Raw genomic sequence first — 115343 nt, 5'->3', positions numbered from 1 at the left:
TTCTGGCTCGACATGCATTGGCCAAACGTCTTCCAGGGGGGAGCGGATCGTGTGCATGCCATTGCAACAAGTTGCAGAGCCAAGGCGGCCATCGTCAAACGGGATGAATTGGAAACCGGGGAACGGGCTCTGCTCAATCTCGGTCATACATTCGGGCATGCTTTCGAGGCCCTGACGCATTTCGACAATGCGCGTCTCGTCCATGGCGAAGGCGTCGCGATTGGCATGGCTTGCGCCTTTCGCTTTTCAGTCAAGCGCGGTCATTGTTCCCCCGAGGATGCCGCGCGCGTGGACAATCACTTGCGCATGGTGGGTCTGCCGACACGTATTCGCGACATCAAAGATTTCGACGCGGATGCCACGGCTATTCTTGCGGCCATGTATCAGGACAAGAAAGTCGAGCGGGGGACTCTCACCTTCATTCTCGCCCGCGCGATCGGGCATTGTTTCATCGAGAAAAAGATCGAGGGAGAAGAGGTCAAAGCCTTCTTGGAAGAGGAACTGATGCTCTCCTAGAATAGAACCCAAAAGGCGGAGCCACTTTTGGGTTCTATTCTAGTCTCAATGTCCGCATGTCACAGCCGCGAAGGGTTCGAGCGGCACGAAGTCCTGTGTGGTTTCGATATCCTCGACATCGATCTCAACCCAATTCCTGACACCATCGCTCCCGCGTAAGGCGGTCTCGTATGCATATTTTTTCGCGGCCCTTGCCCGCATCCAAATTATGTGGGATATATTCCCACATAATTTGGATGTTCCGCAGGAGCACAGGATGACTCACTCTTTACCCGTCGACGATTTGCGCGAACGAGCCCTCAGCCAGATGCGCAGTCCTTACGAGATGAAGATCATCTGCATCGACATTACGAATAAATGCGATCTGGCCTGTTCCAATTGCACGCGGCTCCTCGAAAATCAGGATATGCATTGGGAAATGACGCTGGAAAATTTTCGGCTAGCCGTGCGCAGTCTCGCGGATTATCCGGGCATTGTCGCCATCATCGGTGGCAATCCAGTCATGCACCGCAACTTTACCGAAATCTGTGAGATTTTCGTCGAGGAATTGCCGCGCAAGGAACAGCGCGGTCTTTGGACGAACAATGTTTTCAAACATAGCGAACTTGCCAAGGAAGTTTTTGGCATCTTCAACCTCAATCCGCATGGGGTCGAGCGCGGGATCAAATCCCTGGCGGACCTTAAGGATCTCGGTTGGTATCACGAGGGTCATTCGTCGCATTCACCGCTTTTGACCGCGGGCAAAGACCTGTTCGACGAAGAAGACATGTGGGAGCGTATCGCTCATTGCGACGTCAACCAGGATTGGTCGGCGAGCATCGTGCAGAACAACGGACAATTACGCGCCTATTTTTGTGAAGTCGCCGCCTCCTTCGATCTTGCGCGCGGCACCGATCATGGGATCGAGCCGGTGCCTGGATGGTGGCGGCGCTCCGTTTCGGATTTCAAGGATCAGGTCGCCCATTTCTGTCCTGGCTGCGGCGTGCCCGCAAGGCTCGAAGGATCCATGGATTTCGAAAAGGTTGACACCTACACGTCGAGCAACGCCGATCTGGCTCTCAAATCCTTGAAGAAAAACAGAAAGATCATCGAACTCACAAGCGATCAGATCAGCAAGGGTATCGACCATAAGGTGACGCAATATTCCAAGAATCTGCGCGGGATAGTGGATACGAAACCGACCCTGATGGATCGAATAAGATCAATGTTTGGATACTGATCCGTTGTGTTGATGGTGTGCGTGCACGATGAGTTTCCAGCTACAACCGCCACTCGTCTCCCTTATCATTCTGAACTACAATTACGGACGCTTTCTCCGAGATGCCATTGCGTCCGCGCAAAGGCAAACCTATTTGCATAAGGAATGTATCATTGTCGATGATGCCTCGACGGACGACAGCCATGAGATCCTTGATCAAGCCCAGCACGATTGGCCGGATTTACAGATTCTCAAGTTGAACATCAATTCCGGTCAATCCGCTGCTGCCCTTGCTGGCCTCGCCCGGGCCAAAGGCGATTACATCTTATTTTTGGATGCCGACGACATTCTCTTTCCAGAATGCGTCGCTCATCATCTTTCGGTTCATATGTCATCGCGCCGGGCGGTCGGCTTTTCCTGTTGCGATGCCATGCAGATCGTTGGCGAACGCATGGTCATTGCCCGTAATGGGAATATATCGGCGAGCTTCCTACGTTTGCCCATGGACATGGCTCTCATCTCCGACTCGGCAGTAACGCAACTCGCCTCACATGGCATCTATCTGCCGGCCACGACGCCGGAAATGGTCCGCTACATTCCCCCTAACCATGGAGGCTGGCCCTGGTCCACCACCTCCTCCATGTTTTTCCGCAAGGAAGCCCTCGACCTGATTCGCGACGCATCCGGCCTCCATGGCTTGCGGATCGCGACCGACAATTATCTTGCCCATGCGATTAATTTCTTGACCGGAAGCCTCATTCTGAATGAGCAACTCGTCGGCTATCGCCTGCATGGCGGGAATGGATTCAACAAGCGGCCAGCACTCGACGGCTTCATCTGTCACAACCGGATCGATGAACATTTCGACAAAACCTGTCGGGTGTTCCTCGACGATTTGATGACGCGCTATGCTCATTATAGCGCCTTCATGGACGTCCCAGAACGAATTCTCGAGATCTGCCTGAAAGTAGATGTCCCCGATACTGAGCCAGGATTGCCTTATTGGGCAGCGCGATCGCGTTTTGCCCATCTGCTAATGGAGCGATACCACGAGCTGGAACCCTTTGTCGGCCGCACGAAAATGCAGGAATGGATGCGGCGTGCGAATATTCCGATTTGGATTCGAAAGCGGTGTGAACCAAGAGCATCACCTCAAAAGTGGAGACCACTTTTGAGTTTGAGGCGACGATAAAGACTGGCCGCATCGCTCCCGAATTCGACGCATAAAGAAGAAATGGGTTGAATCGAATGGCTCGAAGCATCAGACCTTAAACTGGATACCACTTTTTAGGACGAATCTGACACTTTCTAAAATCAAACACGACGCTTGTTGTTTTTGATTTAAAGAGAAATGCCAAGATCAGCGATCACATTTTATGACACTTGTATCCTTACTTTATCCTCATCGTGAAGCCAGGATAGCCGAACCATCGAGTACGAATAGATCTCTGATTCCACTTTCCCCGCGCCTGCCTAAACCTCTATTCCTTCATATTCAGCTGCCCAGGATAATAGTTGAGCTTCTAAAAAAGCTTGTTAGCCTGTAAATCTCAATAAACACCTTAAACTTACTTTAATGGCAAAGCTCACGTCTGGTCTGGCATTGGTCTCTTGAAGGCGATGTTCTTCAAAGGTTCTTCCATGGCCTGATCGCTACACATGAACCAAATTAAAACAATTTTCAGAGGCACGTGCTCATTTCGGGCAAACCAAGGACAGCAAGATGAACAAACCTGAATTCTTGCCGCACAAGACGATAGCCCCCCGTCTTACGGAGCTGCCTCTCGTCAGTGTGATCATCGTCAATTACAATTACGGGCGTTTTCTCTGGCAAGCCGTTACATCCGTCTTTCAACAGACCTATTCAAATTTCGAATGTATCATCATTGACAATGCCTCGGCCGATGAGAGCGCGGACGTTCTGACACGGATCGAGGAAACTTATCCAGATACGATCATTATCCGGCGCAAGGAGAATTCCGGCCAAAGCAGTGCGTCCATCGAAGGCTATGCCGCCAGTTCAGGCGAATATATCGTCTTTCTTGATGCCGATGATTGTCTCCTGCCAGATTGCCTCAGCACACATATTTTTGTGCATTTATCCTTGCGTATTCCAGTGGGTTTCAGCTCGGGCGATATGTTGCAATCGGTCGGGCAGCGCCTCGTTCTCGGCACGGTCACAGGCATCAGTGACTATATACGATCCGGAAAGGGACGGACGGAATGTCTGCTCCGCCGTATCGATTATGCCAGCGGAAACATATGGCCTCTCCCGTCCCCCGATGACGATTTCGAGGCGGATGTTCATTTCGTGCCGCCTGAAAACGTCACGTCTTGGGCCTGGGCTCCCACATCCGGCAATTGTTTTCGTCGCGATGCGCTTCAACTTTTCCTGGGGAACAAGCGTCTGCAAGACCTGCGTTCCTGCACCGACGCTTATCTATTGCGCGGGATCGGGTCCTTGATGGGAAGCGTCTTGATCGACCGCGCCATAGCCATCTATCGGCTGCATGGGCAAAATGTCTTCTCCAAGTCACCGCAGCTCAATGGCATCCTCATTTATGAGCGCGGGACCCCCTCCGACAATGATCTTTTCGCGCGGCGGCTGCTGATCGATTATTTCATCGACAATGCCGCCTTGTTCATGAGGAAACTGCCCGCACAGCAGACTTTTCTCCATGTGCTCAAACGTCTTGATGCAATCGATCCAAAATTGCCGCCAGCCATTCCCGGCTGTCACAGCTATCTCGCCAGCAAGCTCGTCCTATCCTTCAATCCGATCGCGCAAGCCATCGGCACCCGTTCCTTAATCATGACTCTTTTGTCTATGCGCGTTCCCCCCTCTGTCATCATCCGGGCCTACTGCAAGCATTGGCCAGCACGCCTCATGAAGCAGGTGAACTGACATCGCTCTTCCATCTGAAGCGGGAAGAGCGATGCTCTTAAACAGATAGAGAAAGATAAGGGGTGTAATAGCCCACTGCATCATCGGATTGAACCGGCCCGATGATGCGGGCCATTGAAGAGGGCGGTCGTCTATTTGAAGAATTCGCGCTTCGTCTGCTGCAGCTTGAAGCCGTTATTCTCGAGCACGGCATCCGCATTCGGATCAGTCGCGACCGTCGCCTCGACTTCCACATCGAGATTGATGTTTACACCCGTAATGCAGACATCATCGCCATCGAGGAAACAGAGAATTTGTGTCAATCTCTTGCCCTCGCAGGGGCCGGAAATGCAGACGCCCGTTTCCGGATCGAATTGTGCGCCATGTTTGCCGCACATAAGAACTTTCAGATAATTCGGCTCGTAGAAATTGTTCTTTTCCCAATCGAGCCGGACGTTCTGATGCGGGCAGGAATTCTCATAGGCGAAATATTGCTTGCCGAAGCGGGAGATGAAAATATCCCAAGGCCGCAATTTGCCATCGTCCCAGAGGCGCATGAGCGGGAAGCTCTTGCCCATTCTGTCGCGAATATCGCGCCGGTCGCAGATCACATAAACATCGCCACTCGGCGGCGCCGGCTGGGCGGCGACAGGCGGCGGCGGCTCGATCTTATCGACCTTTTTCGCGCGCATGATGAAAGCGCCGTAAAGACCTTGGTTAGCCGCGATCTGTGAGCCGGCGCAACCGCCGACGGTCAGATCATCCGCCTTGGTGATGGTAGGCTTAGAAGGGTCATCTGACGCCATGGTGTCCTCGTTCAAGATTACGCCGATTCCTTCTCCAGCTTCCGTGCTTCTATGAGATGCATGGATTCTGGGTTCTTTCGTTCCTTCGATCAATGCAAGAGAGGTGCCGCCTTCCCGGTGACAAAACCGGGTCAAGCACGGCCGTAGCGGTGAGACACAAGAAAGGTCTCACCGGGAGTTTTGCTGTATTTTTCAAAAATTCAAGAGCAGTGGCAAGCCTCGATGACCTTCGCCCCTCTCAGGCTCAGGGCGACGGTTTTGGCGGCTTGCCGCCCGTTTCCGGGTCCTCGGGACGGGCGCCAACCATGAATTGCGCTTTGGCCAAGGTGGCGAAACGGCCCCCTAGTGCGACGAGTTCGTCAAAACTGCCGGTTTCGACAATATGGCCATGGTCGAAGACGAAAATTCGTTTCGCCTCTCTAATCGTCGCCAGCCGATGCGCGATGATGAACGTCGTGCGCCCTTTGGTCGCCGTTTCGAGAGCCTCCTGCAATTGCCTTTCAGTCGTGGCGTCGAGGGCAGAGGTCGCCTCGTCAAGGATCATGATGGGCGGGTCCTTGAGCAAGGCGCGGGCAATGGCAAGGCGCTGACGCTCGCCGCCGGAGAGCGAGCGGCCGCGCTCGCCGACAATGGTCGCAAGGCCATTCTCCTGCCGGGCGACGAAATCCGCCGCTTGCGAGCGCTCCAAAGCCAAGGCTATTTCGGCCGGCGTCGCATCCGGCTTGCCGACCCGCAAATTCTCCTCGATCGAGCGGGCAAACAGCATCGGTTCCTGAAAGACGACCCCAATATTCCGGCGCAGGCCCTGAAGGCTCATGGTGCGAATATCCAAGCCATCGATCGTGACGCGGCCTTCCTGCGGATCGAAGACGCGATGGAGAAGGCCAAGTGTTGTCGATTTGCCGGACCCCGTGGCGCCGACCAAAGCCACGGTTTCGCCGGCGGCTACCTCGAAGGCAAGGTGCGAGACGGCGGGTTTGCGCCCGTCGTAGGAAAAGCTCACATTTTCAAATGACACGCGTCCATGAAGGCGGCTGGGGTCGATCGCCTTGGGACTATCGGCAACCCGCGGAACAGTATCGAGAACTTTGAAGAAGTCCTGCATCTTCGGTGCTTGCAGGAATAATGTGTTGAAGAAGCCGATCACCTGTTCCAGACGAGCAATGAGCATGGTCGCGAGATTCATGAAAGTGACGATCTGGCCGATCGTTGCCAAGCCCCGCAGATTGAGCCAGGTGCCGAGCAGGAAAATACCCAGCAGGGCCAGGGTGGCGGAGGCTCTGGCGCCAACAGCGGCGACAGCCCACCAGTTCAAGACCGGCATTTGCGCCGCAAGCACGTGATCGATGATTTGCCGCAAGGCATTGGCTTCAAGCTCGATGCGGGTGAAGCTCTGGATCACCGAAATATTGCCGAGCGCGTCGGAGGCCTGTTCGGCCAGCGAACTATTGTATTGCTCGACCGATTGTTGCAAGGCATGCGTGCGGTGAAGCACGAAAGCGATCAGGCAGCCAAATAGCACGAGCAGCACGATGAGCAGCGAGCCGAGCCGCCAATTCAGGAAGAGCGAGAGCGGCAGCAGAAAAACCAGTGCGGCCAGCGAGGCGCAATTTTCCCGAAAAAAGGAGAGCCACAGGCCGAACATGCCGCTCGAACCATCGAGCATGGTTTTCAACAGGCGCCCCGAATGGACGGACGCGTGAAAACTCAGCGGCAGGTTCAGCACATGCTCGAAATAGAGGCCGGTCACGGCCATACGGCGTCGGTGCGCCAAACGGTCGGAGTGAAGCGCGACCAAAACCGCCGCCAGGATTGAAAACAGGCCGAAACCGACCCAGGCGCCAATCAGCGGCAGCAATTCCTGAAAAGTCGGAAATCGACCGGCGCCCTCGGTGCTGCTCAGGCGATCGATGATACGGCCGAACAGGACCGGCTCGGCGAATTGCGCCGCCGCCAAAGCGAGATTGGCGAAAGCGAGAATGAGTGCCAAACGTCTCTCGCCACCGAGAAACTGGAGGACGCGCCAATAAGTGGAGAGTATCGACATGGAGAGGCTGAATGAAACCGTTGAGGAATGGCAAAGGGGATAATCAATCCCCAACAGTGTAAACCATTGGATAAAACAGACAGAAGGGCTTTTCCGTGACCATGTCGCGATTTGCCCCCAAAGCCCAACCGCATCGACTGAAAGGAATGCAGATTGGTTGAGACGACGCCAACGCCGCCCACGGATGAAGCTCTATTGATCCGCTGCGTGGTGGGAGCGGAGGAAGCCGGCCAGAGGCTCGACCGTTTTCTCGCGGAGCGGACGGAAACGGGGGCCGCCTTTCTGTCACGCATGCGCATCAAGACCCTAATCGAGCAGGGCCATGTCTCTGTCGATGGCGAGGCGCGCTTGACGGCAAGCGCCAGCGTGCGGGCCGGCCAGATTATCGAATTGGCGGTGCCGCCAGCCAAAGAAGCCGTGCCGGTCGCGCAGGATCTCCCCCTCAACATCGTTTACGAAGACGCGGGCCTCGTCGTACTCGATAAGCCAGCAGGGCTCGTGGTGCATCCTGCGGCCGGCCATGCGCAAGGCACGCTGGTCAATGCGCTCATGGCCCATTGCGGCGAAAGCCTGTCGGGGATCGGCGGCGTCAAACGGCCTGGCATCGTCCATCGGCTCGACAAGGACACATCCGGCCTCCTCGTCGCGGCCAAGACCGACGCGGTGCATCAGGGCCTGGCGCGCCTATTCGCCGATCATGGCCAGAACCTGCATCTGGTGCGTGAATATCTGGCTTTCGTTTGGGGCGTTCCTGCGCGCCAGAGCGGGCGGATCGAGGCCGCTTTGGGCCGCCACGCGCAAGATCGCGAGAGACAGGCGGTGGTCTCAGAAGATGTCGGCCGTCACGCCGTCACCCATTGGGAGGTCCTGGAGGTTTTTCAGCGGAAGGGCAAGCCAGTGGCGAGCCTCATTGCCTGCCAATTGGAGACAGGCCGTACGCATCAGATCCGCGTCCACATGGCCCATATCGGCCATCCGCTTCTGGGCGATCCTCTTTATGGGAAGGGGTTCAAGAGCAAAAGCGCCATCCTGTCCCCTCCCGCCCAAGAGGCCTTGCGCCAACTCGGCCGGCAAGCGCTGCACGCCGCACAGCTCGGTTTCGAACATCCGATCACCGGCGAGGAAATGCTTTTCGAAAGCGCCCTGCCCGCCGATCTGGCGGCACTCCTCAACACCTTGCGCAGCGGAGAGTAGTTCACTCACGCCGCGAGGGATCAGCCTTCACTGAGAGGCTCTGTGACCATGGTTTCCCTGCCGATTTGGCTTCGACACATCAACGGGGAAACCTTGGGAGGACCTGGCCACATTTCGCTGCGGCCTCACATTTCACTCATCGCATTAGCTTGGCCCTGACGACAATGACATCTCCCGTTCATGTCCGGGCAAGCTTGGTGGTGCTATAATGAAAAACAATGATCATTAAAGAAAATTCATGGAAAATTATGCTGGAAGTCCTTCCCCGCATAGGAAGTCCATATTCTTTTCGAGATCGGACATGAACAATCCTTCATGATTATTTTCTTCTTTTTTCAAGGGGTTCATGCTATAAACCAAGCGTCGGTCAAGCCTTCTGAGATTTTATCTTGTTTGGTCTTGACCACAACAGGCTGATTACAGAACGATGGGACCTCGAAACATCATTCTCCATTCTCCCTTTGTTGCCTTCTTGGACTTGCCGGCCCCGAACCGAACAGATCCACCCATTCATTCCGGGAATGGAAAACAATCAGGGGAATGGAAAATGGTGTTCGCTCTCCGCAAATGCCAGTTTTTGTGCCCGAAACCGTCTGGCGTAACAGAAATGTGAACATTCCTCGCCTTTCAGCACCGCTTTCGGTTGAACCTTTTCACTTCTGTTCCATTGTCCATTCAACAAAGCCTCAGCGTCCACCCTTGCGATTGCGCTCCGGGCTTCCCACATGAACGAGCCGCGTGATCGACTCTCAAGAGTGATCACGCCTGAATCCGCCACTGAAGTGGGGATTCGAAAGGAGATTGACCATGGCTACCGCATTGCCGATGATTTCGGGCGAGAGTGGTCTCACCCGCTACCTGAACGAAATCCGCCGCTTCCCCATGCTGGAGCCGCAGGAAGAATATATGCTCGCCAAGCGCTGGCGGGAGCATGAAGACCCTGATGCCGCCCAGCGGCTCGTCACCTCGCATCTGCGTCTCGTCGCCAAGATCGCCATGGGCTATCGCGGCTATGGCCTCCCCATCGGCGAGGTTGTTTCCGAGGGTAACGTCGGCCTCATGCAGGCCGTCAAGCGGTTCGAACCCGATAAAGGTTTCCGTCTGGCGACTTATGCCATGTGGTGGATCCGCGCCTCGATTCAAGAGTATATTTTGCGTTCCTGGTCACTCGTCAAAATGGGCACGACCGCGAGCCAGAAGAAACTCTTCTTCAACCTGCGCAAGGCCAAGAGCCAGATCTCGGCTTTGGACGAAGGTGATCTGCGCCCGGATCAGGTCGCGTTGATCGCCACGCGTCTCGGCGTCACGGGACAGGAAGTGATCGACATGAACCGCCGCATGTCCGGCGATGCCTCCCTGAACGCGCCTCTGCGCGAGGAAGGGGAAGGCGAGTGGCAGGATTGGCTGGTCGACGATCAGGCCAATCAGGAACATGTCCTTGCCGATCAGGAAGAAAGCGCCAATCGTCTTGGCGCCCTGCGGCAGGCGCTCGATGTCCTGAATCCGCGCGAGCGGCGGATTTTCGAGGCCCGCCGTCTGGCCGATGATCCGGTCACTCTGGAGGCTTTGTCGGACGAGTTCGACATTTCACGCGAGCGCGTGCGCCAGATCGAAGTTCGTGCCTTCGAGAAAGTGCAGGCCGCCGTCAAGGCCGGCGTGGCGCGGATCGAGGCTTCTCTCGCCCTGCCCGCCCCCGCCGCCGCGTGAGATCTGGCGACCCTTGCGGTCGCCAGGCCCCATCTTTCCTGAGGCTTCTTGCCACGAGCCTTTTCAAGGAAGTGCACTTCCTTGAAAAGGCTCGTGTGTTTGACAATGTCATATCCTTCGAAGTCATATCCCTCGAAACGCGCGCCCATGCGATGCGGAGACGACACGATGATCGATCTTTATTATTGGACCACCCCGAACGGGCATAAGATCACGCTGTTCCTCGAGGAAGCGGAGCTTCCTTATCGCATCCATCCGGTCAATATCGGCAAAGGCGAGCAATTCGAGCCGGCCTTTCTCGCCATATCGCCCAATAATCGCATTCCTGCTATCGTCGATCAGGCTCCAGTCGATGGCGGCGCGCCGGTTTCCGTCTTCGAATCCGGGGCAATCCTCCTCTATCTCGCCGAGAAGACGGGCAAATTCATCGGCTCCGATCTCCGCGGCCGGGTGGCGACACTCGAATGGTTATTCTGGCAGATGGGCGGCCTCGGCCCTATGGCCGGGCAGAACCATCATTTCAGCCAATATGCGCCGGAAAAAATTCCTTATGCCATCACCCGCTATGTCAACGAGACCAACCGGCTCTATGGCGTGATGAACAAAAGACTGGCCGATCATGCCTTTCTCGCCGGCGACCATTATTCCATCGCCGACATGGCCGCCTATCCCTGGATCGTCCCCTACGAGAGACAAGGCCAGAAACTCAGCGATTTTCCCCATTTGCAACGCTGGTTCGACGCCATTGCCACGCGCCCCGCAACCTTGCGCGCTTATGCCAAAGCCGAAGACATCAACAAGGTCCCCAGCGTTAACGACGAGGAATCGCGGCGGATCCTGTTCGGCCAGACGGCCCGGCAATAGATCGGCTCTCTCCCTTCACCCTTCCTTTATTTCTGTTCTTCGACGCCTTATAAAGGCCGCCGCAACGGGCGCGGGATGAAAGCCGACACTGCTTTGGTTTGATGCCGTAGACGCATAGAGGAAGGTATGGCGGGTCATAGTCAGTTCAAAAATATCATGCACAAGAAGGGCAAGCAGGATGCGATCCGCTCCAAGCTCTTCTCCAAGCTCGCCCGCGAAATTACCGTGGCGGCGAAGCTGGGCCTGCCCGATCCCGCGATGAACGCCCGCTTGCGCGCCGCCGTGCTCGCGGCGCGGGCGGAAAACATGCCCAAGGACAATATCGAACGCGCCATCAAAAAGGCTTCAGCGGCTGATGGTGAAAATTACGATGAGGTCCGTTACGAAGGCTATGCGCCGGGTGGTGTCGCCCTTATCGTCGAGGCACTGACGGATAATCGCAACCGGACGGCCGGCGAAGTGCGGTCCTATTTCACCAAATCCGGTGGGTCACTCGCCGAAACCGGCGCCGTTTCCTTCATGTTCGACCATGTCGGCCTCATCGAATTTCCTGCCTCGGTCGCGTCCGAGGAAGCCATGCTTGAGGCGGCGATCGAAGCCGGCGCGGAAGACGTCCAGTCCAACGAGGAAACCCACGAAATCATCACCTCGTTGGAAAGTTTGCGCGATGTGGCGCAAGCACTGGAAACCAAATTCGGGGAACCGCGCAAGGCATCCCTGATCTGGAAGGCCCAGAATGCCATCGCCGTCGACGACGAAGCAGGCGAGAAAATTTTGCGCCTCGTCAATCTGCTCGAGGAAAACGACGACGTGCAGAATGTTTATGCCAATTTCGAAGTATCCGACACTCTGCTCGCCAAATTAGGCGACTGATCCGAACGACGGAGCCTGTTCGCGCCGCACACGCCTCGGCTCCGATCTCAATTGAGCTTTCTTGCATTCACATCCTGGAAGTTCCTTGAAGGCGCCCATCGAGGCGCCTTTTTATTCATTCCCCCTCGCTCATCCGGCTTTGGTTAATGGTTTCCAAGCCATTCCATCATCACGCAAGCTTCATCTGGTAGAAGAAAACAGAGGCACCTGTGTTCACAGACATCAATTGTCTTTGACGCGCACGCATTTTTGTGACTCAAGGCAGGAATGGTTTTGTTAACCATTCGACGTTAAGGTTACGAAATTCATAGCAATGATGCCCTTTCGCTTTGCGGTCGGCGCCGCAGGCCAGGGCAGCGTCAAGGGCAAAAGTTTGCAACGGACGCGTCGGCCGGGCGACCAATAGGCAATGGGGACCGCACATGCGCGTATTATTGATTGAAGACGACAGCGCGACCGCTCAGAGCGTCGAATTGATGTTGAAATCGGAAAATTTCAATGTCTATACGACCGATCTCGGTGAGGAAGGGATCGATCTCGGCAAGCTCTATGATTACGATATCATCCTTTTGGATCTGAACCTTCCCGATATGTCCGGTTACGAGGTTCTGCGCACTTTGCGCGTTGCCAAAGTCAAGACCCCGATTCTGATCCTTTCGGGCCTTGCCGGCATTGAGGACAAAGTCAAGGGGTTGGGCTTCGGCGCGGATGATTATCTGACCAAACCTTTCCATAAGGATGAGTTGGTGGCCCGGATTCACGCAATCGTGCGGCGTTCGAAGGGCCATGCGCAATCGGTCATCATGACCGGCGATCTGATCGTCAATTTGGATCAAAAAACCGTCGAGATCTGCGGCGCCAGAGTACATCTGACCGGTAAGGAATATCAGATGCTGGAATTGCTTTCCTTGCGCAAGGGGACGACCCTGACCAAGGAAATGTTCCTCAATCATCTCTATGGCGGCATGGACGAGCCTGAACTGAAGATCATCGACGTCTTCATCTGCAAACTCCGCAAGAAACTCGCCAATGCGAGCCAGGGCCGCAATTATATCGAAACCGTCTGGGGGCGTGGCTATGTCCTGCGCGAGCCCAATGATGAAGAAGAACGCATCACGGCTTGACCATGCCGTTGCTACTGGCATTGCCTCCAACGGGATCGCGCCGATTCTGGAGGCTCGCACCCCTATCGGCATTTGAATATGCGTTCCCTCCCTGGGTAACATTGACAAATATATCAATTTTGAGGGCCTGCTTTTCGCCTATCGGACATTCTCGGCCGTCATTGGAACGTCCGAAATCTGTCACACAGTGAGTCCGGGTGCTTACGATGGCTGCAGGAAAGACCTTTGCTGCGGAAGCCATTCACAGCACGGAATGCATGCGGGCCAAAACACATGGAAGCCAGAGCATTGGCATTCATCGTTGCGTGAAAGAGTGAACGATCGAAGTTTCGAGGTCCTGAGAAGGCTGGAAATCCGATCGGCATATCGCCGGTCGGAACGGGACACAGGAATGCGAACTGCCTGCACCCTGCCGTTTTCTGCGAAATGATCGCTTAACGTCCCATCTCGACTCGCAGCAGACTTACGCAGTGTCCACTTTATAGTCGGTGGCTGGCTTACTCATCCTCATCCTCGTCCTCGAACGTACCCCAGCCTTTTAACCCCTCGATCTGGGTCGCTCCGTCCTGTCTCATCACCGAGCGCACCTTACCCGCGCCAGTGGCGGCAATGGCATCAGCAAGGCGGGTGGAATGGGTAACCAGCCAGACTTGCGTGCGTTCCGCGGCTTGGACGATAAGCCGGGCGAGAGGTTGCATGAGATCGGGATGGAGGCTGGCCTCCGGTTCGTTCAGAGCGATGAACGGCGGTAATCGATAGGCGAGCAATGCGCCCGCGAGAGCGAGAAACCGAAGAGTTCCATCAGAAAGCTCGTTGGCTTCAAAGACCCGTTGCGGGAACTCGGGGAACGTCATGCCGAAACGCGCCATCCGATCGGGATGAGGGACAATTAATCTGGCACCAGGGAAAGCTTGATCGACAGCCGCGTCGAGATCCGCGGTATCCTGGCGAATATGAGCCAAGGTTGCGAAGACAGCGGCGAGATCAGAGCCATCTGATGCAAGCGAGGGCGTTGCCACAGCCGCGCATGGCTGGCGGAGCGGCGATGCCACGTCAGTTCTGATGCCGTGGTAAAACCGCCATTGCAGAAACGTCCGCCGCAAAGCGTCCATCTCAGGGTACCGCGAAGGGTCTTCCAAGCGCCCCAGCACCGTTTCTGACGGAAGAAGGTCTATATCGATCTGGAGCGGGCGGCCATCCTCACCTCGCGCCATGACGGAGGAGCCGTTCCGATCAATCAAGCGTAATGGCTTGGCTCCCCTCCGATAGGTGAGAATTTCCTCCTTGACCTGCGGCTCGGCTAGAAAGGCCGCCGAGGTTGGCGGCGGAAATCCGACCGCAACCTCGTAGCGATAGATAATTGCGCCAGAACGCTGGCGCGCTGGATCAGAGAGACCGACGGCGAGGCGGATACGTGCTGGCTCCGACCGATGGCGAGGCCCCGCCCATAATGCGGATTGAAGACCGCCTTCTTTGACCAGATCACGAGCCAAAGTATTCGCTGCGGCAGAACGAATGAGCTCAAGAGCATGATAGAGATTGGTCTTGCCGATGCCATTGGCACCGACAAAAATATCGAGGCCGGAGATTGGATAGGTGATGGATTTGAGCGACCTATATCCCCGCACCCGGAACTCACGAACGGGAAGACTCATTAACGCTGATGCTCGCGGAGAGAGTGCGGAGAGTCACACCTTAACCCCACCGGCAAACGATTGTCGAATTCCTATTTTCTGCCCAAACTTGAACTTTCTGAGCCTTGTTAAACGTGAACGAAACCCTACTCAGCACCAATCCTAGCTTGTTGCTTCTTTTGTTGTTCAAGGCGCGTGACACCATGGGATGGACTAAGCATGGCAGAGTTCACAAAACTCGAGCATGCGGTATTCGCTTCCATCTGCGAAGCACAGACCGAAATCAGTGACGCTCTGCGAACGCTTTTGCTTAACGTACGCATCACGCAGCGGGATAACACAGGTCATGGTTTCTATACTTCGTTCGAGGTGGATCGATCTCACCCACCCATACAATTCCCCAAACGATGGATCGACTGGCCAGACGCCGAGGTCATGGTCGGCAATCGCGTGTTACTTATGGGCTTCATTCTCTGGCTCGAGGATGGCTATCCAAAATGCCTTGAGGGTTTTCAATATGGGACAAAATCTGGCGAGAGCATTGATCTACATCGAGAGGATCTAGGAGCTCTGATGTTGCTTGGTCCCATATTATGATACTCAGCAAAACTTTCACCAGCTATCCGGGCCGCACACCGATTGGCACACCAACATCGTTTGATTGAGCACACCGTCACATTTGATCTGGCTATTCCAAGGGCCTCCTCTGGCATACAGAAAAACAAATCTGAATGAAATCAATATGAACAGATGTTTTGATGAGGCAATTGGTCCCCTTGGATCGCCCCTTTTTCTTTGATTTTCACCCCGCTCCCCTGCCCGCAATTTTTTACACGAGGCGCGGAATAAATCGATCTCCCAACCAGTCTGGATGAGCATGCAGCACGTTGCATGGGTCGCGGAATCGAAACAGGACGGGAAAGATCATGCCCAATGTCGGTGAAATGGATTTAGCTCAGCAGAGCTCGCGTGAGGATAAGGATGAAGTCCATCAGGAAAAACAGGGCCTTGACCGCCGTGGCTTCCTGAATTGCATGAAATGGGCGGGCACTGGCGTTCTATGGTCCTTGAGCGGGGGGCTGCCGCATAGCATGAAGCTCGACAAGGCTTTCGCCGCCGAGCAAAAGGTTGAGCCTTTCACCTTCATTCAGATCAGCGATAGTCATATCGGATTCGACAAGCCAGCAAATCCGAACGCTTTGGCGACCCTGCGCGAGGCCATCGACCAGATCAAGGCATTACCCCATAAACCGGCCTTCATGATCCATACGGGCGATATCACGCATTTGTCGAAAGACAAGGAATTCGACGACGCCGATCAGATCCTTAAGGAAGCCGGCCTCCCCATCTTCACCGTGCCAGGCGAACATGATCTGCTCGATGACAGTCAAGGCAAAGCCTATCTCGATCGGTATGGTCGCGGACCGCTCGTCAAGGCCCTGGGCGCCGGCTGGTATAGTTTCGACCAGAAAGGCATCCATTATATTGCCCTCGTCAATGTCACCGATCTGAAGGCCGGCGGCCTCGGCAACCTTGGAGCCGAACAACTCGCCTGGCTCGCGGCCGATGTCGCGCTGCTCTCGTCCAGCACGCCGATTGTGGTCTTTGCCCATATTCCCCTCTGGACTGTCTATGCCGAATGGGGCTGGGGCACGGAAGACGGCGCCAAGGCGCTGGAAACGCTCAAACGTTTTGGCTCGGTGACGGTGCTCAACGGTCATATTCATCAGATCATGCAGAAGGTCGAGGGCCATGTTGCCTTCCACACCGCACGTTCGACCGCCTTTCCGCAGCCGGTGCCGGGCACTGCGCCCTCACCCGGCCCGATGAAAGTCCCGCCAGGCGATTTGCGCAAATATCTCGGCATCGCCACAATCGATGTCATTCACGGTGGTGAGCCTCTCGCCATCATCGATCGCCCCCTGGCTGGTTAAAGTCGGAATGATTTGGAGACTTGGCCATGACGACGCTTTCATTCTCTCGCGCCCGCCTTCTTTTACCCGCCCTAGCCTTGGCCTTTGCGATGACAATGCCCGGCTTAACGGCGATCGCAGCCCCAGATACGACCAAAGACCCGGTCAAGGATGCCGCTGCAAACCAGGCGGTGACTGTCGTTATCGATAATTTCACCTTTACGCCCGCCACGGTCACGGTGACACCCGGCACGACAGTGACCTTCGTCAACCACGACGACATTCCCCATACGGTTGTCGAGACGAAACATCTGTTCCGCTCGAAAGTGCTCGACAGCGATGATACATTCTCCTTCACCTTCGATAAGGACGGTGTTTATGATTTCTTCTGCTCGCTGCATCCGCATATGACTGGAAAGATCGTCGTCGAAACGCGCTGATTCTTGGTTCATACAATGGTTCTTGGCCCATACACCATGTTGGATGACGTATGGGTCAAGCGCGATGTCCCTTTCTCAATCACAGAGGCGCGCATGATGAGTGTCTCCATGCAATCCTGGCCCCGTCCCGACCCCTTTTGGATGGTCGCTGGTTACGCGGAAGGGACCGGCTCTTTCTTGCCGTCCCTCTTCTCGCGTGTTCTGGCGTTGCGCCGCGCCCTCGCGTCTCTGTCTCTCTCGTCAGCGAAAGACAACGCCCAATGCAATGCTCGATTGGACGGGGCAACCTTGATCCGCTTTCAGCAGATCATTCTGCCGCATCTCGACGCCGCCCATAATCTCGCACGTTTTCTGAGCCGTGACGCCGATGCCGCGCAAGATATCGTGCAGGATTCCGTCCTGCGCGCCTTGAATGGTTTCGATAAATTTCGGGGCGACAGCCCCAAAGCCTGGCTCCTCACCATCGTCCGCAATTGTCACAATGATTGGCGCACCAAGGGACGGCGCGAGCCCTCGACCGATCAACGCCGGAGCTTTTCCCAGGAGATTATGAGCGAAGAAGAGGATAGGTTTGATCCAGCCGACCTCGCGATCGAGTGCGAGACACCGGAAACCGCATTGTTGCAAAGGACTGAAGCGGAGCGGATCCGGTTGATCCTCGATGCCTTGCCCGAGCCCTTCCGAGAGATTCTCATCCTGCGCGAACTCGAGGACTTATCCTACCACGAAATCGCCCTGACAATTGATCTGCCCATCGGCACCGTCATGTCGCGCCTCGCGCGGGCGCGCAAGGTTTTTGCCGATCATTGGCGCGACCAAGAAATGGATCGGCCATGAACAAGCTGGAGACCCGATCCAATCCCCCTCCCTGCGCCGAATGGGTTTTGCCGCTGCACGCCTATGTGGATGGTCAGATGGACGCCATCCATGCCGCGAGCTGCGAGTCTCATCTCACCCAATGTAAAGGCTGCGCCGCCCAGGTGAAAAAGCTCGAAGACATTCGCACGGCTTTGGACCGCGATGAGGTCCGCTGGCCCATGCCGGAGGCTTTGCAGGCCCGCGTTCTCGCAGCCATCGAGCAGCAGCAGGGCTCCGCCGAAGGACAGAGCCTGCCCGCCACGGCTCTTGTGCCACGGCGCTCCTTCTGGCGCGAGGGCTTGGATTTTATCGGGCGCTGGAGCCTGGTGCCGTCCAGCGCCGTCCTGGCTCTCGGCCTGCTTCTCCTCCTGATGCCGGCGAAATTCACGGATAGTCTGCCGCAAGAGCTCGTCGCAAGCCACGTCCGTTCACTGCTTGCCGACCATCTGACCGATGTAGCCACGTCAGACCAGCATACCGTCAAACCCTGGTTTACCGGCAAGCTCGATTTCGCTCCGCCCGTCGAGGATTTATCGTCACAAGGTTTTCCACTCGTCGGCGGCCGCATCGATTATGTCATGGATAGAATTGTCGCGGCCCTGATCTTTCGGCGCCACAATCATGTCATCAATCTTTTCATCTGGCCAACCGAAGGCTCCGCCCCGCCTGCGACGGCCCCCTCGTTCACGACGCGCGAAGGCTATCATCTGCTTCATTGGACAGCGTCAGGGCTCGCGTTCTGGGCCGTTTCCGATCTGAATAGTGCGGAACTCAGCACTTTCCAGCAGATTTTTCAGGCCGCGGCTCAATGATCTAAAGGCCGTCATAAGAAAGTCTGATGCGTTTATAAAAACTTACAGCCTCGTTCTTCCGTCCGGTTGAACGAGCGCGATGTTATAAACCGCACCTTGAGCGCTCCAGTGCTTGATTTTTGCGCCCGGTAAACAGATATCCGAGAAGAGTTTTTCAATCTCGAAGAGAGAACATGACAGATTCGACCAATAATCAGGGCACTTCCGGACGGCCGGATGATGATCACACGACCGAGGAGGTAGCTTCGGTGTTCAACGATCCCGGCGCACAGGCGCCCGCAGGTGAGCCCGATCCCTTTGTCGTTCTCGAAAACCTGCAGCTTGAAAACGCCGGGCTGAAGGACAAAGTCCTGCGCACTTATGCCGACATGGAGAATCTGCGCCGCCGTTCCGAAAAGGAAGTGGCCGATGCCAAGCTTTACGGCGTGACCTCCTTCGCGCGCGACATGCTGACCTTCGCCGATAATCTGCATCGGGCGATTGAAAGCTTGCCAGCCGAAGCGAAACAGGCAGTGGACGGCCCTCTGAAAACCTTCGTCGAAGGTATCGAACTGACCGAGCGGGATTTTCTCTCCCGCCTCGCCAAATATGGCGTCAAGAAGATCGAGCCTTTGGGCAATAAGTTCGATCCCAACCTGCATGAAGCCCTGTTCGAAATTCCCGATGAAAGCGTCGTCAGCGGCACGGTCAAGCAGGTCGTTGAAGATGGCTATGTCATCGGCGAGCGGGTTCTGCGGCCGGCCAAGGTGGGCGTCTCGCGGGGCGGACCCAAAGCCTGATTTTCATACACATTTTTCTTTATTTTAAAGGGCCCGAGGCGAAAAACGCCCCGGGCCCTTCTCGTTATGTGATACCAGCGGTCATAATAAATGATCGTTGGACCGCTCTTGAATTTTCGCTATCACTTTGAAAAAGCGAAAATTCAAGAAAGGAACCAAAGGTCGTTCTTTACGACCTTTGGTATGAATATGTTGCCGATCCGCATCTTTTCTCAAAAAAATGCCTTTTATTCTTGCTACAAGGATCGCAAGCAGCCGTCCCGTTCCAGCTTCCGTTGACCTTGACGGAAGAAGGCGGGACAATAGGTGCGAAAGCTTCCCCGCCTTTTCCCACCCGTTTAGGACAATCGATATGGCAAGCGCCTGTACTCAAGGGCTCGATACGGGATTCGTCGCGCTCGGCTATGCGAAAGTGGCTTTTCTCGGTGTCGTTCAAGGATTGACCGAGCTTTTGCCGATCTCCTCGACGGCGCATATGCGAATCGTCCCCGCTCTTCTTGGCTGGCAAGACCCCGGTTCCGCCTTTTCCGCCGCTATGCAGCTCGCGGCATTGGCCGCTGTGATCAGCTATTTCTGGTCCGACGTCCGCGGCCTTCTGTTCGGCTCGATCGGTGCCGTGCGGCGGCGCGATTTCAGGGATTGGAATTTCCGTTTCGCGGTTTGGATCGTGCTCGCGACGGTGCCGATCATGGTCGCGGGCGTTCTGCTGTCGCCCTTTCTCAACGCGTGCAACTCGCCGCTCCGGACCCTGACCGTCATTGGTCTCTCCTGTGTCGTCATGGGTGCTCTCCTGGCGGTCGCTGAATATTACGCGCGGCACAAGCGCACGCTCGATCAGGTGACGTTGAAGGATGCCTTGATCGTGGGCTGTGCCCAGGTGGGCGCTTTGATCCCCGGCGTGTCCCGCTCCGGCTCAACCTTGACGGCGGCTCTGTTCCGGGACCTCAAGCGCGAGGAAGCAGCGCGCTTCTCCTTCCTGCTCGGCCTGCCGGCCATCGCCGCCGCGGGCTTCAAGGAATTATGGGAATTGCACAAGGCGCATCTCGATGCGCAGGGATGGTCGATGCTGGCCGTCGGGCTGATCGTCGCCTCACTGTCCGCCTTCGTCGCCATCTGGAGTCTGATGCATATTCTGGAACGTTATTCAGCCTGGCCTTTTGTGATCTATCGTTTCCTGCTGGGCATTGTGCTCCTGGTCTCCGTCGCCGTGGGCTTCCTCCCGAATTGAAGTAAAGAGAAAAGAAAAGAAGGGCGGTTCCTCGGAACCGCCCTTCTTTTTAGGTAAGAAAGCAAGACAGCTCCTCTTTGATTTAATGCGGCAGGCGTAGCGAAAGCCCACGCGATCGAGAAGCCTTCAAAAACATCGGCCCCGGACAGTTCCCTGCCCGGGGCCGATTGATTCACGATCCTATATTCTAATCCGTCGAGCCGGTTCAGCCCTGCTGCTGGATCGCCGCCAGCTTCCAATCGGCCGGCGTTGCGCCGAGCGGCCGGAAGAAGGTCCAGATTTCAGTCACCTGCTCCGGGGTTCCCCCCGAAACGATACGGCCGCTCGCGCGCTCGATCATCCGGTCGGTGAGGGAGAAGCGCATCGCCACCGTGGCATATTCGCCATTGGCTTCGCGCCAAGCTTCAGCGACATCACCCTGCAAGAGTTTAACGTCGCTGATCTTGTTGACGAACCCCTTGGTCGCGTTGCCAGCGATTTCCTCGGCAAAATAAGAGGCCATTTCCGGCGTCGTCAGGAGCCGCAGACCATTGAGGTCCTCATTGCTGAAGGAGGACTGGATGGCGGCGAGCTTCTGTTCGAAGGCAGTGTAATCAGCCGTCTCGATGGGCAAGGGCTGATCGTTGACGCCGGCTCGTCCCGGCCCTGGGCCGCCGCCAAAGCCGAAATTGCCGCCCTGCGGCTGATTGCCCGGGGCCTGACCGCCCTGGTCCGCCCCCTGGTAGGCGGGCTGCTGCCGGTTGCGCAGAAACCCCATGACGAGTTTGAACAAGAGGAACAAAAGGCCGATCTGGACCAGCAGCCCGAGGAAGGACATGCCGGAGCCGAGACCACCGAACAGTCCGTGCCCGAACAAAAGTCCGAACAGTCCGGCGCCCAGGAAACCGCCGAGCAAGCCACGACCGAAGCCCCCAGAGAAGAAGCCCGGCCGCGCGCCCATACCCGCACCCATGCCGGGGCGGAAAATACCCTGGTTGGGCGAGGTCATCGAACGCTCGAAGGGCGAGGCGCCGCGCGGCGCCGTCTGTGTCATTGAGGGAGCGGAAAACGTCCGGCCGCCACGGCTACCGAACGAGCCACCGCCGCCCGCGCGCGCATAAGCCTCCCCGGCAAGACCGAAAGCCAGAAGGCCGGCGAGCAGGATATTCAAGAATTTTTGGCGTAACGACATGGTCTCATCCCAGGAAGGCGCCCTTTGGCCCATCCGCGCCGAAGATATGGGGAGGATAAACGGAAATGCCAATGGTTTAAAGATTGCCTCCCGTGGGATCGAAACGATCCTTTGTTCGAAAAAACCGGCTGTTAGCCCCCGGCGGGCGCTTTCAGCCTCGCAAATGCTGTGTTAGAAGGCCCAAAATCTGTCCCGGTCCGTCCCTCCGCGGCCAGCTTTCTCGAATAAATGGCAATAGGCTTGGAACTCCGGGATTTCAGGGTTCCAGCACTGGGCTCGGGGCTCCGGATCACGAGGGCATGACCGGCGGAACGGTCTGTTCTCCCTTCAAACTGGACGGGTGCGTCGGCTGCCGGCTTCACGCGAGGCCTGGATGTCAGCCGGCTCGACGTTTTCGCGTGAAAGAATTGGTTGATAATGGGCGAGAATACCAGCGAGCGGCGCTCCAGTTTCGAATATGAGGATCTGCTCGCCTGCGCGCGAGGCGAATTGTTCGGGCCCGGCAATCCGCAATTGCCGCTGCCGCCCATGCTGATGTTCGACAGGATCGCTACGATCTCCGAGGAAGGCGGCGCGAACGGCAAGGGCGTTATTCGCGCCGAATTCGCGATCCGGCCGGACCTCTGGTTCTTCGATTGCCATTTCAAGAACGATCCCGTCATGCCGGGCTGCCTCGGTCTCGATGCCCTGTGGCAATTGCTCGGCTTTTATCTCGGCTGGCTGGGCCTGCCGGGGCGCGGGCGGGCGCTCGGCGTCGGTGAGGTGAAATTCTCCGATCAGGTCCTGCCCTCGGTCAAGCGGGTTATTTATGGCGTCGATTTGAAGCGCGTCTTCAAGACCAAGCTGGTGCTGGGCATTGCCGACGGCTGGCTCGAAGCCGATGGGACGCGCATTTACGAGGCGAAGGATCTGAAAGTCGGCCTCTTCCGCGCCGAGCCCGCGGCGGCTCCCGCCTGATCCCCCAAACAACTTATTGGTTTCCACGCGAACGATGCGATAAGAGCAAGCCGTTCCGGTTCGCCGGACCCTTGCGCGATGGTATGGGAGACACCGAATGAGGCGCGTCGTCGTGACCGGAATGGGGATCGTGTCCTCTATCGGCAACACGAGCCAGGAAGTGCTTGCCTCCTTGCGGGAGGCGAAATCGGGTATCGTGCGGGCCGAGCGCTATGCCGAACTCGGCTTTCGCAGCCAGGTTCATGGCGCCCCGACGCTCGATCCGAGCGCCATGCTCGATCGCCGGGCGATGCGTTTCCATGCCGGCGGCACCGCCTGGAATCATGTCGCAATGGATCAGGCCATCCTCGACGCTGGTCTCGAGCCTTCGGACGTCTCAAATCCGCGCACCGGCATCATCATGGGTTCGGGCGGCCCCTCGACCCGCACGATCGTCGAATCCGCTGATATCACGCGCGACAAGGGACCGAAAAAAGTCGGACCTTTCGCCGTGCCCAAGGCCATGTCCTCGACCGCCTCGGCGACGCTCGCCACCTGGTTCAAGATCAAGGGCGTCAATTATTCGATCTCCTCGGCCTGCGCGACCTCCAACCATTGCATCGGCAATGCCTATGAGATGATTCGCTACGGCAAGCAGGATGTCATGTTCGCTGGCGGCTGCGAGGAACTCGACTGGACCCTCTCCGTCCTGTTCGATGCCATGGGCGCCATGGCCGCCGCCTATAACGATCGGCCGGCCGTCGCCTCGCGCGCCTATGACAAGAATCGCGATGGTTTCGTGATCGCCGGCGGCGCCGGTGTTCTCGTGCTGGAAGACTTGGAACGCGCCAAGGCGCGCGGCGCCAAGATCTATGGCGAGATCGTGGGCTATGGCCTGACCTCCGATGGCCATGACATGGTGGCCCCTTCCGGCGAAGGCGCGGTGCGCTGTATGCGCATGGCTTTGGAAGACGTGAACATTCCGATCGATTATATCAATCCTCATGCGACCTCGACAGGCGTCGGTGATCTCAAAGAGATCGAGGCCATTCGTGAAGTCTTCGGTGCGGGGGACAAGAGCCCGCCGATCGCCGCCACCAAATCACTGACCGGTCATTCGCTCGGCGCGACCGGTGTGCAGGAAGCCATCTATTCCCTCTTGATGATGCAGAACGGCTTCATCTGCGAAAGCGCCAATATCGAGGAACTCGATCCGGCTTTCGCGGATATGGATATCGTGCGTCATCGCCGGGACAATGTATCCCTGCGCGCTGTCCTCTCCAATTCCTTCGGCTTTGGTGGCACCAATGCCACCCTCGTCTTCAAGCATGTCGATGCTTGAGGCGGAAGGACCGGCGCCTGGCCGGCAGTCCAACGGGTTGATGGCGGGCAAGCGCGGCCTGATCATGGGCGTTGCCAATGATCATTCGATCGCCTGGGGCATTGCCAAGGCGCTCGCCGCGCAGGGCGCCGAACTGGCCTTCACCCATCAAGGCGAATCGCTCGGCAAACGAGTGCGTCCGCTCGCCGAAAAGCTCGGCTCCTCGCTCGTTCTGCCTTGCGATGTCGAGGATCTCGCCTCGGTCGATGCGGTCTTTGCCAGCTTGCAAGCACACTGGACCCATCTCGATTTCCTCGTGCATGCGATCGCTTATTCAGACCGCAACGAGCTGAAAGGCCGCTACGCGGATACAACGCGCGAGAATTTCACCAAAACCATGCTGATCTCCGCCTTTTCCTTCACGGAAGTCGCCAAGCGCGCGGCGGTGCTCATGCCCAAGGGCGGCTCCATGCTCACCCTGACCTTCGGCGGCGCGACGCGCGTCATGCCGAATTACAATGTCATGGGGGTCGCCAAGGCAGCGCTCGAGGCGAGTGTCCGCTATCTCGCCGCTGATTACGGTCCGCAGCAAATTCGCGTCAATGCAATCTCGGCGGGACCGGTCCGCACCCTGGCAGGCGCCGGCATTGCCGATGCGCGGTTCATGTTCAATTTCGAAAAGAAAAACGCTCCCCTCCGCCGGACCGTCACGATCGAGGATATTGGCGGATCGGCGCTTTATCTTCTTTCCGATCTGGCGAGCGGCACGACCGGCGAAGTCCATTTCGTCGATGCGGGCTACAATATCATTTCCATGCCGCATCCACAGGATGCGCAGGAGTCTGATGCGTCCGACGCGAAGGCCTGAGCTTTTGTGCACGTCCTGAAGTTGGGGAGATGGTCCTTAACTTCTCAAGTCAACCCGTAGGCGACCTTCGAGGAAGATCATTCAACTTCCACTTGGCGCCCAAGCCGGTCACTTGCAAGTGGTGTAGCAGCTCCTGAAAGCGGACCCTTCCTAGGGCTTTGCACCGAGCAAGCTTGCTCCCGACCTTAAGACGTTCCACGACGCACAACCTCCGAGCGCTTTGGCTTAAATTAATTGCCTCCAGCGGTAATATACGGTTAAAACTTTAACGTTTGGGGTAGGTTAGATCTGATGGATTTCTCATTGCTTCTTCCCGCCATGATTGCTGGCGCCTCGACGCTCGCCCCGAAGATCGGCGAAATTATAGGCACAGAGGTCATCAAGGAGGCGACCAAGGACGCCTACGAGAGCTTAAAAGGAGCTTTGATAACCGTTTGCGGTCGGAAGGTACAAAGGGCAGCAGAACGCCTCGAAGAAGACGCATCGTCTCAGGATGCACAAAATGAACTCGCTTCGGCTATTGCCGACATTCCACCAGAAGATGCGGATGAAATATCGCAAAAACTGGCCACCCTTTTGACCGCCGTGAAAGAAGATAAGGCGGCTCTCAAAGCAGCGGATACCATCGCCAGTATCAAACTTAACATCGACAGCGGCGGACATGTCAAAATTGACGTGATCAAGGGCGTTCAAACCATCGACGTCAAATCGAAGTCTGCAGGCGACTTCAGTTTCACCAATGTTGACATGAAAGATGGCAAGCCATCGGGAAACTGAGTGGCGCACCGTTTGATGACGTAAGCGGTGCGCTCGAACAGGTCGAAACTTTCAGTGACAGGTCAGCTAATACGAACATCTTTTCCCAAGCCGGTCGGGATTCCGTCGTCATTTCAAATTCTCCAGGCGCGGCGGTATTCTTACCGGACTATTTGCGCCTCGTCAGCGCAGGGATGCCTCAGGATACTGACCAGCGGATCCTCACGGTCTTAGAACAAGCTCTCAATCCGCAAATCGATTTCTTGCGGGAACGGCTTAGAGTTGGCTACGCAAAAGAGGCAGAAAATGGCCTGCGAAAGATGCTCGCCACGCTTCCAGGCGAAGCATCGCCCTATGTCATCTTCCGGATAAAGGCGAATATCGGCAATTGCCTTGCACAGCTCGGCGATATCTCCGGTGCTTTGGGATGGTTTGATGAAGCCGTGGAGACTGCACCACGTGAACCAAAGGCCATTGCGACACGGGCTTTTGCCCTAATCCTTCGTAAAGAACTCAAAGAAGCCATCACATTCGCACAAACTGAACTCGCGCTTGACCCGAACAATGAGGAATTGGCCGCTCGTCTTATCGATGCCTGTATCAGCCTGGATGACGGCACCGACCCGGAGCAAATGATCCCGGCAGGTCTAAAACATCGCGAGCAGGTTTTATTGGCAAGATGTCTTCACGCACTGCAACGCGACCAGCAAGAACGATGGTGGTCGCTCGCACGTCTTGGAGCTCAGACCTATCCAGAAAGTCACTTCTTTAAGGTGCTTGCAACGGAAGCGGATGTTGACGAAATCGCGCGCGCTACCCGGCACGAAAAATATCGTGCGCTTACCGATGTTGAGCGTGGAAAGATTCAATCCTCGGCAGATGTCCTCGAGGGTATCTGGCTTCGGATTAAAGGATCTGAGGTTCCAAATCGCGAAGATGGCCTATCAGCGCTCACCACCTGTAGTGTTGCCTATCGCCTGCTTGAAGACGGCCCCAAGGCCATCGAACTCGCGGGAGAGCTTGTTGATCGTTCCGACTATGAGCCGGCTCTTATCCTAGCCGTTCAAATCGCCCTGATTTTCAATGATAATGAACTCGTCTCGCGCGGATTGGCGAAGCTGCCTTCCCAAGGTGCGGCAGGTTTTTTCAAAGGCGTGTTCGAATTCAATAAGGGCAATTGGTCCGAAGCGGCTCAGATCCTGCGCGAGGCTGAAATCCCCGATATTGAAAAGCCGTTTGTTGCACATATCCTTACCTTGGCGAGCCTGGGCATCAGTCAGGACCAGGGTGATGAGATTGTGCTCGATAAGGCCCGACAAGAAGCTGTAACAGAGCCTAGAGCCCTCATAGTCATCGCGAAGCTTGCACACCGGCACGGTTTTGGGGAAGTGGCAAGCCGCGCTTATTCTGATGCCGTCTCACTGCTTGGTCCGAAAACCTCGCATCCGGCTCGAATCACCATCGCGTCTTATGCCCATTCCCTTGGGGATTACGGCATCGTAATTAGTGCTTTGGATGGCCATCTCGATCTGGGTGCCATCACACCAGAGCTGCTGCAGCTTTCGGACGCGCATGCGTTAGAAAGGCCGACCCGTCAGCGCAATATGAAATTTTATGAACGTTTGACGCCAGCGGTCCGCAGTCATTTGAGAATTGTACGAGGCTACGCCAGCATTTTAACTGACCGACGGCGCTATAGCGAAGCTGAAGCTGTCTTGAAGAAGGCGATCGAGGCGTTTCCAAAAGATGCCTATCTCCTTCTAAAACTTATCGAGATCTATAGACGCACTGATCGTGACGAAGAAATCCGGAAATTTATCATCGAACGCGATGAAACGACCTTCGTGGGGCCACCGCTTTACGCCATGCAGTGGTCCCACCAGCTCCGGGACGCTGGCGAGTTCTCAAGAGCGCTTTCGCTGGCTTATCAGACGCTTCAAGCTCATCCTGACGATCCGCAACTGGCACTTGGCTATGTTGGACTGATCCTTGGTGATAACAGCCAAATGATCATTCCAAATCAAACAAACGTCGGCCAAGACTGCTGGGTCATGATTAAGGATGATCTGGGCCGGACCGATAGCTTTATCATTGGCCATGGCCCAGCAATTCTCGGGATAGAGGTCGTTTCAATCCATCAAGAGAGAGCTAAGCGTCTTGTCGGCAAAAAGGTCAATGACTCGTTCGAGACAAGCGACCTGGGTGGCCAGCAACGAGCTTGGACAATCAAAGAGATCAAAAGCAAATATTTGCACGTTTTGCACACGGTGATGCAGTCGTTTCAAACTCGATTTCCGAGCACCCCCGGCCTTTGGGGCTTCACGACTGTCGAGGGCGACATTCAACCCATCCTTGATATGGTCAAGGCGCATGCAGACAGCCAACGAAAAGTGGTCGAGGAGCTTTACCTCAAAGGTCTTCCGCTTGCGATTATGGCGCGCTCCATAGGTATGGATGTAACTCGCTTTGCCTATTTCATTCGTTCTTTGGGACTGGATATTGTCACGGCCAATGGAACGAGTGCTGAATTTGATAAGGGTATATCCACCGCAAAAGACTATCGGAACGCAGGCGCCGTTCTTGACGAATACACTGCGATCGTCGCGGCGGAAGTTAGCTCGCTGCCGCTTCTGAAGTCTTGGTTCGGAACTCTGAGCGTCCCAGCTTCCGTGATCGATGAATTGGATGCTGGAATTACACGCGCAAAGGCCGATCTCGGACGTACCCAGCTGTCCCTTGGTTTTGTCCGCGGCGAATTCGTCAGACATGACATTAATGACGAATTCCTAGAGCAGCAAATCAATGCTTTGAAGAGTGTCAAACAGAAGATCGAAGATCACTGCGTCATCGAGCCCGTCACCTTCCCTGACACCATACCGGAAGAAATTGCCGACCTTTATCGAATGACCGGTCAGCGCGTTTTGGAACCGATGTACCTGGCAGCCTCTCGTGGTGACGTGCTGCTCAGTGATGATCTTCATTATCGGCAAATCGCGGCCGTTTTGACTAGAGTGGATGGAACTTGGCTCCAGGCCGTCGTCCTTGCTGCGCAGTCGCAAGGGCTCGTGACCCCAAAAGACCAAACGAACATAACCGTCGGGTTGGCCGTTCGACGGCATGGAAACATTTGGCTCAACCCGCAATCTCTTGCCATGTATTTCGACGAAAGCACCGCCGAGGGATTCGCCGCGTTATGTCATTTTATCGGAAACATCGGCGCTGATATGCCCGGCCATACCGTCGTCACAGCGCGCTTCCTCAAGATTTTGTGGCTGACGAGAAAAGCTACTCTTGAGCGAGATGCCCGCACCTCTTGTATTCTCTCAGCGCTTCTCCGTCACCGCGCGGACGATTGGGCCTATTGGATTGCGTACATCTGGATCCACGGCGATTACTATCTGAAAAAATACATCCTCGCATGGCTCAGAGGTCACTTCTTGCCCACTCAACCCTTTGAAGACGCGTTGAATTATTGGTTGGTTAAGGTACTCTCTTGAGGGGAACTCAATTTCGGGGTTAACCGCGCACTAGCAAGGAAGAGTGCATCAGCTAATTGGTGAGACAAACTTTAAGTTTGTAAGGGGCTAGTGTCAGCTTGGTAACCGATAGCTCACTCTGCAAGGATTTGTTGACGGCGCGCAATCACTCAATACAGACATTCGAGATTTATATTGTGCAGAAATCCCAATGCGGATGTCTGCTTTTCCATGCCGAAGATTTCTAGCAGTCATTCTGCTCCCGGCCTATTCTGTTGAAAAAGGGTTGGCTTTTCCGGCGACGAAACGCATTTGAAGCGCGTCATTTATAGACGGTGATAGGACGAGGCCCCTCTTATACTGGTTTTGGCTGTGGTATTGGGATGAGCTTGGCGAGCTTCCTCAAGTTCTGGGCTGTGGCTGCGAGATGGAATTCATCCCGCGCCCCATTTGGCCCGCGCAATCGGAGCCGATCGAGGTGCAAGATCCGTTTGAGATGGGCAAACAGCATCTCGACCTTTTTGCGCAGACGCTGTGATGTCCGGCCCTCCTTCGACTGCAAGATATCGCGGGCCATATCACGCGCGCCCTCGTAGATGGATCGTGGCACCTTGCGCGCGGGTGTGTTGGGACAACAGCGCGATTTCAGGGCGCACTCATCACAATCATACTTGCTGGCAAGATAGAGCAGCGTTGCACCATCATTTACCAATGTTCCCTTGCTCGTGAGCATCTTTCCTGCAGGACAGAAATAGACATCGCCTTCATGATCATAGACGAAATCGCCACGCGAAAAGGTTCCATCAGTCCGGGTGGATTTGTCGAAGACGGGAATGTGCGGCTCGATCCCCTGCTCGTAAACGAGCCAGCCGAGCATCTCGCCGGAGCCATAGCCCGTGTCGCCAGCAAGGCTCTCTGGATAAAGCTCGAAACGGGCCATCGTCCGCTCAATCATGCGTTTGGCTGCCGTGACTTCGGCTTGGCGAATGGCCGTGGTCGGTTCGACATCCACGATGATCGCATGATCCGTGTCGATCAGATAATTGACTGTATAGGCAAAATAGGCCGGTCCTCCCTGAGCGCCCGTCCAGCGGGCCGCTGGGTCGGCTGGAGAAATGAACTTCGGCTTTACGGATGTTGCGGCGCCGAAAGCGGCATCGTCAAGCACTGTGAGATATTCCTCTACGGCCCGGCTCATTGTATCCGCTGGCAACCCTTCGGCTCCCGGCACACAAGTCTGACGGCTGGCATCGGCTTTGATGAGGCTACCATCAATGGCGAAGCCTTCTCCTCCGACCAGGCCTTCCTCGATACAGCGCTGCAGGACAGTCTCGAACAGACGTCGCAGCAGATCGCACTCACGAAAACGGCCATGACGATTCTTCGAGAAAGTGGAATGATCAGGAACACGGCCCTCAAGGCCCAGACGGCAGAACCAGCGATAAGCGAGGTTCAAATGGACCTCCTCACAGAGGCGTCGTTCCGAACGAATGCCGCAGCAATAGCCGATGATTAGCATCCGCATCATGAGTTCGGGATCTACGGAAGGACGGCCCGTCGCGCTGTAAAAAGGCGCCAGCTCCTGCCGCAAATCCGAAAGGTCGACAAAGCGGTCGATCGCTCTCAGCAAATGGTCCGGCGGCACATGAACATCGAGCGAGAAATTATAGAAGAGTACCCCTTGCTCGACTTGCCGCGGTCCGATCATCACCTTCAACCCTTGCTTTTCAACTGGATTGAATCAGCGATCTACCATCCACGCAATATCGACTTTTTCAACAGAATAGGCCCATAGCAGCCACCCCTATCCGACGCCAATCAGACCACTGGCCGGGACCCTGCGATCAAGATATCGACGAGCCGTTTGGCACTCGCTTCCCAACCTGGATCGGCGGCAACATTCGAGACACCCACCAGCGCGCGCAGCAAATCCAGCGGCTCCAGATCAGACCGTACGTCGCCATTCTGAACAGCGCGCCCCACCAAGTCATGAATGGCCGTCTTGATGACCTCGCCTGATGCGGCATAGAGGGCAGACGAACAATCGCTAACGAGGGAATTGAGTGCGGGTGCAATAAGCTGTTTGGCGGCGATGTAATCCACAAACAATAGCATCCATTCGCGCAGGGCCTCGACCGGCGGATAGGTTTCAGCAAGCCTCTTCGCCGCCTGGGCCAGTCTGTCCAGCTCGGCACGATAGACGGCTTCGATCAGCGCATCCCGATTGGGAAAATGGCGATATAGCGTGCCGATCCCCACGCCAGCACGACGCGCAATGTCGTCGAAACGAATATCTGCCTCTCCCGCCCGAAACGCCGATTTCGCAACCTCGATAAGTTTCTCCCGGTTGAGGAGTCCGTCACGGCGCGGGCGGCGATGCGATGTTTTTTCTTCTGCCAAGCGGCGTCCCCTTGTTAAACGGAGAAATCCTCCACATATTAATAAACGGAGCATGTTTCCACATAACTCCTCTCATGCAGTCGTTCAATGCAGCGACGCTCTTCCCTTGCTGGAGACCATTATGGCAGATTCTTTCGGCGCGACTTCCACGACCGACGACGTGCTCGCGGGCGTATCCCTCCATGGCAGACGCGTGCTCGTGACCGGCGTGTCCGCTGGCCTCGGGGTCGAGACCGCGCGGGTCCTGGCGGCGCATGGCGCCCATGTCGTCGGCGCGGCGCGCGATCTGCAAAAAGCGGAGGCGGCGACCACCCAGGTGCGGACCGACGCCGCAAAAGGCGGTGGGACGTTCGAGATCGTCGAACTCGACCTCGCCGATCTGGCGAGCGTGCGCGCCTGCGCCGATGCGCTGAACACCAGATTAGCCCCTTTCGATCTGGTCATCGCCAATGCGGGGGTCATGGCCACGCCGTTCGGACATACAAAAGATGGGTTCGAAACGCAGTTCGGCACCAACCATCTCGGCCATTTCATGCTGATCAACCGAATCGCCGGCTCGATGAAGGATGGCGCACGGCTCGTGAATCTTGCTTCTTCCGGGCATCGCTTTTCCGATGTCAATCTTGACGATCCGAATTTCGAGCATACGCCTTACGAGCCCTTCGCCGCCTATGGCCGCTCGAAAACCGCCAATATCCTGTTCGCGGTCGCTTTCGACCGGCGCCATCGCGAGCGTGGGGTCAGGGCAACAGCCGTGCATCCAGGCGGTATCAGGACCGAGCTGGCGCGGCACATGCCGCCGGGCCAGCTCGAAGCAATGGTCGCTCAGATCAATGAACAGGCCGCCGCCAATGGCAAGCCTCCCCTTGAATTCAAGACAATCCCGCAAGGTGCGGCAACCTCGGTATGGGCTGGCGTCGTCGCAAAGGCCGATGCGGTAGGCGGTCATTATTGCGAGAACTGCCATGTCAGTCACATCGTCCCTGACGATCAACCGATCGGCCTGCTCGATGAAGGCGTGCGGGCTTATGCGCTCGATCCCCAACACGCCGAAGCGCTTTGGGCCAAAAGCGAGGCCATGACCGGCGAGACATTCTGAATGCCAGAAGTTTGTCTTTCCGTTTCCAATCAGGATACCAAAGGGCTCTCTGCGGTGCCCATCCTTTTATGAGAAACGGAAGAAAGAATTGAAAAAATTTGCCCGAGGAGGTGTTCGCACCTTCTCGGAGCAACATTCTTTCCCCATGGCCATCCGTCAGTCCCGTAACAGGCACATCCATTTCTGCTTTGCGCCCAGGTCGGTCGGCCAGGGGGCGCCCGTAAATCCCCCGAAGCAGACGTTTGATCCAGAAAATTTCATTTGCTTGAGCAAGCGGTCATTCGTTCCCCGCCGTTATGAAACTGCGCCCCCTATCGCGCTGGTACCAGCCAACACCACACCGGTCTTCATCAGCAAACAGGCAATCATGCTAGCGTTTATGCGGTCTTGCCGAGCATCGGATCGAGCAAGCCCTTGCGGTCCAGCGCATACATATCGTCGTAGCCACCGATATGCTTGCCATCGATGAAGATTTGCGGGACCGTGTCGCCGCCATTGGCTCGCTTAGTCATGGCCTTGCGCAGATCTTTCGACCCCGAAACGTCGATTTCCGTATAGGTCACGCCTTTCTTGGCAAATAACTTTTTCGCGCTCGCGCAATAGTCGCAGGTCGGTGTTGTATAAATTTCAATTTCGGCCATCATTTACTCCTTGTTTTCCATATTGGGGTTCCGCCTCGTTATAAAGCTCCGCCTCTGCCGGGCCAAGCTGCAGAGCATAACGCGGGCCACGGCTCGGACAGCGATGCAGACATTGCTCCCAACGTAGTCATTGAGTGGACGAGAGCCGCTCCTACGAAGCGGACGACTGCATGTTTTTGTCAAAGCCAGCGCGATGCGCGACTGCGTGGACGGGCTTTCGCATGGCAAGCCCGCCCCGCGAAGGCTTGAGCTTGCCAATCGAGTCGTGTAACGGCAATCTCAGCTCGGCAAAGACGTTCAGCGGGCATATGCCGGAGCATTCTCTGGTCGGGTGACAGGATATGGGAAATTCCAAAGTCATGATCATGGACGGTGAGATTGCCAACGCCAGCGAGAGGGACGACGTAGCTCTGCTTGGGCTTCGGTCGGAGCTTCTCAACCGCCGGTCGTTTCTGTTCGGCTCTGCCGTCAGTCTCGGCGCGCTTGGGTTAGCCGGTTGCGCGACAACCGACGACGCCATGATCCGCGCCGAGGCGGCGAAGCTCTACGGGCCAGTGCCCGACAAGAAATTCCCGATCCCGGCGGTCGATGTCGCCAAGATCGATCCGAAATATTATCGCCGGACAGTGCGCTACGACACCCATGAAGCGCCCGGCACGATCATCATCGATCCCGGCAATTACTATGTTTACCGCATCGAAGGCGATGGAAACGCCACCCGCTATGGCGCCAATGTCGGCCGTAAGGGGTTCCTGTGGAGCGGTGAGGCTTACGTCGGGCGCAAGGGGGAATGGGCGACCTGGACCCCACCCAAGGAGATGATCGAGCGCCAGCCCGAGGCGCGCAAATATGCCGGCGGCATGCCGGGAGGTCTCGACAATCCGCTCGGCGCCCGCACACTCTATCTCTATCAGAAAGGTGTGTACACGCTCTACACGATTTACAGCACCAGCGACCCCGAATCGATCGGGACCGGCGTGACGAGCGGCTGTACCGGCCTCCTCACTCAGGACATGCTCGACCTCTATTCACGAACGCCAGTCAATACGAAGGTGATCGTCCTGCCGGCGTAGGCAACGGCGTCAGTCCTTTTGGTCCATGCGCGTCGGTGCGGCCAGGCAAAACATGGCCGTCCATCAGAGTCATAGCGATTGTGGGGTGCTGCGGCCACTTGTCGTGTGTCCACACGACGCCGCTTCGAACGTCCGCTGCCTCATTGCGTTCCCCAAAAGCGGGCCGACTGGAATCGGCCTGAAGCAGACAGAAGCAGTCACCCGGCGAGCCGCCACGGGACGCTGGCACTATACAGACGCAGATGGTGCTCCAAACTTAGCCCGGTATCAGCCCGACGCAACGGGCTCAGCCGCACTGCTCCCGTAGGGCCGAGTGATAACTTCCAGGAAATGGCCATCGGGGTCGGGGAAGTAGACACCCCGCCCACCATTGTTGTGGTTGATCTCGCCCGGGCGGTGGCGCATCGGGTCGGCCCAGTATTCAAGCCCTCGCTCGCGGATGCGGCTGAGAACAGCGTCAAAATCCGCATCGCTGATCAGGAAGGCGTAGTGCTGTGGGTGGATCGAGCCTTTTGCGTCGGCGAAGTCGAGAGAGACACCGTTGTCGAGTTCCACCACGTCGAAATGGCCGAAGCGAGTTGGCGCTGGCCGACCCAGTATCTCGGCCAGGAACCGAGCGGACATCGTCTGGTCGGACGACCAGACGATGGTGTGGTTGAGTTGAACAGCCATGCCGTCGCCCTCGTCGATACGCAATGAATATCAGATAGGTAGGGAAACCGCCGGATTCAATCGATCACAGCCAAAGCATCATCTCCCCACCGGGATGGGTGACGCCGAACGAGGCTCGCCCGAAGCCAGTCGAGCTAGTGCACCGACTTGGTCTATCTGGTGCTTCCGATACACAGGAAGCACCAGATAGGGATCAGGGGACGATGACATAATCTGGGTTTGCAATCGCGAAAACTGTATCCCGATCGGGCTTTGGCGGGTAGATCCAGACTGTGTTGATATCCTGCTTGATCTTCTTGCCGTCCGCCCGCGTGAACCGCACTTGCCGGTCCCAGCCTTCCGTATAGAGCGCCCCCCAGGGGCCAAGATCGAGGCAGGTCACATATTTCGGCTGGCTGTAAGGGTGGAGGGGCAAGCCCACGAGTTCGGCGGCGGCGTTGTATCCCGCGACTCGCCCGAGGCTCATGGCGTGCTGGCAGGACATGACGTTGAAATTGCCCTGATCGTCGGTCGCGACCTTGACCGTGTCGCCCGTGACGAAGATCCCCTCTGCCTCCGGCGCGCGCAGATAGGCGTCGCCGACCACACGTCCGAGCTGGTCGTGTTCTCCGGGCAATTGCGCCGCGAGCGGGCTTGCGCGCATGCCGGCAGTCCATACGACCGTGTTTGTGGCGATCCGCTCGCCGGAAGATAATGTAACTCCATCGGCGTCGATCGAGGCCACGCGCGCGCCGGGCCTTGTTTCGACGCCGTCCTCAGCCAGGGCTTCCTCGATAAAGGGCAATGCCTCGGCGCCCAGCGAAGCGCCGACCGGCTCTGCATTGTCGACGATGATGACGCGAAGGGTTGCGTCCGGCCCGAGCGATGCGCGGAGCCGGCCCGGCATCTCTGTCGCGGTCTCGAGTCCCGTCAAACCTCCGCCCGCGATAACAACTGTGTTGCGAGCCTCTGTTTCCGGCAGGCCAGCGAGCGCTTTCAGATGCGTGTGAAGCTTCTGTGCCGATGCGAGTTGGTCGGTCTCGAAGCCATAATCGGCAAGACCTGGAACAGGGGGCCGGAACGTCTGGCTTCCCGCCGCGAGGATGAAACGATCGTAGGCAAGCGTTTCGCGCGCGCCATTGGCTGTCGTGACCGTGATTTGCCGGGACTTGGCATCGATGGCCTCAACCCGTCCCGCAATATGCCGAACCCCCACAGCGTCCAGAAGCGGTGCGATATCGGGCCTCATATTGACAAGCGCCGCCTCATAGAGGCGTGGACGGATTGTGACATTGGGCGTCGGGGACACGACGATCACCTCGACCTCGCCATCCTTGCCAGCCAATGAAACAGCGCGTGCCGCTGCAAGGGCAGCCCACAATCCGGCAAAACCAGAACCTGCAATGATAATTTTCTGTGTCATGCTTATTCTCCTGTGTTTGCCGGACGTGCATCATCATTCCGCCGCGCCACGGAGAAGGCGCGTGGAGACTTTCCCGGAAGCGTCCGACAGAAGCCGAGAAAGATGTTCAGGAAAGAGAGGAAACCCGTATGGCCGGCGCGCCGGCTCTAGCTCGGCGCATCCTTGGCCGGCTTGTCGCGCCTGCCAGTGCGATCAGCAGCGTGATCGTCCACCCAGGCACGAACGTCTTTCAAGAAAGCATCGGGCGCCTTGCGACCGAATGTGGCCGCCACATCCGCGAGGGTCTGGCTTGCGAGACTGTCACGCATCGCCTTTTCCGCCTGCAGCATGACGCCATGGATGGCGCAAACGCCTTTCATCGCCCATTCCGGCGGCTTTCCCGCAAAAAGCGCACAACGCTCGCGCACCTCCTGACAGTCGAACAGCGGCTTATGCCCTTCGATGGCGTCGACAATGTCGAGAAAGCTGATCTCTTCGGGGGAGCGGCCGAGGCGGTAGCCCCCGCGCACTCCCTCGCTCGCGGCGACGATACCGGCCTTTTCAAGTTTGGGAAAAATCTTCGCAAGGAAGCTGGGCGAAATACCCTGGAGCTCGGCCAGCTCTCGAATGCTCATCGCAGTATCGCCGGAGCCGACGAGCCACAGCAAGCAATGGATGCCATATTCTACGCTGATTGTCAGATGTGCCATAACGCAGACTATATCACTCCTAGTTCAGCCGTCAAGGCGAACTAGGAGTGAATTTGTCTCAGTTTAATATCGCCCTCCCTTGGCCGGTTCACGCCTTCGCGAAGTCCGGCACTTTCAGCGCGAAATAAACAGGCACGAGTCTCCCCATCCGATCTGGACCTTCAATTGACGTTGAAGGTCCGCAGCAGCCATTCAGTCGATCAGTTGCAAGCTTTTGTGGCACCTGGACAGGCTATCCAGATCACCCCCGCCCGACGCGGCTCGAGCCTTCCTTGGCGAGGCCGTTGCTGGGGTCGAAGGTCAGCGCCCTTTGATAGGATTCCGCTGCCTTGGTGCGATTACCCGATTTTTCATAAGCCAGACCAAGCCCGGCCCAAGCGTCGGGATTCTTATTATCGACATGCAAGGCCGCGTTGAAATCCTCGATCGCCTTGTCATATTTGCCGGTCGCGATGAGGCTTTGGCCGCGCGCCAGATAGGGCGCGCCGGCAAAGGGATCGCGGTCAATGGCATTGTCGAAATCGGTAATGGCTTGCGGCTGATTGCCTTCGCGCTGATAGATCAGGCCGCGCGCATGAAAAGCTTGGGCGTTTTCGGGATTGAGCTTGATCGCCTGATCGAGATCGGATTTCGCCTCGTCTAGATTGCCCTGGACGCGCAGCAGATTGGCGCGGCCGAGATAGGCCGGCGCATGACGGGGATTGACCTCGATCGCGCGGTTGAAGTCAGCCAGCGCGGCATCGTTACGGTTGCTCTGCCGATAGGCGAGCGCGCGATTGGTATAGGCTGGGGCATTATTCGGATCGAGCTTGATCGCCTGCGAGAAATCGCTGATCGCCTCGGAATATTTGCCAAGCTTGGCATAGGCCACGCCACGCGTGTCATAGGCTTCCGAACTGCGCGGATTGCGGGAAACGACATCGCTGAGCGAAGCGAGATTGGCGGAAGCCTCTTGCGGGGACTGGTTCGCGACTTCGGCAACACCAGTGCCATGCATGCCGGAAATGCCGTTGGCACCGCATCCGGCCAGCGCTCCAGCGCTCAAGGCGATAAGGCCGAAGCGGACGCGACCAACATGCGCGATAGCCCGCGCAGCAAGGCATTTCTGGTTCTGTCGCATGTCGCTCCTGATGCGGAACCTCTCCATGAGGGTCACTCTCCAGCGCCTAGCCTCATCGGCCCCTTGTGTCGCGTTAGTGGTGTCACGTCAGCAATTTGAAAACACACCAACTCACCCTGGAAGGGATCTTCCTTTCAAGGTGAATCTAATGGTTCGGAAGTGAAACCCTTGCCGCGAGAATCGAAGACTGCGGCGAGGATAGAGAATCAGCTGAAAAAGCGGCTCAGCGCATGCCGGGCATGGGCTTCGGCTTCATGGGCAGCAGACCTTCGCGCTGCATCTTTTTGCGCGCCAATTTGCGGGCGCGCCGCACGGCTTCAGCCTTTTCACGCGCACGCTTTTCCGAAGGCTTCTCGTAATAACCGCGAAGCTTCATCTCGCGGAAAATGCCCTCACGCTGCATCTTCTTCTTGAGCGCTTTGAGAGCCTGATCGACATTATTGTCGCGAACGAGAACTTGCACGCAATGGTCCTTATGAAACGGTCGTGCTCCCGCTCGGGCGGAATGGGCACGGAACAAGGGAAATTCTGGATCTTGGGCAAAAAGCACCAAAGAGGAGCGTTGCGGATAGCAAACCCCGGGATTTTTGTCCAGTATCGGACGCTCTTTCGATGGGACGATTGAAAAGAAATTACGACCCAATAGCCAATATGGCGCGTCTTGGTGCTACCTGAAACCTTTCATGCGCGCTGTTCGGGAAATAGGCCCGGCATCCAGCGGGGGCAAGTTTGGCGGGAAATGCGAGGCGAAGCGGGGCGCGAGCGCTGTCGGACACCAGCACTTCATGCTCGATCAGGAGAGAAGTGACGCGCCGGGACTGACAGCGACATGGCGGCCAACCTTCACATCGTGCTTGCGCAGGACACCCGCTTCGACTTGCAGCAGTTCACAATTGTCAGGATCTTTTGCCCACAACAGATCTTCGGGAAGCAGTTCGCAAAATCGGCGATGGACTTCCAGGAGACCATCTTGGCTCGTCGCCGGCCCTTCAGGCCACCTTCATCGATCCATCTCTGCACAATGATATGGGCCTTGGCCTCAAGCTGTAGATTTCGCTTCTCAGCGTCGGCACTATAGTCATTCTTCAGCGCACGTTCGATGTCGATCGGATGCGTATCATGTCCCTCGATGAGATTGCTGTAATAGCAGTTCATGGCCCGAACGAGATCGGACAGCGAGGTCATTACACCTTGGGGCAAACTGCGACGGAAGCCGGCCGCGCGGGAAGCAAGCTCGATGGCGAGATCGGTAAGGGCTGTCCGGTGTTTGGAACTCTCCGAGACAAGCATAGGCTCCATCAGGCCGATTGTTTCGCCCCGATCCACGACGGCCGCTTCTTTGGCCGCTTTATCATCGTTCATAATAAGAATAATAGCATATACTTATGAAGCTATCGAGTTGGAAATTGGCCGCTTTCCGAGCCGCTTCGGGGAAGGACACGAGGCAGCTTCCACATTAGCGTCATCCCTCGTCGCACAAGGCTATACGAAGCCCCTCCTCTCCCTCTAGAACGCGCTCTTTTCGGTCTTGGGTGCGACGCTCCAGGTCTTTTGGTTGGATACGTTATTTCGCCTTTTCAAGATGGGTGACGGTGAAACGCCCGTCCACTTTCTCGGCATCGAAAAGAACGTGCTCGCCCGGGACGACACCCTGGAGGAGGCTCGGCTCCTTGATCCGATAGACCATGGTCATGCCCTCCTCCATGTCGAGCTTGCGGATCGGCTCATGTTTGAGCGTGATCTTGCCTTGCGCGGCATCGACGGCTCGGACTTCGCCGTGAAAAAGCTGCGCGGCGAAGCAGGAAGCGGGGGCGGCAAATACCAGACAAGCGATTGCGGCGGAGGTAAAAAGAAGACGGAGAGACATGATCATTGCCCTGGTTTGTCGAGGAGGAGTGTCAACGCTTGGTATGTCCGCCGTGGCGGGGCGGCATGGTGGGAGGAGTGGCGGGAGCGTCACCGCGCCATTCATAGGCGACAGTGCCTTGCGGGTGCCGATACCAGCCGGGATCGCGATAATCGCCAGGGGCGAGATCCGGCCGGATCTTGATGGTGGTAAACATGCCGCCCATCTCGACCGAACCGAAGGGGCCATCGCCCGTCATCATCGGCAGTGTATTGCGTGGCAGGGGCATTTCCATCTCGGCCATGGAACCACCGCCGGTTGAGCCCATCGGCATGTAATCGGGCGCCAATTTGCGCAGGGCCTTGGCCGTCTGTTTCAGATCGACGCCAATGTAAGTACGGACCTGATGGCCCATCGGATTCATCGTATGATGCGACTTATGGCAATGCATCGCCCAATCGCCGGGATTGTCCGCTGAAAATTCGATTGCCCGCATCTGCCCAACCGCCATATCGACCGTGACCTCGGGCCAGGAGGCGGCAGGATCGACCCAGCCGCCATCCGTACCGGTGACGCGGAAATGCGTCCCGTGAATGTGGATCGGATGATTGGTCATGGAGAGATTGCCGATGCGGATGCGCACTTGATCGCCCTGCCGCACAGGCAAGGGATCAATGCCTGGAAAGACGCGCGAATTGAACGTCCACAGGCTGAAATCAGTCATTTCATTGACGCGCGGCGTATAACTGCCGGGATCGACCGCATAGGTCGACAGGAGGAAAATGAAATCGCGATCAACGCGGCGGAAATCGGGATCGCGCGGATGCACGACGAAAGAACCCATCATGCCCATCGCCATCTGGACCATTTCATCCGCATGCGGGTGATACATGAAGGTACCGGAGCGCGGCAGCACGAATTCATAGGCGAAGGTCTTGCCCGGCGGAATGCCGGGCTGGGTGAGGCCCGCGACACCATCCATGCCACTTGGCAGTTCGATGCCATGCCAATGCACGCTCGTCGCCTCGGGCAGATGATTGGTCACAAAGATGCGAACCTTGTCGCCCTCGACCGCCTCGATGGTCGGACCCGGGCTCTGGCCGTTATAGCCCCAGAGATTGGCCTTCATGCCAGGGGCCATTTCCCGCACGACCGGCTCGGCGAGAAGGTGAAATTCCTTCCAATCGCCATTCATGCGGAAGGGCAGGCTCCAGCCATTCAGCGTGACGACCGGATGATAATCCGGCCCGCTCGCGGGATGGAGCGGGGGCTGCATTGTTGTCTCGCGCATGATCGGTGCCTCGGGCAGGCTTGCCGCCTCGGCGCGGCTCCCGATCATCGCGGCCGAGGCCAGGACGAGCCCGCCACCGCCAAGAACATGCCGACGGGAAACCCCTTTAGTCTCTGCCATGGGAGGCTCCTCTCTCAATTTGCCGCAGCTGTGCTGCTCGTCGCCACGCTGGAGGGACCACCGCCCCCAAAGCCGCCGCCATAAGTCGCCGCTGCGAGATCGACCGAGGCGATGAAGAAATCCCGCTGCGCGGTGATCGCGGCATTGTTGCTGGTGATCCGCATCTGGCCATCGACGATCAACTGGGTGATATCGGCGATCATGCCGTTGAGTTGCAGCGCGGTTTCATCGACGATAATCTTGCGCAAGGGCAGAACGTTTTTCGCGTAATAGCGGGCAAGGTCATATTTGCCGCGATAACGCAGATAGGCCTCCCGCGCCTGCGAGCGTACATCGATGGCCCGCTGGGCAAGACGATTGGCCGAGGCCATGTATGTCTCTCGCGCGCCGCGCACATTCGTCTCACCAAAATCATAGATGGGGATGGTGAAGCTGACATCGAAGCCATTGCGGATGAGCTTATTATTGAATTCCGTGCCGAGGACGGAGCCACCGACATTACCGGCCCACTCACTGTCATTCTGATAGGCCAGCGTGATATCGCTGACGTAGCGGGTCGCATTGGTCAGGCCATATTGGGCGGCGAGCCCCGCCAATTCATGCCGGCCGGCCTTGAGATCGACGCGCTCCGACAAAGCTTTGGCTTCAATATCCTTTGCGCTGGCGATTCCCTTCGGGAGAGCTGGCAGAGTCTCCGGCAGTTTGAAGGCAATGTCGCGGCCCCAAAGGCCCATCAGCCGCGTGAGTCTCTCCCGTTCGGCCTGAGCTTGTATCCGCGCATCGGCAAGCTGGGCGCCCATTTCCGCGAAGAAGGCCCCGGCGCGAGCCTGTTCCAATGTATTCAGGTTACCGGCCTCGCCAAGCTTGCGGGCAAGATCAGCAGCGACTTCGGCCGAGGCCACCGAGCGCTGCAGGAAAGCCACCTGCGCATTGGCCGCAACAGCCGTATAATATTGCCGCCGGACACTGGCCGCGAGCGCCAGCACCTGTTCCGCCGCCCGCCATTGCGCAACGGTGAAATTCTCCCTGGCGATAGCAGTGCGTGAGGGCAGCGTCGCCAGCGCGAAAAGACTGACGGCAAGCTGGCGGATGACCTCGACATCGCCCTCCCCCGCGAGCCGCGAGATCGAGAATTGTGGCGGCGGCGGCAGACTTTCCTGCACGAATTGCGCTTCCGAGACGCCGAGATCATTGAAAGCCGCCTGCAGACCCTTATTCCGCAGCAAGGCGATTTCGACTGCCGCTCGTGGCGTGAGCGGCGCTCGAAGCAGCGCGGCAACCCTTGCCCGGGCGCCCTCCTCCTGGGTGTCATCGGTGATCTTGGTCACCTCCCCCTGGAGAGCCGAGGCTGCGGCCTCTCGCGCCGGCGACAGGCCGCCATCCGGCGAGAACGTCGCGCAACCGCCAAGAAGCAACCCAACAGCAAGGCAAGGCGCTAGAAGACTTCGCGACGGAGGTTTTTGGACGGCCGTCACGAACCAGCTCCCATGCCAGGCATTGCGTCCATCGGGCGTGTTTTGACGCTAGGCGTCACATCCCGATTCAATTGCCGCCAATCCTTCGGCTCGGCCGGTGTGAAAAAGCGCAGCCCCCTGGTCGGAGCGGGGGGCGGCGACCAGGCCGGCACGCTTTCAGAATCGAGCGGTGCCAGAAGATCCGAGGGCCCAGCTGGTAGCCCGCCAGCCAGCATGACGCCGGCAACAAAGGTCGAGATCACAAAAGGCATGACTCATCGCAAAAAAGAAGGTTGTCATGACGATCGTCAGGGATCAAGCCGCGCAAGAAGACGCGTCTTGACCACCAAACGTTTGACAAGCCGAAAACGGAGACAGGAACGGCGAGAATCGCCGGCGCGAGCGAAATCAGGCCAGACGGGGTGGCCGGCGCATCGGCGTGGGGGCAGAGCCTTCCACCCATTCATTGCGATGGGGAGCATGCGCGAAGGGCGCAGCAAAAGGCAGGTTCGTCCCCGCCTCTTCGACGTGAAGAACCATGATGAGGGATGTCGCGCAGCAAAGCAGCCATCCCTGTTTACCCGCCTCGTTCGGGCAGGATTTTGACGCTTGATGAGCCCCGGCGTGATCATGTGCTGTCATCAGCACATGAGATTTTTCAGCAGGGAGCGTTTCACTTTGCGCCTTTTCATCATGAGCATGGATGCCATGCTCATGATGCATTGCCGGTCCCTCAAGCCAGCCCATGGCCTGCGCGCCCGGTGCACTGACCAGGGACAAGGCGACAAGCGCCAGAAGCAGGAGGCGAAGCAGAGACAAGCCGACAATCCTCGATCATCACCCAGGTTTTTCAGAGCGGGCCAGGCCCGAAGAGAAAAACAATGCGAAATCGAAAACTAAAAGAGAGAAAAATTTTTCGCACATTTCCAAGCATAGCACAAGGCGCCCAAATGCTCGGTTGTGTTTCAGTTTGAATTTTCTTGGCCACGCTTTTTGAGAAAGCGTTAGTCAGGAGAGTGAAGCGGCGGTTGTGCACCCACATCGTAAGATTCTGGCGCTCCGGTGGGCATTATTTTTGATCCGGCGAATGGACGATATAGCAGGCATAATTTAGACGTTCGTATCCCATCTCGCGCGCAATGGCTTCCATCATTTCAGCATGCGCCCTTGGGGCGTAACCCGGAGATGAGCTATCGTGCATAAGATCGGTCACGATGTGCAACACGTTTCCCGACGGTTCGCGCTCAATATAGACGCGCTTGGCGTGAGAAATGTTCGGTTGCCGCATTTTCCATCCTGCTTTCCGTTAAGCATATCGCGGAAATAGGCGCTGGCGAGCGCCCGTCAAGGGCGACAAATTTCAAATTAAATAAGACACTACCAAACTCTCCGATCACAGTCTCTTGCGCCTGCCCCATCCCTTGCGTGTCTTCTGTCGCATTTCGAGGCGCGCCGAGCCATGCTACAGGCGCGTGACGACAGGATCGTCAGCCCACATTGACCGGATTTCTCGGACCGGATTCTCGCACCGGATTTCTCGACATGAACAAGTCGTTGCACATGGCGCGTGAGACTCTTGCCTCCGCCAATGCATCCGCAAAACAGGCGCATGCCTTCCTCAGCGCCAAATATCACAAGCTCGAGGCGAAAAGCCACAGTGACGTCATCGTCACGGGCTTGCGTGATCATTTCTGGGGCGATCTCTATCATCACGCCCTGACGATTTCCTGGCTCGCCTTTCTCGGCTGGTCGATTCTTTTCTTTCTTGGTGTCAATCTCAGCTTCAGCCTGCTCTATGCGATGGCGCCACAGCAGATCGCCAATATACGCCCCGGCCATTTCGAGGATTTTTTCTTCTTCAGCATCCAGACCTTCTCGACCGTCGGTTACGGCGGCATGACGCCCGTGGGCGCTTACGCCAATACGATCGTCTCGCTGGAAGTGTTCATCGCCATCATGATCAATTCGCTCGGCACGGGCCTGATCTTCGCGCGCTTCTCACGCCCGACCGCGCGCGTCCTGTTCAGCGACAAGGCGGTGATCAACATTTTCGATGCGACCCAGACATTGAACATTCGCATCGCCAATTGCCGCCGGAGTGTCATTCTTTCCATGGATATGGAAATGGCTTTGTCACGGCTGATACAGGTGGGAAGCGGTCGTTATGTGCGACGTTTCGATCCGCTGCCACTCGTTCAGGCGCATAGTCCGTTGCTCCGCTTCACCACCATCGCGACCCATGTGATCGATGCGACGAGCCCCCTGCACAATATCAAGCTGGAGGATCTCAAACGCGATGAGGCGGAAATCATCATCACCGTCACGGGCATTGACGAAGTGACATCGCAGAGCATTTTCGCGCGAACCGCTTACAATTTCGAGAAGGTCCTGCACGGCCACCATTTCGTCGATATTATCGGAATGACCAAGGACGGCCGCCTCAACGTGGATTTCTCGCGCTTCCACCATACCGAGGACCGCGAGTTGCCTGACGCGGTGCAAGAACAAAACTCCGCGCGCTAGTCTAGCTCTCGCCTGTTGAGCGATTGATCGCTCAACCAAACTCCATCTGCTTGCGGTTAGCGAGCGGAAAGGTCAGTTCCTCACGTTCATCGATTTGATTCTCTGCAAATCCTTGAGGGCGTATTACGAAAACCGGAGATATCAGGCATCGATATTACGCTACTAGGAACCGTTTAAGCTGATCGCAAAAGAAATCCGGCATCTCGTCAGCGACAAAGTGGCCGCTGTCCTCTGCGATCACCGCGGTAAGGTCACGCGCCTGTTTGCTGAGTGCATCAGCGAGCTTTGTCCCGACGCCATGGCGCCCACCAATAGCCAAGACTGGCATGTCTATGCTCCGCCCCTCGAACGAAGCCGCCAGCGCGGCGTCGTCGCGAAGCGCCCGGTAGTAGGCGAACCCCACCGTCATGCCGCCGGGAGAGGCATAATGCCGAGCGAATTCGGAAATCGCCATTTCGCTAACAGCGTCCTTTTTGTAAGACCACGCCCGAATTTGCGCCGCGATGTAGTCGCGCTCCCTTCCCTTGGTCAGCATCTCGGGAATCTCTGGAGCCATGTGAAACCCATAATGCCACGCTCCTCCGCGTAGGGCGTCCATGTTTTCTGTTCCTGGAATGAGGCAATCGACCAGAACGAGCTTCTCGACGCTTTCGGGATGAAGATTGGCGAGCATATATGCTACCTTGCCGCCCATATCGTGTGCCACGACATGAGCCCGGCCGCCCGCAGCATGACCAATGAGAGCGGCGATATCGCTTGCGATAGTCCGTTTATCGTAGCCCGTCGGCGTCCGTTCAGATAGCCCGACGCCTCTGAGATCAGGCGCAATAACTGTGAAATGTGAGGAGAGCCGTTCCATCGTCGCTCGCCAAGCGAACCATGTTTGCGGCCACCCATGGAGCAAGATCACCGCAGGACCCGATCCCGTGCTGACATAGTGCAACCTGATGCCGTTGATCTGCACGAATTGGCTCGTTCCGCCTTTAGGAAGTGTTGCGTCAGGCGCTTTCCTCAAGGCCATCGACTGAGCCATCGCACCCGGTGCGCACATCATCGCCAGCGCCGGTCCAAAGATGATCCCTGAGGTCCCGATTAGGAAGGCTCGGCGTTCGGCTTTCATAGTTCTCATTGGTTCCCTCGGTTGCTGTGTTGAACACGAGGGTTGCCGATCCTGCTATGCCGGTCTATCAGTTATTGTGTCACAGTTTCCATAACTATTGGTTATGCATGGACCTCTCAACCGCCCTCCGCGCCTTCGTTCGTATTGTCGAGAGGGGCTCGATGACCGCGGCGGCTACGGACCTCGGCATTTCACAGCCTGCGGTTAGCAAGCTACTGCGCAATTTGGAGGAACATACGGGCGCGAGGCTCATCGAAAGAAACCCGCGCGCCATGCGACCGACCGCGCAGGGATTGGCGCTCTATGAGGCAGCAGGTAGCGCCCTAGCCGTTATCGATTCAGCCATTGAAAGCGTCCGGAGCGACGTTGGCGCAATCCGTGGAAATCTCCGTTTGCACGGGCCGACCTGCATCGGCGAGCGCCACTTACACCAGATTGTCGCAGAATTTCAGGATCGCTATGCGGCCGTCACCGTAGAGCTGATCCTTGAGAATCGAACGGTTGATCTGATCCACGAAAATGTGGATCTCGCCCTGCGTATGGGGAGACCGGTCGATCAAAACCTGATTATGCGGCGTATCGGGCTCAGTAGAAGAATCCTCGTCGCCTCACCAGAATATCTCGAACGCTGTGGACCAGTAAGAGTTTGCGAAGATTTGAGTGGCCACGACATGGTGGTGACCAACGCCTCTCTTTCCGGTGGGGTACTCCCTCTTCACAAGGGGAACCAGAAAATCGAAATCTCAGTTCGACCCAGGCTGATCACGAACAATGCACAGGTTCTGGTCGGTGCGCTGAGAACAGGCAAAGGCATCGGGACCGCACAGGTTTTACTTGTAGCGGACGAACTGAAAAACGGCTCGCTCATCCGAGTGCTTCCAGAATATGAAATCGAGCCGACTGAGTTCTTTCTGGTCTATCCCTCTTCAAAATTCCTACGGCCGACCGTTCGAGCATTTGTTGATTTCGCAGCGCCGGCGTTGCAACGCGTTGAGGGTATCTACTGAGTAATCAACGGCAATCAGCATACATCCCCCACCCTTCACCTTTCTTCATCCGTATCCTTCGCCACGCCGCGGCCGAAATCAGGAGCTGCTGTTTCCTGACCCTGTTCGATAATGTTGCGGCGGATCGCGCGTGTGCGCGTGAACAATTTGAACAAGCCGTCACCATCCTCGTGGCGGATCATACGTTGCAGCGCGATCAGATCCTCGGTGAAACGGCCGAGCATTTCGATGACGGCGCTCTTATTATTCAGGAAAATATCGCGCCACATAGTGGGATCGGACGCGGCGATACGAGTGAAATCGCGAAAGCCGCCGGCGGAAAATTTGATGACTTCCGATTGCGTCACCGTTTCGAGATCGGCCGCCGTGCCAACGATATTATAGGCAATGAGATGCGGCACATGGCTGGTGATGGCGAGCACCAGATCATGATGCGTCGCCTTCATGATCTCGACATTGGCGCCAGCCGCGCTCCAGAAGCTCTCGACCCGCGCGACAATCTCCGGATCAATGTCTGGCGTCGGTGTCAGAATGCACCAGCGATTCAAGAACAAAGTGGCGAAACCGGCCGCGGGCCCCGAATATTCCGTACCCGCGACGGGATGTGCGGGCACGAAATGCACATGGCCCGGAAGGGCGGGCGCGACCGCTTCGATGATCGCTTCCTTGACCGAACCGACGTCGGAAACGATTGTTCCTGGTGCGAGATGCGGCGCGATGGTTTTCGCAATCTCCCCCATGGCGCCAACCGGCGCGCAGAGGATGACGAGATCGGCGCCCTGCACGGCTTTTTCCGGGCTCGGCGAAACGACATCGGCAAGGGCGAGCCGTTCGACCTTGGCGCGGACATCGGGATCATTGTCATAAGCGACAATGCGGCGCGCAAGACCCTTGCGGCTCGCGACACGCGCCAGTGAAGAACCGATCAGACCAACGCCGATGAGCGTCAATTGCTCGAACAGGGGCGTCTCGAGCCGGGCGCCCAAACCATCAGCCACGCTGTTTCATCCTTTCGCGGCAAAAATCCTTCAAGCCGTCTACGACAAGCCGATTAGCCTCCTCCGTCCCAACGGTCAGGCGCAAACAATTCGGCAGGCCATAGGAAGCCACAGCCCGCAGAATAAGGCCGCGCGACGACAAAAAGGCGTCAACAGCCTGGGCCTCGGCCTGATCCTCGAAATGCAGCAGGAGAAAATTGGCAACGCTTGGCGTGACTTTAAATCCAAGTTTCCCGATTTCCTCGCCGAGCCAGGACAGCCAGGTCTCGTTATGAGCAATCGCCCGGTCGATATGCGCCTGATCGGCCAGAGCCGCGACGCCCGTCGCGATAGCCGGACCACTGGTGTTAAAGGGCCCGCGCACCCGGTTCAACGCATCGGCCACAGCAAGAGGCGCGTAGCACCAGCCAAGCCGCAAAGCCGCGAGCCCATAGATTTTGGAGAAGGTGCGGGTCATCACGACATTCTCATGGGTCGAAACGAGTTCGAGCCCGGCGGAATAATCATTGCGCGTCACATATTCCCCATAGGCAGCATCGAGCACGAGCAGCACGTTCGGCGGCAGGCTCGTCGCCAGTCTTTTGACCTCGGCAAAGGGCAGATAGGTGCCGGTCGGATTGTTCGGATTGGCGATATAGACGATCCGTGTCCGCGGCGTGACGGCGGCGAGAATCGCGTCCACATCGGTGGTGAGATCCTTCTCGGGCACGACGATGGGCGTGCCGCCAGCGGTCAGAATCGCGATTTTATAGACGAGAAAACCATGCTCGGTGAAAATTCCCTCTTCGCCGGGGCCGAGATAGACGGCGGCAAGAAGCGAAAGCAATTCATCCGAACCCGCGCCGCAGACGATCCGCGCCGGATCGAGCCCATGGCGGGAAGCGATGGCCGTGCGCAAAAGCGTGGCCGCGCCATCTGGATAAAGGGCAAGCTTTTCGGCACTGGCGGCAAAGGCCTTTTGCGCCTCGGGCGAAGGACCAAGCGGCGTTTCGTTGGAGGACAGCTTGTGGATTTTCGCCACACCCGGCGCGGCGCTCTTGCCCGGAACATAGGGCTCAATGCCAAGAACGCCCGCATGCGGCATCGGACGCACGGACGAGGGACGGGGCGAGGAGCCGGATTGGGTCATGAAAGGACTCCAAAAAGGGTTTTGGCGAAACCGCCTTTAATACCAACGGTCACAATAGATGACCGTTGGACCGCTCTTGAATTTTCGCTCTCGCTTTGAAAAAGTGAAAATTCAAGAAAGGAACCAAAGGCCGTCCTTTACGGCCTTTGGCATTATTTTTGGGAAGAAATCGCGTTCGTCTCAAGATCGAAACGCGCCGCATGGCTGCCGACCTCGGCGATCCGCGCCTCGCCCGCACCCGCCTGACGCAAGCCGTCGCGCAGGCTCTGCGGCGTAACGGAACCCGGCACAGCGACCAAGAGGGAAAGACCATAGCCATCGGCCGCATTGCCGAGAATATCGCCCCCGAATGCCGCGAGACATTCCGGCAAGCTACCATGCCAGCGTTCGAGGCCTATCGCATAAACCACGGTCTCACGCGAGGCCGCATCCGACAAAGGCTTGGCGATGACGAAAAGCGGCATCCCGGCCGGATGGTCGGGACGTTCGACGAAAGGCAGGCGAGCGATGATTTTGGGCGCGAAAGGCTCGGCAAGCCGCCGCCACCAGGCGCCTTCCGCGGCACTCGTCTCAACCTTGACAAGACCGAGATCTCCCTTGGCGCTAGCCACCGCCTCGACGACGCCCCCCGTGCCCTGATGCACGATATAGGGCACGGTGAAGCCGAAATGAAAGCGGCAGCAATCGCGCATGGCGGCATCGCCGCCGCTGATATCGGCGTGGACGCTATAGGGCGCCTGCACATAGGTAAAAGTCGAAATGATGATGCGCCAGATGCTTTCGACCGTGTCGACCGGCAGCAAGCCCCGGTGACGGCTGACGATTTTCCGCATCATATCGGCTTCGCGCCCGGGCCTGAAGGCCGAGCCGCCGCCCTGGCGCGCCTTGACCGCGATCAGCCGGTCGATGATTTCTCCGCGCGCGATCAGCAATTGATGCAATTCGGCGTCGATTCGATCAATATCGACCCTGAGATCGGCCAGGGTTTCTTGCACGGATGCGGTGGCAGAGGAAGGCAGAGGGGTCATGCGGCTGTCGAAAGCGTGATCTTAAACGGGAATCTCCCACTCTTAATACGACCCGCGGCGGAAAGCGACGCGGAAAGCGCTCCAAAAGGCATAGAAAGCCTTACGGCGCTCCTGAATTCGACCGCTTCCCGGAATTTCACCCTTAAAAAGTGACTTTCATTCCGCCATAGAAGGAAATCGGCTGCGCCGCCGTGATCGTGCGCGGATCATTGGTGAAGGGAATGCTGGACACGAGCTGGGCGTTGGTGTCGGTCCCGTAAAATGTGCCATAGGTCGCATAGTGCTGATTGAAGAGATTATTGATGAGACCGAAGAACTGGATGTGCTCGTTGACCTGATAAGAAGCATGCAGATTGGCGACCCAATAGGACGGCAGTTTCGGATTCTGGTTCGAATTGTCGCCCACATAATATTGCGAGCCAATGATGAGGACGTCACCTCCGACCGTGAATTGCGGCGTCACTTTGTAATCGGCGCCGAATTTCAGCATTTGCTGTGGAATACCCGGGATGTGATTGCCGGGGTGGACGAAAACATCGCCATTGGCATCGGCGTAAGGATTGTTGGGCGAGGAGAGCGCGCCGGAAAATTGATAGGTCGCATCGACGAAACCGTAATTCAAATAAGCAAGCCAGTCGCCCGTGTGAAATTCGATCCCGAGTTCGAGGCCTTGCCGCAAGGTGCCAGGCACATTGGCATAATAGCCACGCCCCGGAATCGTGCTGGCGAGGGTAATGATGTCATTGCTGTTCGCTGTGCGGAAATAGCCGAGTTTCCAATCAATACTGCCATCATCCAGAACGGGTTGCGAACCGCGCAGGCCCGCCTCAACCGTGCGTGAGACGACTTGTTGCAAAGGGGGATCGGACGTGAGGGAGTTTTCGAGAATGCACGGACGCGTCGGATTGGCGCAATCGAGTTCAAGCGGTGTCGGCGCACGATTGGCCTCCGAATAACCGGCATAAGCGGTGAGCGTCGGCAGGATGCGCCAGGTGAGTCCGCCGATAGGATTGATGCGTGTATAGGCAGCGTTGATATTGAGTTCGCTCGCCTGGCCCGTCGTGTCATGGGTAACGATATTGGCGATATTCAAGCGTCCACCGCCAGTGATCGAAATATCCGGCGTCACATCGAATGTATCCATCACATAGACGCCGTAATAAGTGGTATTGCCATTGAGGTAGGTCGGCACATAGGCGAGATTGCCATCCGTGCGCATCACTGAGCCGGAACCCGGGAAACCCGTCGTCTGCACCGAGAAATCCGGCGTGATCTGGCCAAGCGTGCTGTAGGAACTGAAGCTCAGCTGACTGCGATCGATGCTGCCGCCAAAGGTCACGTGATTGTCGTGGCCCAGAATCTTGTCGGTATTGGTCGCCTGCAAGGTGGTGCCGACGCTGAGGGAATGAATATAGGTCCGGTCGATCGTGCCATAGGCGAAATCATCCCCCTGAAAGGGGATCGTCTGGCCATTCTGATTTCGGATGACGAACATATTGCGGAAGGCCGTCGTTTTCGGGCCTCCATTTAAAAGATATTCGAATTCATCATCCTGCAGGCAAAGCTGGCCCGGATAGGAAGAACGGCTGCTGCATCCTTCGACATTCGCGTCATTGCCGTCGGTGTGGATCTGCTTGAAGGCGCGCATATAGAAATTGCTATTGACCGTCCAGGTCGCGCTCAAGGGAAAGCGGCTGGTCAAAGCCAGCGAGCCCGCCTGATTATCGGTCGTCTGCGGCGAGGTGAAGACACTGCGATAGTCATTGCTGACAAGACTGAAAGGTGTCGGGCCGACGACACCGAGCAGGCTCTGGCCACCATTGGCGATAAAATGCACTTCGGCATCGGGTGTACGATAGCCGATATCGCCATAGAGGCGGACTTGCGAAGAGGCGGAATTATACCGCCAGCCGCCATCGCGGGTCGCGTCGGCACTGAAATAGACGCTGAAATTATCGATTTGTTTGCCGTATTGCAGCATGCCGGAGACGCGGCCGTAGGAACCGCCCATGGTCTGTGCCTCAAACCCTTGCCAGGTGAAGCCATTTTTCATCTGGATGCTGACCGCACCACCGAGCGCATTGAGACCAAAGGCCGGATTATTGGTGAAAATATCAGTCCTCTCGATGGCCTGTGGTGGCACCAGATCCCAATTGACCGTATCGCCGAAGGGCTCATTGAGACGCATACCATTCTGGTACACGGCGAGCCCCTGCGGCGTGCCCTGGCGCGGCGAGGCGACGAAACCGTGATAATAAAGATCCTGCGAAAGCGGATTGCCATTCACGTCGATCGAGACGGCGGTCGGCGTCCGCTGTTGCAGCGCATCCGTGACATTCGGCGAATAGGTGCGTTGGAAATCTCGTGGGGTGAGTGTTTGCGTCAGTCCCGGGAGTTTGTTGCTGTCGATGCCGGCGCCACTGGCGAGTGGCGCGGTCGAGACGATATCGACCGTTGGCAAAGCGATGGGTTCCTGAGCAGTTTGCGCGCGGGCCGATGCCGGGAGACAAGAGTAAAAGGCCGCACCGAGGCCTAAGCTGATAAAAATCCTGCCCATCATTCCACGTGTTCTTATTTGAAACTGATTCCACTTAAACTCTATAGACCGAGATGCGAATCTCGAACAGCAAAATTAAAGTTTTAACGACGATTTTCATAGGAAATGATCCCTATTCGAGACGAATCTTCCTGAGAAATAGAAAATTTCATCTTGAAATATGGAAAAGTTCCCGGCTTTAATACTTCATATTCTCTGATGAAGCGCGAAAGAAACAGACTTCCTGATCAAAACCCCGGTTTCACGCGATTTTCGTTTGAACGATTTTCATGCGAACGACATTCAACCGCGAATTTGATCAAAGCCGGACTGGTGGTGACACCGAGCTTCTGCTTGAGCATGGAAACAATATTGGCCACGGTTTTATAGCCGAGCGACAAAGCCCGCGCGATTTCCCCGAGGCTTTTCCCCTCCCCCATGAAATGGAGCACTTCACGCTCCCGCTCGCTCAGATCACGCAGCGGATCTTGGGCCGGCTCGATCTGCGCCAGAGCGAGATTTTGCGCGACCGTCTGGCCGAGATAGAGAGCGCCCGAGAGCACTTTATCAGTGGCCTGGAGGATCATGTCGGGATCGTCGTTCTTCGTGACATAGCCGCGGGCGCCCAATTCCAGGGCACGGGTCACGAAATTGCGCGCCTCATACATACTGAAGACGATGATCCGCGCCGTGTCATTGTCCTGAAGAAGAGCCGGAATCATGTCGAGCCCGCTCGCATCGGGCAGGTCCACATCAAGGATGATGACATCAGGCCGAAGGGTTTTATTGCAGGCAAGGCCTGCACCCGCTGAAGCCGCGTCATGCGTCTCGATATCGGGCCTGCGGCTAAACAGCCGCCGGCAACCCTCACGAACGATCGGATGATCCTCGATGATGAGAATCGTGACGGGCTTTTGATGCGCCTTCAAGCTTTCCATGCTTCCTCGCCGCGAGAATATCGCGCGTTCAATCAGACGCTTGAGCGATGCGTCTCAAACCTTATAAACGCATCAAATTGGTCATGGGAAATGGCCCGTTGCGCAAAGGATTGGACGATTGATCATTCGAGCCGCAGGCACCCATGACGCTCCGGCACTATGGGCCATCATCGAGCCCGTCATCCGGGCGGGCGAGACCTATGCGCTGCCTCGCGATATGCCGCAACAGGAAGCGATCACTTATTGGATGGGGAGCGATCGCGAAACCTTCGTCGTAGAGGAAGACGGTCGGCTGTTGGGCACTTTCTACCTGCGGGCCAACCAACTCGGAGGAGGCTCCCATGTCGCCAATTGTGGCTATATCACCGCCCCCGAAGCCACGGGGCGCGGCATAGCCCGCATGATGTGCCTGCATTCGCTCGACCTCGCCCGCGCCAAAAGATTTCGCGCCATGCAGTTCAATTTCGTCATCAGCACGAATGAGCGGGCCGTTCGCCTTTGGCAGGCTCTCGGATTTGATATTATCGGCGCTCTGCCCGGCGCCTTTGCCCATCCCACATTGGGGGATGTGGATGCATTGGTGATGTTCCGGAAGCTGTAGCAAACTTATGGGTTCGATGCCTCATACCAAGGGTGAGACTTGGCATAAGAAGAACGAGGCAGCGGAATAAGCGCCTCGATTAATGTGCCGTGGGGCAAGGCGTTTTCGATCCGCAAGCACCCGGCAAGCTTGCGGACCCTTTCGCTCATGCCGAGGAAACCGAAACCGAACCGGAAAGACGGCGGCAGGCCGATCCCGTCATCCTCGATCCGCAGGCAGAGATTTTGGCCCGGCTCTGAAACACCCTCCTCCGGGTGTGCCGAAGCGGCAACGAGTGCCAGCGTGATCCGGGCCGATCGGGCTTGCGAATGCCGCGCTATATTGGTCAGGCATTCCTGCACCAGGCGATAAAAGGTCAGGCTCACCTCTTCATCGAAACTCGCCGAGTCCACCGCAAGGGTCAGGGCACAGGAGAAACCTTTGTGATGCGTTTGCCAATCCTCGACAAGATGGCGCAGGGCCTCGGGCAGACCCATCCGATGCAGGACAGCGGGGCGGATCCGTTCAAGAATGCGACGATTCTGTTTCTGGATCGTATCGGCGAGCTGGGAAATCGCCTGGGCGCGTTCGCTAATCTCTTGAATGTTTTGGTTCTCCCCGGGTTCGGGCCGCTGCAAGGCATGCGCCGAGTCGAGGATGCAGGAGGTGGCCGCCCGGATGCCGAAGAGCGCCGCGCCATATTCATCGTGCAATTCGCGGGCGAGTTCCTTGCGTTCGCTTTCCTGGACGGAAATCAGCCGATCGATCAAATGATGTTTGTCCACCTCGCTGCGCTCGAGCGTGGCCGCGAGCTGGTTGAAATGCATGCCGATCTGGGCGAGTTCTTGAACCGGAAATTCGGTCATGGCCGCGAACTGGCCGCGTCCCAACCGGTCAAGTCCTTCCACCAATTGATGGAACAGCCGCAAGGCCTGATGCGTACAAAGCGCGATGAGCCCGACGATGATCAGCGACAGACAGCCAAGAAGTCCGGTCAGAAAAACGAGGTCTCGCCAGACCTCGGCCACTTCGTCACCGGGGCGTGTCGCCATGACGAAAGAACCCCTGATTTTTTCCGTGTCCCCCGCCAGGGACAGCACGACAGGATAGGTTTTGACGATCCGCGCCGGTTCGAACATGGCCTCGAACCAGAGCGGCGCGGCGCGCGTGGCTCTCCGGCTCGGCTCGGGCCAAGGAACGAGGGGGGTATCAGCAGGACCTGGCGTGTCCTGGTTCTTCCCCCCTGACGGCGCGTCCCCCTCGTGTTCGTTGCCGCCCAGGGCCGGATCACTGACGAAGCGGAGAGAAATATGCCGCAGGCGGGAGAGATCCCGCCGCAGTTTGATCAGCGCAGCCTCGGGGTCTGGGTCCCTCGTGAGATCGTGCAAAGCATGGGAAAGGACGAGATCGCCCAAATTGAGTCCTGACGCCGTTTCCGTGACAATGCGACCCCTTGCGTCCAGAAGCGTGACTCCGATCGCAATGAGGATAGCGAGGCAAAGTATGGCGGAAGGAATAACGAGCAAAGCCAGCCGCAGTGAACTTTTGGCCGCTTGGATGCGGGGCCTGCCGGCGCTTCCCTGGTTGCCTTGCGAAGAGATGGACGTTATTGCTTCCAACGATATGACGCCAAGCTTGAGATGAGACGACCGACGGAGCAAAACTCCGCGCGGGTCTTGGCGCGCCTGTCCGGCGCGTCCATGCAACAAATCCTGGTAACTTCCTTTTTTCAATCATCCTTTCGCGGTTCGTCCAAGGATGCGGATAAGCGAAAGCGAGCTCGCTTTCCACGCCGTTCCTTGGGAGCCGTACCTTGGGGGCACTTTTCTCGTGCGCCCGGCGCCTGACGACCATTCCGTTCAGGGCTTTCCGCAAGCGTGATCTGGAAAATCATCTCGACCGGCGTTAAGAGCAGCCGGCGCAAGATTGGAGAGAGGCCAATTCATGACCACATCCGACGCCAATGCCGCAAGTTCCGCCTCCGCCGCGTCCACGATTCCCTGGCGGCGGGTCGTCGTCAAATTATCCGGCGAGGCTCTGATGGGATCATCAAGCCACGGTCTCGACGCGCCAACCCTGAACCGGATTGCCGGTGATCTGGCCGGCGCCGCCGCACTCGGCGTCGAAGTCGCGGTCGTGGTCGGCGGCGGCAATTTCTTCCGCGGCATTGCCGGCGCCGATAAAGGGATCGAACGCGCCCGCGCCGATTCGATCGGCATGCTGGCCACCGTCATGAATGGGCTGGCGCTCGAATATGCCATCGAGAAACAGGGACAATCGGCACGCACGTTGTCCTCCATTCCGATGCCATCGATTTGCGAGCCTTATTCGCGCCAGACCGCTCTGCATCACTTGGGCAAGGGCCGCATCGTGGTTCTGGCGGGCGGCACCGGCAATCCCTTTTTCACCACCGATACCGGAGCAGCCTTGCGCGGGGCCGAACTCTCCTGCGACCTCATCATGAAGGCAACGCAGGTCGACGGGATCTATTCGGCCGATCCGAAACGCGACCCCACGGCTGTGCGTTACGATAAGCTGACGCACGATGAGGCCATCAGCAAAAACCTCGCGGTCATGGATACGGCTGCTTTCGCCCTTGCACGCGAGAACCGGATTCCGATAATCGTATTTTCGATCGGCGAGGCCGGCGCCATCAGTGCCGCCCTGCTGGGCAAGGGTCGGGCGACTTACGTCTCTCCTTGAGTTGGGAGAAAACCGAGTTGGGAGAAAACGCGCGCGGGACGATCAGTCCTGTTCGTCGGCTCCGGGCACGGTCGAAATTGCAAATTTCTAAGGTTGGGCGATGAGCGCAGAATTCGATATTTCCGATCTCAAGCGGCGCATGCAAGGCGCGATCGCAACGTTGAAGCATGAATTGGGCGGCTTGCGGACCGGGCGCGCGACGGCAAGCCTTCTCGAACCGGTGCATGTCGATGCCTATGGTCAGTCCTTACCGCTCAATCAGGTGGCGACGATCAGCGTTGCGGAAGCGCGTATGTTGTCCGTCCAGGTCTGGGACAAAGGCATGGTCGGCCCCGTTGACAAAGCGATCCGCGATTCCAATCTCGGCCTCAGCCCCACGGTCGAGGGGCAGATCCTGCGCATCCGTATTCCAGAGCTCAATGAACAGCGGCGCAAGGAAATGGCCAAGGTCGCGCATAAATATGCCGAGGAAGCCAAAGTCGCCGTGCGCCATGTCCGCCGCGACGGGATCGACACGTTGAAGAAATTGCTCAAGGACAAGGCGATTGGCGAGGATGACGAAAAGCGTCATGCGGCCGAGATCCAGAAAGTCACCGATCAGTTCGTCGGCGAGGTGGATCAGGCGCTCGCGGCCAAGGAGAAGGAAATCATGCAGGTTTGACCATGATCGTTCGCTGTGAGACCTGACCTCCCGCGCACGAAGGATGCCATGGAACCTTGTAAAGGGTTCGAGGCCTTTAAGACCAACGATCATAGAAATGGCCGTTGGTTCCTTTCTCGAATTTCCGCCAATCCTTTGAAAAAGGGGAAATTCAAGAAAGGAACTCAAGAGTCGTTCTTCACGACCCTTGGTAGAAGAAAGCCTTTGACGCGAATGGCCACCTCATTCTCCCGATCAGATATCATGGTCTCGTGTACCGGCAATCCGGAGGGGCGCATATGACAATGCCGGAGGCGACGACACAAGAAAGAGATAAAGGGATGAAAACTCGCGCCGCCGACGTCCCGGCCCATGTCGGCGTCATCATGGACGGCAACGGCCGCTGGGCAGCGGCTCGCGGCCTTCCCCGCCTCGAAGGTCATCGCCGCGGGGTCGAGGCTCTGCGCGCGACCGTGCGCGCGGCCCTGGATTTCGGCCTCGACTATCTCACCGTCTATAGTTTCTCCGTGGAGAATTGGAGCCGGCCGATCGAAGAGGTCACCGATCTCATGGGCCTGCTCAAGCGTTTTATCCGGCACGATCTTCGCGACCTGCACAAGGCCCACGTCAGGGTCAAGATCATCGGCGCGCGTGAGCCCTTGCAGCCCGATATCCGCGCCTTGCTCGATGAGGCGGAGGATCTCACACGCGACAATGATCGGCTCACCTTGGTGGTCGCCTTCAATTACGGAAGCCGCCAGGAAATTGCCGGCGCCGCGAGGGCCATCGCGCACAAGGTCGCGGAGGGGCTCCTGCAGCCGGAGGATATCAACGAACATCTCTTTGCGTCCTATCTCGATACGGCGGGCATTCCCGATCCTGATCTCATTATCCGCACATCGGGCGAACAGAGATTGTCCAATTTCCTGATGTGGCAGGCCGCTTATGCGGAATTCGTCTTTCTGCCCATGCATTGGCCGGATTTCAATCAACAGGCCTTCGCCGCCGCTTTGACGGAATTCGCCACACGCGAACGCCGGTTTGGCGGGGTGAGCGCGGCACCGAAAAAATCCAAATTCCTGGGCGGCTTTCGTCCATGAATGCTTCGCCCTCCGAAAATCCCGCGCCGGCAATCCCCTTGCCCGCGGGCAAGAGACGCTTCGGCGATCTCGGCCCACGGATCGCTTCCGCTGTGGTGCTCATGAGCCTTGCCCTGGTCGCGCTTTGGCAGGGAGGGCTTGTCTTTCTCGTCGTCTGGCTCGGCGCCAGTCTGGCGATCTTCTACGAGTGGGAAAGCCTGATCGGCGGCGCTCGGCGCCCGCTCCGGCTGGGCCTTGGTTGGCTCACGCTCATCGGGCTCGCCCTCTGCCTTTGGATCGGCCATCCAGCCTCGGGCTTTTTACTGCTCCTCTTCGGCACCGCGCTTCTCGCCGCCGTCGCCGAGCCCGGCAAACGTCTGTGGAGCGCTGGCGGTCTGCCCTATGCCGGCCTGATGCTGATGGCGGTCCAGGGTCTTGGCACAGGCGATCTCTGCGCGACGCTCGTCATGGCCTGGCTCTTCGTCACTATTTGGGGCACGGATATTTCCGCCTATTTCGCCGGGCGTCTGATCGGCGGCCCGCGCCTGTGGCCCCGTGTGTCGCCGGGCAAAACCTGGTCCGGCATGCTGGTCGGCGTTTTGTGCGGCGGTATTTTCGGCACTCTGCTGCTCGTCGCCGCGTCGCCCATTCCCTGCGTTTCAACGCCAGGCCTCACGCCGATTTTTCTCCTGGGACTGCTCACAGCCCAGATCTCGCAAGGGGGTGATCTCTTCGAATCCTGGATCAAGCGTCATTTTGGGGTCAAGGATTCCGGCCATTTGATCCCCGGCCACGGCGGGTTCATGGACCGGCTCGATGGGTTCATCACAGCCTCCATCTTCATCTGGCTGGTCGGCGCTGCGCGTGGCCTCCCCTCCCTGGCTCAAGGCGTGCTCTTCTGGTCCTAAAAGGCTGGCGACAGCCACCTGCCCGCCGAAGGCGATTTACACGGCAAGGCTGATGCGGGATAAGCAGACTGAACGATCAGACTCCGCGAAGAAGCGAGGGGGAATGGGTAAAGTCAGCGAATTGCGGTCCGAGGCCGCCGAAGCGAAAGCCAGCCGCAGTATCGTGATCCTCGGAGCGACGGGCTCCATCGGCCAATCGACGGCCGCGATCATTTCCGGGGCCAAAGGCGCCTTCACGGTGGCGGCCGTCGCGGGGGGCCGCGACCCGCAAGCTCTGGCCAAGGTCGCGCGCGAACTTGGCGCCTCCTTCGCGGCTTTGGCCGATCCGGCCGGCTATAAGGATTTGAAGGAAGCCTTGAGCGGCACGGGCATCGAGGCCGCGGCCGGTCCAGATTCTGTTGTCGAAGCAGCGCTGCACCCTTCCGACATGGTGATGGGCGCCATTGCCGGAACCGCAGGCGTCGCGCCGACTTATGCCGCGCTCTCGGCCGGACGCACGGTCGCGCTCGCCAATAAGGAATGTCTCGTCTGCGCCGGTCCCGCCTTCATGCGCCAGGCCGCCGCCATGGGGACCCGCCTCCTGCCGGTGGACAGCGAGCATAATGCGATCTTCCAGGCGATGAATGACGCCAATCTCGATTCGATCGAGATGATTACGCTCACCGCTTCCGGAGGGCCATTCCGCACCTGGACCGCCGAGGAAATCGCCAAGGCCACGCCGGAACAGGCGTTGAACCATCCCAATTGGTCGATGGGGCCAAAAATCACCGTCGATTCGGCGGGCCTCATGAACAAGGGGCTCGAGGTGATCGAGGCCCATTATCTCTTCGGCATCGAGGCGGCACGGCTCGACGTGCTGGTGCATCCGCAATCCGTGGTGCACGGCTTGGTGCATTTCACCGATGGGTCGGTGACCGCCGGCATGGCCGCGCCCGACATGAAAGTGCCGATCGCCCATTGCCTCTCCTATCCTGAGCGCATCAACACGGCGGCACGACGGCTTGATCTCGCGGGCGTCGGGAGCCTGACCTTCGAACGACCGGATTTCGAGCGTTTCCCGGCCCTGCGCGTGGCGCTCGACGCCTTGCGCGCCGGCCAAGGACTCCCCACTATTTTAAACGCCGCCAATGAGATCGCCGTAGAAGCCTTCCTTGATAAACGCATTTCCTTCCATGCCATTGCCCGCCTGGTCGAGCAGGCTTGCGAACAGGCCCAGGCCGATGGGATCGCCCGCGATCCCGAAAGCGTCACCGAGGCCTTGGAAATGGATCAGTTGATCCGGGAACGCACGCGTGCTTCTCTCGCCAAGGGCAATGTGGCGACGCTGCATTGACGGTGCGCGTCAATGCACGGCCTTGGCCCTGCACCTCCGCGCATTGATGCCGCGGGGAATTGATCATCGAACGAGGGCCTCGCCCTCGATCCGCCCGAGAGGAGCCCTCTATGCCGATTCTCAGCAGCCTCTGGTCGCTTGGCGCTTATCTCGTGCCCTTCGTTTGCGTCCTGAGCCTCATCGTCTTTTTCCATGAATTCGGGCATTTCCTGATCGGCCGCCTCTGTGGCGTCCAGGTCGATGCCTTTTCGCTGGGTTTCGGACCCGAATTATTCGCCTTTGTGGATCGCTACGGCACCCGCTGGCGTCTCGCCGCCTTGCCGCTTGGCGGTTATGTCAAATTCCACGGGGACGCCAATGGCGCCTCCATGACCGATGAAGCAGCCGCGGCCTCGATGCCGGCGGCCGAGCGCGCCGTGAGCTTTTTTGCCCAAAAGGTCTGGAAACGCGCGGCCATTGTCGTCGCCGGTCCGCTCGCCAATTTCATCCTGGCGATCGTGCTCTTCACCGGTATTTTCTATGTTAATGGCCGCAACATTCTGCTCCCCTATGTGGACGGTGTCTCCGCCGGCAGCGCCGCCGAGGCGGCGGGCTTCCAGCCAGGCGATCTGATTCTGTCGATCGACGGCCAACCAATCGACAGTTTCGAGGCCATGCAGCGCCTGGTCCAGACAACCCGCGACCAGAGCTTGACCTTCACCATCGCCCGCCAGGGCAAGGAACTGACGCTCAACGCCACCCCCCGTGTGCGCGATATTGTCACACCGCTTGGAACGACGAGGGTCGGTGTGCTCGGCGTCGAGGCCAAGGGCAAGCCGGAAAACTGGCGCGTCGAACATTACGGCCTGGCCGATTCGGCCCATCTCGCCGTCTCCGAAACATGGTATGTCATCGCGCGCACCGGAGATTATGTCGTCGGCCTGTTCAGCGGCAAAGAATCAGCGGCGCAAATGTCGGGCGTCGTCGGCATTGCCCAGGCTTCAGGGGAAATGGCCAAGATCGGTATCGCCGCCGTTCTCCATCTTGCCGCGATCTTGTCGATTTCGGTCGGCATCCTCAATCTGCTCCCGATCCCGTTGCTGGACGGCGGCCATTTGTTCTTCTATGCGATTGAGGCCATCCAGGGCCGGGCTCTCAATGAAAGAGTGCAGCAATTCGGTTTCCGTGTTGGAATGACCCTTGTCGCGGCCTTGATGATTTTCGCGACCTATAATGATGTTTTACGCATCACCCGGCAATTATTGCATTGGGGTTGAGTAAAACCGTCGTTTGGGTGTCATTAACTGTAATTCATAAGGTGTTGCTTACCATAGGACGTGACTTGCAGGCCGCGGCAGAGTCAAAAACGACAAATGATAACAAACTTGATTTGCAGGCTTGGCTAAAAATTGTAGAAGCAAAAAAGAGCGGATTTGAAAGAGTGGGTTCTTTCGATCCATTATTCGACAACTGGACGCACTTTCCTTGAAAGTCGGGTTGTGTGTAGGCCAAATGGGAATGCGGGGACCGGTCTGAATGCCGATCATCAAGGGTCACTCAAGCCGGATCATTGCCAGTAAGGCCGAGGCCGCAGCCTCACAGGACGCAAGCGTCGGGAGCAGTCCGAGGCGCTTGAGCCGCGCAGGGCTCTCGGGCAAAGCGAAGTTCTTGGGCAGGGCCAGCGCCACGGCGCTCATAGCCTCCCTTTATCTTGCCGCCGTGATGCCTTCCGCTTTCGCCGTGTCCGTGAGCGTCCACGGCAATAAAAGGGTCGATACGGAGACGATCGCCTCCTATTTCACCGGCACCGATTCCGCCTCCGTCAACAAGGGCGTGAAGGATCTCTACGCCACGGGTATGTTCTCCGACGTCAAGATCAGCCAAGCAGGCGGCGGCCTCGTGGTTTCGGTCACCGAGAACAATATCATCAACCGCGTGGTGTTCGAGGGTAACAGCAAGGTCAAGACCGAAACCTTGCAGGGTGAGGTTCAATCCAAGTCGCGCGGTGCCTACAGCAAGGCCACCGTCGATGCCGACGTCGAGCGCATCAAGGACGCCTACCGGCGGGCAGGCCGCGCCGGCGCCAAGGTGACGTCTCGCATCGTCGATCTCCCCAATGGCCGCATGGACGTCGTCTTCACCATCGACGAAGGCGAAAAAACCGGCGTGAAGCGGATCGAATTCGTCGGCAATACGGTTTTTACGTCGAATAAACTGCGTGATCTCATGCAGACGACGGAGATGAATTTCCTCTCCTTCTTCAAAACCTCCGACGTCTATGATCCTGATCGCATTGGCTCCGATCTCGAGCTGATCCGCCGTTTCTACCTCAAGAACGGCTATGCGGATTTCCGCGTCGTCGGCTCGGATGCGAAATTCGATGAGAACGAAGGCGGCTATGTGATCACCATCACGGTCGAGGAAGGCGTCCAATATAAGGTCCAGAGCGTCACCATCGACTCGCATCTGCCCGATATCGACACCAATTCGCTGCAAAAGTTCCTGCGTCTTTCGCCCGGCGAAATCTACAATGGTGACATGGTCGAGAAGACCGTCGATGCTCTGACCCGCGAAATCTCCCGGCACGGCTTTGCCTTCAGCCAGGTGCATCCGCGCGGAGATCGCGATCCGGCCTCGCGCACCGTCAGTATCGTTTTCGTCCTAGAGGAAGGGCCGCGCGTCTATATCGAGCGCATCGTCATCCGCGGCAACACCCGCACGCGCGACTATGTCATCCGTCGCGAATTCGATCTGGGTGAAGGGGATGCCTATAATCGCGCGATCGTTGAGCGCGCCGAGCGGCGGCTGAACAATCTTGGCTATTTCAAAAAGGTCAAGATCACCAACGAGCCAGGCTCCGCCCCCGATCGTGTCATCATCGTGGTGGATGTCGAGGATCAATCGACGGGTTCGCTCTCCCTGTCGGGCGGCTATGGCACCGCCTCCGGTCTGATCGCCGAAGTCTCGGTCAGCGAAAGCAATTTCATGGGCCGCGGCCAATATGTCCGTCTTGCGGTCAGTGCCGGCCAATATAGCCGTGGCGTCGATTTCAGCTTCACGGAGCCCTATTTCCTTGGCAACAGGATCGCCGCCGGCTTCGATCTCTATGCGAAGAAGACCGAGGTCTCCTACTATTCCTATTACAGCAATTTCATCACCGGTGGCACGTTCCGTCTCGGCCTGCCGGTGACCGAGGAACTGACCTTCTCGCCACGCTATTCGATCTATAATTCCGATCTCACCATTCCCGATGATTGGAATCACCCCTATGACGACTGTAACAGGCCGATCTGGGGCTTGACGCCTGGCTTTGGCGCCGGCGCTCCCAGTTATTCCTATAGCTGCTTGACGAATGGTGAAGCCTCGCTCGCCCTGAAGCAGGCGGCGGGTCAATATCTGACCTCCATGTTTGGTTATACATTGTCCTATAACAGCTTGGACAATAACAAGAATCCGACATCCGGCATTTTTGCTGAATTGCGCCAGGACGTGGCCGGCGCGGGTGGTTATTCGGAATTCGTCAGGACCACCGGTGATTTCCGAATCTATCACGAACTCACCGAGGACATCGTTGGGTTCCTCCGCTTGCAAGGTGGCGATCTTGTCTCCTTGAACAGCAAGGGCCATCCCTTGCGCATCGTTGATAATTTCAACCTCGGACCAAGCCTCGTGCGCGGCTTCCAGCCCATGGGTCTTGGCCCACGCGACGTCTCGCCCGGTGTCGATTGGAGCGGCAACCCCTTGGGTGGCACGAAATATTGGGGCGCCACGCTCGAAGCTCAGTTCCCGCTCTGGGGCCTGCCGCGTGACCTCGGCCTGAGAGGCGCCGTTTTCGCCGATGCGGGTAGCCTTTGGGGATATGAAGGCCGGACCAATTTCGCCAATGGCGGCAACATTATCCCGAACAATGCTCCGCCGCTTTATACGCAAGGCAATACGATCACGGTTGGCGGTGCTGGCATGACGGTCCGCTCATCGGTCGGCGTGTCCCTGATCTGGTCGTCCCCCATGGGTCCGATCCGGTTCGATTTCGCCAAGGCGCTCACGAAGAGCCCCTTCGACCAGACCCGAATCTTCAACTTTACGGGTGGCACGAGTTTCTAAAACCAAGCCCCGTCAGGGCCCGTTCTTGGTGGCTCGCGCACCGGCTCAATCCAAGGGAACAAGCCGCAAGGCCCCTCGGATTGGATAAGCCGCTGCCCCTCAAGAGGCGAGTGCGTTCAACCACATTGCTCATGAATCCTTCGAATGTGTCATCAAACCCAAAAGTGATATTCACTTTTGGGTTTGATTTTATCTTCATCCGTTTCTCTTCCCATGAGTGATCCTCTCTTTACGCCGCCGGCTCCCTGGCTTTCCCTCGCCGAAGTCGCAGCTTTGACCGGAGCCCAGGGAGCGGGAGATCTGACCGCGCATATCCATGCCGTGGCACCGCTAGAAAATGCGGGCCGGGGCGACCTCTCTTTCTTCGATGCGTCCCAAGATCCGGCCCTGCTCTGCGAGACCGGCGCGACGGCCTGTCTTATTGTTCCCGCCCAAGCCAGCCTGCTCGCGCCTTCGGTCGTTCCGCTCCTGACCCTCGACCCGCCAGGGGCTGCCGCGCTGGTTCTTGCGATTCTATTCCGCGAATCCCTCCGGCCAGAGAGTGGTTTTGGCGGTCCGGGTCTGTTGGGCGTTTCGCCCGGCGCCCATGTCCATCCCAATGCCCGGCTGGAAACGGGAGTTGGAATCGATCCCGGAGCCGTCATCGGTCCGCGTGCCGAAATCGGTGCTGGCTCTCTTATTGGCGCTGGAAGCGTCATCGGTCCGGGGGTCCGGATTGGGCGCGATTGTTCAATCGGAGCCGGAGTGTCCATCAGTCACGCCTTGATCGGCAATGAAGTCGTTCTTGCGCCGGGTGTCCGCATGGGTCAGTCCCCGGTTCTTACTGCCTGGCCAGTGGCGCCCGGCCGAGTCATCGTCCAGGACAAGGTCGTTATCGGCGCCAATAGCACGATCGATCGGGGCATTTTGCGTGATACGATCATCGGCGAGGGAACACGGATCGCCGCCTTGGTCGCGATCGGCGCCGATGTCAGCCTCGGCCGTTTTTGCCGAGTTCCGCAAAGGACGGAACTCTCTGTCGGCATGACGTATGGGGATCAATCCGTCATCGGCGTTTGACGCCGGGAGCCGTCAGTAAAGCCTTGAGACACGATGTCCTAGAACGGGGCTAGCCCTTCGCTCCAGCTTGACCTTGCGGATTAAGCTCGCCGCCGCCGAAATTATCCGGCCGAAATAATCTCTTGTTTTGGAATTACAGGAACTGACTAAAGCGGATCAGTAGCGGCTTCTTCAGTCGCGTGAGATAATTGTCGTTCCAACATCTCTTCTAGCATCTTTTCCATGCCCGCGAGATGCAATCTCTCATGCTTCCATCCCGCATCCGCTTTTTCGAGTTCATCGTAATAAGGTTTTTTATCGGCGGCGATTTGGTCTGGAATTGTCGGCGTACCAGGAAGAAGACTCTTTAGCTTTATATTAAGGACGACATAAGAAACAACGCGTGCCGTTCTCCCGTTACCATCGGCAAAGGGGTGAATCCAGTTCATTCGCCACAGAACATAAGCGGCAAGGTGAATTGCATTCCTTTCATCCCAATTTTCATTAACGTAGCGGCACATCTCCGCCACATGGTCAGGAACCTCGATATGGGGAGGTGGATTGTGGTGGCTTTGCCCAATACGAACTGGAGAATTCCGGTATGTGCCCGCCAATGGATGGAGGCCTTCCAGGGCCTGTTGATGGAGTTGGAGAATTAAGGCTTGTGTTAGACGGAACTTACGTCCCCCATCCCAAATTTGATCTATAATAATTTTGGCAGCGGTCTTGAACTGCCTAACCCCATTTTCTGCTTCTCGACGCGCTTTTTCGATTGGATCGGAAATCAACTCTACTGGATCAGCTTGGCTGTGGCGATCCTCGCTCATTTTGCCTCTGCAGCTTGAGCCTTTTCCTCTTGGGTGATTTTTTCGTCAGCTTCGGCAACCATCTCGCGGGTAATCATAGAATTTTCAATATGGGTATTCCCATAAACAAAACTCAATCTTTGCTCTCGTGCCTGCTCATCCGTCATTTGAATCTTCCGGGCTTTTGCAATCAACAATTCCAGAGCTTCGGTCATTTTTTCCCCCATATAGTTCAAAGTCGCGAACCATAGCCAACAACACCATAGGCTAAATGGCCGATCAACATAAAATCACGCGATGGGTTGTCGGTCGTGCGTTACACTTCAAAAAATCTGGAACGTCATACGGGACAATATGTCCGTGTCATTTTCTCAGGATGCGGAACGCGTAGGCTTCGAAGCCCGCCGCTTCATGCGCTGGGGAGATTTACCGGAACCTGCATGCGGCTTGGCTTCGCCACCGCCAAAATTATGCGGCCCCATTTCGGCATCGGTCGGTTTGTGCGGACGGTTCACCGGCAGATTGGCGGCGGCGCCATATTTGCGTGCGCCCTTATAGGCCCCGGCCTGTTCCTCAACCTCTTCCTGGCGCGCCAGCGGATCATCGGAAACAGCCAATTCGACCGCCTGTAACCGTTGCAATTCATCGCGGTAGCGGGCCGCCGCCTCGAATTCGAGATTGGCCGCCGCCTCGCGCATACGCTTTTCGAGATCGGCAATGGTCATCTTGAAATTATGGCCGGGCTTGAGATCGGCCTGGGCGAGACCGGCATCGACACTCACATGATCCTGCTCGTAGACAGAACCCAGAATGTCGTGAATGCCGCGTTTGATCGTCGCCGGCGTAATGCCATGTTCCCTATTATAAGCTTCCTGCTTCTCGCGGCGGCGCGTCGTCTCGGCCATGGCGCGTTGCATCGATCCGGTCTCGTGATCGGCATAGAGAATAACTTTGCCTTCGACATTACGGGCGGCGCGGCCGATCGTCTGCACCAATGAGGTTTCGCTCCGCAAAAAGCCTTCCTTGTCGGCGTCGAGAATAGCAACGAAACCACATTCGGGAATATCGAGTCCCTCGCGCAACAGATTGATGCCGATCAGGACATCGAAAGCGCCGAGCCTGAGATCGCGGATAATCTCGATACGCTCGATCGTATCAATATCGGAATGCATGTAACGCACGCGGATGCCAGCCTCGTGCAAATATTCGGTCAGATCCTCGGCCATGCGTTTGGTTAGCACCGTGACGAGGCTGCGATAGCCTTGGCGCGTGACCTGGCGCAATTCATCGAGGAGATCATCAACCTGCGAGCGCGCCGGATGTACCTCGACGGGTGGATCGATGAGGCCCGTCGGGCGGATGACCTGTTCGACGAAGACACCGCCGGTCTGCTCCATTTCCCAGGAACCGGGCGTCGCGGAAACATGCACCGTTTGCGGCCGCATCGCCTCCCATTCCTCGAAACGCAGCGGGCGATTATCGAGACAGGACGGCAGACGGAAACCATATTCGGCGAGCGTCGCCTTACGCCGGAAGTCGCCGCGATACATGGCACCGATCTGCGGCACGGTGACATGCGACTCATCGGTAAAAACGAGCGCATTATCGGGGAGATATTCAAACAGGGTTGGCGGCGGCTCACCGGGCCTGCGGCCGGTCAGATAGCGCGAATAATTCTCGATGCCGGCGCAAGATCCCGTCGCTTCCAGCATTTCAAGATCAAAGACCGTGCGCTGTTCGAGCCTTTGCGCCTCCAGCAATCGGCCCGCCGCATTCAGTTCATCGAGGCGCTGCTTCAATTCCTGCTTGATGCCCTTGATCGATTGCAACAGTGTCGGGCGCGGCGTCACATAATGGGAATTAGCATAAACCTTAACGAATTCGAGATCCTGCACTTTCTTGCCGGTCAGGGGATCAAATTCAACGATGCTTTCAATCTCATCGCCGAAAAAGCCAATACGCCAGGCGCGATCCTCATAATGGGCTGGAAATAATTCGAGCGTATCGCCGCGCACCCGGAACACGCCGCGCGAAAAATCGCCCGCTGAACGCTTGTATTGCAAGGCAACGAGATCACCGATCAATTGGCGCTGGTCGATCCGCTCGCCCCGTTTCAAGGTGAAGGTCATGGCCGTATAGGTCTCGACCGAGCCGATACCATAGATACAGGACACGGAAGCGACGATAATCACATCATCGCGCTCGAGCAGGGCACGGGTCGCGGCGTGGCGCATCCGGTCGATCTGCTCGTTGATCGAGCTTTCCTTCTCGATATAGGTGTCGGAACGCGGCACATAGGCTTCCGGCTGGTAATAATCGTAATAAGAAACGAAATATTCGACCGCATTATTGGGAAAGAAGCTTTTGAACTCGCCATAGAGCTGCGCGGCCAAAGTTTTATTGGGGGCAAGGATCAAGGCGGGGCGATTGGTGCGGGCGATGACCTGCGCCATGGTGAAGGTTTTACCGGAGCCGGTGACGCCAAGCAGAACCTGATCGCGTTCCTGAGCTTTGATGCCAGTGACTAATTCATCGATCGCCTGCGGCTGATCGCCTTGCGGAGTGTAATCCGAGACAATTTCGAACGCATGGCCCCCTTCGCTTTTGTCGGGCCGGGGCGGACGATGCGGCTGCCACGGAGGCCGCTCGCGCAGATTGGGATCGCCCCGCGCCAAGAGGTCCTGCAAGGATTCCGCTGTCGCCGAGGCCCCGGTGAGCTCCGAGAAAGCCGGCTTCGCGGCCGTGCCCCGGCCGCCGCGCCTGCGGGCCGGCGCCTCCATCTCCAAGGGTTCCACATCGAAATGAAAAGCCGCCCGCGCCTCGGCAAAGCCCGATGGCTCGCCATGCTCTTCGAGCGTGGCGAGCGATTTGTTCAGAGCCGGATTGAGCAGGGCAGCAAGATGCTCGTCGAGCGGCTGAACCTCCGGCTTGGAGGCCTTCGCCTTGGAGGTTCTTGGCTTTTTGGCAACCGCCGGCTCAGCGGTCTTGGATTGGGCCGTTCGCGGGGAGGAAGGAGCTTTGGGCATGGGGTCAATATAATATCGGACTGGCTTCTTCGCGAACACTCCATTGTACTGTTTAAATTAATTCTATTTTCGTAAGGCCAAAAGCCAAAGATAGACGGCTCCTGGCGCCCAAAAAAACCAGACAAGGAATCCTGTTCGCGCCGGAAATAGGTAAAGCAAAGGTGCCATCCAGAAGGGGCACCAAACGGCGAAGGCGATCCACACCCGATCACCGGCTCGATGTGCGAACAACGCGGTCGGGATCGCCAGTGCCAACCAAAAAATAACGAAGAGCACGCCTGCTGCAACCACCATGGAAACAGTACCGGCCATCATCCCTCCCGCTTTTTCAGGCCCGTTCAGCGGGTCGATGCTTGGACCGGTTTCTCAAAGCCCCTCGAAAACGACACCAGCGAGAAGAATGCCATAGGCCGCTGCCATGGCCCAGAACCGGTGCGTGGAGACATAATGGCCGACCCAGGGCACTTTCGTATAGAGCGTGGCGATGGCCGTCACGGCGACCGCCAGGGAGACGAGCAGGACAGGCGGTGAGGGCGGTGAAAGTCTGAAGCGCATGCAATCCTCGCCAATGAAGCAGCCTTTCCAGGAGCAAAAGTCGGTGATTGCCGATACTGGGGGTTGCTGATCGATTCTCTGGCGAGATGTTTAGGCCAAGTATTCTTAAGGACCGGCAAACCGGTCAAGCCCTGCTTGGGCCGATCCTTGATGGCGCCAGCCTTCGACCCATGCAATAGCTTGCAATTGAAGCAAAAATTATGCCTCATACGACGGCTCAGCCCGCGATAATTTCACGCATCGGCCTTGAACTTTTATGTCCCTGCCTCGTTTGCCGGGCAAGCAGCCTTATGGGGCTGAAGCCCGCAAGGCTGTTTTGAATACCCGCGCACTTGACCAAGTTCGCGGAACGGAGCCGCCATCCATCCTCTTGCAGGGCACCCTTGCAACCTTCTTTGCCAATTCTCAGCAAGCGATCCGCGGCTTTCACGTCGCGCCGATATCCATCGCACGACGGTTCTACCTAGAGCACCGCATGTCAAACCGGACATGAGCGATGCTCTTGGTTTTCCAATCACATCAAACCAGGTTTCTCGAGGATCAGCCATGTTTCTCCATGTCAAGGAAACCCTTCATCCCGTCAGCATCGGAACACCAGACCCCAGCTTCGGCCAAATGCTCCTGGAACAATTTGGCGGCGCGACCGGGGAATTAACCGCGGCTCTGCAATATTGGGTACAATCGTTCCATGTGGAGGACGCCAGCATCCGCGATATGCTGCAAGACATTGCCATCGAGGAATTCAGTCATCTCGAAATGGTCGGCAAGCTGATTGCCCAACATACCAGCAAGATCGATCAGACCGCTGTTCATGCAGCGCCTCTCTTCTCCATGAAAGGCATTGGTCCGCATTTCCTCGATAGCCAGGGGGCACACTGGACCGCGTCCTATATCAACGAGGGCGGCAATGTCGTGCGCGACTTGCGCGCCAATATTGCTTCAGAGGCTGGCGCGAGGCAGACTTATGAAGCCTTGATCAAACGCTGCATGGACGAGAAGACCAAGAAAGTGCTGGTCCACCTGCTGACACGGGAGATCACGCATACGCAAATGTTCATGAAGGCGCTCGCCGCCATGGGCAAGCTCGACGATCCCATGTTTGGCACCATCACGCCGGACGAAACAGTCAATGTGGTCTTCAATTTCTCGGCCGGCGAGGATTATCGCGGTCCCTGGAACGAAGGAAATTTCAAATATATTTCGAATCCCCAGGCGGAAGGCGGTCTGCCACCCGATCCGATCAATCCCGACGACGAGAAGATCAATAAAGCGGCGGCGGAATAGCTTTTAACCACCCTTAAATGCCAACGGTCACAATAAATGACCGTTGGACTGCTCTTGAATTTTCGCTCTCGCTTTGAAAAAGCGAAAATTCAAGAAAGGAACCAAAGGTCGTTCTTCACGACCTTTGGTATAGGAAACAATTTCCTTTCCAGCGCCAAATGCTCTAGGGATCGGACAGGCGACGCGGCCGGGCTTAAGCCCCAACGCCCGCCCCGCGCCGTCCCGTCCCTGGAGGCCCTTGATTAGATGTCCCTTGATCCTGGCGTCTCATGTCCTGATTTCCCCTGGCCCAAACCCGGTGAGATCTTGCCGCCCCAGGCACTTGGGCCTTTCGATAGCTCAGCGCTTTCCGCCTATGCCCTGGCCTCGGGCGACGATAATCCCCTGCACCTCGATCCCGCCGCCGCGCACAGTATCGGCCTGCCGCTTCCTCCCGTGCAGGGCATGCTGATCCTGGCATCTTTCGAGCCTTGTCTTGCCGCCTGGAACCCGCAATTGCGGCTTTCCCGCCTTTCCGCGAAATTCCTGCGGCCGGTTTTCCTCGGCCAGGGCCTTACCCTGTCCGGCAAAATCGTCCGCCATCGCACCGAGCCCGAACCCGAGATCGTCCTGCGCCTGATGGCGCATCTGGCCGCTCCTCCCGCGTCCAACGATTCAAAACCCGGCGAACTCGCGATCCTGGCCGAAGCCAATCTCATCCGGAATCCGTCTCCTCATGCCTCTTAACAGCCGGCGCCCTCCCCAAACCGTCCTGATCACCGGCGCCTCGAGTGGCATCGGCCGGGCGTTGGCCCTCGCCTATGCGGCACCGGGCTCCCGCCTCATCCTCATCGGGCGCAATGCGGAACGGCTCGCGGCCACAGCGCAAAAGGCCATGGACCAGGGCGCGGAGGTGATTATCGGCGCGATCGATGTGCGCGATCAGGCCGCCATGGCAGCCTGGATCTCCGAACGGGACAAAACGCATCCGATCGATCTCGCCATCGCCAATGCCGGCATTACCACCGGGCTCTCGCCCGGCGAATTGACCGAGGACCCGCAGGCGGTCAGGGCCATTCTGGCCACCAATCTCCTTGGTGTCCTCAATACGATCGAGCCTTTGATCCAGCCCATGAGCGCGCGTGGGAAAGGGCAAATCGCCTGTATTGGCTCGATCGCCGGCCTCCACGGCCTGCCCTATGCGCCCGCCTATTGCATGACCAAATCCGCCGTTCACGCCTATATGGAATCGATTCGCGGCCGCCTTGAAGCACGCGGCCTCGTCGTCAGCCTGATTATCCCCGGCTTCGTCAAGACGCCCTTGAACGACAGTATCGACGCGCTCAAACCGCTCGAAATCAGCGACTCCAAAGCCGCCGCGCTCATACGTCGCGGTTTGGAGCGCGGCAAGGCGATCATTGCCTTCCCCCTGCCGCTCTATTGGCTGGCGCGATTTGGTCGTCTCCTGCCGCCCAGGCTCTACGACAGGATCATGGCGGGCGTCGCGGCGCAGGTGCCCCAGACACAGGAACGGGTCTGAGAGTGCGAAGCCGCCTGTTTCAAAGATATGGTTAAAATTTGAGACTGTTCCCAAAAGCATTCTTGATGATTTTCAAGTTGAGACCGACCCCTCCAAAGTTCTGAAAACACAAGAATTCGTTCCAAAGCGGGAATTTCTTCCCGCGCCGATGGCCACCTCGGCATTTGATTCTTTTTTCAGAACAAGACGTGTCAACCCCTTGGGAAGGCATCATTAAGCTTTCTCACCCGTTGCAAGAATATGTTGCAATTCGTTGGTTGAGCCCCCCGCCAATCCATGATGAATCGAAAACGTGGAATAGTCTGAAATACTGCGGCGGGATGCAGCCTTTGTTATCGATCGATTTCCTGAGATTTGGTCTCGAGAGCAGCCTCATGCTCTCCCTTCTCGGATTACTGCTCGTTGCGAGCGGCTTTCTGGCTCTGATCGGCATTAATATTTTCGAGCTATTGATCGGTCGGCGCCTGCGGGTGCCCCTGCCCGGTCCGCTCGTGGCGGAAGCCAACCTCCCCCACGTTCTGATCCAGATTCCGGTCTTCAACGAAGCGGAAATGGTCGCCGAGGCGCTGCAGGCGGCGGCTGCCCTGCAATGGCCGCGCGACCGGCTGCATATTCAGCTTCTCGACGACTCGACCGACGAAACCTCGACGATCGCCCAGAGAATTGTGCTTAATCTGCGGGCCCAAGGCACCGATGTGCTGCATCTGCGTCGCGCCGATCGGTCCGGCTACAAGGCCGGCGCGCTGGCCGCCGGCATGGCCCGTTGCGATGCACCTTATGTCGCCATTTTCGACGTCGATTTCCGGCCGCCGTCCAACTGGCTGCGGGCCGTCGTGCCCATGCTGATCGCCGACAAAAAGGCTGGTTTCGTCCAGTCGCGCTGCGAATTTTCCAATTATGCCACCAATTGGCTGACCCGCATCCAGGGTCTGATGATGGATGCCCATTATACGATGGAACAAGCGACGCGCTATCGCGCTGGCTGGCTGTTCCAGTTCAATGGCACCGCTGGCCTGTGGCGGCGTGAGGCGATCGAGGCCGCCGGTGGCTGGTCCGCGGATTCCCTCTGCGAGGATCTCGATCTAACGGTCCGGGCTCGTGTCGCCGGCTGGCATGGCGTCTTCACCATGGAACCCGTGGTGCCCGGCCTCGTCCCGGAAAAGGTTCGTCATTGGCGTGTCCAGCAAAGACGTTGGTCGACCGGCTTCGTGCAGGTCACTCGCAAGCTCATGAAACAGATCTGGACCTCGGATTGCTCTTTTGGTCTCAAGCTCTCGTCGAGCTTCCTGATCCTGATCCAGGCTTTCTATCCCTGCGCCGCCGTTGCCACGGCATCCATCCTTGCCGGCGTGCTGCTGCGCGGTGGTGATGCAACCGATTATGTGCCTTTGCTCGATGGCTTTGCAGCTTTCGTCGCCTTCATCGCCATCGGCCTGACGCTGGTTCCCTATCTCGTCCTGCGTCGCGGTCCGCTGCATCAATATCTCCTGACGTTGATTCTGCTGCCGCCCATGATGATCTACATCAGCCTGTCCAACGCGCCAGCCATCCTCAAAAGCTCGTTCGGTGGCACAGAAACCTGGAAGCGCACGCCGAAATCACGGGCCCTTCCCGCCGGTGCTTCGACCGACGACAGCTTTGGGGATCTTTGATCCTTCCGGCGCGGAGGCTCCCGCTCTTTGCACCGCATCATATGGATCTGCAAAGGTTTTCGCTTCCGCGACCAATTGATGCTCCAGAGCCTTTTCAGCCTCCATGGGGATGCTGAAAAGGCTCTTTGTTTTTAAGATCGCGTAGTGTCCAAACGGGGCCAAGAACCACGCCTGTCCCAGATGGGCCGTCCCCAAAACCCGAACTCGAAAGGATGTCTCCCATGGCCAAACTTTTCGATCTCGGTCCACCCGATCGTGCGCCCCGCCTCACGGCCTATATTCCGGGGCCCGCGCAGCGCCCGCATCCGCCGCGCCGCCGTGCGATCACAGCAGCCCATCCCGATGTCGTCGCGCTGGTCGGCCACGATCCGCTCACGTTCGTCATTACGCTCGGCATCGTCGGATTCCAGATCCTGATGGCCGGCTGGATGAGTTCTCATGTCTGGTGGGTCGCGCTCATCGCCGCTTATTGCATCGGCGCCTTCGCCAATCATGCTCTCTTCGTGGTGATCCACGACGCGACGCATAATTGCATCTTCGAATCGGTGCGGGCGAATAAATGGGCGGGCATTCTCGCCGATCTCCCCAATACGGTGCCGACCGCCATGGGGTTTCGCTATTTCCATATCAAGCATCACTCGCATCTCGGCGATTATGATTATGATGCCGATCTGCCGAGCCATTGGGAGGCCCGCCTCTTCGGCCGCACATGGTACGGCAAGGCCGCGTGGATGCTTTTGTTTCCGGTCTTCCAGGGCACAAGGCTCAGCCGCCTCAAGGCCACCGTGCCCATGTGGAGCCGCTGGACTTTCATCAATCTCGCCTGCGTCGTCCTGTTCGATCTTGCGATCCTTGCCGCCTTCGGCCCTGTGGCTCTCCTCTATCTCTTCGCGTCCTTCTGGTTTTCCGTCGGTGGCCTGCATCCGCTCGGCGCGCGCTGGATTCAGGAACATTTCACACCCGACACGCAGCAGGAAACCTATGATTATTACGGGCCCTTGAACTTCCTCGCCCTGAATATCGGCTACCATAACGAGCACCATGATTTTCCGGACGTACCGTGGATCTGGCTTCCCTGCCTCAAAGCCATGGCGCCTGAATTCTACGGCCATCTGAAATATCATCGGTCCTGGTTCAAACTTTTCGTGACCTTCATTGTCGACCCGCGTTTCACGCTCTATACGCGGCTCGATCGGAGCGCTGCTTCGCTCGCCAGCCCCGAGGCCGTGATGGCGCGCGCGCAAGAGGCACAAGCTTCGGCCCAAGGACAAGTTCAAGAGCAGGCTCAAGGGCCGGCACCTCAAACGCAAACCATTCCAGTCAACAAGCCGGTGGACGGCACCGCCGGCAAGACATCCAAACAGGCGACGCCCGCCGCCGCCTGACCGCTGTGCCAGAGCATTTTCAATTTACATTTGAAAATGCTCCCGTTTCCCGAGTGAAGCGTTTCGGATAAATCCGAAACACTTCAGGGCGGCAATCAGAACTGCGCAATCAGAGCCAAGACCCCGGAGCCATGAAGCCCGAAATTTGGCACAGTCGAAGGGAAGGAGAAGCCATGGGTGAACAGATCACTTTGACGGCGAGCGATGGCGTGAAGATCGGTGCCTACAAGGCCGTTCCTTCCGGCACGCCGCGTGGCGGCATTGTCGTCGTACAGGAAATTTTCGGGGTCAATCCGCATATCCGCAAGGTCGCCGATGGCTATGCGGCCGAAGGCTATCTGGTCGTCGCCCCGGCTTTGTTCGATCGGATGGAACCCGACGTCGAGCTTGGTTACACCGGCGAGGATTATAACAAAGCCATCAATTTCATGAATAAGATCGACAAGGAGAAGGCCTTGCTCGATATCGCCGCCGCAGTCGCCGCCGCCTCAAGCGCTGGCAAGGTCGGCATCGTCGGCTATTGTTTTGGCGGCCTCATGAGCTTTACCGCCGCAGCCCGCGTGCCCGGCCTTGCCGCCGCGGTCGCCTATTATGGCGGCGGCATTGCCCAGGTTGCCGATCTCCAACTCAAAGTGCCGCTCCTCCTCCATTTCGGAGAACGCGACAATCTGATCCCCCCGGCCGATGTCGCCAAGATCCACGCAGCCCATCCCAATGTGCCGATCTATACCTATCCGGCCGGCCATGGCTTCAATTGTGACGCCCGCTCAAGCTATGACAAGCCGAGCGCCGATCTCGCCCTCTCCCGCTCGCTGGCTTTTTTCTCCGAACATTTACGCTGAATTTTTAGGCGGCAGGCACCCTCCGGCCGATCCAGAAAATCCTGTAATATCAAAATATCTCCGGGGTTCTCATACGCCCTGGAGTTACGCTGACGCGCCAAAGTTCGCGTTTGAGGTGAAATCGCGGGCAAATTGCCGATGAAAAGTATTGTTCAGTATATAGCTTTTGACGTATTCTAGGATTAACAGCCGTTCGTCCTAGAGTGTCGCTCGCTGAACAAGGCCAGAGAGATGCTCTAAGTCTTCAGAATTGCATCACATTCACCAAGGAGCGTGGCCCGCTTTTTGGCTTGATGCCTTAGAGGTCTCCATGCGCCCCGACCCTTTTTCCAATCGGACGGATTCGAACCGCTTTTCAAGCCGTCCCCTTGCCATCGTTCTCGGAACCAATGAAATCGCCTCAGCCGTCGCCGTGCTGCTGCATCGGACCGGCCGGGCCGTGATCCTCACGCATGATCCGGTCATTCCGGTCATCCGCCGGGGCATGGCCTTTCATGATGCCCTCTTCGGGGATTTCGCCTGGGTCAATGATCTCAAAGGGCAGCGCGTCGATTATCTGAGCGAGGTGCCAGCAGCGCTCGCGGCGCGCGACACGGTTCTCGTCACCATGATGGGGCTGATCGATCTCCTCATTCTCGGTCCCGTCGATGTCATCGTCGATGCGCGGATGCACAAGCGCTCGATCAAGCCGGATCTACGCGGCCTCGCCAAATGTGCGATCGGCCTTGGCCCCGGCTACAGGATCGGCGAGAATTGCGATCTTGCGATCGAAACCCGTCCCGGTCGCATCGGCCATCCTTTGGTTGATGGCGCGACAGAGGACCAGCACGAGGAGCCGAGCCTGCTTGGCGGCGTCGGCGCCGAGCGTTTCGTCTATACGGAAGCCGGCGGGCGCTGGCGCACGGCGCTCGATGTCGGGACCCGCGTGTTCAAGGGCGTGGTGATCGGCCATCTCGACCGCCAACCCATCATGGCTCCGATGGATGGCATTTTGCGCGGTCTCGCGCGCGATGACACAGAAATGCCTTCCGGCGTCAAGCTTGTCGAAATCGATCCGAGCGGTCGGGCTGGCCGCTGGACCGGCATGGACGAACGGCCGCACAGCATTGCCGAGGCCGTTCTCCGCGCCATGCGCCGGGCCGACGCGGCACGCATCGACCTCAGCCACCTCGTGCCAGGCCTCCACTTACATTAAGTTTCATCTACCTGTCACATTTTGCATGCAAAACAGCATTATCCTATGCGTTCAAAAATATTGTTGGAATTGCAACTCAATCAGGGGCTCTTTCTCCCTTGAAAAAAGGCAAGACGAAATCAATTATTTAGGACCTTGGGGCTATACCCTCGGCAAATTGACTCGAAATTTCGGGCAATGCCTGCTATAGTTCGAGCTATAAGGGAGCTTCCATGCAAAAACCTAAGCCTAGCCGGGCCTGCCTCGCGATCGAACTCCAATTGCCGAATGGCGGATCTTTTGGGCCGGAAGATCTGGCCTTGATCAATATGATCCGTTCCGAACGGTCGATTATCGGTGCCAGCCGTGCCCTCGGCCTTTCCTATCGGAAATGCTGGCTGACCGTCGACGCGCTAAACCGCACGTTCGAAAGCCCCGTCATCGCCACCTTCCCCGGGCGACGCGGCGGCGGTGCCGAGATCACCCCTTTCGGTGAACGTCTCGTCGCGCTTTACTGCTCGATCGAGCGGCACTCGTCGAATTCCGCCAAGAAATCCCTCGACGAACTTACGTTGGCTCTGGATTGGGCTTTCGAGCCAAAGGCCAAGGTCGTGGAGCCGGAGCGCGATCTGGCGTAATTTCACCACTGGCAATCGCCACCGCCTTGATCATCACCCAGGCGGACAGGCCAGGCTCGAGCGCCAGCCGCAGGATTGATTCCTTGGTCACAAGGGCATGCAGGCGGGTCTTGCCGAGATCGAACGTCACACGCACATAGGGCGGCGTGAGATATTCGAGCTCGGCGATCTGCCCAGGAAGCCGATTGGTGATCGAGACATCCATTGGGCGCGACAAAGCGATAGAGACGTCCCGCGCATCAATGCGCACGCGGACGACCGAGCCGATCGGATGATCGATCAGCGGCACACGCAATTCCCCATCCTCGCAAAACAAGGTCGTCAGGCCCATGCTCTCGTCGTGACGCAAGACGCGGGCGTGAAGCATCGTCTTCAGGCTGGGCCGGCGTCTGGTTTTTTTCGCGACTTCCAACATGATCCGATCGTGATCCCCCGTCCTGCCTCAGAGCCTAATGCACAAGCGCCTATCGCATAAGAGCCTATCGCATAAGAGCCTATTCAAGGGCCGCTCCACGAATCCGAGCGTTGCCCTTTGCCCTATTCTTGAGTCACCAGGAATGTTCCTGGATCATCCTTGAATCCCTGCCCCTCTTTCGAAAGATGAAAATGCGAGAATGAAGCCAAGCTTTTTCTGCGTGGCATCATGCAATTGATTTTCAAAACCTCGAAGAGGCTCCGCCTTTTGATATAAGCGTAAACATGACGAACATGCCTTAATTTTCAAATGTCGCAAGTCGGAGGTGCTGGTCATTGACCGAGGATGGCTGGACCAAGCGTGACCGCGACATCGCGCGGCTTGCCCCAATAAGGTGAGGAGGTCACGAGAACATCCGCCCCTGCCGCCGCATAAAGGCCTGCATTTTCAGCATTAATTCCCCCCGCTGCGGCGATCACCGGCTTTGGTTGCAGCGATCCCACGGCCTCGACCAAGGATATAATGGCCGCAGGAGAAAATTTTTCCGCCTGAATCACATCGGCCCCCGCCTTGGCCCAGGCCAGAGCTTCTTCGACCGAGGCTACCTCCACGACAATTTTCTTCTCGGCCGCCTCGCGGCGAACCTGTTCGACCAAAGCCTGTTCCGACTGACCGCTCAGAAAGGCGCGATGCTCGGCAAAGATCAAAATGGTTTCGGAGAGGCCGAGACGATGCGGCAAAGCCCCGCCGGCGAGAATGGCCTTGAGCGAGATCAGCTTGGTGCCTGGCACCGCCTTGCGGGTGCAGGTGACCGCAATATTGGGGCGAACCGCGCGGGCCGCATCGACGAGAGCGGCGGTGGCCGTGGCTATGCCGGAGGCCACTTCAATCAGATTCTGGCTGACCTTCCAGGCGCGCAACAAAACCGGGGCGGGCCCTTGCGCGGTCAGGATCGGAGCCTTCGGCACCAGTCTGTCGCCGGACGCGGCGTGCCGCACAACTTTGGCGCCCGCCCGTTCGATGATCCGGGCAGCCTCCTCCACGCAGGCTGCCACCATGGGGTCGCGCGCGGCGAAATGCATCTCCCCGGCGTGAGCATCAAGGGCGAGGACATGGGTTGTCAGATCGAGAAGTGGACTATCATCGGCCAGCAATTGGTCGAGCACATGGTCGGGCAAAATAGGAAGAATCACATCATCACTCCGCTGGATCCTTTTACCGACCAAGAAAAAACAAAAAAATGAACCAGCCTGGGACTCTTAAGAGGGAGTGTAAGAGCTTTGTCACAAAGCTATATCTAAAATCTCTCAGGATGACCATGCAGGAAGCATGCTGAGTCAGCAGTCAGGAATTGCCTTTCCCCCTTGATAACGCCTAGATTGCATTGATATTTCATCCATAAAATCAGAGCTAACGACAAGCTCAAGGATCATTGGAAAACTTTCACCCTCTCAATGATCTCTCTTCACGTCTAGATTTGATCAAATGTAATTGCGTTCATTGGCCAAGAAAGGATGCCATGAGTAAGATTTCCGCCTGCAACGTGTTGGACGGAACGGTCGCGGCCATCCATCAAGGTCCGACGACCTCCCATGTCGAAATTACCGTCCAGGGTATCAAGCTGATTGCGTCGATGACCAATGAATCGGTGAAAGCGCTAAATCTCAAGGAAGGGATGCCGGCCCATGCCGTCATCAATCCGAATGACGTCCTGCTTCTCGTCGACTAGAGCATCGGACTTTCAATTGAACCCTGTCCAATGCTCTATCTTTCTGAAAACGCATCAGATTGGTCCCAAAAGTGGGAGCCACTTTTGGGTCTGATGCTGTAGAGCATCAGCTTAGGAAAAGGCCGTGTAAAGAGACATGGAGAGTCCAGAAAGCGTCGTGCCGCATTGTCTCGGCATTCGTGTCTATTATGAAGACACGGATTTTTCCGGCATCGTCTATCATGCCTCCTATCTGCGTTTCATGGAACGCGGCCGCACCGAATTCCTGCGCGAACGCGGCATTTCCCAAGGCCTCCTCGCCATGCGTTCCGAGGGGGAAGCCTTTGCCTTCGTCGTGCGCGGCATGGTGCTCGATTTTCTGCGCCCGGCGCGGATGGATGACGAATTGATCGTCGAGACCCTCATCGAGACGATCGGCGGGGCCTCCATCACCATGACTCAACGCGTCACGCGACAAGACAGCGAGCAGAAGACCATTCTGGTAACCGCCACCGTGCGGCTTGCCATATTGGCGGGGAGCCGCGCCAAACGTATTCCGCCCTCGATCCGCGCCAAGCTGGCGGAAGGTTAGAGCATCAGGCCCAAAAGCGGCCCCACTTTTAGGACCAATCTGATGCATTTTCAGAAAAATAGAGCATCGGATAGGATTCAGTTTAAAAGTCCGATCCTCTAACATTCCAGATGACCCGTTGGGGTAGGCCGTAGCGAAGCCGGAAACTAACGCCTGACCCGGACCACCAAACCGAAGCGCTTCATTGAATGTGACGGACCTGTCGGGACGGTGATCAGGTCGCCGGGCAATATTTCAAGAGCGGCGATAGGCATTCCCCGGCCTAACGGCTGGTACGACCCGCCCCACCAACCTCCTTAATGAAGGCAAGCAGGAGCGCGCCGAGCCGAACCGGCTGCTCCTGTTGGATCCAGTGACCGGCACCGTCGATCAGCTCCATGCCACCCATCCTCGTCGCCGCCTTCGTCCTCATGAGATCGAGCGCGCCTGGCGCCGAATAGGTGCCCCAATCGCTCTTCCCGCCGATGAAGAGCGACGGGACATCGATCGTCTTGCCCGAAAACAGGCGCAACTCAGCGTTTAGGTCAGGATCGGAAAAGACGCGATAAGCCTGCAGGGCACCTTGAAACCCGGTGCGGTCGTACTCCTCTGTATACACTCCAAGTTCTGGCTCGGTGAGCCATTTGCAGGCCAGGACCTCGGTGGCGGAAGGTTGGAATGGAGCGACGGTCTGGGGCATCGTCCTGCCGAGATCCATGACGTAATAAGTGGGCATTCGTGCAAGTTCCGCGGCGGTTCGCGCCTTCAACGGATGGGGCTTGTTTCCCGGCCAGTCGGCGCTCTTGACGTAGAAGAATGCACGCAGAAACGCATGCAAGCCTTGAGGGGGGTGCCACATGTCATCGTTCGCCGCCCGCGTGCTCAAGTATTGTTGATAATACTCTCTGGGCGGATCGAGCGCGGCCAGCGCGGCCGCTAGCTTTTGATTTTCAGTGTTCGGTTGAACCGACGATGCCTCGTTTTTCGCGGTATCGAATGGAAACGCCGGCGGACCAGGGAACGGTGCGCTCATCAGCACCACCGAGGGAAAGACGTCAGGTCGGGCTAGCGCACAATAGGCTGCTACGGGTGAGCCGAGGTCGTGCCCGACGAGCATTGCCGTACGGCGATACCCCAACGCCGCAACCAGTCCGAGGGCGTCACGCGCCATATTCAAGAAGCTGAAGGGCTCTAACGGGGCGTCATAGTCGTTCACCCAACCGGTTGTGCGGCCAAAGCCCCGCTGGTCGGGCGCCACGACATGGTACCCGGCTTCAGCCAGAATTGGAATCAAGTGTCGCCAGCCGTAAGCCAAATCCGGAAAGCCGTGCAGAAGCAGCGCGAGCGGCCGGCTGGGGCTTTCGTAACCGGCCTCCAGAATATGGACATTGAGGCCGTTGACCCCATGGATCATGCGCGAGCGGACCCCCGTGGGAAGCGTTCCCTCGCCATATGTCCATATCGTCAAATCAGTTCCTCCCATGGGGTTTGCGTGGGCCGGTCGAAGTGAAGCCGCAACCAGGCTGGCCGCGCCCATCGCTAAGACGGCGCGTCGAGACGGCGATGGTTTGATTTTGTAGAGAGGCATCGCCGAACTCCGCTATATGGTGATCACCATAGTATAGTGACCACCATAGAAGCGTCAAGCAAAGCGTGGTATGTTCGCGGCATGACACGTAAGACTGACGCCCGCGCTCGCGCGATCGCCACGGCCGAACGGCTGTTTCGCATCCAAGGCTACACTGCGACCGGATTGACCCAGATCCTTGAAGAAAGCGGTGCGCCTAAAGGATCGTTCTACTTTCACTTTCCACGCGGCAAGGCACAGCTCGCGGAAGAAGCGATCGATCATTACATTGCAGGTAGAATTGCTGTATTACGGAATATTTCGGCGAATACGACGGGCGATGCTCTGAATTTTGTTCATCAGATTTTCGGCACATTCGCGGCCGAGATGGTCGCGACCGATTTCCAGTATGGATGTCTCATGCAAAATCTGGCGAATGAACTGCCCACGCTTGACGCTGAGCTGACTAAACGGGTAGCGCGCGGATTTGTCGATTCGACCGAGATTATTGCGGAGCATTTCAGGGGGTGCGGTTTCGCTCCCGCGCGCGCATCCTCAACCGCAGCCGCATTGGTAGCTGCCCTCGAAGGCGCGCGCACGATCGCCCGCCTGGAACGCACGCCGGCTATATTCGAGGCGCTGGCGGATGTTAGTGTCCAGAGGTGGGCTACCCCCGAGAGGTGATCCGGGTCCAATGTTCTCGCCCGGGCCAGACCCCCATCCTGGGGGTTGACTCCGGCGGGTCCAAAGGTACCTCCTGCGGCCGTCACCGCCTGCGCTCTTGGCGGCGCGCGATCCATGAATGTCGCGCTGTATGGAAATGGAGCGAAGAATGCCTGACCTGATCTTGCGTCTATCCGGCCTTCTTGAAGGCAAGCCTTGGTCTTTACAATTACGTTATCATGATTGCTGCGGGCCGACTGAATACATCACGCTTACTCGTGTATCTGATGATACTGCGAAAGATATTATCAAGGCTGGTGCGCCTGACTGGCTGTTTGGCGAACCAGATTGGGATAACGAAAATCGCAAACGCGAATTAGGGCGTGTGGGGGATTTATTGTGAGTTGATTATGGCGGCGGCGAGATAGATCATGGCCTCGAAGCTCTGATCGGTTTTGTCTGCGCGCATGGCGATGCGTTTGAACTCTTTGAGCTTGCAGAAGAAGTTCTCGATCAGGTGTCGCCACTTATACATTTCGGTGTCGAGCGGGATGGGCTTGGCCGTCGCGGATGCTGCGAGATGACGATCTTGGCACCGCGTTTGTTGAGATTGGCGACGATGGTGTTGCTGTCGAAAGCCTTGTCGGCGATGACGGTGCCAAATTCGACCCCGTCAATCAGCGGGGCGACGCCGATGCTGTCGAAGCGGTTGCCCGGCATCAGGTGGAAACGTACGAGATTACCCAAGGCGTCGGTCAGCGCGAGAATTTTGGTGGTCATCCGCCTTTCGATCGGCCTATGGCCTGGCTCTGAGTCCCCCTTTTGCGCCCTGCCCCTGGCGGTGAACCTTCACGATGGTGGCGTCGACCATGGCGTATTCCATGTCCGCGTCATCCGACAAAGCGTCGAAAATCCGCTTAAAAACATCAGCCTTGCGCCAGTCGCTGAACCGGCGGAACGCCGTGCTCCAATTGCCGAACAGACATAGCGGCGCCATCTTCGCCCACTGGGCGTCCGTCAATACAAAGCGTTCCATCCAAAGTGTGAATCATATTTCAACGCTTCTGTGAATCCCCACACCCCCTAGGACACGCAATGAAAGGCTGGAGTTCGCGCCGCGTTTCAGTTTAAAATATAATGCCTCACGCCAATCGGAGATTAAGTCTTCAGCTAAGCTTGGCCGTTAATGAGTAATCTGTCTTTAACCTTAAGGGCTGCATAATACCAAGGCTGCAGAGAGTGGCCCTGGTTCTGTTCCATCGCGGATTCGACGAAATCGGCGCCCGATCCGGGCTCTCGCGCACGGGAGACCGGCACAGCCGCAGAAATGACGGATTTCCGTTCGAGGAATGAAAATATTTCGCGTTTCATTCAGACCTTTTTCCTCCGCCGGTTCGCTCCGGCCTCTCGTTGCAAGGACCCAACTTCATGAATCCTGCCGATCTTGCCAGCGCCGCCGCGCCGGTCACGGAAGTATCGTTGTTCAGCATGTTCTGGTCGGCGCATATTATCGTCAAGATCGTCATGCTCGGCCTGCTCGGCTCCTCGATCTGGTGCTGGGCCATCATCGTCAACAAAGTGCTGCTGTTTTCCAAAGTCGATCGGGATATGGCCCGGTTCGAGGATATTTTCTGGTCCGGCACGTCGCTCGATGAACTTTACGCGACCTTATCCGCCAAGCCCGTGAGCGGTATGGCCAGCCTGTTCGTCGCTGGCATGCGGGAATGGAAACGCTCCATGCAGGGGGCCGCTCATTCCTTCCTCGGTTTGCAGGCGCGGATCGAAAAGGCCCTCGATGTCTCGATCGCGCGGGAAGTCGAAAAATACGAATCCTCGCTCCTGGTCCTCGCCACCGTCGCTTCCGCCGGCCCCTTCGTCGGCCTGTTCGGCACCGTCTGGGGTATCATGACCGCCTTCCGGTCGATTGCGGCCTCCAAAAATACCTCGCTCGCGGTCGTGGCGCCCGGTATCGCGGAAGCGCTCTTCGCCACCGCGATCGGCTTGTTCGCGGCCATTCCCGCCCTGATCGCCTATAACAAGCTGCAAAACGACGTGGCTCGCAAACAGGCCAAACTCGAAAGCTTCGCCGATGAATTTTCCTCGATCCTGTCACGCCAGATCGACCAGCATAATGTGCAGGACCGCGCCGCTTAAGATGCGGCCTGTCCGTCGAGACGCGTAACACATCGGACGAAAGGATCTTGAGACATGGGCATGTCGATGGCGACGGGAAGACGGGGCGGAGGACGCGGCCGTCGTGGTGGGCGCCGCTACGGAGCCATGGCCGATATCAATATGACGCCTTTCATCGACGTCATGCTGGTGCTGCTCATCATCTTCATGGTTGCAGCGCCCCTGCTCGCGACCGGCGTGCCGATTGATCTGCCGCAGACCAAGGCGGCGGCGCTGAATGTCGAGCACAAGCCGCTGTCGGTGGCTGTCGATGACAAGGGCGACATTTTCGTGATGGACAAGCAGGTCGACAGCAGCACGCTCGCAGCCGCCCTGAAAGACATGGCTAAGGAAGGCTTCGACGAGCGGATTTATGTGCGCGGCGCCAATACGGTCAATTATGGCAAGATCGCCGAGGTCATGACAATCATCACCGGCGCCGGCTATAAAAAGGTCGCGCTCGTGACCGATCCGAGCAAGAACTGAGGCGATCCAACGCCATGCGACTGCACGCCTTGCACCACCCCGGCGAAAATTTCGACGATGCGGACGACTGGGACCGCCAGGAGACGGGTGCGTCGGCGGCGAGCCTCGTCAGCATGATCCGTCAGTCAATTAGCAAGAAACTCAACGATAATCCCGGCTTCGGCGTCTCGCTCACCGCGCATGCCGCCTTGCTCCTGGCCTTCGTCATTTCCTTTTCCAGCACGCCGCAGTTCCCCGAGGCTGTGGAGTCGATCCCTGTCGACATGGTCACCACCCAGGATCTCAACCAGATCATGAAAGGGGAAAAGACCGCCAAGACGGTGCAGTCCTCGCATCGTGCCGAGCGCGTCTCCGATCTCGCCGAATTGCACCCGCAACCGCCGCTCGCCGAGGCGAAGAAGGATGTGATGCCACCGCCACGGCCAGGCAAGCCGCAACCCGATCCCGGCGAGAGCGAGAAGCCGCAAGAAGCGCAAAGAGAAACTCCAACCCCGCCGAAGCCGCCGGAGCGCCCCGCCCAGACGCCACCACCCCGGCCTGCGCAGGAGGCCAAGCTGGAGCCGCCGACGCCTCCGGCCAAGCCGCAGCCCCCGCAAAAAGCAGAGCCAAAACCGCAGCCGGTCAGCCCGGAGGCAGCCGAGCCGCTGCCCGCGCCCCGGCCCAAGGCGGAAACCAAGCCCAAACCTGAGCCAAAATCCGAGTCCAAGCCCGAGGATAAGCCCAAACCGCACGAGGCCAAGCCAAACGAGACCAAGCCGACGCCGAAATTCGCCCCCGATGCCGTGGCGAAACTGCTCGAACAGACACCGGCCAAGACAGAGACAAAAAAAGCTGAGGCGAAACCCGCCCAGCGGCCGAAATCCGGCTCCGAGGCCGCCACGGAACCGAGCAAGTTCAACGCCGCCGATATCAGCAAGCTTCTGAGCGCGGAAGCGCCGCAGCACAAGGCTTCGACCGGCAAAACCGTGCAGCAAACGGCTTCGCTCGGCTTGCCGAACGCGAATGCCGCCAAAATGTCCCCCTCCATGTGGGACCGGCTCGACAGCATATTGCAGGATCAATACAAGCAGTGCTGGAGTTTCATCGGCCTCAACAAGCAGAAATATGTGCCTGAAATCCATGTCCAATATGCCGAGGATGGCTCGCTGATCGGTCAGCCTTCCCTCCTCAACCCGCCGTCCGACCCGCAATTGCGTGGTTTGGCGGACAGTGCGATGCGGGCCGTGCGGCGTTGTAATCCACTGAAAATCCCCGCCCAATATCAGCCCTATTATGATCAATGGAAAGGCCGGATCGTCCGCTTCGATCCGGAGGAAATGCTTTGAAACCTTTCTTGTCCAATCCCTTGTCCCTGACGCGGCGCTCGGCGGCCAAACTCCTCATAGGTCTTAGCGCGGCACCCGTCATCGCGCCGATCCCGCGCGCCTTCGCGCAAGATCGTTATCTCGACGTGCGGCCGGGCGGCGAGTTCAAGCCCGTCTCGATCGCCGTGACCACTTTCGCCGGCGATGGTTCGGGGCCGAGCCATCCAACCAGCATCATCATCAATAATTTCCGCCGCTCGGTCTTTCTCAATCCGCTCGATCCCAAAAGCTTCGTCAGCGATGTTTCCAATCCCGATCAGGCCCCTCAAATGGATGCCTGGAAGACGATCAACGCGCAATTCGTGGTGACCGGCCGCAGCGCCCGCAGCGCCGATGGACGCCTGCAGACCGAGTTCCGGCTCTGGGACGTGACGAGCGGCCAGCAGATCGCCGGCCAGCAATATGTGACTGATCCCAATAATGCGCGCCGCGTCGCCCATATCATTTCGGATACGATCTTTTCACGCATCACCGGCGAAAAAGGCTTTTTCGACACACGGGTGGTCTTCGTCGATGAGACCGGCGCGCGCGATCATCGCCGCAAGCGCCTCGCCATCATGGATCAGGATGGTGCCAATGTGCGCTATCTGACGCGCGGCGATGATCTCGTGGTGACGCCGCGTTTTTCACCCTCATCGCAGGACATCACCTACATGTCCTTCGGCGCGGCCGATCCCAAAGTCCTGCTCCTCAATATCGAAACAGGCCAAAGGGAAGTCGTCGGCAATTTTCCGGGCATGACCTTCTCGCCGCGCTTTTCGCCGGATGGGCAAAAGATCGTCATGTCCCTCTCGCAGGGCGCCTCCTCCAATCTCTTCACCATGGATTTGCGCTCGCGCAATACGACGCGCCTGTCGGATTCGAGTTCAATCGATACATCGCCCTCTTATTCGCCCGATGGCACGCAGATCGTCTTCGAATCAGACCGGGGCGGTACACAGCAGATCTATATGATGTCGGCCGCGGGCGGCGGCACGCGCCGCGTTTCCTTCGGCGATGGCCGCTATTCGACGCCTGTCTGGTCGCCGCGCGGCGACTACATTGCCTTCACACGTCAGAAAGGCAGCAGTTTCGGCATTGGCGTGATGAAACCGGATGGTTCGGGCGAACGCATCCTGACCGAGGGCTTTCACAACGAGGGGCCGACCTGGGCGCCGAACGGACTCTATATCATGTTCTTCCGCGATGCCTCCGGACAGGGCGGTCCACGGCTGTTCATGGTCGATCTCTACGGTCGCGGCGAATTCCCCGTGCCAACGCCGAGTTTCGCCTCCGACCCTGCCTGGAGCCCCCTGCTCAACTGACTTTGAAACGGAGCAGACGCAGAGCGTTGCCGGTCACGAGAACCATGGCTCCAGTATCGGCGAGAATCGCTGTCCAAAGCGGCGTCGCTCCCCACAAAGTGGTTGCGAGAAAGACGCTTTTGAACCCAAGAGCCAGCGCGATATTCTGCCAGACAATGGCAAGCGTCGCGCGCGATAAAGCGACCAGTTCGGCGACCCCGGTCACACGATTCTTCAAAAGCGCAGCATCGGCCGTTTCCAAGGCGACATCGGTCCCGCAGCCCATTGCAATACCGACCGAGGCGGCGGCGAGCGCCGGCGCATCATTGATGCCATCGCCGACCATGGCGATCGGCGCCTCGGCTTTATAGGTCAAAATCGCGTCGAGTTTGGCGTCAGGCAGAAGTTCAGCTTTCACCTCAAGGCCAAGTACATGACCAAGCGTTGTCGCGGCGCGTCCATTATCCCCCGTGAGCATCACCAGGCGAAGGCCCAGGGCACGAAGCCGCGCAAGGCCTTCGGCCGCATCCGATCGCGGCGCATCACGCAAAGCAATCAATCCGAGTATCGTCTTGTTTTCCCTGATGACGACAACGGTCTTGCCTTCCCCTTCCAAGGCCGCGATCCTGGCCGCAATGTCATCGTCATTGTTATCGGCCAGGGCGGTTTGCGCGGCGGCATGGCGCGGTGATTCCACCCAGACAAAACCCGATTTCAATCGACCCATCATCGCCTTGCCAGGAATGGCGATCCCACCACCGAAACATTCGGGCAGTGCGAGATGCCGTTTCTCGGCTTCCGCGACAATCGCCACTCCCAGCGGATGGCTGGAACCCCGCTCGACGGCCGCGGCCTTGACGAGGATTTCGGCTACGCTCCCATGGATTGGCAAAACATCCGTGACTTGCGGATGACCCAAGGTCAGCGTGCCCGTCTTGTCGAAGGCGATCGTCTGGACCCGGCTCAGTGTCTCGAGCGCCGCGCCTCCTTTGATGAGCAGGCCATGCCGGGCACCGCTCGCAAGCCCCGAGGCAATGGCGGTGGGTGTGGAAACGACGAGAGCACAGGGACAGGCGATCAGCAGCACGGCCAGACCGCGATAGATCGAGAGGAACCAGTCAGCCCCAAAGAACAGCGGCGGCATCAGGACCACAAAGCCTGCCGCCGCCATGGCAAAAGGCGTATACAATCGGCTGAAACGGTCGATCAAACGGGCTGTCGGTGCTTTCGAGGCCTGGGCCTCCTCGACCTTATGAATGATGCGCGCGATCGTATTATCAGCCGCTGTCCGGGTAATTTCGACACGCAACTCGCCATTGGCATTGATGCTTCCCGCATAGACAATCGCGCCGGTCTCTTTGGCGACAGGCATGGATTCCCCCGTCACAGGCGCTTCATCGACCTCCGACATCCCCTCGACGACGAAGCCATCGGAAGGAATCCTGTCGCCCGGCCGAACCACCACATGATCTCCGACGGCCAATGTCTCGACGGACACCATCTCGACATTTGCCCCGTGTAGGCGGAGCGCTTGGCGTGGCAAAAGCTTGGTCAGCGCCTTGATGCCGGTCCGCGCGCGATCAGCCGCGATGCCTTCCAATAATTCCCCCACGGCAAACAGGAACACGATCACGGCGGCTTCTTGCGCCTCGCCGATGGCGATGGCGCCAGCCGTGGCGATTGTCATCAACGTCTCAATGCTGAACGGAACTCCCGAGCGTGCTCCCGCCAAAGCCCGCCGGCTGAGCGGTAAAAGGCCCGCCAGTGTCGCCACGCCATAGGCCCAATATGACCATTCCGGCGCGCGATAGGCGATGATAGTCGCAAGGCTCAGCACAACACCCGTCGTGATGACCAACCGTCCCTTGCGCGAGGCCCACCAGGCGTCTTGCCTTGGACCATGATCACGATCCGTCTCACAAGCCACCGCCACGCCGTCACCGATCGGTGTATAGCCGAGCGCCCTGATCCTGGCCTCGATTACGGCGCGGGAAGAGCGGTCTTCGTCAAGCGTGAGAGAGAGCGAGGCTTTGTGATAATCGACCGCAATATCCGCGACACCTGGCAAGGACCGCATTGCGGCCTCGATCTTCAAGGCGCAGGCCCCGCAATCCATGCCTTCGACCCGCAGCTTCAAGATGCTGGCGCTCGCCATGACCTCACCTCGCCAAAGTCACCAGGATAAATTCACCATAGACAAATTCAGCATGGTTCCACACATGGGCCCTGTAGTGACTACAGGGTCAAGGCATGACGGACAGGCTTCTGACAATCGGAGAATTGAGCAGAAACACCGCAAGACTTCGTCCATTGCATGAAGACGAACCAAATTCGGTAAGGAATACGCAACTTTACTGCGCCACAATTAGTTCGGAAAGTTCAAGGGAAGAGACGCGCACTTTCCAAGCCGTCGAAAATCTCGATTGAAAAGTCTCAATCCGGATTTTCGAGCCGTTCACCCGGCATCGTGGCTTCGCTCCCTTGAATCAGGATCAGATGATCAGGATCGGATGGCGTCGCCTCGTATCCACCTCCTTGAAGCGCGACTCGTCGGGCTTCAAGGAGGTGGATACGGTTTAAAAAGTGACGGATCGAGAATCTGTGATTCTCGATACTAGTCCGCTTTTCATCCCTGCCTCCTTTGTCCTCAAAAGGCGCAAGGGACAGGACGTTTGTGACCGGTGTGGAGCTTGCTGAATGAAATCGCGCGAGAATATCATGCGCCTCAAGCGTTTTTATGCGGAGGAAAAACGGCGCCGTGTCATGCAGATCGAGGCCATGATCGCGGAATTTTCCCGCATGGCGAGTGATCTCGAACAGGAGATCAGCCTGGAAGAGCAAAGGGCTGGCGTCTCCGATCCGACCCATTTCGCTTATCCGACCTACGCCCGGGCTGCACGCACGCGGCGGGATAATCTGCAGCGCTCCGCCGAGGAATTGAGCCACCAACTCATCGAGGCCCGCAACAGCCTCGATGAAGCCCTCGCCGATCTCGATAAGGTGCCCAATCTCGACACGCGCGAGAAAAACGCCGATTCCGCTTCCGACGAGGACCAGCAAAAACAGGCGCCCTACAACCTGCGCTCGCTGGAAGCCTGAGGCTTTGCCTCCGCGAAACCCCATCGCGAAGGCGCGTGGACCTTGCTTTGAAGGCGCAAGTTCACGGGTTCAGTGAAAAAAAATTCACAGGGCGGCTTCGATAACGCTGTCCTTTGATGTCTCAGTTTCAGGCGATGCGAAGGCTGCGCCAATGAAAACGAGACAGGGGCCGTCAGGAGCCGCCGCCGCGACCAGGGGCGGCAAGCTTTCGATCGTGCCGGCGAGTACCCTTTCGTCCCGTTGGGTCGCGCGTTCGATGAGCAAAGCCGGCGTCGTCGGATCGATCCCCTCTGCGAGGAGCCGCGAGGCCAAAGCCTGCAGGGTTTTCACCCCCATATAAACGATACTTGAAGCGCGCGGATCACAAAGAGCCCGCCAGTCCATGTCGTCCGGCAAGCTTCCATCATGCGCATGGGCAGTGATGAATTGCAGGCGCCGCGCTTTGTCGCGCTCGGTCAATGACATTTGCAAGCTCGCGGCCGCGCCGAGCGCCGCCGTGATGCCAGGAACGACCTCAACCCTGACGCCCACCGCGCGCAGGGCCGCGATTTCCTCATTGGCGCGGCCGAAAATCATCGGGTCACCTCCCTTGAGACGAACCACTTTCTTGCCCGCCAACCCCAGCGCGACCAATTGCGCGGTAATATGATCCTGCCGGCATGAGGGACGATAGCCGCGCTTGCCGACCGGGATCTTTTCCGCATCGCGCCGTGCCATGGCGACGATGCGTGGCGAAACGAGATCGTCATAGAGGACGACGTCCGCTTCCTGTAGGAAGCGCAGCGCCTTCAAGGTCAGGAGTTCGGGATCACCTGGTCCCGCACCGACCAGAGCGACGACACCTTTTTGGTTGGGGCTTATGGTTTCCTCCAGGGATTCTGCATCGTCCTGTTTCTGGCTCTCCTCGCGCATGCGCTGGAAATCCGTTTCGCGCGGCGCCTCGCGATCCGCCGCAAGCGCCGCCTGGCTGAACAGACTCCAAAATCGCCGCGGATTGTTCACCGGCTCCCGTTTCAACCGTGCGCGCCAGTTTCGCGCGGCTGCCGCCCAATGTTGCAAAGAAGCAGGCAGCCAGGCTTCGAGCCGGCCGCGCAGGGCTTGCGCCAGGGCCGGCGCGGCGCCGTGTGTTGAAATGCCGATGACAAGGGGAGAGCGATCGAGGATCGCGCCGAACTGAAAATCCGACCGTTCCGGTCTGTCGATGATATTGATCGGCACACCGGCCGCGCGCGCCATGGCCAGGAGGGCCGCAGCCTCGCTATCCTCATCGCAGGCGGCAATGACCAGTGCCGCGCCGGAAAGATCCTCCGCCCGGATTGGACGCTGATGCCATAGGCAACGCTGCTCTTGCGAAGAGGCTGATGGGGCGGGCTTTTCGGCCTCGTGATCTTCACTTTGGAGAAAAGCGGCTAGCCGAGGCACGGGTTGCGGCGCGAAAACACGCAGATAAGCCCCGGTCGAGTACAAAAGCTCAGCTTTCCAGACCAGGGCCTCCCCATCACCGGCGAGGACGACGGTTCGCCCGGCAAGAGGAAAGAAAAGCGGCAGGCAACTCAGTCCTTCGGCCGATGAGGATGCAGCCGGTGCTGAGGGGGCAGCCTCGATTTCGGGCTCGGCACGCGAATCTGTCCGTGCGAGGAGATCAACCATGGCGCCTTGCCCTCACATCGACACCCTTATGTCATACCAACGGTCATGATCAATGACCGTTGGACCGCTCTTGAATTTTCGCTCTCGCTTTGAAAAAGCGAAAATTCAAGAAAGGAACCAAAGGTCGTTCTTCACGACCTTTGGTATCACTGCTTGTGGAGCCGTTCGCGCGGCTCACATGCGTGGCCCGCTCCATGCCCGCGATCATTTGAACTGAAGCAAAATCAATGCTGCCTCGCTACGAAGCAGTGTCCGGCCCCGCCGAGGACGCCAGAGCATATCTTTTTAAGCCGTAATGAGGAGACATGCTCTCTTATTCTGGAAAATGCGTCAAAGGGGACCCCAAAGGAATGTCCCTTGGCAGGTCTGGCCTATTAAATAGGATCCTTAAATCGTGCGATGGTCTCAAAAGGCTGGCGAATCAGTGCCGGATCTTTCCACAATGCCGCACGCTCCGCGCAGGACCTAATTGCCGATGCGACCGGATTCAAGCTGCCCCCTGGCTTCCCTCGCCATCTTGCTGGTTTTTCTCACCGGTTTCCTCAGCCATGCCACGACCGGCATGACGGCCGAGGCCAAGCCAACCTTTCTGCCGAACTTCTGGGACCCTCGCCATCTCCCCGAAAAGCCGGTGCTCAGTTCGGCTCGGACAATCCGCTTTCTGACTGAGGCGGATTGGCCACCCTTTCATTTCACCCTGGACGATGGAACGCTCGTTGGCTTCGATATCGATCTCGCACGCGCCATTTGCGAGGATTTGAAACTTGCTTGCACCATTCAGGCACGCCGTTTCGATCTCTTGGAACCGGCCCTTGCCGCGAAAGAAGGGGATGTGCTGCTGGCCGCTTTGCGTGTCGACCGCGCCACGCGACCCGGTCCGCAATCGGGCATTGCCTTTACTGCCCCCTATTATACGACGCCCGCGCGTTTCGTGACACGGCGGGCCTCCCCCATCGAAGCGATACCGGAGAAATTGGCCGGCAAAAGGATTGGCGTCGAACAAGGAACGGCGCATGAGGCTTATCTGACCGCCTTTTTCGCGCAAGTGACGCGTCAACCCTTCCCGACTCTCGCCGAGGCGCAGGAGGCCTTGCGCAACGGCTCGATTGATGCCCTGTTCGGCGACGGCATCACACTCGCCCTCTGGTTAAACGGAACGGATTCGCAAGATTGCTGCGCCTTCCAAGGCGGTCCTTTTACGGAAAGTGCCTATTTCGGCGAAGGGATCGGCATGGCCATGCGCACTGATGATGATGATCTGCGCAAAGCCCTTGACTATGGGCTCGCCCGCGTGGCCACACGCGGGCTCTATAGCGAACTCTATCTCAAATATTTTCCCTTGGGCTTTTATTAAGATCCGTTGACCAGATTTCTGGCTGCGCTCCGAGATCAGTTATGGTCACCGCGGGGACCGAAGAAGCGTGTAGCCAAGGCGCAGCATAGCAATCCAACTTGCCGGCTTCAGCCTATCTAGGCCCACGAAGAAACGGGCGACACGAACAAGCTGCTCAGTTGAGTATGTCTCTGGCAGCTTGGGCAATATCCTCGCCGCCTTGTCCCGATTGCGCGCTGCCTCCATTCGATCGGCGCGTTTCAGCAGCAACGGCAGTTCGGCAAGCGTTGGATCGGTGCAATAGGCTGGTTGTCCTGGCTGTTGGCGCCACGATTCCGATATGGGACCTGCGTCGAAAGCACTGAAACCCAGGGTCTCGACAAGGCCCATGATTGTGGTTCGGGCTTTCGGATCGTCCCCAGCTACGGGCAATGCAATGCGGTGACGGTCGCCCTTGGGCTTGCCACAGGTGGCCAGCCGGGAGGCGATGATATTATTGAACACCTTGATGACAGGGATGCCGAGTTGTTGAGATACCCAGGCAGACTCGGGCATGCCTTGGTCGATTGTCGCGATTTCCCCGTCCCGCAGCGGATAGTAATTACCCGCATCCACGACAATCGCGCCTTGCGGAAGCGTGTCGATGACCGACTTCGGCAGCTCGGCCACCCGCGCCATCGGAATGGCGACGACGAGAATATTCACGCCCGACGAGATATCCTCGATATCGGTCGCTTGGGCGCCGGTCTTTCGCGCAAATGCGGCGAGACTGTCTCGACCCCGAGAGTTCGCGACCTTCACCTTGTATCCAGTCTCGACAAGCCTGGCCGCTAGCGCCTCTCCGACATAACCCGCACCGATGATCCCGATCTGCATCATCTGGTTCCTATAGATAACTCTTGATAGTTACCAACCTATACCGTTAGGTCGCTTGCACAAGACGGCACATCGTTGTGCGTCAGTCACATGGAGATAACCCATGCCGTCAACTGTGCAGAAAAAGCCTCGTCAACAGACACCTCCCAGCGTGCAGCTTCTATCGTGCGCGCCGCATGTCGTGCTGACTCATCTCGGGGACAAATGGACGATCCTCGTCGTGCTTCTGCTGGCGCGCGCACCAGAGAACCGTCTTCGATTTTCGGAAATTAAGCGCGGGGTCCAAGGCATATCGCAGCGCATGCTGACGCTCACGCTGCGCATGCTTGAGCGCAATGGCCTAGTTTTGCGCCACTATTATTCCGAGGTCCCGCCGCGCGTTGAATATGAACTCAGCGCCATGGGGAAAAGCATGCTGTATCCGCTTGAGGTGTTCACGGGCTGGATTGGAGAGAACTGGCAAGCCATGCAGCAAGCAAGGGAGCGTTACGATGCTAGAGAAGACCGCACCCCGTGAAGCCGATTGGCGAGGGCGCATCGCGTGCCTCTTACCACAAACCGGTTCCGATGCATCACGGCCGACACACCGCCAAAGCGGAGGTCGAATCACGTCGAGCCGGCGACCGGAACCCTGAGTTTCAACGGGCCTTAAAGCAGGCTGGGAACAGACCCTTGGAAACAGAGTTTTGAACAAGACGCTTAAGGCTGAGCCCAAGCGGCGAAAGCTTCCTCCATCGCCTGTTGCCCGGCGGCCCCTTTTTCAAAGGTCAGTTTGCCGATCCTGCCATTGCCGAGCATCAGCGGTACGTCGATCCATCCGCGGTCGCGGAGCAAAGTAATATTATTGGCTTCGCCACTGCCGCGGCTGAGACCGATCAAGAAGGCATTATCGGTGATCGGCACGGGGACGCCGCCCAAAATATCGCCGTTCGCCGCATCCTCGCGCCGCATCTGCGGCACGCTGATCTGGCGCACGCTGGTAAAGGGGGCATCGGGCGCCATGGCGAAATTGATCTTGATCGTATGCGACGCCGGCAGGCTAAGATCCGTATTCTTTTGGAAGATCAGGACCGCCTGAAGTTTCAGGCTCGGAATATCGACATCGGCGCGGACAGCGACCTCCGGGGGGCCGTTGGGATCACTGACGATCATTTCGCGCCGCCAGACGACGCTCCCGGTCGCGGTTTTGACCTTGTTGGCTTCTTCCGGCGCTTCCATCAGGAAAGCCGCGCGCCCGGGCTGAGCGAGGCCACTATTGGCCGAGACCGGCGCTGGATTACTCGCTTGATTGCTCGATTGACTCCCCGACGGGCTCGCCGCTTGACCAGCGCCCTGTGCCGTATCGGTCGCGCTCGCTCCATCGGTTGGCGCATCCGCCGCCGAAGTGATGGTCCCGCCGCCGATCCGATCGATGATCTTGCCTGTGCCATCGCTTGGTGCCGATGTCGCATTGGGCTGCAGATGCGCCAGATCTTCCGGGCGATCACGCAATTTCCAGGCAGCAAAAGCCACGAGCAGGACGACTAGGCCAACAGCGGCGCCGACGATCCAGAGCTGTTTTGGTGCCGCGCGTTCAGGCTTTGGCTGCGGCGCGAAAGGCCGCAAGAGATCGAACGATCCGTCCTCCGGAGCCGTGGCCGGCCGTTTCAGTCCATTCCAGCCCGCTGGCTCGGCACTTTCCGCCGGTGTTTCAGAAATGGAAGTCGCCTTGGGTTCCTCACCGGCCGAAGGCGCATTCGTGGCGGGGGGCGGGACAGTAAGGTTTTTTTTCGGAAACGGGCTTTTCCGCCTTTTCTGCGACAGGAGCGCTTACCGGCGGCGTCAGAGGCCGTAGCGGGAGGCGCGGCGCCGGCGCGGGGACCGGCTCAGGGCTGGCAGGCTTTGGCGGAACAAGGGGAGCCAGCGGCGCTTCCGCTTTGTTGATGCCGGCATCGGGCGCACCAGGATTCTTCTTGCCCAGCTCCGATTCGATAGCCAGTTCCGCCTCGAGCTTGGCCACCGCCTGAGCAAGGGCTTGGGACTCAGCCTCGATATTGGCTTCCGGCACGGGCGGCTGATGCGCGCGCAATTGGCTGATAAGCGCCTTGCGCGCACGTTCATAAATGGCTTGGCGCGCTTCTGACGATGCGTCCGGCAAACCAGCAATAGCCTTGGCGAGGAGCGGGTAATAATCAGCCATTATCGGTTTTGAACATTCTCGCTTGTATTCGTCAATCCCGACGACGCGGGTGCTCATTAAAAGGCGATTCTGTCCCCTGTATCCACCCCGTTGAAGCGCGACTCGTCACGGATCAACGGGGACAAGTGGATAAGTTTAAAAAGTGACGGATCGAGAATCTGTGATTCTCGATACCAGACTGGTCCCGTTTGCTTGCATCAAGATGACGTCAATCCCGGAACGGATCATGGACGAGGATTGTATCGGCGCGTTCCGGGCTCGTCGACAAGAGCGCCACCGGCGCTTCGATCAATTCCTCGATCCGCCGCACATATTTGATCGCCTGGGCCGGCAGATCGGCCCAGGAGCGGGCTCCGGCCGTTGTGCCTTCCCAACCGTCGATCGTTTCATAGATCGGCTTCACACGAGCCTGAGCCGATTGGCTTGCCGGCAGACGATCGATGCGACGGCCGTCGAGATCATAGCCGACACAAACCTTGATCTCCTTGAAACCATCCAGAATATCGAGCTTGGTCAAGGCGATTCCATCGATACCGCAGGTCTTGACGGTCTGGCGCACCAAAACCGCATCGAACCAGCCGCAGCGCCGCCGCCGGCCGGTATTGACGCCATATTCGTGACCGCGATCACCGATCAATTGACCCGTTTCGTCGAGCAATTCGGTCGGAAAGGGGCCGCCACCGACACGCGTCGTATAAGCCTTGGCGATGCCCAGCACATAACCGATCGCCTTGGGGCCGAGGCCCGATCCCGTCGCCGCATTGGCCGCCACCGTATTGGAGGAGGTCACGAAAGGATAGGTGCCGTGATCGATATCGAGCAAGGCCCCTTGCGCCCCCTCGAACAGAATGCGCTTGCCGGCTCGGCGCGCATTCTCAAGCAGATCCCAGGTCGCATCCATGAAGGGCAGGATTTTGGGAGCTAGGCTTTCGAGCTCGGCGCGGATCGCCCCAGCGCTTATCGGCTCGAGGCCGAGACCGCGCCGCAAGGGCTCGTGATGGGCGAGAAGGCGCACGATCTTTTCATCAAGCGTATCCGGCTCGGCAAGATCCATGAGGCGGATGGCGCGGCGTCCGACCTTGTCTTCATAAGCGGGACCGATGCCACGCTTGGTCGTGCCGATCTTCACACCCTCGACCGTGGACGATTCGCGATGCGCGTCGAGTTCGCGATGCAGGCCGAGAATCAGAGGTACGTTTTCGGCGATTTTCAGATTGTCCGGCGTGATCTCGATGCCCTGCGCCGCCAATTTGGCAATTTCTTCCACCAGATGCTGCGGATCAACGACGACGCCATTGCCAATGACGGATAATTTGCCCAGCCGCACGATGCCCGATGGCAGGAGCGCAAGCTTATAAACCTGATTGCCGATGACCAGGGTATGACCGGCATTGTGCCCGCCCTGGAAGCGGACGACGATGTCCGCCTCGATCGAGAGCCAGTCAACGATCTTGCCCTTGCCCTCGTCGCCCCATTGGGCGCCGACTACCACCACATTCGCCATGCGACGCGTTCGCTTCCGAGTCTTTATTAAGGTGTCAGGAAAATGATTTTGCGATCGGCCGGCGCGAAAGGACGCGCCCGGCTTTCATCCCGAGTATGCAAGGACGGAGGTACACAATCGCAACGCGTGAGTAAAGCGCGCGGGACGATGAGAGAAGAGCGAAGCCGTGCAAGGGGCGAGATGCCAGGCCGATGATTCGGCAAATGTCGAGAAACTTGCCTGTTTGTCCCGATCGGACTATAGGCATGGGCACATTTCCAATTCATCCCTCTCCCTGCTCCAGGGCGGCGGAGAGAAAGGTGCGCCTGAGGCGAGCCCGCGTGGCTCCCCATGCCTCGGGCGCTTTTGTTTCTTTTAAGGACACGTCCGATGAAGGCCGATATTCATCCGCAATACCATCTCATCAAGGTCGTCATGACCGATGGCACCGAATTCCAGACCCGCTCAACCTATGGCGAGGAAGGGGCGACCTTGAACCTCGACATCGACCCCAAGACGCATCCGGCCTGGACTGGCGGCACGCAGCAATTGCTCGACCGTGGCGGCCGTCTGTCGCGCTTCAATTCGCGCTTTGGCAATTTGAGCTTCGGCAAGAAATAATTTCGTCCGAACGTCACGACGACCCCTTAAACAGAGTGCGTTACAGCGTCCGGTTCCGTGCCGACGATGGTGTTCTACGCGCCTGCCGATCGGACGTTCACGAGATCCACTCTATTCCCCCTCTCCCCCCGCGAGGATCGACCCGCCCTTGACCTTTTCCACCCGTAACCCCAGCCTCGCCCGCGCTCTCACCGAGCGCGGTTATGATCAGCCGACCCCTGTCCAGGCGGCGGTCCTCGAATGGGAAGACAGCAACCGTGACCTGCTGGTCTCGGCGCAAACGGGGTCGGGCAAGACCATCGCTTATGGGTTGGCGCTCGGTTCCGCCCTCCTCGCGGACGAGAAGCCGCTGCCGGTGGCGCCCAATGCGCCGCTCGGGCTCATCATCGCTCCGACTCGCGAACTCGCCTTGCAAGTGCATCGCGAATTGAGTTGGCTCTATGCTTATGCGGGCGTGCGGCTAGTCACTTGCGTCGGCGGCATGGACCCGCGCCGTGAAAGGCGCGACCTCGATCAAGGCGCGCATGTGGTGGTCGGCACACCCGGCCGCCTGCGCGATCATCTCGAACGCGGCGCCCTGAACCTGCAAAATCTCAAGGCCGTCGTGCTGGATGAAGCCGACGAAATGCTCGATCTCGGCTTCAGCGAGGATCTGACCACCCTGCTTGACGCAGCGGCGCCCGAACGGCGCATGCTCTTGTTCTCGGCGACCCTGCCCCGAGATATCGTGGCTCTGGCCCAACGCTATCAGCGCGATGCCGCCCGTATTTCCGTGACGGCGCCCGCGGGTGGCCATGCCGATATCGATTATCGTCTCGTGCGGGTCGTGCCCGACGAGATTCCTCATGTCGTGGTCAATCTCCTGCGTCAAGTCGAGGCGCCAGGCGCTTTCGTCTTCTGCAACACGCGGGAATCCTCGCGTCATCTGCAGGCGCTTTTGTCCGAGCGCGGCTTTTCCGCCGTCCTACTTTCCGGCGAATTGAGCCAGAACGAGCGCAATCGCGCCTTGCAGGCCTTGCGCGAGGGCCGCGCGCGCATTTGCGTTGCGACGGACGTCGCGGCGCGCGGCATCGATCTGCCGAATCTCGGTCTCGTCATCCATGCCGACCTGCCGAATGATGCCGCAACTCTGCAGCATCGCAGCGGCCGCACCGGCCGTGCGGGACGCAAGGGATTGAGCGTGCTGCTCGCTTCCCCCTCACGCCGCCGCCGCGCCGAGCAGCTTTTGAAGACGCTGGGTCTTCCCATTGTCTGGCAGGCCCCACCTAGCGCGGAAGAGATTCGCAAGCTCGATCAGGAACGCCTGCTGCAAGATCCCCTGTTGATGGAAGCGGCTGGCGAGGACGATCAGGCCAGCGCCGCCATGCTGCTCGAAGCCTATCCGCCGCAAGCCATTGCCGCCGCTTTCGCGCGCCTGTTGCGGGAACATCGGCCGGCGCCGGAAGAAGTGCGCGATCCCGGTTTCGGCCCCGATTCGCGCCAAGGCGCGGGCGCGCGGCGTGGTCAGCTCGGTGACGCGGGCGCCATCTGGTTCAAGCTCGGCATTGGGCGCAAGCAGAATGCCGATCCCCGCTGGCTGCTGCCGATGATCTGCCGACGCGGCAAAATCAGCCGGAGCGCCATCGGAGCGATCAAGATTTTCGAGCGCGAGACGAAATTTGAAGTCGCGATCCCGGTGGCGGAGCAATTTGCCGCGAATATTCGGATACCCGATCCGGAAGGGGTCCGGATCGAGCGCGCCGAGGCTCCGGACGCTCACGGCATGGCGGGCCATGCCGGAGAAACGCAAGCCCATCGCCACGGCTCGAAACCCGGCCGCATGCCCAAACCCGCTGGCAAATCCGCACGCAGCAAGGCTCAGGCGGAAGAAGCGCGCGCATGAAGAGCGAGAGCCTTTCTCGTTCAAAGCGCCGCTTCCGCAGTTCATCGCAACGATCGTCTCAACGGATGGCCAGTCCATTGGCGCTCGCCGGAAGCCCTTGCAAAGCAGCGATCGGCGTGAGGCCACCGTCATGGCCGATCTTGAAGGCGCCGATCGTGTCCTTGCCGGCGCTCAACACATAAAGAAACTGCCCGTCGCGGCTAATCACGCTGTCGATCGGATTACCATTGCCCGCAGTGCTGGCCGTTACTCCATCCGCATCGAGCAGGGTCAGATCGCCTGAGGGCGCGACCCGAAAACCGGTAATCGACTGGCTCGCGGCATTGCTCGTATAGGCATATCGCCCGTCGGGTGTCACGGCCACCCAGCAGGCCGCGCTCTGTGTCGTTCGAACCGCGCCATCGACCAGAACAGGCAACTCATCGCGACGGAGATGATAGGAAGAAAGAGTGCTGCCATTGGTGCCGCCACCTGCCTCTGTAACCAACAGCGTTTTGCGGTGGCTGAAGGCAAAGCCAAAGGGCGTGAGCCCCGCCGAGGGCACGAGCCCAGGCGCATTATCGGTCAGGCCCGCGCGATCGACTTTGAAGACAGCGAGTCGATTCGTGGCCTTTTCGCTGATGATAAGGCTCTGGCCATCGGGGCTAAAGGCAATCTCGGCGGGATTGGTGCCGGTTCCGCCCAATGCGCGCAGGGAACCTGGGATCTGTTCGAGACGACCGTCCCGCTTAAGCCTGAATCCATTGATGAGATCGCTATTCGCATTCAGCACATAGACGAGATCATCATCGACGGCGATGCTGACGGGCTGCCCACCGCCGCTGGCTGTTTTCGAAGCCAGTCTCAGGCGGCCCTCATCGTCTATCGCAAAAACCGAAATTTCATTGCTGCCGGCATTGACGGCAAAGAGCCAATGCTGGTCCTGGCTCAAGACAAGCCCGCCGGCATTGCCAAGGCCGCCACCCGTGCCGAGGCCACCGGTCGGAAATGAGCCCGCGGGAGAAAGCTCGCCTGTTTCCGTCTGGCGAAAAGCCAATATGGCATTGCCATTGACCGCATTGCTCATCGTATAAAGGGTGCCGTGCGCTCTTTCCTGCAAGCTCTGGGCGACAGCCGCCGATGAGAGTGAGAAAATGGCTGCAAGCGCGGCCAGGGACGATCCCGTGATTTTCAAAATCGATCTCATGCTGAATCCTTCTCAGCGGATATGGCTTCAACTTGGCCACATGAGATCTTTCGTTCGGCCGGCCGAAACTATTACAAAGGCCCGCGCGAAAATTTTCTTTCCATCGTTTCCGGCTTAAGCCACGCCGTCGCGATAAGCCGCATAGCCTTTGGCCCGCAGGACGCAGGCCGGACATTGACCACAGCCATGTCCCCAGGCGTGAAGCGCACCGCGTTCGCCGAGATAACAGGTATGGGTCTCCTCGATAATGAGATCGACGAGGGCTTGGCCGCCGAGCGCTTCGGCGAGCCGCCAAGTCTCCGCCTTATCGAGCCACATCAAGGGCGTTTCTAAAACAAAGCGGCGATCCATGCCGAGATTGAGCGCGACTTGCATGGCCTTCACCGTGTCGTCACGGCAATCGGGGTAACCGGAAAAATCCGTCTCGCACATGCCGCCGACGATATGTTTGAGGCCGCGCCGATAGCCGAGCGCGCCGGCGAAAGTCAAAAAGAGCAGATTACGCCCCGGCACAAATGTATTGGGCAGGCCCTGCGCATCCATTTCAATGGCCATATCCCGCGTAAGCGCGGTTTGCGAAATCTCCGCTAGGGCCTCGATGGTGACGAGATGATCGTCCCCAAGCCTCTCAGCCCAGGCCGGGAATTGCCGCGCGATCGAAGCGCGCACCACTTGGCGCTGCGTGAGTTCGATCACATGGCGCTGTCCGTAGGAAAAACCAATCGTCTCGACAAAGGCGAATCGATCGAGCGCCCATGCGAGGCAGGTCGTGGAATCCTGGCCGCCGGAAAACAGGACCAGGGCCTTGTTGTTGCCCGTGTCTGAACTGTGTTCCGGCATGGCTGTCTATCCCGTCGCTTTCGTGAAATCCGGGCATGTTCAACAGGGCGGCGCCAAAGTCAAAAGGTTAAACTCTCGGAAGCCCAGCGGCGCAGGAGCAAATTGGCGATACTCAATTTCGGCGGGCAGATCGGCCCTTCCGGCAGGGGCGCCTCCAGCATCTGGCGCACTTCGGCGCGGGAATACCAGCGCGCATCCTCGAGTTCCTCGTGATCGAGCACCAGATCCCGGCTCCGCGCCTCGGCGAGGCAACCGATCATCAACGAGGCTGGAAACGGCCAGGGCTGCGAGGCGAAATAGGTCACCTTGCCGACACCGATGCCCACTTCCTCAAAAACCTCGCGGCGCACGGCATCCTCTATCGTTTCCCCTGATTCCATGAATCCCGCAAGACAGGAGACCATGCGCGGCGGAAAAGCCGCCTGCCGTCCGAGCAGGCAATGCGCGCCGTCTTGCACCAGCATGATCACGACCGGATCGGTGCGGGGAAAATGCGAGGCCTCGCAAGCCGGGCAATGACGCCGCCAGCCGGAAACGGAGACTTGCGTTTTCGTCCCGCAATTGGCGCAGAAACGATGCCGCGAATGCCAGTAGAGCAGGCTCTTGGCCTCACCGAGCCGACCGAGCATAAATGGCGCGACCAGTCCTTGCAGGGCAATGGTGCGCAAATCGATCATGGCAATATCGTCGCGCTCCTGCTGCTTTTCCGGCAGGACGCTTTCGAGCAATAAAGCAAATAGGGCCTCGCCGGCCGCATCGACGCCAAGAAAGGCAGCTTCCCGGGCAATGCCGAGATGGGCCGCCTCGGCGAGGGTAAAGGTCGCCTCATGTACCGTCCCGCAACGTTTCAGCACGGGAATGTCGCCTGAAAAGACGAGGGTGCGGGTCGAGGGCGCCTCCGTCATCGCCTGTAGAAAATTGGCATCCTCGCGCCGTTGCGACAGACGGTCGAGCCCGTTCAAGGCGAAACCCGTTTCCGCCGAAGGCTCGGAAGGCGTGGGCTCGACCGCAAAGAGATAAGGTTTTATCGCGGCCATGATTTCCTCCTCGTATCCACCCTCATTGAAGCGCGACTCGTCGTGGTTCATTGAGGATAAGTGGATACGGTTTAAAAATGACGGATCGAGAATCTAAGATTCTCGATCCTCGGGCTCCCGGCGGACCAGCTCACCAGATCCTGCTTCTTCGCTTGTCCAACAAAAAAAGAAAATGAAATGAAAATTCAGACAAACAGCCAATTCCACCCAAAGACGCTTAGCGACGTCTGTCTGGTCGATGATAATTTTCGCTCGCGAGGTTGCGAAAATCGCGCCGACAGTCCAAATAGGGATCGGGAGGTTGGCGGTGGACGTACCACTCGCCAACCGGGTCAGGTCCGGAAGGAAGCAGCCCTAACGAGCCCGGGCGGGTCTCTGTCCAGCCTCCCACCGAACATATTCCGTTTGAAAATCGAAACGCCTTAATCACTGCATTTTCCTGACACGGAGCAAGCAAGCTTCGCTTGAAAATGCTTTAGGCCGAAAATTCCGCGGCCGATGCAATCCTGCCGCGCAGGTTGGGGACAGGCCAGCGCAAATGCCAGACGAGCGCATCCAGAACGACGCGGCTCCGCCCTCCCCGGTTTCTCCTCTTATTCCTCAAGCTTCCACGCCCAAACCCTATCTGGTTCTGGCGCGCAAATACCGCCCGTCCCGTTTCGAGGATTTGATTGGCCAGGAGGCCATGGTCAAGACGCTGTCGAACGCCTTCGACCTTGACCGCATCCATCAAGCCTATCTCCTGACCGGCGTGCGCGGTGTCGGCAAAACCACGACAGCGCGCATCCTCGCCCGCGCCTTCAATTATGAAGTGCCTGCTGAGAACGGCCAGCCCGCGATCGAGAAACCGACGGTGCATATGGACCGATTCGGCGTCCATTGTCAGGCGATCATCGAATCCCGCCACGTCGATATCATTGAAATGGATGCCGCCTCGCATACAGGCATCGACGACATCCGAGAGATCATCGAAAGCGCGCGCTATCGTCCGGTCTCGGCCCGCGTCAAGGTCTATATCATCGACGAGGTGCATATGCTCTCGAAACAGGCTTTCAACGGCCTGTTGAAAACTCTGGAAGAGCCGCCGGAACACGTCAAATTCATTTTCGCGACGACCGAGATCGACAAAGTGCCGATCACGGTGCGCTCGCGTTGTCAGCGTTTCGATCTGCGCCGCATCGAGCCCGCCGTGCTCATCGATTATCTCGCGAGCGTTTGCGCCAAAGAAAATGTCCTGATCGAACGCGAAGCCCTGGGCCTCATCGCTCGGGCCGCGGAAGGTTCTGTGCGTGACGCGCTGTCGCTGCTTGATCAGGCCATTGCCCACGGGACAGGGCAAGCCGATCCCCATTCTTCCGCGCAGCCAATCAGTGCGACGGACCTGCAGGCCATGCTGGGGCTCGCCGACCGCGCGCGGATCATCGATCTGTTTGAGGCGGTCATGCGGGGTGACATGGCCAAGGCGCTGGCGGATTTGAAAAACCTGCATGATTGCGGCGCCGATCCAGCTCAGGTCCTCGTCGAACTTGCCGAATTCGTGCATTTCGTGACACGCTTGAAGCTCAGCCCCCACACTTTTGACGCGGCCGCGACACCGGAGGAATTAAGCCGCGGCGGCGCGATGGCCGGAACCTTGAGCGTCATGGTTCTCACACGGGCCTGGCAAATCCTGACCAAGGGCTTGCAGGAGGTAAAGGATTCGCCTCGGCCGCTCGCTTGTGCCGATATGGTTCTCGTCCGCCTCGCCTATGCAGCCGATTTGCCGACACCCGACGTTGTGCTGCGGCAACTCGCCAAAACGCCCCCCTCGCCGCACGGACGGGACGGCTCAACGGATGCCGTCTCCGGATCCCGCGTCCAGCCCTCCCTGCCCTCAGCCTCTGGACCTTCCCTCGGGTCGCCCTTGGTGACGAGTTCGCGTCTGGGAGCGCAAGCGGCAACTCAAGCCGCTTCTCACATGGCCCCCCTCGCCGTTTCGGCTCCTTCTCTTCAACCGGGCCTTGCGCAGGCGCCTGCCATACGTCTCCAGAGCTTCGGCGCCTTGGTGGCGCTGGCCGGCGAAAAACGCGACATTCAACTCAAAACGGCGCTCGAACGCGATGTCCGGCTGGTGCGTTTCGAGGAAGGCACAATCGAATTTGCCCTCGCACCTGGTGCGTCGCCGCAATTGGCGCAAACCCTGATGCGCCGGCTCCAGGAATGGACCGGCACGCGCTGGATGGTGGCGATCGCCAGCGAGACTTCGGGCGGGGCAGCCGCCTTGACGCTCAAGGAGCAAGCCGAGAAACAGGCGGCGGCCGTGCGGCAGGGCATTGAGGCCGACCCCTTGGTACGCAAAGCCCTCAGCCAGTTTCCCGGCGCGCAAATCATCGCCGTTCGGCCCAATGAGGCGCCCGCCACGGTGCCAGAGGATCAACCGTTTGCCGCTGATTCGGCGGAGAGCGATGATGATGTCGCTTTTCCCGATCAATTCGAAATGGATGAAGATCGTTGAGCGCGCCAGCGCTAGAGTACGATGCGATGTTTCGCATCTGCTCCACTTAAAAATATAGAGTGGGATCAAAGACTTCTAATCGCGAAGCGATTCGACCTAAACTCATCCCGCTCTAGTATCGAGAATCACAGATTCTCGATCCGTTACTTTTTAAACTTATCCACCCTCATTGAAGCGCGCCGAGCCGCGCTTCAATGAGGGTGGATACTAGATCAGATCGTTGAGGCGAGACCAGAAAGGACAAGGTCATGAAGGATATGATGGGGCTCCTGAAACAGGCTCAAGCCATGCAGGCCAAAGTCCAGGACATGCAGGCCGCTCTGGAGCAAATCACCGTCGAAGGTCACGCCGGCGGCGGCCTCGTGAAGATCACCCTGACCGTCAAGGGACAGATTCGCAGCGTTTCGATCGATCCCTCTCTCCTCAAACCGGAGGAAAAGGAGATTGTCGAGGATCTCGTTGCCTTGGCCTATGAGAATGCGCGGCACCAAGCTGAACAGATCATGGAAGAAAAAATGCGCGAAGTCACCGGCGGCATGCAATTGCCCTTCTGATTTATCCGTTGGCTTGAGTTACTTGGCTTGAGCTCTTCCTCAAACCCGACCCTTCACTTCGATTCTTAATCGCGATTCTGATGACAGCGCCTATTGCCGGACCGGAAATCGAGCGGCTCATTCATTTGCTGGCCCGCCTGCCGGGCCTTGGTCCGCGCTCGGCCCGGCGAGCGGCCTTGCATCTGATCCGCAAGCGCACGGAGCTTCTTGGCCCCCTCGCCGAGGCCTTGCAACAAGCATATAATCATCTGATCCCCTGCCAGATTTGCGGCAATATTGACACGCGTGATCCCTGCACCATCTGCGCCGACGCCAAACGCGACCCCACTTTGCTGGTGGTCGTCGAAACCGTGGCCGATCTCTGGGCACTCGAACGCGCCGCCGCCTTGCCTGCCCGATATCACGTCCTCGGCGGCACGCTTTCGCCTCTCGATGGGGTCGGCCCCAAGGATCTCAATCTTCAGAGCCTGACCGAGCGGGTCGCCCAAGGCGAGATCCGCGAGGTCATTCTGGCGGTCAATGCCACGGTCGACGGCCAGACGACGGCTCATTACATCACCGACAGTCTGGCGGCCTTCCCCGTCAAAATCACCCGCCTCGCCCATGGCGTTCCGGTCGGAGGCGAACTTGATTATCTCGATGAAGGAACCCTCGCCGCAGCCTTGCGCAGCCGGACAAATTTTTGAGGCGAGGCAAGCCGCAGCATTGTCCCCTTCACCATGCGCCCGTTTCAGGCGGATTCTTTCTCGAATAATAAAATTTATTTTAAGTTTCGCTCGGAATGCCGCATCGACCCACGGGAATTTAAAGACATCCGCATTTCAGCGGCAGCCCCATGTTTTATTGCTGTAATTTCCCATCATTTATCCACTTTTAACGATCGGCATGCGTATTCTTGACGCGTCATCATCGACTTTAATCTGTCACATTTGTCTCTTGAAGCTGTGCAATCAAGCAAACTCGGCGATTGGGGATTCTGTTGACTATATTCAGAATACCCTATTAAAATTAAAAACATAACGCCTATCAACAATAAACCTGGGAGGACAGCTTCCGACTGGACTGTCAATAGACGCGGCAATAACGAGCGAAACGTCAAGATATTATAGTATCGCGCTCATATATACTTTCAATTGGAGCAGAATAACGGATGACGCAAGAGCCCCATCATAGAAAGCATCTCGCGTCTGTCCTTCCAGAAACGCCTATGCCCCTTCCCTCAGGCCGCAGGCCGAGACCATACCGCAATGATGCGCGAGATCCCCTTGCCGAGTTCGCCCCTACGACGCCATCCCCCGATCGTGAGCTTGGCGATTCGAATGGGAAAATCGCTTATTTCCAAGGCGCGCCAAACAATTGCTCCACGGCCGGCAAACGTCTTCTCGATCGGCTCGCCATCGCCCTCCTCGAAGGGGTTGATGATGGGAATGATGAGGAAGAAATCCTTTTCGATCTGACCGAGCTCGGCACGAAAGACATCCAGTTCATCCAGCACCTCTTGGGCGAAGGCCGGATCACGGGCAAAATAGCCTTGACCGACGGCGTGGTTGCAGAGGTCAGAAGCACCGCCTTGACGCGGGCTTGGGAAATCGTCTTTCGCGGCCCGGATGGGGTCATTCTCGAGCATTTCTTGCAGGTCGACGATCTGCCGAGGATCCTTCGTCAGGCGGCTTTGGCGACCCCCTTGGAATTTCAGGAGCCGGCGCGGCCTGATGCGGACCCTGCTTTTCCCTTGCTGAAGATGATCCAATTCCATGCTTGGCATTTCGAGGATAAGCGAAACGCTGTGCGCGATCCTCTCACCCTTGATCTTCTCAAGCTGGAGGATTTAGCGACCGCTCAAACCCTGTGCGAGATTTTGGGTCGGGGTTCCATTGATCTCTCGATCAAGATCGCGGACGTGGACAATCCTGTCTCACCGATCGTCTCTCAGCGAATCACTTCGACCGGAACCCGCCATGTCTGGCTGCTCGAAAGCTTTGATGCGAAGGGAACGCTCCTGCAACAGGCTGTGTCGATCGACGACGTCCCTCTTGCCATGATGCTCGCCTCGCCTTCTTCCGCGCTCCTTCCCAATGCCGGCCCCTAGTATCGAGAATCACAGATTCTCGAACCGTCACTTTTTAAACTTATCCACTTGTCCTCATCGAACCACGACGAGTCGCGATTCAATGAGGGTGGATACTAGTCACTGAGCGATTGAGTCGCTGAGCGACTGATCGGCCTGCCCTTCCAGCAAAGGGAAACCGCATTAGTCCTGGACGAATCCAGGCAAGACGCTTCCCATTTTGCTGGATTTTGCTCTATTGTCCCCATCTACCCATCCCCTCGCGATGGATTGTGCCATAGGGGTTAGGCCTGTCGGGTTGTAGAGGAGAAATTGATGTTGCCTTGTTTTCCGCGGTCCTTGGTTCTGACCGCAGCGGGCGCTGTCCTCTTTTGCCTGGCTTTGCCGGCAACGGCTGCTCAACGTGGGCGTGACGATACCGGTGGTGTTCCGGTGCTCGACGTCAAATCGACCTGCAAGGAAGCCCAAAACTACGGCACCGAGGACAAACGCGCCGCCTATACGGGCTGTCTTCAAGATGAGGAACAGGCCCGCCAGCAATTGAAAGCGCAGTGGAAGAAGTTCAAGCCGAAGGATAAGGAAAATTGCGTCGCCTCCAGCGCCTCGGTCATGCCGAGCTATGTGGAGGTCCTGACCTGCCTTGAAATGAGTCAGGAAAATAATTTGCCCGAATATCAGCCCGAACGGAAATGGCCGACCTATTCCACGGTCCCGAATCCAAACGCGCCGAGCCCCACCAATCCGGCCGAGACCACGCCCCGCTATCACTCGCTTGATGAAAAGGCCCCCGAGACTGGCAGCGCGACCAAGGAAGGGCAGCAACCTTCAAAGGAAGAGACAAAAGACCAGAAGCATGAGGACACCGCGCATTGAATTAGGCGCGAAAGCAGCTCCTAAGAGCATTTTCTTTTCCAGCTTGGTCAGAAAATGCTCTCTATCTTTTTGTTTTAACGCATAATCCCCCAATTGTCGGAGATTATGCTTTAGAGCACCGGACTCCTATCCGATGCTCTCTCTTTTTTGAAAACGCATCAGATTGATCCAAAAAAGGGGGAGCCACTTTTGGGTCAGATGCTCTCGCCGTGACCTCACAGGATGAACCGGCTCAGATCCGTATTTTTGGCGAGATCGCCGATATTCTTCTCGACATAGGCGGCATCGATCGTGATCGTCTGTCCGGATCGGTCCGGCGCTGTATAACTTACCTCATCGAGCACGCGCTCCATCACCGTCTGCAAACGCCGCGCGCCAATATTTTCGACACTGGAATTCACCTGCACGGCGACCTTTGCCAGACTGCTCACCGCCTCCGGCGTAAAGACCAAGTTCACCCCCTCGGTCGCGAGCAAAGCCTCATATTGCTTGATAAGACTGACTTCCGTTTCAGTCAGGATTCGGCGGAAATCCTCTTCATTGAGGGGCAGCAGCTCGACGCGGATCGGCAGTCTGCCCTGCAATTCCGGCAAGAGATCGGAAGGCTTGGCGACATGAAAGGCGCCCGAGGCGATGAAGAGAATATGATCGGTCTTGATCGTCCCATGTTTGGTGGCGACGCTGGTCCCTTCGATCAGGGGAAGAAGATCGCGCTGCACGCCTTCGCGTGAAACATCCGCGCCGCCACGTCCTTCCCGCGCGCAAATCTTGTCGATTTCATCGAGAAAGACGATGCCATTATTCTCAACGGAATGAATGGCCTGCGCGATGATCTGTTCCTGATCCATCAGCTTTTCGCTTTCCTCGGCCAGGAGCGGTTCGCGCGCCTCCTTGACGGTGCTGCGCCGGCGCTTGGTGGAACGGCCCAGTGATTTCGCGAAAATATCGCCGATGGAGATCGCCCCGACCGCCGCACCCGGCATGTTTGGCAGATCGAACATCGGCAGATTGCCCGTAGCCTGCGCCAGTTCGATCTCGATTTCCTTATCCTCCAGGTCTCCGTCGCGAAGTTTCTTGCGAAAGGAATCGCGCGTGGTCTGCGCGGCATTGGCGCCGACCAGGGCATCGAGCAGGCGTTCCTCGACCGACTGATGCGCCTTTGCTTCGAGCGACTTGCGCTTTTCCGCCTTGACCATGACGATCGCCGTCTCGACCAGATCGCGAATGATCTGCTCGACATCGCGTCCGACATAACCGACTTCGGTGAATTTCGTCGCCTCGACCTTCAGGAAAGGCGCATTGGCGAGCTTGGCGAGGCGTCGGGCGATCTCGGTCTTGCCGCAACCGGTCGGGCCGATCATCAGGATGTTTTTCGGCAAAACCTCCTCGCGCATCGCGCCTTCAAGCTTAAGCCGGCGCCAGCGGTTGCGCAGCGCGATGGCCACGGCACGCTTGGCATCGTTCTGCCCGACGATATAGCGGTCCAGCTCGGAAACGATTTCACGGGGTGAAAAATCGGTCATGAAGGCATCGCGTAAAAAATGAGGAGAAGAAAGCCCAAACCCTTGCAGGCTCAGGCATCAATCGATTCGATAATGAGATTGCGATTGGTGTAGACGCAAATATCGGCGGCAATTTCGAGCGACTTGCGCGTAATGGTCTCGGCGTCGAATTCCGTGGCGAGCAGGGCGCGGCCGGCCGCCAGCGCATAATTGCCGCCGGAGCCAATGCCCATGACACTCCCTTGCTCGGTCATCTCGGGTTCGAGCACATCGCCGGTGCCGGTCAAGACCAGCCCCGCCTGTTTGTCGGCGACGAGCATCATTGCCTCAAGCCGGCGCAAATAGCGATCTGTCCGCCAATCCTTGGCGAGTTCGACGCAGGCGCGCATCAATTGTCCGGGATATTGTTCGAGCTTGGCCTCGAGCCGCTCGAACAAAGTGAAGGCATCCGCGGTCGCACCGGCGAAACCGCCGATGACATCGCCCTTGGAGAGCCGACGGACCTTGCGGGCATTCCCCTTGACGATCGTCTGGCCAAGCGTCACCTGACCATCACCGCCGATCACCGTTCGGCCGCCTTTCTTGACCATCAAAATGGTCGTGCCGTGCCAGCTTTCGGGCGAAGAAGCCTGGGAAAAAGCCGGAAAGGACGGGTAATCGCGCATCGAAACTCCAGGAAACGCCGCCTCTTCTCCACGAAGAGCAGATCTTTCATCTATGGGGAGGCCACGGGTGATGCAAGGCCTATGGCCGTGGACAAGTTTTCGCGGACAGGCTTTGCGGGCCGGCTTCCTTCGCCTCGACGGGAAGCCTTCGTCCCCTCTCCATCCCCCGATGAGAAGAGAGATAAAGAGATTTTCACGGCGAATGCGAGGCGGAAGCCGGATTTTGGCTGGAATACGTTCACTTACGCGGCATCATGGGCTAGAAGCTGCACAGAGTTCTCAGCCCGCAAGGATTGGCGATATGCGTACCGGCGCCGTTTCGCGCAAGACCAAGGAAACCGAAATCGAGGTCGCCGTCGATCTTGACGGGCGCGGCACCGCGCACATCTCGACCGGCATCGGTTTTTTCGATCATATGCTTGAACAACTCGCGCGGCATTCGTTGATCGACATGACCATCAAGGCCAAGGGAGACCTGCATATCGACGATCATCACACGGTCGAGGATACGGGCATCGCGCTCGGCCAGGCCGTCCGCCAGGCGCTGGGCGATCGCGCCGGCATTACCCGATATGCCGATGTTCTTTTGCCGATGGACGAGACCCTGACCCGCGTCGCCGTCGATGTCTCCGGCCGCCCCTATCTCGTCTTCCGGACACATTTTCTGCGTGACAAGATCGGCACATTCGACACCGAACTGGTCCGCGAGTTCTTTCAGGCCTTCACCACGCATCTCGGCGCCAATATTCATGTCGAAACCCTCTATGGCGAGAATGCGCACCATATTTCTGAATCATCCTTCAAAGGGCTTGCGCGGGCCTTGCGCGTCGCTCTGACACTCGATCCGCGTCAATTGGGCGAGATTCCCTCGACCAAGGGCGTGCTCTGACGACTTGCGTGCTCCGAACCTTGATGGAGACAGGCTTGGCTCTTTACGCGATCTATCTTCCCCCCGAGGCGCCCGGCGCCACCTTGGGCATGACGGCTGACAAGGCCGAGGCCCGGCTCGAACGGGCGGCCCGCGCGCGCTTTGTAA

At 58.0% G+C, this 115343-nt stretch carries 109 protein-coding genes, 1 other RNA gene and 1 pseudogene (2 of these 111 running past the window's edge); 64 read left to right on the top strand and 47 right to left on the bottom strand.

The window, feature by feature from the left end; translation table 11 throughout:
* The 4 genes from aroB to BIND_RS19920 all read left to right on the top strand — a co-directional run.
* Positions 1-516, top strand: partial view of a 3-dehydroquinate synthase gene (aroB, locus tag BIND_RS20410; RefSeq protein ID WP_012383366.1) — the 3' portion only. The gene continues 1266 nt to the left of window position 1, outside the view; 516 of the gene's 1782 nt are visible here — the last part of the coding sequence; the start codon falls outside the window, past its left edge; it ends in the stop codon at positions 514-516.
* 256 nt (positions 517-772) lie between these two features.
* A complete protein-coding gene (locus BIND_RS01790; protein WP_148210528.1) occupies positions 773-1735 on the top strand; it encodes a radical SAM family protein in 963 nt (320 codons plus the stop codon).
* Between the two features lie 28 nt (positions 1736-1763).
* Complete coding sequence (locus BIND_RS01785; RefSeq protein ID WP_012383364.1) at positions 1764-2906, top strand: glycosyltransferase family 2 protein; 1143 nt, start codon at positions 1764-1766, stop codon at positions 2904-2906.
* Positions 2907-3437: 531 nt separating this feature from the next.
* A complete protein-coding gene (locus tag BIND_RS19920; RefSeq protein ID WP_012383363.1) occupies positions 3438-4619 on the top strand; it encodes a glycosyltransferase family 2 protein in 1182 nt (393 codons plus the stop codon).
* Between the two features lie 131 nt (positions 4620-4750).
* Here the strand turns inward: BIND_RS19920 and BIND_RS19915 are convergent, their stop codons facing one another.
* Both BIND_RS19915 and BIND_RS01770 read right to left on the bottom strand, forming a co-directional pair.
* Positions 4751-5404, bottom strand: coding sequence for a Rieske (2Fe-2S) protein (locus tag BIND_RS19915; protein WP_012383362.1), 654 nt, complete (start codon positions 5402-5404; stop codon positions 4751-4753).
* A 244-nt stretch (positions 5405-5648) separates the two neighbouring features.
* Positions 5649-7451 (bottom strand): glucan ABC transporter ATP-binding protein/ permease, encoded by a 1803-nt coding sequence (locus BIND_RS01770; RefSeq protein WP_012383361.1) that lies wholly within the window; start codon positions 7449-7451, stop codon positions 5649-5651.
* A gap of 153 nt (positions 7452-7604) precedes the next feature.
* Here BIND_RS01770 and BIND_RS01765 point away from each other — a divergent pair, with 153 nt between their 5' ends.
* The 5 genes from BIND_RS01765 to ctrA all read left to right on the top strand — a co-directional run bounded on the left by BIND_RS01765 (position 7605) and on the right by ctrA (position 13213).
* Positions 7605-8645: an RluA family pseudouridine synthase gene (locus tag BIND_RS01765; RefSeq protein WP_012383360.1), complete on the top strand. Its 1041-nt coding sequence runs from the start codon at positions 7605-7607 to the stop codon at positions 8643-8645.
* Between the two features lie 807 nt (positions 8646-9452).
* Positions 9453-10352, top strand: a complete 900-nt coding sequence (gene rpoH / locus BIND_RS01760; RefSeq protein WP_012383359.1) for an RNA polymerase sigma factor RpoH — start codon at positions 9453-9455, stop codon at positions 10350-10352.
* Between the two features lie 168 nt (positions 10353-10520).
* Positions 10521-11216 (top strand): glutathione binding-like protein, encoded by a 696-nt coding sequence (locus tag BIND_RS01755; RefSeq protein ID WP_012383358.1) that lies wholly within the window; start codon positions 10521-10523, stop codon positions 11214-11216.
* Positions 11217-11342: 126 nt separating this feature from the next.
* On the top strand, positions 11343-12089 hold the full coding sequence (locus BIND_RS01750) for a YebC/PmpR family DNA-binding transcriptional regulator (protein WP_012383357.1): 747 nt from the start codon (positions 11343-11345) through the stop codon (positions 12087-12089).
* Between the two features lie 422 nt (positions 12090-12511).
* Positions 12512-13213 carry a response regulator transcription factor CtrA gene (gene ctrA, locus BIND_RS01745; RefSeq protein WP_012383356.1) on the top strand — a complete coding sequence of 234 codons (702 nt, stop codon included), beginning with the start codon at positions 12512-12514 and terminating at the stop codon, positions 13211-13213.
* A 497-nt stretch (positions 13214-13710) separates the two neighbouring features.
* On the opposite strand, the gene BIND_RS01740 is transcribed toward ctrA, so the two are convergent.
* Positions 13711-14868, bottom strand: a complete 1158-nt coding sequence (locus BIND_RS01740) for an AAA family ATPase (RefSeq protein ID WP_012383355.1) — start codon at positions 14866-14868, stop codon at positions 13711-13713.
* 198 nt (positions 14869-15066) lie between these two features.
* Here BIND_RS01740 and BIND_RS01735 point away from each other — a divergent pair, with 198 nt between their 5' ends.
* The 7 genes from BIND_RS01735 to uppP all read left to right on the top strand — a co-directional run bounded on the left by BIND_RS01735 (position 15067) and on the right by uppP (position 20877).
* Positions 15067-15444 (top strand): hypothetical protein, encoded by a 378-nt coding sequence (locus tag BIND_RS01735; RefSeq protein ID WP_012383354.1) that lies wholly within the window; start codon positions 15067-15069, stop codon positions 15442-15444.
* 347 nt (positions 15445-15791) lie between these two features.
* A complete protein-coding gene (locus BIND_RS01730) occupies positions 15792-16781 on the top strand; it encodes a metallophosphoesterase family protein (RefSeq protein ID WP_041778315.1) in 990 nt (329 codons plus the stop codon).
* Between the two features lie 26 nt (positions 16782-16807).
* Positions 16808-17200, top strand: coding sequence for a cupredoxin domain-containing protein (locus BIND_RS01725; RefSeq protein ID WP_012383352.1), 393 nt, complete (start codon positions 16808-16810; stop codon positions 17198-17200).
* Positions 17201-17308: 108 nt separating this feature from the next.
* Positions 17309-18037, top strand: a complete 729-nt coding sequence (locus tag BIND_RS01720) for a sigma-70 family RNA polymerase sigma factor (protein ID WP_244395937.1) — start codon at positions 17309-17311, stop codon at positions 18035-18037.
* Positions 18034-18870, top strand: a complete 837-nt coding sequence (locus BIND_RS01715) for an anti-sigma factor family protein (RefSeq protein ID WP_012383350.1) — start codon at positions 18034-18036, stop codon at positions 18868-18870. The genes BIND_RS01720 and BIND_RS01715 overlap by 4 nt, the downstream gene beginning before the upstream one ends.
* Positions 18871-19043: 173 nt before the next feature.
* Positions 19044-19649: a nucleotide exchange factor GrpE gene (gene grpE / locus BIND_RS01710; protein ID WP_012383349.1), complete on the top strand. Its 606-nt coding sequence runs from the start codon at positions 19044-19046 to the stop codon at positions 19647-19649.
* Between the two features lie 352 nt (positions 19650-20001).
* A complete protein-coding gene (gene uppP, locus BIND_RS01700) occupies positions 20002-20877 on the top strand; it encodes an undecaprenyl-diphosphatase UppP (RefSeq protein WP_012383347.1) in 876 nt (291 codons plus the stop codon).
* Between the two features lie 205 nt (positions 20878-21082).
* Here uppP and BIND_RS01695 read toward each other — a convergent pair whose 3' ends face one another.
* Complete coding sequence (locus tag BIND_RS01695; protein ID WP_012383346.1) at positions 21083-22048, bottom strand: Tim44 domain-containing protein; 966 nt, start codon at positions 22046-22048, stop codon at positions 21083-21085.
* A gap of 417 nt (positions 22049-22465) precedes the next feature.
* Here BIND_RS01695 and fabA point away from each other — a divergent pair, with 417 nt between their 5' ends.
* The 5 genes from fabA to BIND_RS01670 all read left to right on the top strand — a co-directional run bounded on the left by fabA (position 22466) and on the right by BIND_RS01670 (position 29426).
* Positions 22466-23005 carry a 3-hydroxyacyl-[acyl-carrier-protein] dehydratase FabA gene (gene fabA / locus BIND_RS01690; protein WP_012383345.1) on the top strand — a complete coding sequence of 180 codons (540 nt, stop codon included), beginning with the start codon at positions 22466-22468 and terminating at the stop codon, positions 23003-23005.
* 97 nt (positions 23006-23102) lie between these two features.
* Positions 23103-24326: a beta-ketoacyl-ACP synthase I gene (gene fabB, locus BIND_RS01685; protein WP_012383344.1), complete on the top strand. Its 1224-nt coding sequence runs from the start codon at positions 23103-23105 to the stop codon at positions 24324-24326.
* Positions 24319-25173, top strand: coding sequence for an enoyl-ACP reductase FabI (gene fabI / locus BIND_RS01680; protein ID WP_012383343.1), 855 nt, complete (start codon positions 24319-24321; stop codon positions 25171-25173). Before fabB ends, fabI begins: the two co-directional genes overlap by 8 nt.
* A 291-nt stretch (positions 25174-25464) precedes the next feature.
* Positions 25465-25950 carry a hypothetical protein gene (locus BIND_RS01675; protein WP_012383342.1) on the top strand — a complete coding sequence of 162 codons (486 nt, stop codon included), beginning with the start codon at positions 25465-25467 and terminating at the stop codon, positions 25948-25950.
* Positions 25951-26102: 152 nt separating this feature from the next.
* On the top strand, positions 26103-29426 hold the full coding sequence (locus BIND_RS01670; protein WP_148210527.1) for a tetratricopeptide repeat protein: 3324 nt from the start codon (positions 26103-26105) through the stop codon (positions 29424-29426).
* Between the two features lie 334 nt (positions 29427-29760).
* Here the strand turns inward: BIND_RS01670 and BIND_RS01665 are convergent, their stop codons facing one another.
* Together BIND_RS01665 and BIND_RS01660 are read right to left on the bottom strand one after the other, a co-directional pair.
* Positions 29761-31113: an IS1182 family transposase gene (locus BIND_RS01665; protein ID WP_012383340.1), complete on the bottom strand. Its 1353-nt coding sequence runs from the start codon at positions 31111-31113 to the stop codon at positions 29761-29763.
* A gap of 110 nt (positions 31114-31223) precedes the next feature.
* Positions 31224-31805, bottom strand: coding sequence for a TetR/AcrR family transcriptional regulator (locus BIND_RS01660; RefSeq protein WP_041777876.1), 582 nt, complete (start codon positions 31803-31805; stop codon positions 31224-31226).
* 121 nt (positions 31806-31926) lie between these two features.
* Here BIND_RS01660 and BIND_RS01655 point away from each other — a divergent pair, with 121 nt between their 5' ends.
* Complete coding sequence (locus BIND_RS01655; protein ID WP_012383338.1) at positions 31927-32904, top strand: SDR family NAD(P)-dependent oxidoreductase; 978 nt, start codon at positions 31927-31929, stop codon at positions 32902-32904.
* A gap of 377 nt (positions 32905-33281) precedes the next feature.
* Here the strand turns inward: BIND_RS01655 and grxC are convergent, their stop codons facing one another.
* Complete coding sequence (grxC, locus tag BIND_RS01650; RefSeq protein ID WP_012383337.1) at positions 33282-33545, bottom strand: glutaredoxin 3; 264 nt, start codon at positions 33543-33545, stop codon at positions 33282-33284.
* 359 nt (positions 33546-33904) lie between these two features.
* On the opposite strand from grxC, the gene BIND_RS01645 reads away from it, so the two are divergent.
* Positions 33905-34618, top strand: coding sequence for a L,D-transpeptidase family protein (locus BIND_RS01645; protein WP_012383336.1), 714 nt, complete (start codon positions 33905-33907; stop codon positions 34616-34618).
* A 267-nt stretch (positions 34619-34885) separates the two neighbouring features.
* Here BIND_RS01645 and BIND_RS01640 read toward each other — a convergent pair whose 3' ends face one another.
* The 12 genes from BIND_RS01640 to BIND_RS01585 form a co-directional block, all read right to left on the bottom strand.
* Complete coding sequence (locus BIND_RS01640; RefSeq protein ID WP_244395936.1) at positions 34886-35314, bottom strand: VOC family protein; 429 nt, start codon at positions 35312-35314, stop codon at positions 34886-34888.
* Between the two features lie 169 nt (positions 35315-35483).
* The gene (locus tag BIND_RS01635) at positions 35484-36692 is read right to left on the bottom strand and encodes an NAD(P)/FAD-dependent oxidoreductase (RefSeq protein WP_012383333.1); all 1209 of its coding nucleotides are present in this window, start codon (positions 36690-36692) and stop codon (positions 35484-35486) included.
* Positions 36693-36838: 146 nt separating this feature from the next.
* Positions 36839-37381: an RrF2 family transcriptional regulator gene (locus tag BIND_RS01630; protein ID WP_012383332.1), complete on the bottom strand. Its 543-nt coding sequence runs from the start codon at positions 37379-37381 to the stop codon at positions 36839-36841.
* Between the two features lie 241 nt (positions 37382-37622).
* Positions 37623-38501, bottom strand: a complete 879-nt coding sequence (locus tag BIND_RS01625; RefSeq protein ID WP_050764087.1) for a tetratricopeptide repeat protein — start codon at positions 38499-38501, stop codon at positions 37623-37625.
* Between the two features lie 223 nt (positions 38502-38724).
* Entirely contained in the window at positions 38725-38964 is a 240-nt protein-coding gene (gene rpsU / locus BIND_RS01620; RefSeq protein WP_012383330.1) for a 30S ribosomal protein S21, read from the bottom strand.
* Positions 38965-39344: 380 nt separating this feature from the next.
* Complete coding sequence (locus BIND_RS01615) at positions 39345-39863, bottom strand: Fic family protein (protein WP_012383329.1); 519 nt, start codon at positions 39861-39863, stop codon at positions 39345-39347.
* 202 nt (positions 39864-40065) lie between these two features.
* Positions 40066-40368, bottom strand: coding sequence for a copper-binding protein (locus BIND_RS01610; protein ID WP_012383328.1), 303 nt, complete (start codon positions 40366-40368; stop codon positions 40066-40068).
* 31 nt (positions 40369-40399) lie between these two features.
* Positions 40400-41758 (bottom strand): multicopper oxidase family protein, encoded by a 1359-nt coding sequence (locus BIND_RS01605; protein WP_012383327.1) that lies wholly within the window; start codon positions 41756-41758, stop codon positions 40400-40402.
* 14 nt (positions 41759-41772) lie between these two features.
* The gene (locus tag BIND_RS01600) at positions 41773-43233 is read right to left on the bottom strand and encodes a TolC family protein (RefSeq protein WP_012383326.1); all 1461 of its coding nucleotides are present in this window, start codon (positions 43231-43233) and stop codon (positions 41773-41775) included.
* A complete protein-coding gene (locus tag BIND_RS01595; protein ID WP_041777875.1) occupies positions 43230-43484 on the bottom strand; it encodes a hypothetical protein in 255 nt (84 codons plus the stop codon). Before BIND_RS01595 ends, BIND_RS01600 begins: the two co-directional genes overlap by 4 nt.
* Positions 43485-43620: 136 nt before the next feature.
* The gene (locus tag BIND_RS01590) at positions 43621-44031 is read right to left on the bottom strand and encodes a hypothetical protein (RefSeq protein ID WP_012383325.1); all 411 of its coding nucleotides are present in this window, start codon (positions 44029-44031) and stop codon (positions 43621-43623) included.
* Between the two features lie 250 nt (positions 44032-44281).
* Complete coding sequence (locus BIND_RS01585) at positions 44282-44500, bottom strand: hypothetical protein (RefSeq protein ID WP_012383324.1); 219 nt, start codon at positions 44498-44500, stop codon at positions 44282-44284.
* Between the two features lie 254 nt (positions 44501-44754).
* Here BIND_RS01585 and BIND_RS01580 point away from each other — a divergent pair, with 254 nt between their 5' ends.
* Positions 44755-45735, top strand: a complete 981-nt coding sequence (locus BIND_RS01580) for an ion channel (RefSeq protein WP_012383323.1) — start codon at positions 44755-44757, stop codon at positions 45733-45735.
* A 154-nt stretch (positions 45736-45889) separates the two neighbouring features.
* On the opposite strand, the gene BIND_RS01575 is transcribed toward BIND_RS01580, so the two are convergent.
* On the bottom strand, positions 45890-46756 hold the full coding sequence (locus tag BIND_RS01575) for an alpha/beta fold hydrolase (protein ID WP_280110003.1): 867 nt from the start codon (positions 46754-46756) through the stop codon (positions 45890-45892).
* Positions 46734-46892 carry a hypothetical protein gene (locus BIND_RS21865; protein WP_244395934.1) on the bottom strand — a complete coding sequence of 53 codons (159 nt, stop codon included), beginning with the start codon at positions 46890-46892 and terminating at the stop codon, positions 46734-46736. The genes BIND_RS01575 and BIND_RS21865 overlap by 23 nt, the downstream gene beginning before the upstream one ends.
* A gap of 70 nt (positions 46893-46962) precedes the next feature.
* Between BIND_RS21865 and BIND_RS01570 the strand changes: the two genes are divergently transcribed.
* On the top strand, positions 46963-47862 hold the full coding sequence (locus BIND_RS01570) for a LysR family transcriptional regulator (RefSeq protein WP_012383321.1): 900 nt from the start codon (positions 46963-46965) through the stop codon (positions 47860-47862).
* A gap of 35 nt (positions 47863-47897) precedes the next feature.
* Here the strand turns inward: BIND_RS01570 and BIND_RS01565 are convergent, their stop codons facing one another.
* From BIND_RS01565 to BIND_RS01545, 5 genes are all read right to left on the bottom strand, one after another.
* On the bottom strand, positions 47898-48860 hold the full coding sequence (locus tag BIND_RS01565) for a prephenate/arogenate dehydrogenase family protein (protein WP_012383320.1): 963 nt from the start codon (positions 48858-48860) through the stop codon (positions 47898-47900).
* Positions 48853-49989 carry a histidinol-phosphate transaminase gene (gene hisC, locus BIND_RS01560; protein WP_012383319.1) on the bottom strand — a complete coding sequence of 379 codons (1137 nt, stop codon included), beginning with the start codon at positions 49987-49989 and terminating at the stop codon, positions 48853-48855. Before hisC ends, BIND_RS01565 begins: the two co-directional genes overlap by 8 nt.
* A gap of 152 nt (positions 49990-50141) precedes the next feature.
* Positions 50142-51017: a chorismate mutase gene (locus tag BIND_RS01555; protein ID WP_012383318.1), complete on the bottom strand. Its 876-nt coding sequence runs from the start codon at positions 51015-51017 to the stop codon at positions 50142-50144.
* A gap of 142 nt (positions 51018-51159) precedes the next feature.
* Positions 51160-53478, bottom strand: coding sequence for a TonB-dependent receptor (locus BIND_RS01550; protein ID WP_244395933.1), 2319 nt, complete (start codon positions 53476-53478; stop codon positions 51160-51162).
* A gap of 323 nt (positions 53479-53801) precedes the next feature.
* A complete protein-coding gene (locus BIND_RS01545) occupies positions 53802-54491 on the bottom strand; it encodes a response regulator transcription factor (RefSeq protein WP_012383316.1) in 690 nt (229 codons plus the stop codon).
* Between the two features lie 118 nt (positions 54492-54609).
* Between BIND_RS01545 and BIND_RS01540 the strand changes: the two genes are divergently transcribed.
* The gene (locus tag BIND_RS01540; protein WP_012383315.1) at positions 54610-55092 is read left to right on the top strand and encodes a GNAT family N-acetyltransferase; all 483 of its coding nucleotides are present in this window, start codon (positions 54610-54612) and stop codon (positions 55090-55092) included.
* A 5-nt stretch (positions 55093-55097) separates the two neighbouring features.
* Here the strand turns inward: BIND_RS01540 and BIND_RS01535 are convergent, their stop codons facing one another.
* Entirely contained in the window at positions 55098-56486 is a 1389-nt protein-coding gene (locus tag BIND_RS01535; protein WP_244395932.1) for a histidine kinase, read from the bottom strand.
* Positions 56487-57015: 529 nt separating this feature from the next.
* Between BIND_RS01535 and pyrH the strand changes: the two genes are divergently transcribed.
* From pyrH to BIND_RS01495, 8 genes are all read left to right on the top strand, one after another.
* The gene (pyrH, locus tag BIND_RS01530; protein ID WP_012383313.1) at positions 57016-57774 is read left to right on the top strand and encodes a UMP kinase; all 759 of its coding nucleotides are present in this window, start codon (positions 57016-57018) and stop codon (positions 57772-57774) included.
* Between the two features lie 100 nt (positions 57775-57874).
* Positions 57875-58435: a ribosome recycling factor gene (gene frr, locus BIND_RS01525; RefSeq protein WP_012383312.1), complete on the top strand. Its 561-nt coding sequence runs from the start codon at positions 57875-57877 to the stop codon at positions 58433-58435.
* 284 nt (positions 58436-58719) lie between these two features.
* Entirely contained in the window at positions 58720-59514 is a 795-nt protein-coding gene (locus tag BIND_RS01520; protein ID WP_148210700.1) for an isoprenyl transferase, read from the top strand.
* The gene (locus BIND_RS01515; RefSeq protein WP_012383310.1) at positions 59511-60401 is read left to right on the top strand and encodes a phosphatidate cytidylyltransferase; all 891 of its coding nucleotides are present in this window, start codon (positions 59511-59513) and stop codon (positions 60399-60401) included. Before BIND_RS01520 ends, BIND_RS01515 begins: the two co-directional genes overlap by 4 nt.
* 103 nt (positions 60402-60504) lie before the next feature.
* On the top strand, positions 60505-61734 hold the full coding sequence (gene dxr, locus BIND_RS01510; protein WP_012383309.1) for a 1-deoxy-D-xylulose-5-phosphate reductoisomerase: 1230 nt from the start codon (positions 60505-60507) through the stop codon (positions 61732-61734).
* A 110-nt stretch (positions 61735-61844) separates the two neighbouring features.
* The gene (gene rseP / locus BIND_RS01505; protein WP_012383308.1) at positions 61845-62990 is read left to right on the top strand and encodes an RIP metalloprotease RseP; all 1146 of its coding nucleotides are present in this window, start codon (positions 61845-61847) and stop codon (positions 62988-62990) included.
* Between the two features lie 259 nt (positions 62991-63249).
* Positions 63250-65817: an outer membrane protein assembly factor BamA gene (gene bamA / locus BIND_RS01500; protein ID WP_012383307.1), complete on the top strand. Its 2568-nt coding sequence runs from the start codon at positions 63250-63252 to the stop codon at positions 65815-65817.
* A 213-nt stretch (positions 65818-66030) separates the two neighbouring features.
* On the top strand, positions 66031-66876 hold the full coding sequence (locus BIND_RS01495; RefSeq protein ID WP_012383306.1) for an LpxD N-terminal domain-containing protein: 846 nt from the start codon (positions 66031-66033) through the stop codon (positions 66874-66876).
* Positions 66877-67022: 146 nt separating this feature from the next.
* On the opposite strand, the gene BIND_RS01490 is transcribed toward BIND_RS01495, so the two are convergent.
* The 5 genes from BIND_RS01490 to BIND_RS01470 form a co-directional block, all read right to left on the bottom strand.
* Positions 67023-67682, bottom strand: coding sequence for a Fic family protein (locus BIND_RS01490; protein ID WP_012383305.1), 660 nt, complete (start codon positions 67680-67682; stop codon positions 67023-67025).
* Positions 67679-67876, bottom strand: a complete 198-nt coding sequence (locus BIND_RS01485; RefSeq protein WP_012383304.1) for a hypothetical protein — start codon at positions 67874-67876, stop codon at positions 67679-67681. The genes BIND_RS01490 and BIND_RS01485 overlap by 4 nt, the downstream gene beginning before the upstream one ends.
* 156 nt (positions 67877-68032) lie before the next feature.
* Positions 68033-70687, bottom strand: coding sequence for an excinuclease ABC subunit UvrB (uvrB, locus tag BIND_RS01480; protein ID WP_012383303.1), 2655 nt, complete (start codon positions 70685-70687; stop codon positions 68033-68035).
* Between the two features lie 63 nt (positions 70688-70750).
* Positions 70751-70999 (bottom strand): hypothetical protein, encoded by a 249-nt coding sequence (locus tag BIND_RS01475; protein WP_012383302.1) that lies wholly within the window; start codon positions 70997-70999, stop codon positions 70751-70753.
* A gap of 54 nt (positions 71000-71053) precedes the next feature.
* Positions 71054-71242 (bottom strand): hypothetical protein, encoded by a 189-nt coding sequence (locus BIND_RS01470; protein ID WP_012383301.1) that lies wholly within the window; start codon positions 71240-71242, stop codon positions 71054-71056.
* 256 nt (positions 71243-71498) lie between these two features.
* Between BIND_RS01470 and BIND_RS21565 the strand changes: the two genes are divergently transcribed.
* The 9 genes from BIND_RS21565 (at position 71499) to BIND_RS01420 (ending at position 79736) form a co-directional block, all read left to right on the top strand.
* Entirely contained in the window at positions 71499-71735 is a 237-nt protein-coding gene (locus BIND_RS21565; protein WP_041777873.1) for a hypothetical protein, read from the top strand.
* A 53-nt stretch (positions 71736-71788) separates the two neighbouring features.
* Positions 71789-72526 carry a manganese catalase family protein gene (locus tag BIND_RS01460; protein ID WP_012383300.1) on the top strand — a complete coding sequence of 246 codons (738 nt, stop codon included), beginning with the start codon at positions 71789-71791 and terminating at the stop codon, positions 72524-72526.
* A gap of 246 nt (positions 72527-72772) precedes the next feature.
* Positions 72773-73252: a MaoC/PaaZ C-terminal domain-containing protein gene (locus BIND_RS01450; RefSeq protein WP_012383299.1), complete on the top strand. Its 480-nt coding sequence runs from the start codon at positions 72773-72775 to the stop codon at positions 73250-73252.
* On the top strand, positions 73242-74045 hold the full coding sequence (locus tag BIND_RS01445; RefSeq protein ID WP_012383298.1) for an SDR family NAD(P)-dependent oxidoreductase: 804 nt from the start codon (positions 73242-73244) through the stop codon (positions 74043-74045). Before BIND_RS01450 ends, BIND_RS01445 begins: the two co-directional genes overlap by 11 nt.
* Before the next feature lie 374 nt (positions 74046-74419).
* A complete protein-coding gene (locus BIND_RS01440; RefSeq protein ID WP_244395931.1) occupies positions 74420-75697 on the top strand; it encodes a cellulose synthase family protein in 1278 nt (425 codons plus the stop codon).
* 221 nt (positions 75698-75918) lie between these two features.
* Positions 75919-77082, top strand: coding sequence for a fatty acid desaturase (locus BIND_RS01435; RefSeq protein ID WP_012383296.1), 1164 nt, complete (start codon positions 75919-75921; stop codon positions 77080-77082).
* Between the two features lie 173 nt (positions 77083-77255).
* Complete coding sequence (locus tag BIND_RS01430) at positions 77256-77924, top strand: dienelactone hydrolase family protein (protein WP_012383295.1); 669 nt, start codon at positions 77256-77258, stop codon at positions 77922-77924.
* A gap of 310 nt (positions 77925-78234) precedes the next feature.
* The gene (locus BIND_RS01425) at positions 78235-79119 is read left to right on the top strand and encodes a xanthine dehydrogenase (protein WP_012383294.1); all 885 of its coding nucleotides are present in this window, start codon (positions 78235-78237) and stop codon (positions 79117-79119) included.
* A gap of 212 nt (positions 79120-79331) precedes the next feature.
* Entirely contained in the window at positions 79332-79736 is a 405-nt protein-coding gene (locus BIND_RS01420) for a winged helix-turn-helix domain-containing protein (RefSeq protein WP_012383293.1), read from the top strand.
* Here the strand turns inward: BIND_RS01420 and BIND_RS01415 are convergent.
* Together BIND_RS01415 and modD are read right to left on the bottom strand one after the other, a co-directional pair.
* The gene (locus BIND_RS01415) at positions 79666-80151 is read right to left on the bottom strand and encodes a TOBE domain-containing protein (protein ID WP_012383292.1); all 486 of its coding nucleotides are present in this window, start codon (positions 80149-80151) and stop codon (positions 79666-79668) included. The two genes, BIND_RS01420 and BIND_RS01415, sit on opposite strands and share 71 nt — an antisense overlap.
* Positions 80152-80483: 332 nt before the next feature.
* The gene (gene modD / locus BIND_RS01410) at positions 80484-81344 is read right to left on the bottom strand and encodes a ModD protein (RefSeq protein WP_012383291.1); all 861 of its coding nucleotides are present in this window, start codon (positions 81342-81344) and stop codon (positions 80484-80486) included.
* Positions 81345-81670: 326 nt separating this feature from the next.
* On the opposite strand from modD, the gene BIND_RS01405 reads away from it, so the two are divergent.
* Together BIND_RS01405 and ybgC are read left to right on the top strand one after the other, a co-directional pair.
* Positions 81671-81880 (top strand): TOBE domain-containing protein, encoded by a 210-nt coding sequence (locus tag BIND_RS01405; protein WP_012383290.1) that lies wholly within the window; start codon positions 81671-81673, stop codon positions 81878-81880.
* A 136-nt stretch (positions 81881-82016) separates the two neighbouring features.
* The gene (gene ybgC, locus BIND_RS01400; protein WP_012383289.1) at positions 82017-82451 is read left to right on the top strand and encodes a tol-pal system-associated acyl-CoA thioesterase; all 435 of its coding nucleotides are present in this window, start codon (positions 82017-82019) and stop codon (positions 82449-82451) included.
* 262 nt (positions 82452-82713) lie between these two features.
* Here ybgC and BIND_RS01395 read toward each other — a convergent pair whose 3' ends face one another.
* Positions 82714-84018, bottom strand: a complete 1305-nt coding sequence (locus tag BIND_RS01395) for an alpha/beta hydrolase (RefSeq protein WP_012383288.1) — start codon at positions 84016-84018, stop codon at positions 82714-82716.
* 81 nt (positions 84019-84099) lie between these two features.
* Here BIND_RS01395 and BIND_RS01390 point away from each other — a divergent pair, with 81 nt between their 5' ends.
* Both BIND_RS01390 and BIND_RS21145 read left to right on the top strand, forming a co-directional pair.
* Positions 84100-84681 (top strand): TetR/AcrR family transcriptional regulator, encoded by a 582-nt coding sequence (locus BIND_RS01390; RefSeq protein ID WP_012383287.1) that lies wholly within the window; start codon positions 84100-84102, stop codon positions 84679-84681.
* A 148-nt stretch (positions 84682-84829) separates the two neighbouring features.
* Complete coding sequence (locus BIND_RS21145; protein ID WP_148210525.1) at positions 84830-85063, top strand: hypothetical protein; 234 nt, start codon at positions 84830-84832, stop codon at positions 85061-85063.
* On the opposite strand, the pseudogene BIND_RS20405 reads toward BIND_RS21145, so the two are convergent.
* A pseudogene (locus BIND_RS20405) lies at positions 85055-85696 on the bottom strand (IS5 family transposase). The gene BIND_RS21145 and the pseudogene BIND_RS20405 overlap by 9 nt on opposite strands.
* A gap of 392 nt (positions 85697-86088) precedes the next feature.
* On the opposite strand from BIND_RS20405, the gene tolQ reads away from it, so the two are divergent.
* The 4 genes from tolQ to tolB are packed head-to-tail and all read left to right on the top strand — an operon-like array spanning position 86089 to position 89986.
* Positions 86089-86814: a protein TolQ gene (gene tolQ, locus BIND_RS01370; RefSeq protein ID WP_012383286.1), complete on the top strand. Its 726-nt coding sequence runs from the start codon at positions 86089-86091 to the stop codon at positions 86812-86814.
* Positions 86815-86868: 54 nt separating this feature from the next.
* Complete coding sequence (locus tag BIND_RS01365; RefSeq protein ID WP_012383285.1) at positions 86869-87318, top strand: ExbD/TolR family protein; 450 nt, start codon at positions 86869-86871, stop codon at positions 87316-87318.
* 14 nt (positions 87319-87332) lie between these two features.
* The gene (locus tag BIND_RS01360) at positions 87333-88643 is read left to right on the top strand and encodes a hypothetical protein (protein WP_012383284.1); all 1311 of its coding nucleotides are present in this window, start codon (positions 87333-87335) and stop codon (positions 88641-88643) included.
* Complete coding sequence (tolB, locus tag BIND_RS01355) at positions 88640-89986, top strand: Tol-Pal system beta propeller repeat protein TolB (RefSeq protein WP_012383283.1); 1347 nt, start codon at positions 88640-88642, stop codon at positions 89984-89986. The genes BIND_RS01360 and tolB overlap by 4 nt, the downstream gene beginning before the upstream one ends.
* Here tolB and BIND_RS01350 read toward each other — a convergent pair.
* Positions 89979-92120: a heavy metal translocating P-type ATPase gene (locus tag BIND_RS01350; protein WP_012383282.1), complete on the bottom strand. Its 2142-nt coding sequence runs from the start codon at positions 92118-92120 to the stop codon at positions 89979-89981. The two genes, tolB and BIND_RS01350, sit on opposite strands and share 8 nt — an antisense overlap.
* A 542-nt stretch (positions 92121-92662) precedes the next feature.
* On the opposite strand from BIND_RS01350, the gene BIND_RS01345 reads away from it, so the two are divergent.
* On the top strand, positions 92663-93064 hold the full coding sequence (locus tag BIND_RS01345; RefSeq protein ID WP_012383281.1) for a fungal specific transcription factor domain-containing protein: 402 nt from the start codon (positions 92663-92665) through the stop codon (positions 93062-93064).
* An 84-nt stretch (positions 93065-93148) separates the two neighbouring features.
* Here BIND_RS01345 and cysG read toward each other — a convergent pair whose 3' ends face one another.
* Complete coding sequence (gene cysG, locus BIND_RS01340; protein ID WP_012383280.1) at positions 93149-94714, bottom strand: siroheme synthase CysG; 1566 nt, start codon at positions 94712-94714, stop codon at positions 93149-93151.
* Between the two features lie 475 nt (positions 94715-95189).
* On the opposite strand from cysG, the gene BIND_RS01335 reads away from it, so the two are divergent.
* Positions 95190-96068, top strand: a complete 879-nt coding sequence (locus BIND_RS01335; protein ID WP_012383279.1) for a transporter substrate-binding domain-containing protein — start codon at positions 95190-95192, stop codon at positions 96066-96068.
* Between the two features lie 45 nt (positions 96069-96113).
* On the opposite strand, the gene BIND_RS01330 is transcribed toward BIND_RS01335, so the two are convergent.
* The gene (locus BIND_RS01330) at positions 96114-96926 is read right to left on the bottom strand and encodes an NADPH-dependent F420 reductase (RefSeq protein ID WP_012383278.1); all 813 of its coding nucleotides are present in this window, start codon (positions 96924-96926) and stop codon (positions 96114-96116) included.
* Between the two features lie 100 nt (positions 96927-97026).
* Here BIND_RS01330 and BIND_RS01325 point away from each other — a divergent pair, with 100 nt between their 5' ends.
* A complete protein-coding gene (locus BIND_RS01325) occupies positions 97027-97440 on the top strand; it encodes a winged helix-turn-helix transcriptional regulator (RefSeq protein WP_012383277.1) in 414 nt (137 codons plus the stop codon).
* Between the two features lie 182 nt (positions 97441-97622).
* Here the strand turns inward: BIND_RS01325 and BIND_RS01320 are convergent, their stop codons facing one another.
* From BIND_RS01320 to BIND_RS01310, 3 genes are all read right to left on the bottom strand, one after another.
* Positions 97623-98528 carry a hypothetical protein gene (locus BIND_RS01320; RefSeq protein WP_041777868.1) on the bottom strand — a complete coding sequence of 302 codons (906 nt, stop codon included), beginning with the start codon at positions 98526-98528 and terminating at the stop codon, positions 97623-97625.
* Positions 98529-98640: 112 nt separating this feature from the next.
* Complete coding sequence (locus BIND_RS01315) at positions 98641-99102, bottom strand: hypothetical protein (RefSeq protein WP_041777867.1); 462 nt, start codon at positions 99100-99102, stop codon at positions 98641-98643.
* A 208-nt stretch (positions 99103-99310) separates the two neighbouring features.
* The gene (locus tag BIND_RS01310) at positions 99311-100606 is read right to left on the bottom strand and encodes an adenylosuccinate synthase (protein ID WP_012383276.1); all 1296 of its coding nucleotides are present in this window, start codon (positions 100604-100606) and stop codon (positions 99311-99313) included.
* A gap of 369 nt (positions 100607-100975) precedes the next feature.
* On the opposite strand from BIND_RS01310, the gene rpmE reads away from it, so the two are divergent.
* Both rpmE and BIND_RS01300 read left to right on the top strand, forming a co-directional pair.
* Complete coding sequence (gene rpmE / locus BIND_RS01305) at positions 100976-101206, top strand: 50S ribosomal protein L31 (protein WP_012383275.1); 231 nt, start codon at positions 100976-100978, stop codon at positions 101204-101206.
* A 148-nt stretch (positions 101207-101354) separates the two neighbouring features.
* Complete coding sequence (locus tag BIND_RS01300; RefSeq protein WP_012383274.1) at positions 101355-103088, top strand: DEAD/DEAH box helicase; 1734 nt, start codon at positions 101355-101357, stop codon at positions 103086-103088.
* A gap of 58 nt (positions 103089-103146) precedes the next feature.
* Here the strand turns inward: BIND_RS01300 and BIND_RS01295 are convergent, their stop codons facing one another.
* The 3 genes from BIND_RS01295 to nudC form a co-directional block, all read right to left on the bottom strand.
* Positions 103147-104274 carry a lactonase family protein gene (locus tag BIND_RS01295; protein ID WP_012383273.1) on the bottom strand — a complete coding sequence of 376 codons (1128 nt, stop codon included), beginning with the start codon at positions 104272-104274 and terminating at the stop codon, positions 103147-103149.
* A gap of 114 nt (positions 104275-104388) precedes the next feature.
* A complete protein-coding gene (gene queC, locus BIND_RS01290) occupies positions 104389-105114 on the bottom strand; it encodes a 7-cyano-7-deazaguanine synthase QueC (RefSeq protein WP_012383272.1) in 726 nt (241 codons plus the stop codon).
* A 59-nt stretch (positions 105115-105173) separates the two neighbouring features.
* The gene (nudC, locus tag BIND_RS01285; protein WP_012383271.1) at positions 105174-106151 is read right to left on the bottom strand and encodes an NAD(+) diphosphatase; all 978 of its coding nucleotides are present in this window, start codon (positions 106149-106151) and stop codon (positions 105174-105176) included.
* A 295-nt stretch (positions 106152-106446) separates the two neighbouring features.
* Between nudC and ffs the strand changes: the two genes are divergently transcribed.
* From ffs to BIND_RS19910, 6 genes are all read left to right on the top strand, one after another.
* Positions 106447-106543: signal recognition particle sRNA small type (ffs, locus tag BIND_RS20400), an RNA gene on the top strand.
* 146 nt (positions 106544-106689) lie between these two features.
* Positions 106690-108645, top strand: coding sequence for a DNA polymerase III subunit gamma/tau (locus BIND_RS01280; RefSeq protein WP_012383270.1), 1956 nt, complete (start codon positions 106690-106692; stop codon positions 108643-108645).
* Positions 108646-108893: 248 nt separating this feature from the next.
* Complete coding sequence (locus BIND_RS01275) at positions 108894-109199, top strand: YbaB/EbfC family nucleoid-associated protein (protein ID WP_012383269.1); 306 nt, start codon at positions 108894-108896, stop codon at positions 109197-109199.
* 80 nt (positions 109200-109279) lie between these two features.
* Positions 109280-109885, top strand: a complete 606-nt coding sequence (gene recR / locus BIND_RS01270) for a recombination mediator RecR (RefSeq protein WP_012383268.1) — start codon at positions 109280-109282, stop codon at positions 109883-109885.
* A 521-nt stretch (positions 109886-110406) separates the two neighbouring features.
* The gene (locus BIND_RS01265; RefSeq protein WP_041777866.1) at positions 110407-111288 is read left to right on the top strand and encodes a hydrogenase expression/formation C-terminal domain-containing protein; all 882 of its coding nucleotides are present in this window, start codon (positions 110407-110409) and stop codon (positions 111286-111288) included.
* A gap of 294 nt (positions 111289-111582) precedes the next feature.
* Positions 111583-112140: a hypothetical protein gene (locus tag BIND_RS19910; RefSeq protein WP_012383266.1), complete on the top strand. Its 558-nt coding sequence runs from the start codon at positions 111583-111585 to the stop codon at positions 112138-112140.
* Positions 112141-112355: 215 nt separating this feature from the next.
* On the opposite strand, the gene hslU is transcribed toward BIND_RS19910, so the two are convergent.
* Together hslU and hslV are read right to left on the bottom strand one after the other, a co-directional pair.
* Positions 112356-113663: an ATP-dependent protease ATPase subunit HslU gene (hslU, locus tag BIND_RS01255; RefSeq protein WP_012383265.1), complete on the bottom strand. Its 1308-nt coding sequence runs from the start codon at positions 113661-113663 to the stop codon at positions 112356-112358.
* 50 nt (positions 113664-113713) lie between these two features.
* Positions 113714-114307 carry an ATP-dependent protease subunit HslV gene (gene hslV / locus BIND_RS01250; RefSeq protein ID WP_012383264.1) on the bottom strand — a complete coding sequence of 198 codons (594 nt, stop codon included), beginning with the start codon at positions 114305-114307 and terminating at the stop codon, positions 113714-113716.
* Positions 114308-114608: 301 nt separating this feature from the next.
* Here hslV and hisB point away from each other — a divergent pair, with 301 nt between their 5' ends.
* Together hisB and BIND_RS01240 are read left to right on the top strand one after the other, a co-directional pair.
* A complete protein-coding gene (hisB, locus tag BIND_RS01245; protein ID WP_012383263.1) occupies positions 114609-115196 on the top strand; it encodes an imidazoleglycerol-phosphate dehydratase HisB in 588 nt (195 codons plus the stop codon).
* Positions 115197-115231: 35 nt separating this feature from the next.
* On the top strand, positions 115232-115343 hold the 5' end (the start) of the coding sequence (locus tag BIND_RS01240) for a DUF2628 domain-containing protein (protein ID WP_012383262.1). 452 nt of this gene lie beyond the right edge of the window; the window shows 112 of its 564 coding nt (coding positions 1-112); its start codon is at positions 115232-115234; its stop codon lies beyond the right edge, outside the window.

Source organism: Beijerinckia indica subsp. indica ATCC 9039, assembly GCF_000019845.1.
GTDB classification, from domain to species: Bacteria; Pseudomonadota; Alphaproteobacteria; order Rhizobiales; family Beijerinckiaceae; genus Beijerinckia; species Beijerinckia indica.
This window is presented reverse-complemented; position numbering and strand designations above follow the sequence as displayed.

Bases quoted from the DNA above. Each gene is read 5' to 3' on its own strand.
- BIND_RS01790 (WP_148210528.1), top strand. From the start codon at position 773: ATGACTCACTCTTTACCCGTCGACGATTTGCGCGAACGAGCCCTCAGC.
- BIND_RS01785 (WP_012383364.1), top strand. From the start codon at position 1,764: ATGAGTTTCCAGCTACAACCGCCACTCGTCTCCCTTATCATTCTGAAC.
- BIND_RS19920 (WP_012383363.1), top strand. From the start codon at position 3,438: ATGAACAAACCTGAATTCTTGCCGCACAAGACGATAGCCCCCCGTCTT.
- BIND_RS19915 (WP_012383362.1), bottom strand. From the start codon at position 5,404: ATGGCGTCAGATGACCCTTCTAAGCCTACCATCACCAAGGCGGATGAT.
- BIND_RS01770 (WP_012383361.1), bottom strand. From the start codon at position 7,451: ATGTCGATACTCTCCACTTATTGGCGCGTCCTCCAGTTTCTCGGTGGC.
- rpoH (WP_012383359.1), top strand. From the start codon at position 9,453: ATGGCTACCGCATTGCCGATGATTTCGGGCGAGAGTGGTCTCACCCGC.
- BIND_RS01755 (WP_012383358.1), top strand. From the start codon at position 10,521: ATGATCGATCTTTATTATTGGACCACCCCGAACGGGCATAAGATCACG.
- BIND_RS01750 (WP_012383357.1), top strand. From the start codon at position 11,343: ATGGCGGGTCATAGTCAGTTCAAAAATATCATGCACAAGAAGGGCAAG.
- ctrA (WP_012383356.1), top strand. From the start codon at position 12,512: ATGCGCGTATTATTGATTGAAGACGACAGCGCGACCGCTCAGAGCGTC.
- BIND_RS01740 (WP_012383355.1), bottom strand. From the start codon at position 14,868: ATGAGTCTTCCCGTTCGTGAGTTCCGGGTGCGGGGATATAGGTCGCTC.
- BIND_RS01735 (WP_012383354.1), top strand. From the start codon at position 15,067: ATGGCAGAGTTCACAAAACTCGAGCATGCGGTATTCGCTTCCATCTGC.
- BIND_RS01730 (WP_041778315.1), top strand. From the start codon at position 15,792: ATGGATTTAGCTCAGCAGAGCTCGCGTGAGGATAAGGATGAAGTCCAT.
- BIND_RS01725 (WP_012383352.1), top strand. From the start codon at position 16,808: ATGACGACGCTTTCATTCTCTCGCGCCCGCCTTCTTTTACCCGCCCTA.
- BIND_RS01720 (WP_244395937.1), top strand. From the start codon at position 17,309: ATGCAATCCTGGCCCCGTCCCGACCCCTTTTGGATGGTCGCTGGTTAC.
- BIND_RS01715 (WP_012383350.1), top strand. From the start codon at position 18,034: ATGAACAAGCTGGAGACCCGATCCAATCCCCCTCCCTGCGCCGAATGG.
- grpE (WP_012383349.1), top strand. From the start codon at position 19,044: ATGACAGATTCGACCAATAATCAGGGCACTTCCGGACGGCCGGATGAT.
- uppP (WP_012383347.1), top strand. From the start codon at position 20,002: ATGGCAAGCGCCTGTACTCAAGGGCTCGATACGGGATTCGTCGCGCTC.
- BIND_RS01695 (WP_012383346.1), bottom strand. From the start codon at position 22,048: ATGTCGTTACGCCAAAAATTCTTGAATATCCTGCTCGCCGGCCTTCTG.
- fabA (WP_012383345.1), top strand. From the start codon at position 22,466: ATGGGCGAGAATACCAGCGAGCGGCGCTCCAGTTTCGAATATGAGGAT.
- fabB (WP_012383344.1), top strand. From the start codon at position 23,103: ATGAGGCGCGTCGTCGTGACCGGAATGGGGATCGTGTCCTCTATCGGC.
- fabI (WP_012383343.1), top strand. From the start codon at position 24,319: ATGCTTGAGGCGGAAGGACCGGCGCCTGGCCGGCAGTCCAACGGGTTG.
- BIND_RS01675 (WP_012383342.1), top strand. From the start codon at position 25,465: ATGGATTTCTCATTGCTTCTTCCCGCCATGATTGCTGGCGCCTCGACG.
- BIND_RS01665 (WP_012383340.1), bottom strand. From the start codon at position 31,113: ATGATCGGACCGCGGCAAGTCGAGCAAGGGGTACTCTTCTATAATTTC.
- BIND_RS01655 (WP_012383338.1), top strand. From the start codon at position 31,927: ATGGCAGATTCTTTCGGCGCGACTTCCACGACCGACGACGTGCTCGCG.
- grxC (WP_012383337.1), bottom strand. From the start codon at position 33,545: ATGGCCGAAATTGAAATTTATACAACACCGACCTGCGACTATTGCGCG.
- BIND_RS01645 (WP_012383336.1), top strand. From the start codon at position 33,905: ATGATCATGGACGGTGAGATTGCCAACGCCAGCGAGAGGGACGACGTA.
- BIND_RS01635 (WP_012383333.1), bottom strand. From the start codon at position 36,692: ATGACACAGAAAATTATCATTGCAGGTTCTGGTTTTGCCGGATTGTGG.
- BIND_RS01630 (WP_012383332.1), bottom strand. From the start codon at position 37,381: ATGGCACATCTGACAATCAGCGTAGAATATGGCATCCATTGCTTGCTG.
- BIND_RS01625 (WP_050764087.1), bottom strand. From the start codon at position 38,501: ATGCGACAGAACCAGAAATGCCTTGCTGCGCGGGCTATCGCGCATGTT.
- BIND_RS01615 (WP_012383329.1), bottom strand. From the start codon at position 39,863: ATGAACGATGATAAAGCGGCCAAAGAAGCGGCCGTCGTGGATCGGGGC.
- BIND_RS01610 (WP_012383328.1), bottom strand. From the start codon at position 40,368: ATGTCTCTCCGTCTTCTTTTTACCTCCGCCGCAATCGCTTGTCTGGTA.
- BIND_RS01605 (WP_012383327.1), bottom strand. From the start codon at position 41,758: ATGGCAGAGACTAAAGGGGTTTCCCGTCGGCATGTTCTTGGCGGTGGC.
- BIND_RS01595 (WP_041777875.1), bottom strand. From the start codon at position 43,484: ATGCCTTTTGTGATCTCGACCTTTGTTGCCGGCGTCATGCTGGCTGGC.
- BIND_RS01585 (WP_012383324.1), bottom strand. From the start codon at position 44,500: ATGCGGCAACCGAACATTTCTCACGCCAAGCGCGTCTATATTGAGCGC.
- BIND_RS01580 (WP_012383323.1), top strand. From the start codon at position 44,755: ATGAACAAGTCGTTGCACATGGCGCGTGAGACTCTTGCCTCCGCCAAT.
- BIND_RS01575 (WP_280110003.1), bottom strand. From the start codon at position 46,756: ATGGCCTTGAGGAAAGCGCCTGACGCAACACTTCCTAAAGGCGGAACG.
- BIND_RS01570 (WP_012383321.1), top strand. From the start codon at position 46,963: ATGGACCTCTCAACCGCCCTCCGCGCCTTCGTTCGTATTGTCGAGAGG.
- hisC (WP_012383319.1), bottom strand. From the start codon at position 49,989: ATGACCCAATCCGGCTCCTCGCCCCGTCCCTCGTCCGTGCGTCCGATG.
- BIND_RS01555 (WP_012383318.1), bottom strand. From the start codon at position 51,017: ATGACCCCTCTGCCTTCCTCTGCCACCGCATCCGTGCAAGAAACCCTG.
- BIND_RS01545 (WP_012383316.1), bottom strand. From the start codon at position 54,491: ATGGAAAGCTTGAAGGCGCATCAAAAGCCCGTCACGATTCTCATCATC.
- pyrH (WP_012383313.1), top strand. From the start codon at position 57,016: ATGACCACATCCGACGCCAATGCCGCAAGTTCCGCCTCCGCCGCGTCC.
- frr (WP_012383312.1), top strand. From the start codon at position 57,875: ATGAGCGCAGAATTCGATATTTCCGATCTCAAGCGGCGCATGCAAGGC.
- BIND_RS01520 (WP_148210700.1), top strand. From the start codon at position 58,720: ATGCCGGAGGCGACGACACAAGAAAGAGATAAAGGGATGAAAACTCGC.
- BIND_RS01515 (WP_012383310.1), top strand. From the start codon at position 59,511: ATGAATGCTTCGCCCTCCGAAAATCCCGCGCCGGCAATCCCCTTGCCC.
- dxr (WP_012383309.1), top strand. From the start codon at position 60,505: ATGGGTAAAGTCAGCGAATTGCGGTCCGAGGCCGCCGAAGCGAAAGCC.
- rseP (WP_012383308.1), top strand. From the start codon at position 61,845: ATGCCGATTCTCAGCAGCCTCTGGTCGCTTGGCGCTTATCTCGTGCCC.
- bamA (WP_012383307.1), top strand. From the start codon at position 63,250: ATGCCGATCATCAAGGGTCACTCAAGCCGGATCATTGCCAGTAAGGCC.
- BIND_RS01495 (WP_012383306.1), top strand. From the start codon at position 66,031: ATGAGTGATCCTCTCTTTACGCCGCCGGCTCCCTGGCTTTCCCTCGCC.
- BIND_RS01490 (WP_012383305.1), bottom strand. From the start codon at position 67,682: ATGAGCGAGGATCGCCACAGCCAAGCTGATCCAGTAGAGTTGATTTCC.
- BIND_RS01485 (WP_012383304.1), bottom strand. From the start codon at position 67,876: ATGACCGAAGCTCTGGAATTGTTGATTGCAAAAGCCCGGAAGATTCAA.
- uvrB (WP_012383303.1), bottom strand. From the start codon at position 70,687: ATGCCCAAAGCTCCTTCCTCCCCGCGAACGGCCCAATCCAAGACCGCT.
- BIND_RS01475 (WP_012383302.1), bottom strand. From the start codon at position 70,999: ATGGCCGGTACTGTTTCCATGGTGGTTGCAGCAGGCGTGCTCTTCGTT.
- BIND_RS01470 (WP_012383301.1), bottom strand. From the start codon at position 71,242: ATGCGCTTCAGACTTTCACCGCCCTCACCGCCTGTCCTGCTCGTCTCC.
- BIND_RS21565 (WP_041777873.1), top strand. From the start codon at position 71,499: ATGTCCCTGCCTCGTTTGCCGGGCAAGCAGCCTTATGGGGCTGAAGCC.
- BIND_RS01460 (WP_012383300.1), top strand. From the start codon at position 71,789: ATGTTTCTCCATGTCAAGGAAACCCTTCATCCCGTCAGCATCGGAACA.
- BIND_RS01450 (WP_012383299.1), top strand. From the start codon at position 72,773: ATGTCCCTTGATCCTGGCGTCTCATGTCCTGATTTCCCCTGGCCCAAA.
- BIND_RS01445 (WP_012383298.1), top strand. From the start codon at position 73,242: ATGCCTCTTAACAGCCGGCGCCCTCCCCAAACCGTCCTGATCACCGGC.
- BIND_RS01440 (WP_244395931.1), top strand. From the start codon at position 74,420: ATGCTCTCCCTTCTCGGATTACTGCTCGTTGCGAGCGGCTTTCTGGCT.
- BIND_RS01435 (WP_012383296.1), top strand. From the start codon at position 75,919: ATGGCCAAACTTTTCGATCTCGGTCCACCCGATCGTGCGCCCCGCCTC.
- BIND_RS01430 (WP_012383295.1), top strand. From the start codon at position 77,256: ATGGGTGAACAGATCACTTTGACGGCGAGCGATGGCGTGAAGATCGGT.
- BIND_RS01425 (WP_012383294.1), top strand. From the start codon at position 78,235: ATGCGCCCCGACCCTTTTTCCAATCGGACGGATTCGAACCGCTTTTCA.
- BIND_RS01420 (WP_012383293.1), top strand. From the start codon at position 79,332: ATGCAAAAACCTAAGCCTAGCCGGGCCTGCCTCGCGATCGAACTCCAA.
- BIND_RS01415 (WP_012383292.1), bottom strand. From the start codon at position 80,151: ATGTTGGAAGTCGCGAAAAAAACCAGACGCCGGCCCAGCCTGAAGACG.
- BIND_RS01405 (WP_012383290.1), top strand. From the start codon at position 81,671: ATGAGTAAGATTTCCGCCTGCAACGTGTTGGACGGAACGGTCGCGGCC.
- ybgC (WP_012383289.1), top strand. From the start codon at position 82,017: ATGGAGAGTCCAGAAAGCGTCGTGCCGCATTGTCTCGGCATTCGTGTC.
- BIND_RS01395 (WP_012383288.1), bottom strand. From the start codon at position 84,018: ATGCCTCTCTACAAAATCAAACCATCGCCGTCTCGACGCGCCGTCTTA.
- BIND_RS01390 (WP_012383287.1), top strand. From the start codon at position 84,100: ATGACACGTAAGACTGACGCCCGCGCTCGCGCGATCGCCACGGCCGAA.
- BIND_RS21145 (WP_148210525.1), top strand. From the start codon at position 84,830: ATGCCTGACCTGATCTTGCGTCTATCCGGCCTTCTTGAAGGCAAGCCT.
- tolQ (WP_012383286.1), top strand. From the start codon at position 86,089: ATGAATCCTGCCGATCTTGCCAGCGCCGCCGCGCCGGTCACGGAAGTA.
- BIND_RS01365 (WP_012383285.1), top strand. From the start codon at position 86,869: ATGGGCATGTCGATGGCGACGGGAAGACGGGGCGGAGGACGCGGCCGT.
- BIND_RS01360 (WP_012383284.1), top strand. From the start codon at position 87,333: ATGCGACTGCACGCCTTGCACCACCCCGGCGAAAATTTCGACGATGCG.
- BIND_RS01350 (WP_012383282.1), bottom strand. From the start codon at position 92,120: ATGGCGAGCGCCAGCATCTTGAAGCTGCGGGTCGAAGGCATGGATTGC.
- BIND_RS01345 (WP_012383281.1), top strand. From the start codon at position 92,663: ATGAAATCGCGCGAGAATATCATGCGCCTCAAGCGTTTTTATGCGGAG.
- cysG (WP_012383280.1), bottom strand. From the start codon at position 94,714: ATGGTTGATCTCCTCGCACGGACAGATTCGCGTGCCGAGCCCGAAATC.
- BIND_RS01335 (WP_012383279.1), top strand. From the start codon at position 95,190: ATGCGACCGGATTCAAGCTGCCCCCTGGCTTCCCTCGCCATCTTGCTG.
- BIND_RS01330 (WP_012383278.1), bottom strand. From the start codon at position 96,926: ATGATGCAGATCGGGATCATCGGTGCGGGTTATGTCGGAGAGGCGCTA.
- BIND_RS01325 (WP_012383277.1), top strand. From the start codon at position 97,027: ATGCCGTCAACTGTGCAGAAAAAGCCTCGTCAACAGACACCTCCCAGC.
- BIND_RS01315 (WP_041777867.1), bottom strand. From the start codon at position 99,102: ATGGCTGATTATTACCCGCTCCTCGCCAAGGCTATTGCTGGTTTGCCG.
- BIND_RS01310 (WP_012383276.1), bottom strand. From the start codon at position 100,606: ATGGCGAATGTGGTGGTAGTCGGCGCCCAATGGGGCGACGAGGGCAAG.
- rpmE (WP_012383275.1), top strand. From the start codon at position 100,976: ATGAAGGCCGATATTCATCCGCAATACCATCTCATCAAGGTCGTCATG.
- BIND_RS01295 (WP_012383273.1), bottom strand. From the start codon at position 104,274: ATGAGATCGATTTTGAAAATCACGGGATCGTCCCTGGCCGCGCTTGCA.
- queC (WP_012383272.1), bottom strand. From the start codon at position 105,114: ATGCCGGAACACAGTTCAGACACGGGCAACAACAAGGCCCTGGTCCTG.
- nudC (WP_012383271.1), bottom strand. From the start codon at position 106,151: ATGGCCGCGATAAAACCTTATCTCTTTGCGGTCGAGCCCACGCCTTCC.
- BIND_RS01280 (WP_012383270.1), top strand. From the start codon at position 106,690: ATGCCAGACGAGCGCATCCAGAACGACGCGGCTCCGCCCTCCCCGGTT.
- BIND_RS01275 (WP_012383269.1), top strand. From the start codon at position 108,894: ATGAAGGATATGATGGGGCTCCTGAAACAGGCTCAAGCCATGCAGGCC.
- recR (WP_012383268.1), top strand. From the start codon at position 109,280: ATGACAGCGCCTATTGCCGGACCGGAAATCGAGCGGCTCATTCATTTG.
- BIND_RS01265 (WP_041777866.1), top strand. From the start codon at position 110,407: ATGCCCCTTCCCTCAGGCCGCAGGCCGAGACCATACCGCAATGATGCG.
- BIND_RS19910 (WP_012383266.1), top strand. From the start codon at position 111,583: ATGTTGCCTTGTTTTCCGCGGTCCTTGGTTCTGACCGCAGCGGGCGCT.
- hslU (WP_012383265.1), bottom strand. From the start codon at position 113,663: ATGACCGATTTTTCACCCCGTGAAATCGTTTCCGAGCTGGACCGCTAT.
- hslV (WP_012383264.1), bottom strand. From the start codon at position 114,307: ATGCGCGATTACCCGTCCTTTCCGGCTTTTTCCCAGGCTTCTTCGCCC.
- hisB (WP_012383263.1), top strand. From the start codon at position 114,609: ATGCGTACCGGCGCCGTTTCGCGCAAGACCAAGGAAACCGAAATCGAG.